Genomic DNA, 115343 nt, shown 5'->3' with positions numbered 1-115343 from the left:
GCGTGCCATTGCACCTACCGCTGGAGCTACTGTATACAGTAAAGCAATAAATACTAAAGCGTAACCCGCTGATGAACGAGCCGCTTGCACAGTAGGTACCGTGAAGAAGCGCATGATTACGTGAGGTAAGCCAGCCGTACCAATCATCAACGACATGGTGTAGGCAAACATGTTCAAGGAGCCACCTAAGTTATCGGTGGTGTATTCCTTAAAGCCTAAATCCGTCACCACCATATCAAGCTTATCTAGCAGATAAACGCCACTGCCGTCAGCTAAAGTACTTCCTAAGCCAATTTGTGGGATAGGATTACCAGTAAGTTGTAGTGAGATGAACACAGCTGGAATAGTGTAAGCAAAAATCAGTACACAATATTGCGCAATTTGGGTGTAAGTAATACCCTTCATTCCACCCAATACCGCATAGACCCAAACTACACCCATACCGATATATAAACCGTTGTCATAATCCACTTCTAAGAAGCGAGAAAACGCAACACCTACACCTTTCATTTGGCCAATAATGTAGGTCAAAGAAGCAATAATTAAACAAACTACAGCAACGATACGCGCGGTTTTTGAGTAATACCGATCAGAAATAAATTCTGGTACGGTAAACTTGCCATGTTTACGCATATAGGGCGCGAGTAACATAGCGAGTAATACATAACCGCCAGTCCACCCCATCAAGAACACAGAGCCACCATAACCAAGGAAGGCAATCAAACCTGCCATAGAAATGAACGAAGCCGCACTCATCCAGTCAGCACCAATCGCCATACCATTTTGAATCGGTGTAACGCCACCACCAGCGACATAGAAGTCACTGGTTGATGAGGCTCTAGCCCACCACGCAATGGCGAAGTAGAGACCGAATGACCCAAATACGGCGATATAAGTATAGAGTTTTAACTCATCCATTTAAGACTCCTCAACATGGTATTTTTTATCAAGCTTATTCATTTTGGCGGTATACCAAAAAATTAAAGCTACAAAGGTGTAAATTGAGCCTTGCTGGGCGAACCAAAAGCCTAATTTGTAACCACCTAAACGGATTTCATTCAATGGCTCTACCAATAACAGGCCAAAACCAAATGAAACCACGAACCATATGACGAGACAGGTAAATATTAGACGCAAGTTTTCTTGCCAATATGTAGTCTGTTCTTCCATGATATTTCTCCGAGCAAGCCAGTGAGTGACCTTGCTGATTGTATGGTGTTTGAATAAATGTTGCATAATTGTTAATTGACTAACATAGCATTAGCTTTTTACCTGCTTCTGTACAAAGAGATACAGGTATAAATCTAATTCAAGCTTATCGAATTAAAACTTAACAAACGATTAACAGAACAGGTATTAATCTTTAGTCTAAGCCCAAGTTATATGGCCAAAAATTGGGATCTAGGCAGTAAAAAAAGGATAATTTACCAAGGAAATGTGCTTGGATTAATATTGTGCATTGAAAATGCGCTTCAATGAGGGGGGCTAATTTACAAGCCTGAGTGTTCAGGCTTGTAATGGGTATGCATCATAGCCTACATACTGACTGATTCTGGCTAGTGTGCGCGGCGTTTTGTAAGCCTAAAGCAACTAAAAAAGCATTTAGCTCGCAGCAGGCTAAATGCAAGACGCTAACCCTGTGGTATCAATGGTGTTTTCTTCAGTGGATATTTCGGCGTAACTATCATCGGCAAATGACAGCTCTTCGCCGCTATTTAACACAATGAAATATGAGAGGTTTACCGGATCAATTCTTAATTCACCCTGTAAGAAACATCCACTGTTAAATAGCACCGTTGTATCAGGCTGGGAAAAAAATATAGCATTTAACCTAGGGCCAAAATTAACTAAGGCTATAACCACTAAAAAGGATGCTGTAAGCCACTTCATTGTTATCTCATTTTCAACAAAAAGTGGATTGTAACAGGTTTGCTAGTGAAGAGCGCAACAAGGAATAGTGCAGCGCTAGCTCTGAACAGAACTAGCGCCCAATCAACGTATTTAAAAGAAGTATCGTGCTTGCAAGGACATTTCGTCTTGCTTGCTATCAACACCTAAAGCATCTTTTTTCTCTAAACCAAATTTATACTCTAAAGCAATCAGTACCTGACCAGGCTTCCAACCTACACCGGCCAAAGCGTAACTTAACTCTCCTTGGCTATTGTCGGTTTTGTCTTCTAGACCATTGTAGCCACCGTAAACATGGTATAGGCCACCGTCGATCTTATAGACACCAATCAATTCAAGCCCATTAGCCTTATCAGCCAAGGTGCTAAACATTTTACTCAGGTTCTCATATTCACCGTAAGTACCTGCTAGGTAGAACATATCAGATTCATAAACCACACCCGCTAGCCACGAAGTGGCCTTATCTTGATCAGCGGCACCAACATAACCGGTCTTAGCACTGTCGTAACCATTTGCCGCGTAAGCCGCTCCCAATGACAGACCGAAGTCGAAGTCATAGGTACCGCTAATTTGATAGCCATAATCTCGCGCTGTAGATTTATTTTCCAGTTGGTATTGGGCAGCGAGGTTAAAACCGCCAAAGGAATTACGGTAGGTCACCGCATCGTCAGCCCGGCCCATGCCTGATTCGTCCCCACCGTTCCTGCCATCATAAGTTCCGGATGCGTCACCACCGAACTTCCAAAATTGGTCGGTCCATACGGCAATATCATAATATGCAGACCATTGCTTACCGACTCGAATGGAGCCAAAGCGGTCATTACTAAAGTAGATGTTACCGAGACGATTAGTAAATAATGGGTCTGCTTTTTCTACGGGGTTAAACCCCCACTCTAACTGGGCGCCTGCAATCCAGTCTTGGAGCATTTCATGCTCAAAAGCAAACCTGATCCTAGATGCTCTATCTTGCATCTCAAAAGACCCGTCTTTATTTTCACCCTCTCCGTAGCCGCTTTGATAAAAGCCTTCTACGCCTATATATCCGCCAATGCTTACATTAGTTTTACCATTTTCATAAATGGTTACCGCTGACACACTGCCAGCTAATGCACTCAGTACGACCCCTGCAATTACCTTATTCATGCTTACTCCTTGGTTTGAGTTTTGTGTTATCAACTCTTCATAAATAGGATGGAAAATAGTGCTAACAGTTGATCCAGCCCAAGTTCAGCGTAGTAACAAACTAATAAATGAACAAATTGGTCACCAACAGAACAAAATCTCAGTTTTCGGCTTTTCTCGGGCGCTTTGGTCAAGACTGTCATAAAAAACACATATAACAGGATTTGCTAGGGCACATTCTCGGCATTACTTTATTTAGCGCTAAATTTGCTGGCATAATTTCTTGCCAATAGGTGTAAATTAACTACTATGCATGACTTTAATGAGGGGGTTACATTGAAGCTAGGTCGACGTTTAACCACTATTGATAGGCTTATTTCTGATGCCTATGCTGATATCTGGGACTGTTGTTGTGACCATGGCTTATTGGGCGCTCAGCTCGTTCAACGCCGCGCAGCAGACACTGTACATTTTGTTGATTGCGTCCCTAACATTACTCAAGATTTAGAGAAAAAACTTAAGCGATACCTGCCGTTTCAACACAATCCTGATATCAGCCAATGGCAAGTACATTGCGCAGACACGGCAGAGCTCATTCTCGGTAACAAGGGGAAACAACTGGTTATTATTGCGGGTGTGGGCGGAGAGCTATGTATTCAACTGCTAGCCTCCTTATTAAGTCAAAACCAACAACATTTTGAGTTAATCCTTTGCCCTGTCCATCATCAATTTGAACTGAGGCAGTTTCTGATAAAACACAATATCAATCTCATTAGCGAACAGCTGATTTGCGAAAACCGCCGCTACTATGAAGTGCTGCATCTCACAACAGGCCAAGCTAAGCCTATCAGTTTAGTAGGCCAAGAAATGTGGCAATTAGACGAGCTTGACCATCAAGACTATTTAGCGAAAACAATACAACACTACCAAAAACTTAAGCTGAACCAGGCTCACCCAGCCTTGGCTGCATACCAAGCACTACTCACTAGATAACGTTTTTTACCCTTGATTGTGAAGCTATTTATCCAACGCAACACCACTGCGGATAAACGCTGAAATTAAACAAGGCGATTGCGCCTAAAAGGAAAGCGCGAGCAACAAACGCTAAGCTCAACGAGCAATTCATAGGTATTTAGTGGAAAGTTGGAGGTTAAATCTATTGCGGAAACAATAAGCAACATTTTGCGTTGGCTATGGTAGAATCGCCGCCTTTGCGCAGTGAGGCAACTACACTGCTAAATAAGTCTTAATATAACAAGCGACCTTTGTATGAAATTTCCTGGCCAACGTAAGTCAAAACACTATTTCCCGGTTGAATCTCGCGATCCACTCACCAACGAATTAAATCCGATTTTGCGACCTAAGCTTACTCACATAACTGGGATTGACCAAACGTTAGTGGATATAGAAGCGCATGTTGATGAAGCATTTATTCAACGCCACAGCTTGGTAAAAGGAAATTCTCTACTGATTGATGATGCCGCTGCTCAGTGCCTTTATCAAGAACTACACGATAACCAACTTATTAGTGCCGAGTTTGCCGGCGGTACTATTGGTAATACTTTGCATAACTACTCTACCCTCGCTGATGGACGCTCAGTGATGTTTGGCGTAATGAGTCAAAACATCACCGTAGGAGATTATGCTTATCGTTATCTCTGTAATACCTCATCACGCGTTGATTTAAACCACCTTCAGTCGGTAGATGGACCGATTGGGCGTTGCTTTACCTTAATCACCGAGTGTGGCGAACGGACCTTTGCCATATCCAAAGGTCATATGGATAAACTTTCGTCAGATTATATCGATGAAACGCTGATCAAAAGTGGCGCCGCTTTGGCACTCACCGCTTATTTAATGCGAGCAGGAAACGATCCTATTACAGAAGCTGCAATGCGGGCTATCGACTATGCTCATCAGGCTAATGTGCCGGTTGTTTTGACCTTAGGAACTCGTTTCTTAATTGAAGACGACCCTAAATGGTGGCAACAGTTTGTCGCCGAGCACGTAACGGTATTGGCGATGAATGAAGAAGAAGCCGAAGCACTAACCGGCCACAGTGACGTATTATTAGCTTGTGAGACAGCCTTAGAGTGGTGTGATTTGGTACTATGTACCGCCGGTTCTAGAGGCTTATTTACTGCTGGTTATACTGAAGACGAATTCAAACGAAGCACTAGTCACACCCTGTTACCAGGCGCTATTCCTGAATTCAACCAATACGAATTCTCTCGCCCCATGCTGAAAAAAAGTTGCCAACAAGCCATTAAGGTTTACTCTCATATAGCACCGTTTATGGGGGGACCAGAAAAAATCACCAATACCAATGGTGCGGGTGATGGTGCACTTTCAGCATTACTGCATGATATGGCAGCTAATGTCTTTCATCGCTGTAATGTAGAACAATCTAGTAAGCACCAATTTGAAGCCTTAAGCTATTCCTCTTTTGCGCAAATATGTAAATATGCAAACCGCGTAAGCTATGAAGTTCTGGCTCAGCACAGCCCACGTTTATCTCGCGGCCTGCCTGAGCGGGAAGAGAGTTTAGAAGAGGCATACTGGGAGAGATAGTCAGCCCCCAAGTGCCGTTTATGATAAAGTTTGGCCCCGCAATGACCTTGTGAGGGCTACCAGCAGTGCCGCTGCGGTTTCGCCAATAACCTAGTGTAACGGCATTTGTTGATCCATATGAGTCAAAATACCACGACACAATCCTCACACTCTTTATAAACTACACTATCATTAACAGTGAAGGGCAATTTACTTGGCATAGCGCCGTTAGCAAATGCTTCTATCTCTCCAGCACTGACTGGCTTCAATAGCTAAACTAGCGTAAATGCCCGAACCAAATAAACGCATTCGATACCAATGTTGTAATTGGAGGAGAGTTAGCATGCAGCTAGGTAAAATAGTGTTAGTGGTGTTAGTTGCACTAGGGCTTACTATTTCCGCCTCAATATTTACATTTTCGATAATAAAAACCAGTCTTACCAACGATATTGCACAATCGCTACAAGTGGTTAGGGACACAGCCTATCACGGTCTAATCACGTGGGGCCGTGAAACGGTACACCACGCGAATGCAATAGTTACAGATCCAAAAGTTATCGCCTATACCGAAGCCATTTTGGCTGAACCACGCAATCGTCAAGCCTTGTTAGCCTCAGCTGTTCAGCAACAGCTTCGCAACTATTTAACCCCGCTACTCCATGCCCATCGACTACGTGGATTTTACATTATCGCGCCAAGCAATATTAGCGTCGCCTCAAGCCGTGATAGTAACGTTGGCACCACTAACCTACTCACACACCAACCGGAGATACTAAACAAAGCTTGGCGTGGGCAAATTCAATTAACCCCGCCCCAGCCCTCTGATGTTGCACTGGTCGACAACAACGGCGTATTAGTTGAAAACTATCCCACTATGTTTTCTACAGCACTAATTCGAAATCAGCAGCATCAAGTCATCGCCCTTCTTGCGATTAGCTTAGACCCTAAAGCAGACGTTCAGAATATACTCTCCCGTGGCCAAATGGGTGAAAGTGGAGAAACCTACTTAATCAACAAACACGGTTACTTACTGACCGAAAGCCGTTTCAACTCTCAATTGAGTGAGCTGCAACAGCTCAAAGAAAATAGCCCTAGTGCTTTTAACATTAGAGCGATGGTTCCCGCTGTATCAAATGGTGAATTACCTAGCTATACCGTCATGGCGACCAGTGCCCTAAGCGGAGAAACGACTTATAATGTCGACGGCTACCTAGATTATCGCGGTATTAAAGTTGTTGGCGCGTGGCTATGGGACCCAGACTTGCAATTTGGTTTAGCGACTGAAATGGATTATGCAGAAGCCTTTGCCGCCTATGAGCAAACAAAACAAAGTTTCATTCTATTTACCAGCGCTACCTGTCTATTTTACATTGGGGTAGCTATCGGCGTTTACTATCTAATGGCGCGTTTGCAACGCCAGCAAGTAAAATTCAAAAGTATTTACGATAATGCAGGCGACCCTTTACTGATCACCGATCTCGACACTGGCACATATATTTCGGTTAATAATTTGGCTAGTGAATTTCTAGGGTATTCAAAAACTGAGTTAATGGGTATGCATGTCTCAATGATCCGCAGCCATTCCAGTTTAGATCAAGTCAATCAAGATATAGAAAACGTGTTGAATATCGGTAGTCTAAAGTTTGAAACGAGCATTCGAACAAAATTAGGTGAAGTCATCCCGGTAGAAACCAGCGCTAAATTAGTCCCATATGGGGATAAGCTTGCCATCCTTTCGATTCTTCGAGACATATCCGCTAGAAAAGAAGCTGAGAATACCTTAACAGAATTACTTATCACTGACTCTTTAACCGGTTTAGCTAACAAGAATCACTTTCAAAACATCATGGGAGAAAAACTATTTGAAGCAAATGCAGCGAGTGAAAAGCTAGCCATCTTGTTTTTAAATATTGACGCTTTTAGGGTTGTGAACGACAACCTTGGCCATGCTATTGGTGACCAAACCTTGATAAAAGTTTCTCAGTTGCTGATAAACACCATTCCTGAGAACGCCCTAGCCTTTAGATTTGGTGGCGATGAATTCACCATCATAGCCCCCATCAAAGACCAGCAGTGCGCGATACAAATAGCCTGCCAGCTCCAGCAAGCCATGTCTAAGCCTCTATCTATTGCAGATAATATTTTCCATTTAAGTGCTAGCATCGGCATTGCACTGTCTCCCCTTGACGGCAACGATGGCGCTCAGCTATTACAATCAGCAGACACCGCTCTAAATTACGCTAAACATCTTGGCCACGGTCGCTATGCCTGTTTTTCTGAAGATATGCGTATCACCGATGCGCTACATTTAGCCATCTCCACTGCCTTGGCTCATGCCATCGACAACAAGGAGTTTTCGTTACAGTTTCAGCCTGTTGTAATAACAGATACCGGAGAGTTAAGCGGTGCAGAAGCGCTTATTAGGTGGGATAGCCATTTGCTTGGAGAGATTTCACCGGCGGTATTTATCCCGATTGCAGAGCAAACCGGTAAAATTAATGAGATTGGTAATTGGGTGCTCAATGAAGCCTTACGCATCAGGGCTGAATGGCAAAATTTAGGCTTAACAAGCTTAACAATGTCTATCAACCTTTCGCCGGCGCAAATTATTTCATCGGATATTTTTAATATCGTTGCTAACGCTCTGGAGCGTCACCACCTGCCGGGGAATAGCATCGCCTTAGAAATCACCGAAGGTGTATTTTTAGATAATCGAAAAGAGTTACTCAATCTAATGAATGGGCTGAAACAGCTGGGCGTTAGCTTTTATCTCGATGATTTTGGTACTGGTTATTCATCTCTCAGCTACGTGAGTAGCTACCCTTTCGATATCATCAAGATAGATAAAAGCTTTGTTGAGGATATGGAGCATAGCGCTCGGTCTCGAACCTTGGCAAAAACCGTGATATCTATGGCCAGTAGCCTCGACTTACAAGTTATCGCTGAAGGGGTTGAAACGCCTTGGCAAAGCCAATTTTTAAAGGATAACAACTGCCACAAAATCCAAGGTTATTTATATGGCCAACCACTTGATAGCAAGGAATTTTTACAACGTTGGCAAGTCACTGCAAACATTAATGAGGATGTAAGTAGCGTTGATAGAACAGCTGCTTTGGAATAGGCTTAGAAAACAAATAGCCTTGCACATAATCACAAGCTACACCAAAAACACGCTGGTATTGCTGCTCTGTCTCTACCCCTTCTGCGACCACTTTGATATTGAGATGGTGGGCAATGGTTACAATCGCCTTAACTAAGGCGGCACTATCTTCATCAGTCGTTAAATGTTCTATAAACGAGCGGTCAATTTTAAGTAAGTCGATATCCAACTGCTGTAAATACGCAAGTGATGAGTAACCCACACCAAAATCGTCAATTGCAACATCAATTCCATGTTGATGTAATCGGCTTAGCTGATGTTTAATTGACTCCTCAGTAACCATCAATACGTTTTCAGTAATCTCGATCATAATGCTATGTGCCGGTATTTGTTGGCGAATAATGGTATGCAACCAATCATCAATCCAAGCAGCCCCATCATTAAACTGAGAGGGAGACGTATTCACGCTGACTTGTATGGCTTGGCCATTTTGCTGATACCAGCCGGCGACCATCTCAACCACTTGATCCATCACCCAATCACTAATTTCCCTAATGAGCCCCGCTTCTTCAGCGACTTGGATAAATTCACCAGGGGCAATCAGCCCTTTCTCTGGATGGTTCCAGCGCAGTAAAGCCTCCGCCTTATTCACTTTGCTATCTTTTAAAACTGCCACAGTTTCTACAATAGGTTGGTAGAACATTTCAAACTGCTGCTCTTTTAAGGCGATTCTAAGCTCTTCTAACAATTTACGTTTTTCTTGGGCTTCTACCTGCATCGCCGAAGAGAAAAATTGATAACAGTTACGACCACGCCCTTTAGACACATACATCGCTTGATCAGCATGTTTCACCAGTGACTCAACCGTTTCACCATCACCAGGGTATAAAGTAATGCCGATACTACCGGTCACATAGGCGGCTTCTTGTTTTATGGTAAAACGTTTAGCTAAAGCTGCTAACACTGTCTCGGCAATACTGGCAACGTGTTGCTGCTCACTCACACCTTCAATCACAATGGTAAATTCATCCCCACCTAGCCGAGCAACGGTATCCCGCCCTCTTACACTGCGAAGGATCCGCTGACCAGCTTGGTTGAGCAAAATATCTCCATAGTCATGACCCAGCGTATCGTTAATTTCCTTGAAGCCATCTAAATCAATGAATATCAGTGCAAACTTACTGTCTTCGACAATCAGCTTATGGAGTTTTTCATAAAAATAATGACGATTGGGTAAGCCTGTTAATCCATCTTTATAGGCATATTGCAATAACTGATGGTTAGCATTTTCTAGTTCCTGAGTGCGCACTTTTACTTGGGTCTCTAACATTCGATCGCGCAGTTCAATGTTTTCGAGCATATCATTGAAGCATTTAGTTAAGTTGGCTACTTCATCAGCACTCGACTGCTGAGCTCTTAAGCTATAATCACTGCTTGAACTCACTTGCTCGGCGACATCAGCCAAGTGCAATAATGGCCTTAAAAAACCACGCTTTAGAAACAAAGACAAAAATAAACTGAGACCAAAAGTGAACACCAGCAACACGGCTAAAAACTGGCTGTAAAATCGAACTCTGGTATCTATATAGCTATCGTTAGCCCAGATCAGTAACTCACCGTAAATTTGTCCATCTAAAACCAAAAGATGAGACACCTTAATCAAATTATTTTCGATTTCGCTTAGCCCTGTGGGCTGATCTAAGCGGCTTTCACTTACCAGTAGATTTTTCTGAATATCAACCACATCAGCTTTAATCACGTCCTCTCGCAACAATAGCGAACGAAGCTGCTCTCTCATCGCATCTAGATCATCAAATAATAAAGCCGCAGTGATGTTGGGTGATAACATTTTGGCGTTGCTTTGCAAACTAGTGGTTTGGTCTGCTTTAGCACTGACAACTTCGTAGGCACTGAACACGCCAGCCACCATCACTGTAGAAAAGAACGACATGCTCATTAGGATCAACAATAGTTTCTTGCTCATCGTGTTAAAGGAGAAAAACCGACTCATCACGACGCTCCCTTAACAATACGACTTAACCTAAGCACCTTTGAACTCATTACAATTCCTGATTGTTTAAGTTTCTCAGGGTCAACTTCAAAACGAATTTTACCTGCCAACAAAAAAAAGCGAATATGGCCGCCATTTTTCATAAAGTTGGCGGCTTCACCAACTAACATGGTATTGGGTAATAGCCGCTTATCGACCTGCTGCCATTGTTGCTGATAGGCAGCGCTAATAAACAGTAGGTTACATTGGGTGATATCCGATGAATCTAAGCTCATGTAGCTAATTAAAATAGGCAAATCATGTATGGTTTGTTCGGCCAACACCTCACTAGCTGAATCAACAAAGCTAATATCTGGACTGCATAATCTAAAATATCCGACTAAAGGTGCCTGATCCTGCCACTCACTATAACGGGCAAAGTTAAAAACAAAGCCCGCTTTTAACGACAGTTCTTTATCATTAGCAGCAAGGCAATCAGGACTAAACAGCAAGTAGCTTATTAAAGATATAACTAGCATTGGCCGTTTAAAAAATGCCATCATCAAAATTCAGCCGACACTCTGAATAACACACTGGGTTCTATGTGATTAGGCAACGTAAATGTCTCTGAAGTGTTGTAATACTCTAGGTGTGAACCTGCCAAAAGATTTTTGGCACTTAAGGACACAACGGTACTTGGTATAAGCTGCCAATTCCAGGTTAAATCTAAAGCGTCATAATTGCTCGTGTTATACGCATTACTGTGTATTGAGCGGTATAAGCCAAACAAAGAATGCTGTTCAAATACCTGCCAGCCAAGCTTAGCGAAAAACTGTTGATTATCAGAGTCAGTTCCAATGGCCGGTAAGCTGTTATCTTCGAGTCGATATCGGTAAGACATTTGGCTATAACCAAGCTCACTGACAAACCGCATATTAGGGCGCCAAGTGACTAAGGCCTCGCCGCCTTTCGTATTAAGTTGAGCATTAGACACTACATCATACTCTACAACCGAGCTAATCAAGGCTTGTTGTGCTTGTTCGATTTGCCCTGAACCTAACAGAGCCAAAATATCGTTGATAGGCACACTGTTCACGTTAGGCGACACAGCAATCACGTTGTCTGCTTGGGTATGGAACAACGCCAAGTCTAAAGACCAATGCGCCTGACTGAAGCGATAACCCAGCTCATATGATGTTGACCGTTCCGGCTCAACATTTTGATTACCATTTAACACCGTACGAATAGCGTAGTTATCAATCGCGTCAAAGCCCGTCACCAATACATCCCTGACAACGGTGCCATTAAGGGCAGAATCAAAATCAAATTCAGTGAGCGAAGGTATCCTAGCGCCATGCGAGATAGCGCCCCACAATACTTGCTTAGGCGTAGGTTGCCACAATAATCGAGCAACGGGTTGGTGCTCCCAACCGGTAAAACTATTGTGTTCTGATTTATTACCTAATATTAAACTGACACTATTCGGCACCAAACTAAACTGTGCTTGGATAAACGCGCCATATTGCTGTAAACGATGAATATCAGCATCACTACTAATCAAGAAGCTATCTTCGTAGGGCAAATAATTATTACGGTAATTTAAGCCCCAATCAAATTGGGTATTGCCCAATAATGTGTTCATCTGGTAGTCAATATCTATCGACTGAAAACGCTCATTAAGATACAACTGCTCTCCATCGAGCACGGCCCATGACGCTTGTAACATTTGGTTCGAAGAATGGGATAAGCGATGCTCAAGCCTCGCCATAAATCGTACATCATCCCGTTTAAAATTGTCGTGATACAGGGTATTTTGATTGGTTTCAAGCGATAAGGCTTTTAGATTTTGTCCCATATCAGTATGGGTGTAATTTAATTGACCAAGAATAGATAAGTCATCACTGGGAGCCAAATCTAAACGAAAACCTACACTGGCTTGTTTAGCATCGTCATTGGTAGCGATCTCTCTACTGGCCTTTTTGGCGGCATCAGAATCTCGAACACTACCAAAAACTCGGTAACTACCTTTACTGCCTAGCTCTGATCCAAAGCGCAAACCAACATCATAGTTTATTTGGTCACCGCTACTCACTTGCAACAGTGTGTCGCGGGTATCAATGCTGTTTTTTGTTATGATGTTAATCACACCATTGGTCGCATTACTTCCCCACAGTAAACCACCTTGACCTCGAATCACTTCGATACGTTCTATATCGTATAATGGGACATCTAGGGTCTCCCAGTAAACGCCGGCAAAAGCTGGGTTGTAAACAGTTTGTCCATCAACCATGACCAAAAGCTTGCTGGTATATCTACCAGCTACACTCCGAGCACTGATGGCCCACTGGTTATTATCTATTTGCCTTACTTCAAGACCAGGAACCAACTTTAAAGTTTCCGCAACCGTTACTGCGCCAGATGCCCGAATATCTTCTTTACTTAATACATATAATGAAGCCGCAGTGGTAAATGACGATTGTGCCCGCTTCATGGCCGATGTTGCTTGTACATCGGTATCCATTAACGATTCTAGCTCTAAACTAGACAAAGAACTGCCACTTGCAAAGCTAACTGCAGAGGCAAAACCGAGAGACAAACAAAAACAACGAGCAATACAAGATGACTTCAACAAGACAACTCCATAGTCTTTCAAACCGTCCATAGCTGCCAAAGATAGGTGTTAAATCAAGATTTTCAGCAGTAAACAAAATAAAAATCTAAACACATTTTCAGCAAAATGTGATGATATTTATCTGCTGTGCAATTAGCAAGCAATTAGCTCAACTTATTGTGCTTGCCATGATCTCTAATCATTCACTTACTCAGTTAATTCACTTTAACTGAATATGGATAACTTTCAATGAAATCCTTTCACAAGGCCTTACCACACCTTAAGTACTTGACCCCGCCTACTCCCATCGCCATACTTCAATGCTTATCTGTTTAGCTAACATGGCACTATGAGCAATACTCAAGATCCCGAACAAGAAGTTGAGGTGGAAGCCCTCGAAGTACTCGTCAATGAACAACCTATAGAACTGTACAAGGTGCTTAAAATAGGCGAGCTGGTCAACGGTGGCGGCGAAGCAAAAATGGCCATTGCAGAAGGATATGTTGGGGTCAATGGTGAAGTAGAACAGCGCAAGCGTAAAAAAGTATACGCTGGTGATATTATTGAATTTAACGGCCAATATTTGTATGTCGTGTGTGATCAGCCTGTCACCGACACTAGCAATAAAGCGGTTAAACCTAAAACCGCGAAACCAAAGGCTAAGCAGAAAACGCAAAAAGAGTCTAAGCCAAAGCCACACTCAGCTCTCACTAAACCTGCCATGAGTGAAGAGCCGAAGAGAAACGTAATAACCGGTCGCCAATCTATTAAGTTCTAGTGAGTTCCCCCCTCCGCTATTTTAAAAGCAGCCAATGGCTGCTTTTTTGATGGTGTTAAATGCTGGGCATAAAAAAAGCCGCTCTAGGAGCGGCTTGATACTAAAAAGTAAGCTTACTTCTTAGCTTGTCTCTCTTTTTCTGCAGCAATGACTGATTCAGCCACGTTTTGTGGAGTAGCAGCGTAGTGCGAGAATTCCATAGAGAACTGACCACGACCAGAGGTCATAGTACGTAGTGAACCAATGTAACCAAACATTTCTGCTAGTGGTACATCTGCTTTAATACGTACGCCGGTTACACCAGCTTCTTGGTCTTTGATCATGCCGCGACGACGGTTCAAGTCACCAATAACATCACCTACGTGATCTTCTGGAGAGAATACGTCAACTTTCATGATTGGCTCAAGAAGTTGTGGACCCGCTTTTGGTACAGATTGACGGTAAGCGCCTTTAGCTGCAATTTCAAAAGCAATCGCAGATGAATCCACAGCGTGGAAAGCACCATCAAATAGCTCTACTTCCATATCTAGAAGAGGGAAGCCAGCTAATGGACCCGTTTCCATCATTACTTGGAAACCTTTCTGAACTGCAGGCCAGAATTCTTTAGGCACGTTACCACCAACTACTTTTGATGTGAACGTGTAACCAGAACCTACTTCACCAGGCTTGATGCGGTAATCAATCTTACCGAATTGACCAGAACCACCAGACTGTTTCTTGTGCGTGTAGCTATCTTCAATTTCTTGAGTAATAGTTTCACGGTAAGCAACTTGAGGTTGACCAACCACTAGGTCTACACCGTAAGTACGCTTCAAGATATCAACTTTAATGTCTAAGTGAAGTTCACCCATACCTTTAAGAATGGTTTCACCTGAATCTTCATCAGTTTCAACTTGGAAAGATGGATCTTCAGCAACCATTTTACCGATAGCAATACCCATTTTCTCAGTTGAACCTTTATCTTTAGGCGCAACAGCAATCGAGATTACTGGAACTGGGAATACCATAGGCTCTAGCGTACAAGGGTCTTTAGGATCACAAAGCGTGTGACCCGTTTGAACATTCTTCATACCTACGATAGCGATAATGTCGCCAGCTTGAGCAGAAGTGAGTTCGTTACGGTCATCAGCTTGCATCTCAACCATACGGCCAACACGCTCAGTTTTACCTGTAAATGCATTAAGGATGGTGTCACCCTTGTTCAGTTTACCAGAGTAAATACGTACGAATGTTAATGCACCAAAGCGGTCATCCATAATTTTGAATGCTAGTGCTTTGAATGTTTCGTCAGCAGAAACGATAGCGTGGCTACCAGTTTCTTCGCCTTCTTCGTCCATTAGAGGTTGAGGATCAACTTCAGTTGGGTTTGGCAAGTAATCAACAACAGCATCAAGGATTAATTGAATACCTTTGTTTTTGAACGCCGAACCACAGTAAGTTGGGAAGAAGTCCATTGTACGCGTACCTTTACGGATACACGCCTTTAGTTGCTCAATCGTTGGCTCTTCGCCTTCCATGTAAGCTTCCATTAGGTCGTCATCTTGCTCTACAGCAGATTCAACCAACATTTCACGGTACTCTTCTACTTTCTCAACCATGTCCGCAGGAACATCAGTGATTTCGTAGTTTTCTGGAAGACCCGTGTCATCCCAGATGTATGCTTTACGAGTAAGAAGGTCGACAACACCAACGAAGTCTTCTTCAATACCAATAGGCAAAACCATTACTAGTGGGTTAGCCGCTAGAACGTCTTGTGTCTGCTTAACTACACGGTAGAAGTCTGCACCCATACGATCTAACTTGTTAACGAAGATAATACGTGCAACTTCTGAGTCATTCGCATAACGCCAGTTAGTTTCAGACTGAGGCTCAACACCACCAGAACCACAGAATACGCCGATACCGCCATCAAGCACTTTAAGAGAACGGTATACTTCAACAGTGAAGTCAACGTGTCCAGGAGTGTCAATAACGTTGAAGCGGTGGTCATCCCAGAAACAGCTTACTGCTGCAGACTGAATAGTAATACCACGCTCAGCTTCCTGTTCCATGAAGTCAGTAGTAGACTCACCGTCATGTACTTCACCAGTTTTGTGGATCTGACCAGTAAGTTTTAGGATACGCTCAGTTGTGGTAGTTTTACCTGCATCAACGTGAGCAAAAATACCAATATTTCTATATTTTGATAAATCAGCCATTGTTCAACTCTAATCAATTGTTTCAAATTCGGCGGGGAGTATACCACTACTGTGGCACAAGGCGAGAGGGTGAACTGAATTTGAGCGATTAATTGCCAAATTTATTAAAAATAATCTAGCAAATAAACGATTAAAGCCGTTTAAAACCCGATAACGGCTGTTTTCACCACTCTATATTCGCAATGTTAAAACTTTTTTAGATGGTTAAGCTCTCCGCGGCCCATTTCTGAGCATAGTAGGACACAGTCGCAACGCAACTTTATATTCGGTTCAGCTGTCAAAGCCTGAATATCGGTGACAATCCGTTGATTACTCTCTACGCTAAACGCTTAACAAGCTCTGACATTTGCTTATTTTTTCTTGTTCATCATTGCTTTTAAATCTGCAAACGGATTGCTGGTCGCCACATCCTGCTTTAGATCGCTACCCGCTTCTACCGTTGAGCCATATTGCGCAGCCTCGGTATATTTAGCATGCTCATGGTCATGGCAATATAAACATAGCAACTCCCAATTAGAACCATCATTAGGATTATTAGTGTGGTCATGATCAATATGATGAACCGTAAGCTCACGCAGATTCGAATACGGAAATTCACGCGCGCATCGTCCACATACCCAAGGAAATAGCTTGAGGGCTTTCTCTCGGTAACCCTGTTCTAAACTTGCGTAGTTATTTGGAATCGTCGCCATTTTATTCTCCAAGAAATTTTTGCCAAATATTATACCACCCAAGCAGTTAAATTTTTCAGTCAAAAAAATAAAATGCTGAATGGCTCAAGATTAATAAATGACATATTCACAAAAGCATAAAGTTGCGCCAGAATTAGATTAATCAATTAAGGGAATAATGATGCCGCAGCCTTCGACCCTGATTCAATGTAACCGTTGTGATTGTAGTAGCGACCAACACCAAATCAATACTTGGCGAGTACATCTATACAATGGCCTAGAGATTCCGTTACGTAAGACGATAGGTTGGTGTAATGAATGTAATGCTTTAGTCAGCGCTGATGAGTTTAGGGATATTGACCTAATCATAAATGAAATGGCCGCTTTGGTTCGCCAAGTTGCCTCACTCGAAGAGAAGCTGAAAACAAACTATTGGCAAAGGCTGTTAAACAGAAAGTTACGCCGAGTAAGGCGTCGCAGTGTGGCAACCCTACTGACCCTTGGTGCAGAGTTAGACATTTCTAGACAACGGCATAACCACGCGGAATGCTTGAACTGTGGTTCACACAAGATATCGGTGATTGACCCGAAGCTCAACATCGTCGCGCACTATTGGCAGCGTGAATCGCAAGCCGCAATATCGACCGGCCTATTGCACCCTGTATGCGGCGGCGAGTTCATTGCTACCCCTATTGCCCCCCAACCTGCTCCTGCCATGAGTAAAACCTCAAATAAGCAGCCAAGCAAAACGATTGCTTAGCAGCTTACTTAGGCCCGAACCTTTATACTGCCAGCTAACAAGACAGCAATTGATTTACCTGTTGCGCCCTTTCATACCAACTTTCAGAACGCACGTGCAAACGTTGAAACGAGGTTCTTCTTTGCTGCAATGCAGAAGGCGTTTCTAGGCTGTCTTCTAGGGCCTGAACCATTTGATAGGCTTCTTCTACCTGGGTCACCATTCCCGCATAAGGTTGTAGTGCTGGAAACGGAGTGCTCACTATTGGCCTGCCTGCGGCCAAATACTCGCGTAACTTTAGCGGGTCACACGAGGTGATTTGTTTACAAGCCCTAAAGGGTAACCATGATACCTGCCAGTGCTGCACATAACTGGGTAGCTCGTCATGGCGAACCGCGGGATAAACTTCAATATTGCTAAAGCCTTTAAAAGCCGAAATATCGGTTTGCACATCACCGATAAATACAAAGCGCCAGTGTGGTAACGACTTGGCAACGTTTACAATCAAAGGAATATCTAACCAAACGGCAATGCTGCCATAAAAACCAGCTATCGGCTGCGCACTTTGCTGAATAGTCGGCGCAGGCTCTGACGGCCGAACAAATAAACTGTAGTCAACGCCATGAGGTAAAATACGTGTTTTAGCAGCGATATGCGCTTGGCGACTAAATTTTTGCAACAGCATGTCGCTAGCCACCAGCACATGATCGGCTTTTTTCACTAGCTCGGTTTCGCAACGAGTAACATGTTGATGGTCCACCCCTGCCAAGGCGCTAAAGTCATCGCCACAATAGTAGATAACTTGACGTTCATTTAAATGCCCCAGCATATCTACCGCTGTCGCCAGCGCTATCCATAGATCAGGATGAGTTATCCCCAATCGCTTAGCTTGCTTATTGACTTGAGCTTGCAATATGCATCGGTTCAACCAACGAAAAAATCGACTGCGCGGCGCAGGAAAAGCCACCGGTGACAGTACATGGATATTGCGAGGCCTAACGGGCGCCTTCTCTCGCTCGGTGTTTTGAGTTTTACTCGTTGGCTGGCTTGAACCCAACATCGATTTAAGCTTCTCAATCACCCGTTTAGCATCACGTAAACTTAAACGAGGGCGGCGTAAGCCAATGGAGTTAACCCAAAGAATCCTATGGTTCTTTGCCAATTCGGTAATAACATGCTGACTACTGCTAGGGTGACGCTGCCAATCTTCACCAAATACTATGAGATCGCGTTTCATATTAGTTCTCCTCAATAGCTTTTATTACTTTGGCAGGAACACCTGCAGCAAGCACCCCAGCGGGTAAGCTTTTTGTGACTACACTCCCCGCCGCCACTACCGTTCCTTTGCCAATGGTCACACCCGCCATAACCGATACCCCAGTGGCTAACCACACGTCGTCTTCAAGTATGACATCGCCAACTTGTTCCTCGGTGTCTGGTAAACCTGCTGCGCGCTGTTTTGCATCTAGGGGGTGGCCTGGGTAACCGGCGATGAAACAGCGCCCTGCAATACGCACGTTATTACCCAAACTGACCAAGCGCCCCACTGCAATGGTGGTTTGCCAGCCTATATCTACGTTGTTACCTACTATTAATTGTGCTGCTTGCTGACTAGACGCTCGGCCACTAAAGGTAGTGGCTCCTGAAATTCGACATTGGTTAGCCAATTGAATAACCAAGCCTTCACCCAGTAAGGGCATGCCGCCATATAGATAAAGATTTTTAGATGGGCCCTGAGTTTTACTTCTAAACAGGGGTGTCCACCAAAAAATTCTTAATACGCTGCCGAACAAGCCGCTTATTAACAGGTGTAAGCGGTATAGCGCACTAAACAAAGCGGGTATTTTAGGCAGCTGAAAAAGCCGTATACGCTTCAAAAATGAAAACACATTCTTCGCTAGCGGAGATTCGCTGTGTTTTAGCCATAACTTGGTTTGATGTAAAAACATGCTGCTCATTAGTTTCCCCTTATGACATGTTAAAATTGAAACTTATCCTTGTGATAGCAGCATCCATGCCATGAATTTTAGCTTTATAAAATCAATAACTTAAGATGGTGCAGGGACGCTATTCGCAAAATGAAAATTGACCAAGCCCAAAAAAGAGTGACTAAAAAGCGCTGCTTAATTGTCCCTGAGGCTTAACCACCCAAACAGAGCCAAGCATTAACCAGATAAGCCCGACCATAGGTAATAACTGCGCCCAAGCCACTTCCACTACTAAAGGCAGCAGCAGTAACAGCATTAACGGTGGGATAAAGGCTACAACTAATGGAAACACTCGGTACTGTAAAGGCTGCAAGATTAAACTGATGATGGTAAACATGACAAAGCGCAGGGCAAATACACTGTTAGTGGCAGCAATTAGGCCCCATACACCCCAAGCAGGGATCAGTAAGTAGTACAAGCTTATCGCTAACACTGCAGACGCGGCGTTAATCCTAGGTAACCAAACCGGGCTGTTTGGCAAATAGCAGCCTATATCAGTTACCGCGGTAGCTAATTTAAAACCGACCGCCAGAAGCATCAGAGGTAACCAGTCAATCCCTGCGAGATACTCAAGCGGTAATACAGCCTTAAGTAATAAAGGTGCAAAACAAGCGGCGGATAGCAGCAGCAACATTATGGCTAACAACAAACGCTGATGAATAACCGTCACCTCCATTTGGCCATTCGAGTGTTGTAATACTGCAAAGCGGCGCGGTAACCACCAACTTTCAATCACGCCAAATGCCATGGCAGTAGCTTCAACCACCTTAATCATAATGGCGTATTGAGCTAAGGTCTCAGCGCCTAACCATTCTGCTAACAATAAACGGTCGAGCCCATGCATCACAAACAAGGCGAGTGACGCACCAATTAAGCAGCTTTGATAGCTTAAGGTTAATTTAGCTAATGCAAAATCAAACCTTAGCTTGATCTGCTCACGACAAAACCATACGCCCAAGCTAAGCCCAACAACGTTGGCCGCCACACTTGCTGATATCACCGCATTAATTCCCCAACCATGCTGCAGACCCCATAAGGTCACCGCAACTTGAGTTAGCGACTGAAGCACCACCAAATAAAAATATCTATTTGCTCTGCGCTCAATACGTAGCCACATCATTAAAGGTTGTAAAGCAATAGATAGTGCGACGACAGCAGCGACTGCAGTCAACTGCCACACGGTTAAACTGGCGAATAATTCAAAGGGTAGGAAATGTAAACTAAGCCCCGCCAATACCGCGAGCAATAGGCCATAAGCTAAACTAAGAACAAAAGACGAAGAGATTAGATTCGCTTTGGCCGCGGCATTTTTACAGTCGGGGTAAAAACGCGGTAAGGCTCCAGCGCTAATCTCTAGTAAAGAACACAGCGAAAAAATCACCACTAAGCTTTCTAATAAGCCATAATCTTGCAAACTTAAGTAACGTGTAGTCACCGGCAACATCATTAGGCCGATACCTTTTTGCAAGATCATCAGCACCCCATAAACACCCATTTCTTTCAGGGATTGGCGCGCGGCTTTGATTTTATTCCACAGCATAATTGGCTCTCCCAGCACGAATGCGGATTAACCATAGAGCCCATTCACGGTGTTGCCATTTACGAAAACTACTCACGAAATAGTTATCTTTACTCTGCTGATAGCTTTCAGATAAATCATACTTCTCAATCAAATGCTGCGTGAAGCGCCAATAACACAGTAAATCAAACCAACTCACTTGAGTACGTAACTGTAAGTAAGCATGCCGACACAACATTTCTAAACATAAAGGAGCGGCTTTAGGTAACAAATCACAGTGTTCCATTCGTTGCATAAAATCACCGATGGAACACATCCGTGCATACAAACGAGTCTTATCGGCACCGGGTTTGCGGCAGATGCCGTCAAGGTTATGCCGATAGAAGTAAAACGGTTCATCAATATGTACAATTTTTTTCGCGAACAGTTCTGCCATATAAGAGAATATTTCATCTTCAAATAGCTCCCCTGCAGGAAATGCTATTTGGTGCTCATTAATAAACGAACGATTAAATAACTTATTACAGACCGAGGTATTTTCGCTGATATTGTTATGGGCGTAACACTCCAGCCCTTGATCTGAGAATTTACTAAAACCACAGCTTACCCAGTCGGCACAGTGTTGTTGCGCTTCATTTAATAGACGCAGATACATTTGGCTGTCTAGATAATCATCGCTATCTAAAAAACCTAGGTATTGACCGCGAGCGTGGCTCATACCAATATTTCTCGCTTGCGCCAAACCGACATTGGTGGTGAGTCTAACAATATTAATCGCTAAACTAGATTGCTGGGCAAACCGCTTAGCCAATAAGTAAGCATTATCTGGTGATGCATCAATAACAACAATCACTTCTATTGACCGCAAGCTCTGTTCTGCAAGGCTTTCAAGGCACTGCCACAAGGTTTGTTCGGTATTAAACACAGGCACTACAACAGAAACATCAGGCTGAGTATTTTCAATGATGCTCATGACTTAGCTCCCTGTGTACTTAAACCCATTGGCTGAATATAATCCAGCAACTGCTGCTGAGCTTGACGAGCCTTTACCCAATATGCCAACAAGATAATACGTGTCGCAGAGCCCCTGAATTTTAGGTAGCGGCTCACTTTATATTCTTCACCGGTATCAGTGCAGCGCGCTAATAGTCGGTACTTGCCCACTAGATGATCAATAAAACTAAAGAAGCCGACTAAATCAATCACAGAAATATGATAATAGAGCGCACTCAAAGCGTGGTTTGCTAAACACTGCAGTAATTCATCGGCATGTTTATCAATCGCCCCTCGGCGATCCATGTCAGCCAAAAACCTGGCCAGCATTAATTGTTTGTCGTAAAGATTAAAGCGTCCGTGGTTTTCACCGCGACATAATCCTTCAGGGCTCATCCGATAGTTGTAAAGCACTTGATTAACTTCAGCCAGATTCTCAGTCGAAAAACGCGCAGTGTAAGCAAACGGTTCATCTTCAAAAATGACGTTGCTATAAAAATTGATTTGTTTCGAAAGCAGATAAACACGGCGAAATAGCTTATTAGTAACAAAAGTGTCTTCGTAATACTCTTTAGTTGGAATGTTGTGATATTCAATGAGAGAGGCATGGGTCTCAAAAGAACGCATTTGACAACTGACGACATCAGCATTGGTATTGAGCGCTTCGCTGAACATCAGTTCAAACATGTTTGCTTCTACGTAATCATCACTATCAACAAACCCAATGTACTCACCTTGGGCCGATTGCATCGCGATATTTCTCGCCACCGAGACGCCGACGTTTTGTTCCAATACAATTTTTCGAAAACGCTCTGGGTATTGCAAACAATAGTTGCCTGCAATGACCGCACTGTTATCAGGAGAGCCATCAATAACCACGATAACTTCTACATGCTCAAGCGTTTGTTTAGCGAGTGAATCCAAACAATTGGCAAGATATTGCTCTGATTTATAAACTGGAACGATTATCGATACATTAAACATAGAGAAGTCCTCATTGCGGTTAACTGCCGTGAAGATGGACCAAGGTGGGCAGCGGTGATAGTTGCAATACAGCAAAAGCCAGACCACTAATTTTTAATCATGTATTTTCAATAAGATAAGCGCTAACACGGTAAGGTTTATAGCGTAGATAACTAGCGATTTGCATTCTGCAATGGTTGACGAAGTAATTGAGCGATAGCGACCACTAAGGCAGTGAATATATAGATTGGCCAAGTAAAACCTTGAGTTAAAAACGTACCAGAAACAAACGTGCCTAGTAGCCCTGCGAATACCCCTTCGGCACAAGCATATAAACCGGAGTGATGGGCAGACGCCTGCTTCATGAGAAATTGTAAATTACCGTGAGCTAAACTGCAGATTTTGAACGCTAAGGTACAGAAAACCATAAAACCCAAAAATCCGGTTTCTGCCAAAACGCCAAACCAAGTGCTGTGAACCGCATGGTTTTTACCGTCCCAATGCGACGAGAAGAAATAGTAGTTAGCGTAAAAGTTATCGATACCAACACCTGTTAGCGGATTGTACAAGGCCATCTTAAAGGCCGCTTGCCACGCATAAATACGCCCCATTGACGATTCATCGATTCCTGACTCAGCCGCCCCTCCCGAACTCCGTTCAGAGACCCCCGCTAATACAAATAATATCGGCATTGCCATTGCGGCCAAGCTGATGAGCAATACTTTGTTTTGTACCCGTCTCCAAGCAAACACCGCACTGATAGTAGCAATCCCTAACAAACCGCCACGGCTTTGGGTGGCTAAAATAGCCATAATAATTGCCACTGCACTCACTATGGCCAGCCAACGACTTATCCAACTACCAGGCTTTAAGCTAAATGCTACGGCGAAACCTAGCGGGAACAATAAGGTTAAGGCCAAATCGTTTGGGTCTCCCAACATAGATCCCATCGAACGACCAATCGTCACCCGCGTTCCTTCAACCATCTCAATACCCGCAGCGGCATTTTGCAAAGCAACCATCGCTATCATAAAACCGCAGACAAAAAAGGCTATTGCAGCCTTAACAAAATCTTCTGGCTTACGCATCAACCATGCTATCGCCACTGTCATAAGAGCAATTTTGCTAAACACCCCATTGAAATACGCCATAGCTACCGGGCGACTGCTAGAAAAAATAACGCCCACAGCACACAAACCAACAAATGCCATCAACCAACTAAGCTCCTTACTCCAGTAAATTTGCAATTTGCGAGAAATGAATAAATGCCAGCCTAAACAGGCCAACGAACCCAAGGCTAATAGTTGCGGAATGCGTAAAACGTACAGGCTAGGAAAAGCCTCATGCAGGCGAAAAAATGAGAAACAAACAAAACCAAGCACAATCCAAAAGGGTTGCTTGAACACCATAACCACGCAAAGAGGAATTAAGCCTAATACCAATGGAATCAGTAAATTAGGAAGCTTTAGCCAGGCTAAGCCAGCGATTGATATTGTCAGTAAAGCCCACAAGATAGGCCTTAGGTTTTGCGTTGTGTGAGTACCATGGTTGCGGCTTCTGTTCATCAATTTATCTCTCTGGCATAAGTCATGCTTATGTAGCTACATAAGCAACCTCAATGCCAAGGACACCAACATGTCGAATCCAGTAGCAACTACACCTGTTTGCAGCGTGGTCATTCCTAGCTATAACTGCCTAGCCTATTTAAAACAGGCCTTAATTAGCGTTGAACAACAGCAAGTTTCAAATATAGAAGTCATTGTTGTTGATGATAATTCCAGCGACGAAACTTGGCAGTGGTTACAACAACAACAGATCAGCAAACCGCAATTACGCAGTATAAAGCTGTCGGGAAATGGCCCCGCCTATGCTCGCAATATTGCGATACAACATGCGAAAGCGCCGTTAATCGCTTTCTTAGACGCCGACGACACCTGGTTACCCGGTAAACTACAAAGGCAAATTAATTTTCATCAGGCATTTCCCGAGCTTAGCTTTAGCTTTACCGACTACCGCCACTTGGGTCCGAATGGCGAAGACCGAGGAACCTGTTTTGAATTTTGGCCTAACTATCGTCATTTAGTCACTCAAGCTAAGCGCTATCAAATAAAACATGATGCGGCATCCAGCTTATTTGCTGAAAACGTAGTGGGCACATCGACTGTAATGGCTTCACGTTCGGCTTTACTCGACTGTTTTGCCTTTGATGAGCAGTTACCCTCGGCAGAAGATTGGGATCTGTGGTTGAAATTAGCGCTGTCTGGGCCGGTGGCCGTCGCTAACTTTTGTGACTGTCAGTACCTCATGCGCGATGGCTCTGAAAGCAGTAAAAGCCAACTTAGAATCAAAGCGATGCATACCATTTATCAACGTTATGCGCCCAAAGTAGCCAAGCAATCAAGCCAAGCTCTCACTCAAGCGAAAGCGAGAATCGCCACCGCTGAAGCAGAACTGTGTAATGAAGAGCACCAGCGGCTGTCAGCGATTATAGCTAGATTAAAGGCATTGTTTCTTTCACCGAGTCGTCGCCGGTTAATTGAAACCTTAGCAGACACCCGTAACCTGATGCTGTTGCGATAAGTGCCGTTAAACCATTTGATGACCGAGGCAGCGAATCGCTCATAAGCAAATTATCGGCATAAAAAAAGCAAAGCCTAAGCTTTGCTTTTTATCCAGTAACCAGCTTATGCTACAGCGGCTACTTGCTTGTGGTTGTCAGCAAAAGTGATAGCGTCTCGCCATAACACTTCTACTTGTGACTGCATTGTGTCATCCGTTTCACCATCAAAGTGCGCATCTAATAAGGCGATATGCATTTGTGATTTTAAGCAGTGTACCATTGGACGATGGCTCAACTCGGTTTGAGTTGCAGCAACACCTAAATGATCTTTTAAGTATTGAACCACGTTTTTTGGTGGAGCATTTAGATTAGTGTCGTGACTGTTCAGATAAGTCTGTAGCAGAGTGACATAATTTTTGAGCATCGGTAACCTCATTTTCAGGGTTCGATACTCGATACATAATATAATCTCGGTAACCAGTAATTACCTTGATGCTTCCGGATAAATATTTATCCAGTTCTGTATCGCCAGTATCAACTATCAACGGGCGTCCATGCAAAGATTTAAGTTTAGTTTTAGTGGCTACGACTACGATGTTATCACGACCTAGTTTACGTATTACCGCAGGACTAAGTTGCTGATTACCACGTCCAAATAAATGACCTTGGCCACCTATTGGTGTAATCAATAGCTTTGTTACGGGGCTTATTCTATTTACCAGCTGTTCTGCGGTCAAATCCTGTTGTGCAATTTGGTGATCTTCGACCAAATCTACTCCCAAAAGAGTATTGGGCAGTGATAACTCCTGCATAATTGCATCTACAGTAGAGCCTGAGCCGGCGATAAATGGCTGGTCTTGCAGCATTTCTATCACTTCGGCGGCGATATCTTGTAAAACCAAGTCTTCAGACTCCATCCCACCTTGCTTAACAGCTTGTACATAACGAAGCTCGTCGGGAACGGTCATCTCTCCAAAGCACTTAGCTCTCACTTTACCTTGGCGAAAAGCCTGCTCGTCAATGTCCATCACGTCTGCCAGCTTTAAACTAAGCATTTCGCCCTTGACTAATTTTTCAATCACTAAGCCACTGGCTTTAGGTGTCACGCCGTATACCCCAGAGTGAATTTTACACCCTGCAGGAATGCCTAGGCAGTGAAGCTGCTCCCCCACCACATTAAGTACATCACGCGCTGTTCCATCTCCCCCAGCAAAAACAAGTAAATCAACGCCTATATCAGCAATGGCTTGAGCAGCCAACTGAGTATCCTTAGCACCGCTTGGCTCATCAGCTTGGTAGACGACTTGGTGAGCTAAGCCAAGACTGACACATAATAGCTCCCCCATTTCACCAGAGGCAGTAAACAGTTCAACACTCCCCCTCAAATCAACCAAGCCCTGCAATGCTTGCTCTGCTCTAAGGTTGGCTTTTTTTACCGCACCTTTAGCTAAAGCCTGGTCAACTACCCCATCAGACCCCTTTAAGGCGACGCTGCCGCCAATACCTGCGATGGGATTGATTATCAAACCAAGTTTAATCATTGGGCGGCCTCATTAAGGGATGAATCAACCGTTTGTCTAAGGGCATCAATAAACAATTGCGCCCGCGGTGGAAAGCATGTTTGTAAATACGCCTGATATTGCTGTTCTACCGCCTTGCTAAAAGCATGGCGGTTGCTCTGAAAACCAGAAAGATTATCTACACTCACTTGAAACTCGCGACCAGCCGCTAAGGCAAAGGCATATTCAATGGCCTGAGGTTTCACTTCCACTTTTTCAAACTCGAGTTGTTGTTGTTGGTCACGACCATCGCCATTGTACCAATAACCATAATCTTCCAGTGTTCTTCGCTCGTCACCAGCAAGACACCAGTGAGCAATTTCATGTAGCGCACTGGCAAAAAATCCATGAGCAAAAATCACTTGGTTTTGTTCAGACATCGCTCCAGCAGGGAGGTATATTGGCTCATCGTCTCCAGCAACTAACACCGTGTTAAACTTAGCAAAAGTTCGGTTAAATAAATCAATCAATTGGCCAACATCGTCAAACATCTATTTACCCACAAGCACTCTGCGATTATCTGTCTAAAAAAAGCCCCTAAACGTCACTGTTAGGGGCTTGAAAAGGCGTAGTTACGCTTAACGTAAAATAGGTGTGTCAGTGCTCACTGCACCATTTTGTCCACGTTGACGTAAGCAATGGTCCATTAATACAATGGCAAGCATCGCTTCGGCAATCGGTACCGCACGAATGCCTACGCAAGGATCGTGACGCCCTTTGGTAACGACTTCAACGGGCTTGCCAAACTTGTCGATAGTTTGTCCCGGCACAGAAATGCTTGAAGTAGGTTTCAAGGCGATATGGGCAATAACATCTTGGCCAGAAGAGATCCCACCTAAAACGCCACCAGCATGATTTGAGCTAAAGCCTTCTGGCGTCATTTCGTCTCGGTGTTCACTGCCGCGTTGGTTAACAACCGCAAAACCATCGCCAATTTCAACCGCTTTAACCGCATTTATTCCCATTAGGGCATGCGCAATATCCGCATCTAAACGGTCAAACACCGGCTCGCCTAAGCCCACAGGTACCCGCTTAGCAACCACACTTAACCGTGCACCAATCGAGTCACCTTCTTTTTTTAAGCCTCGCATAAACTCATCTAAGTCTTCAAGTTTGCTGGCGTCGGGGAAGAAGAATGGGTTTTGCTCAATTTGGTCAAAATCGATGGTTTCAGCTTTAACTGGGCCTAATTCGCTCAAGTAGCCATGAATTTCAACACCATGTTGTTGTTTCAAGTATTCTTTAGCAATAACACCTGCAGCAACGCGCATCGCGGTTTCACGCGCTGATGAACGGCCACCACCGCGGTAATCACGAGTGCCATACTTTTGATGGTAGGTATAGTCAGCGTGCCCAGGGCGAAACATATCTTTGATGTTAGAATAGTCTTTTGAACGTTGGTCGGTATTCTCGATCATTAAACCAATTGAAGTACCGGTGGTTTTACCTTCAAAAACACCCGCCAAAATTTTAACTTGATCGGGTTCACGACGCTGAGTGGTGTAACGAGATGTACCAGGTCTGCGGCGATCCAAATCTTGTTGAATCATCTCTTCAGTGATGTCTAGACCCGGTGGGCACCCATCAATAATACATCCTAGTGCGACACCATGGCTTTCACCAAAGGTGGTCACTCGAAAAAGCTGGCCAATACTGTTTCCTGCCATCAACTCTATCCTTACTGTTTAAATAGCGAGCCACAAGCAAGCAATTGCTCACGACTAATAATGAATACCCCATGCCCACCATTGGTAAACTCTATCCAAGTAAATGGTACATCTGGGAACTGCTGCTGCATATGCACTTGGCTATTGCCAATTTCTACAATCAATAAACCTTGAGGGTTTAAGTGCTCGGCTGCATCAGCCAAAATTTTCTTAGTTAGCGCTAATCCATCAAAGCCCGACGCCAAACCTAGCTCTGGTTCGTGCATGAATTCATCAGGTAAGTTGCCCATATCTTCAGCATCAACATAAGGTGGGTTACTTACAATTAAATCATAAGTTTGGCCGTTTAGCGCCGTTAATCCGTCTGAAAGTATCGGGGTGACCTGCTGCTCTAAACCATGCCCTTGAATATTAATTTCTGCCACTGCTAACGCATCTTCAGAAATATCTACAGCGTCTACTTCTGCTTCAGGGAAAGCGTAAGCACAGCCAATGGCGATACAGCCACTGCCGGTACATAAATCCAAAATCCGCTTAGGTTCTTCAGTTAACCATGGCGAAAATTGGGTTTCTATTAATTCTGCGAACGGAGAACGCGGCACCAACACGCGCTCATCAACATAAAATTCTAAACCAGCAAACCAAGCTTTATTAGTAAGGTAAGCAACAGGTAAGCGTTCTTGAACCCGTTTCACCACCAACTCCACCAATAAACTGCGCTCTTGACGAGTTAAACGTGCATGCCGCACCGCTGGATCAACATCCAACGGTAAATGTAGGCTAGGTAAGATAAGCTGCACGGCTTCATCCCAAGCATTGTCTGTTCCATGACCATAGAAAACGCCTGAAGCATTAAATCGACTCACCGCCCAGCGGATCATATCTTGTATAGTATGTAACTCATCGATTGCTTCTTCGATAAATATCTTTTCCAATTTGGCCTCCAGATTAAGTACAATCACCCAATTAATGGCTTCAGGCACAACTGATAATAAAGATGAAAAAACCTACTGACGAAGATTTCGCTGCTTTCAAAGAAGCACTCAAAGGCGTTCGCCAGATAAAACAAGATAAAATAAGTCTTGAGCCTGCTCGAATCAAGCAAAAAAGCCAACAAAGAGAAAAACAGCAAAAAGCAGCGCTAAATAATAGCCAGTTTTTCTTTTCTGATGAATACCATCCATTGTTGCCCGATGAAGGCCCGATGCGCTGGCAAAGTGATGACTGTGATCCCTACGAATTAAAAAAGCTGAGAAGGGGTGATTACGAGCCAGAGATTTTGTTAGACCTACATGGCTTAACGCAACGGCAGGCAAAACAAGAAATAGCCGCGTTAATTATAGAATGTAAGCAACAACATTATCACGTTGCTTCTATCATGCACGGGCATGGACAACAGATCTTAAAAACCAAAGTTCCACAATGGTTAGCACAGCACCCGCAAGTATTAGCTTTTCACCAAGCCCCTAAAGGCCATGGAGGGTCAAGTGCCCTACTGGTTCTAATCCACTCGCCAAACTAAAAAACCACTGTTAAAAGTGGTTTTATCGTTCAAGTAACCAGCAAAACTAGGCAGCTTTGTTCCTAAATTGATCAATTTTCTGATTGACTTCAGCAACCGTTTGTCGATGTTTGTTGGTTTTGTGATTAGGTAGCGTTTCTAGCTTACCGTTTTTGAATTCGTAAGCCCCACGTCCTTGAATATACAAACGTCCCTTAAAAAACGCTTTGACATAACGGGCAATTTTGACAGGAGAATAGCGCGAAAATATTTTCATAAAGTATGTCCACTACTTGTTGCGACGCAGACATACTACTAGGAGATTTTCGCTAATTCTAAAGATATTGTGTCCAATTCAGCGTTCCGCGAAGGAGATCTCAAAAGCACAAAAAACTGGGAACCTTTTCAAGCTAGATTAAAAATCCAACTTTTCTGTAGAAGATGAAGTAAAAAACCAAGTATTTACAAGCTTACCGGATGTAGCAAAGAGATAAATCTGTTTTCAGGCGCCACCTCGACTTGCGCGACAGCTGCAGTACTGAATAATGGTGCACCAGCATCTGCCGCCAAACCTTCCACTAAATACCCCACCAAAGGTAAATGTGAAATCACCAGTAAATTCGCATTTGGCTGTTCTAGCGCAAGTTCACTAATTAAGCTCACCACAGCGGCTTCATCACCAGAAGGTGTGAGTTCAGTCATTTCAACGATGTTAGTTGCTTTAGGTAATACAGCGGCTAAACCTTGCCAAGTTTGCTGAGCACGTAAATAGGGGCTAACCAATACGTAATCAAGATGTTCAATTTTTCCGGCTAAATAAGTCGCCATTTTAGCCACCTCTGTTATGCCAGATTGATTTAAACTTCGGTCACTATCACTAGCGGCAAACATCTCGGCTTCGCCATGACGCATGATAAAAACTTGCATATTGTCACTCTTCTATTTTCGTTGATAGTAGAAAGCAGCTTATATTACGTTTTTCGCAGCTAATTTAATTGATATGCAACAAAACTTCCATCAGAGTTTGCAAGACCTGAATAAGCAGCTGATAATCATTATATCTCTTTGATAAAGGATACGACCTTGCGTACCAGCCCTAATGATCCGAAACACTATCACAACATAACATTAGACAATGGTCTTAAGGTGCTTTTGATTCAAGACCAAGACGCCCAAAAGTCGGCAGCCTCATTGGCGGTAAATATTGGTCACTTCCACGATCCAGAAGGAAGAGAGGGGCTCGCTCACTTTCTTGAACACATGCTGTTTTTAGGGACTGAATCCTATCCCGTCGCAGGGGAGTATCAATCCTTTATTAACCGTCACGGAGGCAGCAACAACGCGTGGACCGGTACAGAACATACTAATTTCTATTTCGATATTGAAAATGACTGGTTTGACGAAGCCTTAGATCGCTTTAGCCAATTTTTTATTTGCCCATGCTTCAATCCAGAGCTAGTCGACCGTGAACGCCAAGCCGTAGACTCCGAGTACAAGCTAAAACTAAAAGATGACGTACGTCGCCTCTATCAAGTCCACAAAGAAACGATGAATCCGGCCCACCCTTTTAGTCAGTTTTCTGTGGGCAATTTGGATACCTTGAGTGACACCCAAGACGCTACTATCAGAGATGACTTGATCGACTTTTACCAGCAGCATTATTCAGCCCATTTGATGACCTTGGTACTCATTAGCCCTCAAGCAATCGACAGCCTAGAGGAATACGTGGTTCAATTATTTAATGCTGTTCCGCGAGTAGCGGTAAAAACCTATGATTTTGCACCACTGTATTTAGCTGAGCATTTAGGCTTAGAGATTCACATTCAGCCGGTAAAAGAACTTAAGAAACTCACTTTATCATTTGGCTTTGGTAATATGGACCCCCTGTATAGGATCAAGCCGCTCACCTATATTGCTCATTTATTAGGGTACGAAGGCCCTGGTAGTTTAGTGGCCTTATTGCGCCATGCTGGGTTAATCAATTCAATGGCAGCTGGTGGGGGAATTAGTGGCAGTAATTTTAAAGACTTTTGCATTAGCTATAATCTAACCGAGGAAGGGCTAACTTGTATCGACTCTATTATTGATGCCAGTTTTTCCTACTTAAAGTTAATCCAAAACCAAGGCTTGCAAGCTTGGCGCTACAGCGAGAAGCAACAAGTGTTCGAGCGCGCTTTTCTCTATCAAGAAAAATCTCGCGCTATCGACCTCGTTTCACATCTGTCGGTCAACCTTCAGCATTATCCGGCTGAAGATGTGATTTATGGTGACTATGCGATGGAGCAATATGATCAAGCCTTAATCGAACAGTGTTTAAAACAGCTGTCGCCTGATAATTTAAGAATTACCATCGTTTCTGCGCAGCAGCCATGTAATAAAATAGCCAAGTGGTACCATACCCCCTACTCGGTCGAGCCGATAGCTAAACAGCGCTTAGATCGCTGGCGCCAACCGGCAAAGCTCGACAGCTTGCAATTACCCAGCAGCAACCCATTTCTGTCATTTAATACCACCCCTTTAGTCGAGGTGGACGACCAAGAAGCCCAACCAAGATTGTTGTACGACAAGCCTGGCTTCCGTTTATGGTTTAGTAATGAACCCGAATTTAAAGTACCTAAAGGCCATCTTTACGTTTCGGTAGACTCCGCCTACTCGGTTGCCTCGGTGAGAAACATCGTTTGCAGCCGATTAATGGTGGAGCTGATGTTGGACCACCTCAGTGAAATGACCTATCAGGCCGAGATTGCCGGTATGTCTTATCAGTTATATTCTCACCAAGGTGGCTACACGCTGCACTTGTCAGGCTTTAGTGATAAACAAATCTTGCTGCTTAAAATGATCATGAATAATCGTTTATTTGGCCATTTCGAGCGTAAGCGGTTTGGCATAATAAAACAGCAGTTGAGCAAGCACTGGCAAAACCAAATGCAGGTGAAGCCTATATCGCAATTATTTAGTGAATTGACCTCGCTATTGCAACCCAACAACCCGCCACCAGCGGAATTACTGAAAGCTTTAGAAGATATTCAGTTAGAAGACATGCCTGATTTCGTGGCAAAGCTTTATCAAAATATTCATATCGAAATGCTGGCGTATGGTAATTGGGCTGAATCAGAAATTCACCAACTGGGCGACTTTATTCAACAAGAAATTTCACCTGATTCAAGTCCATCCAAAGAGACACCGCGCAAACTTGTCAGCATCAAAGATCAGGCAACCCTCCTCTATGAAGTAGACTGTAAACAAAGTGATTCAGCCTTGATGGTTTACTTTCAAAGTCGTGATCTAAGCCCTGAAAGCATTGCACTATTTGCCTTAAGTAACCACATCATGACTTCAACGTTCTTTAATGAACTGCGCACGAAACAGCAGCTAGGCTACATCGTTGGTACCGGTAATTTACCGTTAAATCGACACCCCGGCATCATATTTTACGTTCAATCTCCGCATGGACAACCTCAAACATTACTCGATGCAATCAATGACTTTTTGGATGCTTTTCCAGTACTGATGTTTGAACTGAGCGATGCTCAGTGGCAGCAAAGCAAACAAGGTCTCATTGCCCAGATCCTTGAACGAGAAAGTAACATGCGTACTCGAGCACAACGATTTTGGGTGAGCATTGGCAATAAGGACCACAAATTCAATCAGCGACAACTTGCCGCTAAACGAATTGAACAATTAGAGCGCCGAGATTTGGTCAGATTCATGATGAGTTTAAAAAGTAAACAACGAGACAGGATAGTTGTATACAACTATGGCGGAACTGATTTACAACAAGGGCCGCTAAACACCCACCATTTAGAGACCGGGCATTACATCAGTGATCGCACAGACTTTCAACGCCAAGCAAAACTGTATAGCTACAATTAAAGTAGCAGCCTAGGCGCTGTCTTTACGCTTGCAAACAAGACTCATTAAATCCTTGGCTACGTTTTAAGTTAAGTTTCTGATGCGTCCACAACAGTGGTATACATATCGGTCCAAATAACAAGCCGGCAATGGCCCAACGCCAACCTGGCAATGAAAATTTGATGGCTTCAATATAGAAAAACAAGCCAAACAATAACGACACCAACAAAAGCCAAAACATACTACTAGCCCTACTACAAATTGGCCGAGAATAATAACAGAGATAGTGGCAATTCACTAAACCCAAAACAAACCATTTGCTTTGGGCTCACTGATTCACTTTCCAGCTATGTTAGGCGTAATAAACCTGCCCTTGTTCAGCCATACTCACCAAAGCCTCACAGGGTTTGAATCGTTCACCGTAGTTAGCTTCCATGGCGTGTAACTCGGTCACTAATTTATCAATGCCAATAGCGTCCATCGCGCGGAACGGTCCACCCAAGAATGGCGGGAAGCCAATACCAAAAATAGCACCTAAATCACCATCACGAGCACTGCGAATAACCCCTTCATCTAAGCAGCGAGCGGCTTCATTCAGCATCATATATACGCAGCGCTTAGCCAGTGTTTGAGCATCCATATCGCCCTTAGGTTTAACCCCTAACACTGCGTAGACTTTTTCATCCACTTGCTTGGCTTTGGATTTTTTACCTTTACCGTATAAGTAGAAGCCACGGCCGTTTTTCTTACCTAAACGCTGGTCATCAATTAGTTTGGCAAACGCATCTGGGGCTTTAAATCGCTCACCCAATTCTGCTTCCAAGATCGGGGCGATTTTAGACCCTACATCAATGCCCACCTCATCTAACAACGTCATAGGCCCAACCGGAAAGCCATAATCAAGCAAGGTGTTATCTAAATGCTCAATACTTTGACCTTCAAGTAGCAACAGTGCCGCCTCATTCATGTAAGGCGCCAAAATACGGTTTACATAAAAGCCGGCACCGTCTTTAACCACAATCGCCGTTTTCCCCTGCTTACGGGCAAATTCTAGGGTATCAGCAATAGTTTGCTCGCTAGTTCCGCTATGCGGGATAATCTCAGCCAGAGGCATTTTTTCAACTGGACTAAAATAATGTAAGCCAATAACCTGTTCTGGGCGCTTGGCGGTGGCGGCAATTTGAGTAATCGGTAATGAAGAGGTATTACTGGCAAAAATGGTATGTTGATTACAATTGGTTTCAATGTCTGCCACCATTTGTTGTTTAAGCGCTAAATCTTCAAATACCGCCTCTACCGCAATTTGAGTATTCTGCATCCCAACGAAGTTGGTACCACCAGTAATAGCATTCATTTGTTGTTGTAGCTGAGCGTGACTGATAAAACGGCGTTTTCGCTTTTTATCAAGTAGCTTATAAGCATAATTAAGCCCACCTAATACGCCCTGCTCACTAATATCTTTAATGCGAACTTGCGCCTTGGCTTTAGTGGCAGACACAAAAGCAATACCGGCGCCCATCAAACCGCCACCTAATACGGCAACTTGGTTTATTTTTTGCGGCTTAACCCCGTCAAACAGGCTTTCTTTTTTAAGCTCATTTGAGGCGAAAAATAAGCCACGTAAAGCCGCTGACTCAGAACTCTTCACTAAACCGGCAAAACGCTTAGCTTCATCTTGGTAAGCGGCATCAGTACTTTTATCGATTCCCGCTTTAACACAGGCAATAATTTCCATTGGCGCAGGGTAATTACCACGCGTTTTAGTTAAGGTTTGTTTGGTTACTTGTGAAAATAAAACGTTTCTACCCAGCGGGTTGCCTTCAAGCAACTGCGACACCATGCTTAGCTTAGCCTTTGGCCTGCGTTTGGCTTTGCCTGCATATTTTTTGGCTACCTCTAGCAATACGCTATTGGGGACCACTTCATCAACTAGACCACTTTTTAGGGCTTGTTTTGGGCGAAGCTGCTTACCCGTAAGCATCATTTCTAAGGATTTTTGAATACCCACTAGCTTAGGTAAGCGTTGGGTGCCACCGCCGCCCGGCAATAAACCCAATTGTACTTCTGGCAAGCCTAGACTGGTTTTATCATCTAGGCTACATACTCGATAATCACACGCTAACGCCACCTCTAAACCGCCACCTAAACAAGGTCCATGAATGGCGGCTATCACTGGCATCGGTAATTTAGCTAGACGAGCGAATACTTTGTGACCGTCTTGCGATAATTTTTGCGCGTCTTCGGCTGTGTCGCAGCTATCCAACATACCTATATCCGCACCCGCAATGAAAGAATCAGCTTTACCGCTATATACCACTAAACCACTAAGCTGCGATTGCGTCTCTAAGTCAGCCAAAATAGTATCTAACTGCGGGCCAAACTCTGCTTTTAAGGTGTTCATGGTTTCGCCATGTACATCAATTTTAAGTAGTGCGATATTGTCTTCAATGTTTAGTGTAAAAGTTTGCTGTTCCATTACTCAACCTCCAAAATCATAGCTGCACCCAAACCACCCGCGGCACAGGCAGTAGTCAAACCTAAGCCCCCACCCCGTCGACGCAGTTCGTTAAGCATTTGAGTAATCATTCTTGCTCCGGTGGCCGCAAAGGGGTGACCATAAGCAATAGAACTGCCCATTACATTGAATTTTTCCATATCAATCTCACCCAAGGCCTGATCGCGACCAATTGATTTAGCGAATTCATCGCTGGCGAACATTTTTACGTTAGCCAGCGTTTGCGCGGCAAAGGCTTCATGCATCTCGATAAGGTCTAAGTCTTGTAGGGTGATACCAGCGCGATCTAAGGCTATTGGCGTTGCATAAGACGGCCCCATCAACATATCTTCCCAAACATCAATGCCAGCAAAAGCATAGCTTCTAATGTAACCCAATATTGGTAAGCCTAGGGCTTTGGCTTTATCTTCTCGCATTAACAATACCGCGGCTGCGCCGTCGGTAAGCGGCGTGGCATTAGCGGCTGTCACAGAGCCGTGTTTACGGTCAAAAACGGGCTTTAATTTGGCTAATTTTTCTTCACTTGAGTCACCACGAACATTGTTGTCACGGCTAATTGCGGTTTTGTAAGGCTCTGGATAAGCGGTCATTACCTCATCATCAAGCTTGCCTTCTTCCCAGGCTTGATAGGCTAAATGATGCGACCGAGCAGCCAATTTATCTTGTTCTGCACGCGCTATACTGTGGGTTTTTGCCATTTGCTCAGCAGTTTGTCCCATTGAGATACCCGTTGAATATTCCGCCACTGCAGGTGGCACCGGCACCAAATCTTTAATACGCAGCTTTTTAATAATGTTCCAACGTTGTCCGGCTGTACGCGCCTTTGATAAACCCAGTAAACTGCGAGCCAGCTTTTTGCTAACACCAATAGGTAATACTGATGACGAATCAGCCCCACCCGCAATGCCGCAATCAATAGTGCCTGCCATAATCGACTCTGCTACGTTAACGGCAGCTTGAAAACTGGTAGCACAAGCGCGCGAGACACTGTAGGCGTCGGTAGAGACATCAAGCGGCGTGCCTAATACGATTTCTCGAGCGATATTCGGCGCGGCGGGCATCTGCACCACTTGGCCAAACACCAGTTGTTGAATTTCTTTAACATCGAGGTCTACGCGTTTAATTAATTCGTTAACCACCATTTTGCCAAGATCTACGGCGGGTACATCCTGATAAGCGGTAGACTGTCGGGCGAACGGCGTACGCAAACCGGCTACCACTGCGATTCGAGCCCCACTGGCGGTCTTTAAAGATTGTTGTTGGTGCATTCAATATATCCTTAACAAGTTAAGAGGTCCGACCTCATGGGTTTATATTAACTAATTATTCACATAATTCAAACAAGTGATTAAAACTTGTGTTAAGCCGTCAAATTTTAAGGAAAAATTTTGCGCCTAGCGCAGAGTGCTTTATCATCCGCAAGCGAGAGACAATTCAGAGGATAGAATGAGCAATAACAATTTATCGGCCATAAGAGATTATCTTAATCAAAGCATTGTTGGCCAATCAGAATTTATTGAACAATTACTTGTCGCCTTACTCTCCGATGGGCATATTTTAGTTGAAGGTCCGCCGGGGCTGGCAAAAACACGCGCAGTAAAAGCCTTATCAGAGTGTATTGAGGGTGACTTTCATCGAGTTCAGTTTACACCAGACTTATTGCCGGCTGATCTCACGGGTACCGATATTTTTCACCCCGAAACTGCCAGTTTTAGTTTCCAAAAAGGGCCCATTTTTCACAACCTGGTATTGGCCGACGAAATTAACCGCGCCCCCGCTAAAGTACAATCAGCCTTACTAGAAGCGATGGCGGAGCAACAAATTACCGTGGGTAGCACTAGCTACGCCTTACCAAAACTGTTTATGGTAATGGCAACTCAAAACCCAATTGAACAAGAAGGCACCTATCCGCTGCCTGAAGCCCAGCTAGATCGCTTCATGTTCAAATTGTGTTTAGACTACCCCGATGCAGAAAACGAACTAAAAATTCTGCAACTCACCGAGCGAGAAGCCAAGCAAGTTCACTTACGTAAACCAGAACCTCTCACTCAGCAGAAACTTTTTGCCTTGCGTCGTGCAATTTTAGAAGTACACATTGCCCCACAGCTTAACCAGTATATTGTTGACTTGGTTGTGGCTACTCGCCAACCCGAGCGTTATACCGATGAGTTTAGCCAATGGTTAGAGTTTGGTGCCAGCCCTAGAGCCAGTATTTCGTTGGCCAGAGCAGCTAGAGCCAAAGCATGGCTAGATGGGCGTGATTTTGTGAGCCCAGGCGATATCCAACAATTGGCCTATCCAGTATTACGTCATCGCTTGTTATTAAGTTACCAAGCCCAAGCGAAAGGGATACAAGCCGATGCTGTCATACAGCGTCTTATTGAATTGGTAGCCTTTGCCTAATGAACACCATCACCCGTCAATCTCCAGTTAGTCTCGACATCGAACAACTGATAGAAGCCAGAGCGATTCATCTCAATATGCCCCCTTGGCGTCAAGTATCGAGTAATCGAAGCGGTAATCGCTTGAGTAAAGTACGTGGTCGAGGCATGGAGTTTGATGAAGTGCGGCATTATCAGGCTGGTGATGACATACGTTGTATTGATTGGCGCGTGACCGCTCGCACCGGTAAAACGCATACCAAGCTATTTCGCGAAGATCGCGAACATCCCGTGTTCATTTTCTTGGATTTATCACACTCAATGTATTTTGGCAGTGGCGATAAACTCAAGTCGGTATTTGCTAGCGAGTTGGCCGCTTGCTTAGGTTGGAATGCCCAACAACTCGGTGAGCGAGTAGCGTTAATGCTGCACCTTGGCGAACACAGTCATAATGAAAAACCGGCCGCCAGTAAAACCCATTGGTTAGCCCAACTAAATAGCATTGCAGAGCAACATAATCGGCAGTTTGCGGCACTCAGTAGCCAGCGAATAGGCAATATGTCACCTAATCAAAACTTAGAAACGCTCTGCCAACTGGTTAAAACCGGTTATCAAGTGCATCTAATTAGTGATTTTTACCATTTTGACCAAGCTGCAGCATTGCACTTGCAACGTTTGTCTAATCACAACCAAGTATTTGCTTGGCAAATTAGCGATCCTTTAGAGCAACAGCTGCCAAAATCTTCAAGTAGCCAGCAATTACAGGTAAGTAATGGCCACTCTGAAGGCTATTTACAGCCAGATAATAAATCGTTTCGCCAACAGTTTAAACGTTTAGCGAACCAGCGCCAGCAAATCATTGATGGCATGCTGCAGCAAGCGCGAATTCCTCATCAGCATTTTTCAACAGCGTTAGAGTGGCAGGACTATGCCTGAGCAAAGTGACCTACTAGCAAATTTAGAAGATATTATTCTACCCACCCATTATGAAACGGCCCTCCCAGCGATGGGTTGGTGGCTATTAGCCATGGTGATTATTGCGGTATTGGTTGGCTTGTTGTTTTCCAGTTGGCGTTATTGGCAATTGTGTAAACCTCGCCGTGAAGCCTTACAGCTACTAAATCAAGCAGAACTGACCTTGAGTGAAACCAACCAATTAATGAAACGTTTGGCCTTAAGTTATTACCCAAGGCAACAAGTGGCGTCACTCAGTGGTGAGGCTTGGCTGAGCTTTCTCGATAGCACGCTTAAGGGCAATAGCAGCGCATTTATATCGATTAAGCAACAGTGGCAACAACAATTGTACGCGCCTTCGCCTAGTACACTAGATGCTGATACTGCAGCCCTATGTAAGCGTTGGGTAAGAAATCTACGCCCACCGGTTAATTTACGTTCTTTTTTATCCTTAGCTGCCGCCAGCAACCAACAATCGGGAATAACAAGGGGCCAAGATGTTTGAATTTGTATGGCCTTATGCTTTTTTTGCTATCCCTTTATTGTGGCTAGTGGAACGCTTTAGCCAATCTCAGCAAAGCCAACAAGCAGAACAATTGCTCAATACCAGCCTGCCTTACACACAGCAGCAAGCTGAATTAGATAAACCAAACAGCCCACTAAAACAAAGTTTGCGTTGGGCAATTTGGCTACTGTGTCTGACGGCTTTAGCTAGACCAGTGTGGTTAGACGATCAAGTTCAGGGGATTAATGAACAGGGCCGAGATTTACTGTTGTCGGTTGATATGTCGAGCAGCATGCAAATCAAAGATATGCAACTCGACGGCGAGGCGGTAGATAGGCTAACGGCCCTTAAATATTTATTGAAAGAATTTATTGAACAACGTCGAGGTGACCGCCTTGGTATGATTTTATTTGCCGACCACGCCTACTTATCTTCTCCCTTGAGTTTTGATGTCGATTCTTTGCTGGTTCAGGTGGATGAACTTGTTCATGGTTTAGTCGGTGATAGAACTGCCATCGGCGAAGGCATAGGGCTTGGCATTAAACAGCTAATGAACCACCCTGCCGAGCAACGGATACTTATTTTACTCACCGATGGGCAAAACACCTCCGGAGCAGTTGAGCCGATACAAGCCGCTGAGATGGCTGCCAAAAGCCAAGTAGTTATTTATACCATAGGGGTTGGCGCAGATGAGTTTTACCAACAAACACTATTTGGAACGCGCAAAGTTAACCCTTCTCAAGACTTAGATGAACAGCTATTGCAAGAAATTGCAGGCATGACCGGCGGGAAGTACTACCGTGCTCGAAGCACTGACGAGCTAGCACAAATATATCAAGAAATTGGCGCTTTAAACCCGATGTCTGAAGCCCAGCAATACTATCGCCCACAATACGAATTGTATTACTGGCCGCTTTCTTTGCTCACCCTGCTGCTGCTAGCTGCCTTAATTGGCCCTTTGCTTAGCCAGCGCTTTAGTAGAGAGGCCCAATAATGGTTACGACCAATTTAGTGCGCCCCCAAAGGCAGCGACTAGCAAGCTTAATCCGTCCTTTCTGCCCTTTGGTTGCTCAAAGCTTTATTAAGGAGGCACGGTAATGTTAGATATCAGTTTATTGCGCCCCGAATGGCTGTTATTAAGCCCCTTGTTATTACTACTATTGCTTAAAAAACAGCAACGAGAGCAATCTGCATGGAGCCAACTACTCAGCCCTGGCATTGCTAAATACCTCATCACCTCGCCCCAGCAAGCTAAACGCTCACAATGGTCACTAGCAGGCTTATTTAGTTTAATCATACTGGCACTCAGCGGCCCCAGCATCGTCAGCGATGATGTTCCACTCTACCGAGAAGGCAGTGCGCGGGTATTAATCATGGATATGTCCTACTCCATGCGCGCTCGTGACGTAAAACCCGACCGAGTTGAGCTGGCAAAATACAAAGCCTTAGATTTATTATACCAATGGCAAGACGGCGAAACGGCACTAATTGCATACGCCGGTGATGCTTTTGTATTAAGTCCCTTAAGCAGCGACACCAATACGCTGGCTAACTTGGTTCCCCACCTAAAACCAGAGTTAATGCCCAGTCATGGCTCAGCCCTTAATTTGGCGATTGAACAAGCCGCCGAGTTGATTAAACAAGCCGGCTATGCCACAGGCGATGTGGTATTAATTGGGGACGGTATTAGTGAGCAACAAATGACCAAGAGTTTAGCTAGCCTGCAACGGCACAACTTGCGTTTCTCTATGTTGGCACTAGGTACCGAAGAAGGCGCGCCAATTCCATTGGAAAATGGCAGCATGCTTAAAGATCAATATGGCAGCATTGTTATCCCTAAGTTACAAGCCGAGTATTTTTTGCCCTTGTGTCAACAAACCGCAGGGATTTGCCAACTGATAAGTGCCGATAACAGTGATATTGAAAAACTCGGCTCATTACGAAGCCGCAATAGCGAGCAAAACCAAGTTAGCGCGCAGCAAGGGCAAATAAGACAAGATGTGGGTTACTACCTACTACCGTTTATTCTATTGCTATTACTCAACAGCGTTCGCCGTGCCGAGCTATTAATGCTTAGTATAACGATAGGCGTGTTTACGCTACCTAAACCTGCTACAGCCGCTGATATCTGGCAGAATGACGCCCAACAAGCACACCAAGCCTTTGAGGCAGAGCAATATCAACAAGCCGCAGAACTGTTTAACGATTCTAGCTGGAAAGCCTCGGCGCTATATCGAGCCGGTGAATATCAGCAAGCTCAGCAACTGTTCTCTCAAGATGACAGCGCTGAAGGTTGGTTCAACCAAGGTAATTCCCTCACTCAGCTTGGTCACTACCCTGAAGCAATATCTGCCTATGAGCAGGCTTTGCAACGCCAGCCTGATTTAGAAGCCGCTAGCCATAACAAAGGGCTGGTTGAAAAACTGCTTGAACAACAGCAAAACCAGCAGCAACAATCAGAGCAATCGAAGGATGATTCAGAGCAATCTCAAGAAAACAATGAGCAACAGCAATCGGCCGATTCTCAATCGTCACAGCAAAACGACGACTCAGACACTGCGCAAGAACAACAAGCCGCAGAGGAAGACCCCGACCAACAGCAACCAAATGAACAACAGCAAGCCGAACAAGCCGAAGCGACTGAGCCAGCAGAAGACGATGAACAGCAAAGCGCGCAAGCGGGTTCACCAAGCGGTGAGCCATTGGATAAAGATCAGCTAGAACAATGGTTGGATGAACTGCCTAACGACCCTAGCTTATTGCTACGCAACAAAATGTACCTTGAATACCAAAAACGCCGTCGTCAACCCAGCAATCAGGAGAATTGGTAAGTGAAAGCGCTCAGCCTTTGTATTATTCTTTTACTTAGCTTAAACAGTTATGCCACTACTGAAGTAACCGCTACCGTCAGTCAAAATCCGGTCGCTGTTGGGCAAGCCTTCACCCTAGAAATCATCGCTGATGACACCCTGCCAGCCAGCGAATTTGATTCATCGGTATTGCTACGCCAAAACTTTGTGGTTGGCAGCACTTCTACGGGTAGGCAGCACACGAGTATCAATGGGGTGTCATCCACCCAAACCCGTTGGACAACCACCTTGTTAGTGCGAGAAGAAGGCAGCTACCTGATCCCCTCTTTCAGTATTGGCGGCCAGCAAACCATCCCTATTCAACTAAAAGCTAAAACCATTGCAGCCATAGAGCCAAGCAAAGACCAAGTGCGCATGGAAGTGAGCCTCGACAATGCGCAAGTATATATCGGCCAGCCGGTGCGTTTTACTGCAAAAATATGGGTGGCCAATAGTTTAGATCAAGCCAATATTATTGCCCCAAGTATGTTAGGCGCAAAAATTGAGAAGCTAGGTGATGACAAACAAGATTTAGAGATTGTAGACGGTAAGCGTTATCGCACACTATTACGCCACTGGCTGATCACCCCAGAAAAAGCCGGTCAATTTGAGGTAAAAGGTCCACGTTTAAGTGGGCTTGCCAATGATATTAACCGCCGAGCTCGCCCGGTAGATATCGCCGCTCAAACCTTATCTTTAGAAGTAAAAGCACCGCCTGCTGATTTCCCAGGCACCTGGCTCCCCTCTACCGACGTGCTGCTCTATGAAGAAATCCAACCTTTGCAAAGTGATTATCAACAAGGCCAAGCCTTTACTCGCATTATCAATTTAACCATTGCAGGTATTACTGAAGCGCAGTTACCCGAGATAAGCATCGACTACGGTGATAATTTTCGGGTTTACCCTGAAGACTATCAAGACCGAACCATCGTCAAAGACGGCATTGTATTCGCGCAGCGCAGCTTAAATGTTGCACTCATCCCGGTAAACACTGGCGAGCTGAGTCTGCCGGGCTGGTCGGTCCCTTGGTGGGATTTAGGCAGCGACCAATTGGCCACGGCAAAAATAGCCGAGCGAACAATGACTGTCGTAGCCGCACCAATTAATCAACAATTGGCAAACTTGCAGCCAAGCGCCACAGACACCCCACAAGCACCTAGCCAAGCGACCACTTCAATTTGGACATGGCTATTTGCGATAGCTTGGCTAGTGACTTTAGGACTATTAGTATGGAGTGTGAAACGTCGCCGCGGCGCCCCCCTTCAGCAGTCTGAACAACCACCAAGCCCTGAACAAGCTGATGGCTTAAACAATCAACCTTGGCAACGATTTGCTAATGCTTGCCAGCAGCAACAGAGCCAAGTAGCAGAACACGCCTTGCGTCAATGGCTAAACCAACAGCCAACGTCGCGTGAATTAGAGATGCAACTACAGCAACTATCTCGGGAAAACTGGGGGAATAATGCGCAAGCAGCGCTAGATTTGAAGCAGTTTTATCAGCAGTGCGCCAGTATTAAGAAAAAGTTAAAGGCTAAAAAAGAGCAAGGCCAGTCGGCACTGTCCTCGCTCAACCCTTAAGCGGTTAGCGGTTAAGGCTTAATTGAAAGATTAAGCTTTCTGCTTGGCAGGCAAAAGTGAAAGACGCGTTTAATTTAACCCCGCCTTCTACGGAGCTGATGTCGCTAGTGATCTCGCAAGGATCTGATTCGGCCTTGCGTGCTTTTTCAATTAAATTAGCTAATCTTGCTTCCGCTAGCGCTTGTTCTGCAAACCCTTCTTCAACAACAGCGGTAAGCTCTTCACCGTCGATTACCGCACCTACATCTACACAACAGCAAGTTTGTGATTCTTCTAATTTAGTTTTCATCAATTTTCCTTTATTTTTGCGACCGACCTTACTATTCACACAACTTAAACTAAGGCGCGATCAGGTGTACAATGTGTACCACATAGGCAGTTAACTCTCTTTGATACGTATCATAACAGATTAGTCTTAGGCGTTTTATCTAGGAATTTACATGGTTGTTGATTTTTTTCGAAAGAAAAAGCAAACCGACTCGGTCATGTCGGGTATGGAAGCAAAACAAAAACGTTATGAAGCCCTCGTGCAGGCTTATAATCGAGATATTTATCGTTACGCCTATTGGCTGGTACACGATAAACACATTGCCGAAGACATTGTTCAGGAAACTTTTCTGCGAGCATGGCGATCGCTCGATAGCCTAAAAGACGAAAAAGCGGCTAAGTCGTGGTTAATCACCATATTACGACGCGAGAATGCGCGACGGTTTGAGCGCAAACAGTTTAATTTGGTGGATATCGAAGACCACTCGGTGGCCGATGTTCATTCAACATCCACCGAACAGCAAATTGAAAATGTATGGCTAAGGCGGCAGATTGACAAGCTTGCTCCCGAATACAAAGAACCGCTGTTGCTGCAAGTGATTGGTGGTTTTAGTGGGGACGAAATTGCTGAGATGTTAGAACTGAACAAAAACACCGTGATGACACGTTTGTTTCGCGCCCGCAATCAACTAAAAGAAGCCTTAGAAGATGGCCAAAATCGAGGACACAGTAATGGATGAGCTAGAGTTTCGCCGCCAGTTGTATACCAATCCTCGTGAACGCAACGACGCGCTCATCGAGGAAGCGACCAGAACCAGCAAAAACAAGCAACTATTTGATGATATGCAACAGTTCGAAAGTAAATTAGAACAAGCACTAAATGTAGATGTGCCAGATGCATTGGCTGAACGTTTAATTTTGAGCCAAAGCTTTGATGACTCGCAGTTGCGTTACAAACGCAAAACCCGTTTTCACCTTGCGGTGGCTGCGTCTGTCGCCTTTGCGGTGGGTATCAGCATCAATTTTAACCCGTGGCAAACTAGCGAAAGTCACGACATGGGGCAAATAGCACTCCATCATGTTTACGATGAAATGCCCTACATTAGTGGTGTGGATGAACAACCTAACTTACAAACAATTAATGCTAAGCTGGTGCGTTATGGTGCTAGCTTTGACCAAATCCCTGGCGATGTCGTGTACGTAAACCATTGTGCTTATGCTGGTAGTCCCGCTTTTCACATGGTAATGAAAGGAAAAATGGGCTCTAACATCAATGTGTTTGTGGTGCCTAAATCAACCGAACTACAGGCGGTTGAAAGCTTTGCTGATAAGAAGATGCACGGTATGGTTACCGCCTTAAACAATGCCAGTTTAGTGGTCGTAGGCGAGCGAAATGAACCCATAGAAAAAACCGTGGAAGCCCTCACTCACGATCTAAATCAGTCAATATAATGTGCTTTACCCGCCAACATTAACGATTAACAGCGTTAATGTTGGCAAAGCCATATTAGCTTTTGTTATTCTCACACCAATATCTGCAAATCACCCATTCTGCTTTTATTTTCAAGCTAACTCACAAGTTAAACGCCTGTTTAACTTTTGTGCGGCAGCTCGAAGTTTTGACAAAAATAATTAACACTTGCTTAACATTTTATTAAATTACCCCTAATCTGGTCAGAGGTCAGTGGTCTGACTTGGTGTAATTATAATAACTTAACCCCGTTATAAAGAGGGAACGATGAAAATAAGGAAATTACCACTCGCACTTATTGCTGCGTCTGCAACACTTACTGCCACTGAGCTTAGCGCCGCTGGCTTTCAATTGGTTGAGCATTCGGCGACAGGCTTAGGCCGCTCTTTTGCCGGTGAAGCGGCGATTGCCGACAATGCAGCGGTTATGGCGCGTAACCCCGCTGCCATGGCGATGTTTGATAGCATCGCTGTCTCTGGTGCCTTAAGCTACATCGCTCCTGACGTTTACGTTAAAGGAAATACAGGCGTAGACAGTATCGATAATGCCTTAACTAATAATGATGTTGTTCCTGGTGCGGCGGTACCGGCTGGCTATTTCATCCAACCCTTGAACGACCAGTGGGCCTGGGGGGTAGGCATGTTCTCTAACTTTGGTTTGTCCACTGACTACCCTGCAGATTACGCTGCTGGTTCTCTAGCCGGTCAAACTGAGCTAATTACTTTGAACCTAAACCCAAATGTTTCTTACCGCATCAATCAACAATTTAGTATTGGTGCAGGGGTGAACGCAGTTTATGGCACCGCTAAGCTAGTGCGTAACTTTGGCACTGGTGGTCCCTTCCCTGCCGATGGTACAGCGGCTTCTTTAGAAGGTGACGGCTGGGGCTTTGGTTGGAATGTTGGCGCCTTATGGGAAGTTAATTCAAACCACCGTTTTGGTATTAGCTACCGCTCTAAGGTCGATTTAGGTTTTGAAGGTGATTTCCATTCAGATATTCCAGAAGGACTAAGTGATAATCCCTACGGAACGGGCGGTGAAACTATTCCCGGTGAGCTCACCCTTAACCTTCCCGATATTTTCGAGTTTTCAGGTTATAACCGTTTAAATGATGCCTTTGCGGTTCACTACAGCTATGTATGGACCGGCTGGAGTACTTTCCAAGAAATTAACGCCACCTCTGAGGGCATTGGCAGTGTGTTAAACAAACAAGAGAAGTTTAGCAACTCTTACCGCGTTGCCTTTGGCGGTACGTGGTACTTAAATCCTGCTTGGGAATTGCGCGCCGGTATGGCTTTTGACCAAAGCCCATCACGTACCCATAAAACCATTAGTATTCCGGATAACGACCGTTACAACTATGGCTTAGGTTTCACTTACCACCTCAGTGAAAAAGGCAGCTTAGATGCTGGCTTTACCTACATTCAAGGTAAAGAAGGTAGCTTTAATGAAGAAGGTGTAGAGTTTGTATCTAAGGGCGATGCCTATATTGCCGCCATTCAATACAACCATAGCTTCTAATTATTAAGCCGCCAGTGACTCGCTGGCGGCTGTTGTTCATTTGACCAATCACCGCTTAGCAACCACGCTTTAGTCACTTCCACTTTATTTTGAGGTAACAATGGCCACAACGCCAACGCCTTTTACGATTAGTGATTTAGCCAAAGAATTTGCCATTAGCACCCGCAGTATTCGTTTCTACGAAGACCAAGGACTATTGCAACCATTACGCGTAGCCAGTAAAAGACTCTACAGTAAACATGATAAGTTACGGCTTAAGCTAATTTTGCGGGGCAAACGTTTAGGCTTTTCCTTAAATGAAATTAAAGAACTATTTGACCTCTATGACGCCAAGTTAAACAGCAGTCATGAAGTCGTTAATCTACTGGATAATATTAAGCTTAGAAAAAGAAGTTTATTACAGCAGCTTGAAGACATTCAGGTTGTATTAATGGAGTTGAAATCAGCAGAGCGTCGCTGTAGCAACGCCCTCACTGATCTTAATCAATCTAATAAAGCTTAATGCTCGCCCGCGTTACCTTGAATAAAGTGCTTACGGCACAACGATACGTAACGTTCATTACCGCCAATTTCTATTTGTAAGCCCTCACTCACCACTTGACCATTTTGATCAATGCGCGCGTTAAAGTGCCCCTTATTGCCACACCAACAAATGGTTTTTAGTTCTTCCAGTTTGTCCGCCAAACATAGTAAATGATAAGCACCTTCAAACAACTCACCCATAAAGTCAGTTTTTAACCCGTATACCATAACCGGTATATTCAGCTCATCCACGACTTTGGCTAACTGGTAGACTTGGTCGCGGCTTAAAAACTGCCCTTCATCGACAATCACTACATCTTGTTTACTGGATTGATGTTTGTTAATTACCAAGTCAAACAAGTCTTGTTGTTTATTAAAGGTTTCAGCCTCAAGTGACAAACCGACTCTTGCTTTAATTACCCCGACACCATCGCGAGTATCCAACGCTGGAATTAAAGCCAACGGGCACAAACCTCGCTCTAGATAATTAAAGTGAGCTTGAATCAACTGCGTTGATTTGCCTGAATTCATTGCTGCATATTTAAAATGTAGTGAAGCCATTTACAACTCTGTTCCTAAATAATTTTACGCACACGCTTTCGCGGACGATTGCTGTAATTGATACAAACCCGCAGTGAGCAGACCAAATAACACCAAACCAACCGATAAGGCCGTCATAACACTGCCGCTGAAGCCCATCACTAAGTAGCTAACAATGCTAATAGCAGCGACCAATAGCGCATAAGGTAGCTGAGTGGCTACATGGTCTATATGGTGACAAGCTGCGCCCGTCGAAGACAAAATAGTGGTATCAGATATCGGTGAACAATGATCACCAAATACTGCACCCGCTAATACCGCTGACAGCATAGGCAGAATTAACGCCACATCACTGGCCACCGCCATGTCAGCCGCAATCGGTAACATGATGCCGAATGTTCCCCAGCTAGTGCCCGTTGAAAACGCCATAATACCAGCCAGAACAAAAATAAGAACCGGTAACATTGCCGGATTAATCGCGCCATGTAGTTTTGATGCTAGGTACTTACCGGTTTCCATATCACCAATAACGCCGCTGATTGACCAAGCAAATAACAAGATCAGGATAGCCGGGCTCATGGCTTTAAGCCCTAGCCATATGGCATTAACTAATTGAGAGGCGGTTAATGACTGTTTGACAGCAAAAGCGATACTCACCGCTAAGCCTACTAGGCCACCATACACTAGGGATAAGGTGACATCGGTATTTTCTAGAGCGGCCAATAAACTAAAGCTTTGCTCTTGGTCAAGAGCTTGCGCCCCTGTCACGACGAAGCTAATAAAAGTGACGGCGGTTAGTAATAAAATTGGTAACACCAAACCCAATGGTGACCCATTACTGGCCTCAAACTGATGATTAACACTACCGGCAGGCTCTCCTTTGCTGCTATCAAACAACTCGCCTTGCTGAGCGGCAGTTTCGTGCTTCTTCATTGGGCCAATATTGAGGTTGAAATAGGCGACAGTTAAAGCCATTAATAAGGCGAATATCGCATAAAAGTTCAGTGGGACCATCGTAGCAAACGCGGCCAGTGGAGTGATATCGGTAATACCATGGGTAACCAAAATACCACCCACTAAGGCGATAATGTATGCGCCCCAGCTAGATAATGGCATTAATACACACATCGGCGCAGCGGTTGAATCGAGTAGATATGCCAGCTTGGCGCGGGATACGCCGGCTTGATCGGTTAACGGACGAGCGACACTGCCAACCGCAAGGCTGTGAAAATAGTCATCAACAAACACGACAAAGCTTAATAGGGCGGTGGTTACCGTAGCATGGCGCTTAGTTTTGATTCGCGTTTTGGCCCATTCAGCAAAAGCATGGGTAGAGCCGGTGGCGGTCATTAAACTGGTCATGCCCCCTAACAGCAGCAGAAACACTATAATTTGCGAGTTCCACAAATTCATTGCGCCGTCTTCCCAAACTAAACCCACGGTTAGCTGCGCTAAGTATTCGCTGCTGCCAGTGAAAGAGTAACCACTCAGTAAAAAGGCGCCAGTAACAATGCCACAGCTTAAGGCGAGTATCACCCTACGAGTTGCAAGTGCAACCACAAGGGCAATAACAGGAGGTAAAATTGACAATAAGGAGTCGGTATATGGAATTGTTTGCATGAGTTCTCTATTTGTATTGTAGAGAGCAAACCGAGTTGGACTTCATCATTTGAAGGCAGGACTCTGTAGCTCTCCATAGTGTTAACTATGACAATGCTGTACTTATTAAATACAGCACCAGCAATATTCCCAGATAAGGTTTATTGCTTCGGCACCAGCCCCTTTCACGCAAAATCATTGGCATCACCCCATATTGCGCTACTTTTGACTGACGCTCCTCTACATATCAGTATTAGTGACTGAATTGTACCGTAAAAACCAGAATTAACAACCTAAAATTTGCGAAAAAGCCAAGCCAGTTAATAGTGACAAAATGGCTTATTTGTAAGTAGTTAATTGACAATGCAAGTTATCTAATTAATATTTGTTGTGAAGGTTAAATATATAAATATAAAAGTAGGGGTAACATGAGCGATTTCATTAAAGTGTTTTTAAACGCAAGAAGCTTAAAAGCAGCCACCAAAGAATTATCTATCGAACAAATTGAAGAAAGCTATAATAAATTAAAGTCAATTCTCGACGACCGTTATCAAGCGCAACAAGAAGAAGAAAAACAGTTACAAGAAAAACGTGAAAAGCTTGAAAAATATAAAGCGCTACTAGAGCAAGACGGTATTGATCCTAGCGAATTATTGTCAATGATCGAACAAGCGCCAGTAAAAGAACGTAAAAAACGTCAACCTTTACCTGCTAAATATAAATTTGTTGACGAAAATGGCGAAGAAAAAACGTGGACAGGTCAAGGCAGAACGCCATCACCAATTCAAAAAGCCATTAAAAATGAAGGTAAATCTAAAGACGATTTTCTTATCTAAATAGAGTGCTAACTAAAAGCGAGCGATAAGCTCGCTTTTTTTTTAACGGCTAAGATTACGAGCCGAAACCATTAGGATTACCTTGCTGCCAACGCCACGAGTCTTCTGCCATATCTGCCAAGCTTAATTCTGCTTGCCAATCTAACTCCTGCTTAGCCAAAGAAGGATCTGAATAACAGGCGGCTATATCGCCAGGTCGGCGCGGGGCGACTTTATAATTAATGGTTTTACCTGACACCGCCTCAAAAGACTTAATCATATCAAGTACACTATAACCCTGCCCTGTCCCCAAGTTATAGGTGACAAGGCCAGCATTGCCCGCCAATTTGTCTAACGCTTTTAAATGCCCTTTGGCTAAATCAACAACGTGAATATAGTCACGCACCCCAGTACCATCAGGCGTATTGTAGTCGTCGCCAAACACACTAAGCTGGGCTAAACGGCCCACCGCCACTTGAGTAATATAAGGCACAAGGTTATTGGGGATACCATTAGGGTCTTCTCCTATTAACCCAGATTTATGAGCCCCCACGGGGTTAAAGTAACGTAATAGCGCAATGTTCCAACTGCTGTCAGATTTATATAAATCACCCAGCATTTCTTCAACAATAAGTTTTGAGCGGCCATAAGGGTTAGTCGCCCCCGTTGGAAAGCTCTCTATAATTGGTACCGTTGCTGGGTCACCATAAACCGTTGCCGAGGAACTAAATACCAGGTTTTTTATATTAAACTGAGCCATTACCTCACATAATACCAACGTACCGGACACATTATTTTGATAATAATGAAGCGGCATTTGGGTAGATTCGCCCACCGCTTTTAGCCCGGCAAAATGTATTACTGCAGTGATGTTATTTTTAGAAAATATTTCAATTAACGCCTCTTTATCCAAAACATCAGCTTGATAAAAAGTCGCCCTTTTCCCACATATTTGCTCAACGCGATCAAGCGAGGTTTGATGAGAATTGCACAAGTTATCAACGACGATAACTTCCTCGCCTTGATTGAGTAATTCCACTACAGTGTGGCTGCCAATATACCCCGCACCACCGGTCACTAATATAGCCATAATAATCCTTAATTAAGAAAGCTTGGTAATTTTTTGAAATAGATTTAGTGTCATAGCAACTCAACCTATTCCAATGTATTTATGAGTTTGTAAAGACAAACACCGGTTATTTTTAATACATCTATCAATACACAATTTAGTCGTTCTTGCATGTTGGCTAATAGCTTGCAGACAAACCATTACGTCCTTATTACTTGAGCCGCACAATAATAATTGCTTTAAATTGTCGATGTCTTTCACCCTACTCTACTGGGTGTTTTATTTCGCATGACTGAGAAGTTTACCCAACGCGACATATCACCACTAACACCGATGAGGGTGACGAGTGCTTGTTCATCGGCTAGGTTTACCGGCCAAGTTTGCTTGAACCACACTAAACCCACCAGTTCACTACCTTGTAAGCGAACAAAAACCGCAGCGGCTCCGGCATGAAATTCATCGCTTAGAAAGGTTTCAAATATCGCATTAACCGGCAAATAGCCCGCTTACATTTGTATCCCAATTGATAATAAGCGAAAATCAATAGCAATATTAAACCACATTTTTAAGTGCAAACAATGAAAGAAAAGGCAGTCGTCATTTATTCTGGCGGAATGGATTCTTTTACGGTATTACATAAAACGCTTGAACAAGGTCTTCAGCCCTTCGCTCTCAGTTTTAACTATGGCCAGCGCCATATTAAAGAGTTGGATTATGCTAAAAAGGTCTGTAATGATCTGAGTCTGGAACACAAAATTGTTGATATTAGTAGCATCAATCAATTGTTAGCCGGTTCATCTCTGACTTCAGATCTCGACATTCCTGAAGGGGATTACCAAGAAGAATCGATGAAATCTACTGTAGTGCCCAATCGAAATATGATTTTGCTCTCTTTAGCCATTGCTTATGCAGTATCAATTGGCGCTAAAAAAGTATTCTATGGGGCACACTCTGGTGATCACGCCATTTATCCGGATTGTCGACCAGAATTCGTCAATAAAATGAATGATGTCAGCTTAGTGGCCAACTATGACCCAGTAGAAGTGATAAGCCCTTACTTGCTGCAATCAAAAATAGAAATACTACAAGATGGTTTACGCATGAACTTAGATTATGCGCAAACTTGGACCTGTTATAACGGCCGCGAACAAGCTTGTGGAAAATGCGGAGCCTGTCAGGAACGTCTGGAAGCATTTCAGTTAAACGGCCTTAACGACCCGCTAAGCTACGAGCATCAAGGATAAATGCTGTACCTTGGATCAACCGCCGACGCTGCTAACTATGTATAGTATTTTGCTGAAACGTTTTTGGTATTTATGGCTGATGATAGCATTATCTTGGTTATTATTACCCCATAGTGATTGGGCAAGTTGGCACTTGAAACAGATCCAAGCAGGCCAATACTGGCGCATATTAAGCGGTAACTTTTGTCACAATAATTTCATTCACTGGTTAATGAATGTCGCCGCCCTAACCCTCATTTATTTTATCTATGATGAACGTTTATCCAATCGCCATTTTTTGCTAATCAGTATCACTATAAGCAGTATTGGCGGTTATGCCTTACTTTACGCAAACTATGCAGAGTACGTTGGGCTGTCTGGTTTAATACATGGCTTGTTGGCCTACGCAGCAAGTGTAGATGTGATCAAAGGTAACGCTAAAATTGGCGGTTTAGTGTTAGCTGGCTTGTCTATAAAACTACTACTAGAACAACTGTACGGCGGTGACCCATGGGTCAAACAAATGATAGGCATTGATGTTGCTATCAACGCCCACCTGTATTTCGCAGTGGTGGGTGTTTTAATGGCGCTGGCTTATTTAGTTGTGAAGAAAGCCAGCACACCAGTTGCTCGCTAAGCTAACAATTGTTGGTTAATCGCGCTAAGCACTTCAGCAGGAGCTTCAGCTTTAGTGATAGGCCTTCCTATCACTAAATAGTCAGAACCCGCTCTAATCGCTTCTAGCGGTGTCATGATTCGACGTTGGTCGCCTTGATCACTGCCTGCTGGTCTAATACCCGGTGTAATTAACGAGAAGTCTACACCCAGTAGTTTTTTCAGTGATTGAGCTTCATGTGCTGAGCAGACAACACCGTCTAAACCACACTGCTTAGTTAAAGTGGCTAAGCGCTCTACCTGTTGCTGGGGGCTAATGGTAATGCCCAGTTCAGTTAAATCCGATTGATCCATGCTGGTTAAAACGGTAACGGCGATCAGCTTAGGGCGTTTATCGCCGTAAGGTTCTAAAGCGGCTTTAGCGGCTTCCATCATTCTTCTTCCGCCACTCGCGTGAACGTTCACCATCCATACGCCTAACTCAGCAGCGGCACTCACAGCCTTAGCAACGGTATTTGGAATATCATGAAACTTAAGATCTAAGAAAACCTCAAAACCACGTTGATGCAGTGTATTGACCAGCTCAGGTCCAAATAAAGTAAACATCTCTTTACCCACTTTTAGCCGACATGAACCAGGCTCAAGCTGAGCAACAAAGTTCAAACACTCTTTTAGATCCGCGTAATCTAAGGCGACTAATACTTTAGGGTCTTGCATTGGTTCTATTCTCCGTCGAGTCCCATTATCGGTTTTACTGTTCCCCAGCTTTTACAAGAAGGGCAATGCCAGTAAATTGAATGCGATGTAAAACCACATCGTCGACACTGATAATGGGGTTTAATTTTAAGTTGTTGTGTGACTAGACCACGTAATACTTGTAAGCTCTGCTTGGCTTGGCCTTCTTCAGCCGAGTTTAAGTGTAGTCCCATTAAGTGGTGAAACCCTTTCATGGTGGGGTTACGTTTAAGTTCATCGGCTAATAAATCTTGCGCTTGCTCTACGCCGTGCACTTCTTGATAAACTGCTGACAGCTCTACCACTACGCTAGCGCTGCTTTTTAGAGACAAGCAATATTCTAAAAATTGCTGATAGTATTCAGGCTTACCCATTTGTTCACTACAAGATTTATAGATAGCTAAGGCGTCAGAGGCGAAGTCTATATCCTGTTCAGGGATCTTATTTAGATATTTTAGTGCGCCCTTAAAATCACCTTGAGCACGCTGAATTTGGGCCAAATGCAAACTGGCTCTAACGCAGTTCTTGTCATTAGATAAGGCTTTTTTCAGTAAGGCTTGGCTTTTCGACTGTTTACCTGCGGTTTCTAATTCCTGCGCCTGTTCGCAATAAAAGTGGGCTATTTGTCGGTGAATATCATTGAGCTGCTTAGGGTCGACTTTTTTAGCGATTATAATCGCTTGCTGCCACTCGCGCGTTTGTTGGTAAATGCTGAGTAATTGCTTCAATGCTAGCTGCCGGTAATCGGGCTCTTCTTGTAGCTCAATTAATAAGGCTTCTGCTCTATCGAATAAGCCAGCAGCCAAGTAGTCTTTAGCCAATTGTTGTAAAGCCAAATTACGCTGGTCTATATCAATGCCTTCACGAGCAATCAGGTTTTGGTGAATCCGAATGGCGCGGTCTACTTCTCCGCGTTGACGAAAAAGATTACCAAGGGCGAGGTGGGTATCAATGGTATCAGAATCGACTTGGAGTAAGTCAATAAACAAATCTACAGCTTTATCAGATTGGTTGGAAAGAAGTAAGTTTAAGCCTTCAACATATTGTTTAGATACGTGATTTGCTTGTTGTTGCTGACTTTGCCTTACACTGCGCTGCCCCATATACCAACCATAGGCTGCAGCAACAGGTAATAACAAGAACAACAAGCCAAGCATTAATTATCCTTGACCATCTCGTTTTGCAGTTTATTCAGTTGTTTCTGTTGTTTTGCCAAACGCCGCTTTAAGCTTGCGCTTTCCATACGAATGCGTGTATAGAAGGCCAACAAAAACAGTAAACAGGTAATAAAACCGGTAATAAATAAGCCAGCCATTAACCATGAGAGTCGCATGTCAGATTCAGCGATAAGATAATTAACACTCACAATTTCGTCATTCTGAGCGCCAACAGCTAACGCTGTTACAAACAACACAACCAAAAGTAATGTAGAAAATATTGCTTTCACACAACCTCCTAAGCCAAATAAAAGCTAGGGAAATTATGCAGCAATCACGCTAATTTAACCAGCCAAGATCACCTAATTGTAAAAGAAACAAGACTATAGGTCGTTATTTACCCGTTCTCGCAATTCTTTACCAGGTTTAAAGTGAGGAACATGTTTACCAGAAAGCTCGACTTTCTCACCGGTCTTTGGATTTCTACCTACTCGAGGCGCTCTAAAATGCAGAGAAAAACTACCAAAACCACGGATTTCAATCCTATCGCCTTCCTGTAGTGAACAGGTCATTTGCTCTAAGATTTCTTTAATTGCCGACTCAATTTCTTTACTGGTAAATTGAATATGTTTACTCGCGAGTATTTCAATTAAATCAGATTTAGTCATGGATTCTCCAAGCCATTGATAAAGGGAACTAATACCAGTGTAGATAAAGAACTTGGGGGGGACAAGTCCCCCCCAATATTCAATCACATAAATCTAAAAAAAGATTTAAAGATTATTCGCCTTTAAGCGCTGATTTGAATGCGTCAGCCATTGCGTTACCAATCTGAGCATCTTCTTTCTTGTTCAGAGTAGCCATCGCTTCTTTCTCGTCCGCTTCGTCTTTAGCACGGATAGAAAGGCTGATTACGCGGTTCTTACGGTCAACACCAACAAACTTAGCTTCAAGCTTGTCGCCAACAGAAAGAACCAGTGAAGCATCTTCAACACGGTCACGGCTAACATCGCCAGCACGTAAGTAACCTTCAACGCCACTTGCTAGTTCGATAGTTGCGCCTTTAGCATCAACTTCAGAAACAGTACCGTTTACTAGGGCACCTTTCTTAAGGTCAGCTAAGTAGTTGTTGAATGGGTCTTCAGCAAGCTGTTTAACACCTAGGCTAATGCGCTCACGTTCTGCGTCAACTTGTAGTACAACAGCTTCGATTTCGTCGCCTTTCTTAAAGTCGCGAACCGCTTCTTCACCTTGAGCATCCCAAGAGATGTCAGATAGGTGAACAAGACCGTCAATACCGCCGTCAAGGCCGATGAAGATACCAAAGTCAGTGATAGACTTGATTTTACCTGAAACTTTGTCGTTCTTATCGTGAGTGCTAGCGAATAGCTCCCATGGATTAACTTTACACTGTTTCAAACCAAGCGAGATACGACGACGTTCTTCGTCAATATCCAATACCATAACTTCAACAAGGTCACCCACGTTAACCACTTTAGATGGGTGGATGTTTTTGTTAGTCCAATCCATTTCAGAAACGTGAACTAGACCTTCAACACCGTCTTCGATTTCAACGAAACAACCGTAGTCAGTAAGGTTAGTTACGCGACCTTCAAGACGAGCACCTTCTGGGTAACGGTTAGCAATTGCTACCCATGGATCTTCACCCAGCTGTTTAAGACCTAGAGATACACGAGTGCGCTCACGGTCAAACTTAAGTACTTTAACGTTGATTTCATCGCCAACATTAACAATTTCGCTTGGGTGCTTAACGCGTTTCCAAGCCATGTCAGTGATGTGTAGAAGACCGTCAACACCGCCAAGATCAACGAATGCACCGTAGTCAGTAAGGTTCTTAACGATACCTTTAACTTCTTGACCTTCTTGTAGGTTCTCAAGAAGTTGATCACGTTCAACACTGTTTTCAGTTTCGATAACAGCACGACGAGATACCACTACGTTGTTACGTTTCTGGTCAAGCTTGATAACTTTAAATTCAAGCTCTTTGCCTTCTAGGTGAGCGGTATCGCGAACTGGGCGAACGTCAACTAGTGAACCAGGCAAGAATGCACGGATGGTGTTAACTTCAACTGTAAAGCCACCTTTAACTTTACCATTGATGATACCAACAACCGTTGCTTGCTCTTCGTAAGCACTCTCAAGTTGGATCCAAGACTCGTGACGTTTAGCTTTTTCGCGAGAAAGAACAGTTTCACCGAAACCATCTTCAACAGCGTCAAGGGCTACGTCTACTTCAGCGCCTACTTCAACTTCCAATTCACCAGCAGCATTTTTAAACTGCTCGGCAGGAATGGCAGATTCTGACTTAAGGCCAGCGTCTACTAATACCATACCGTTTTCGATACCTACTACAGTACCTTTAACAATAGAACCAGAACGAAATTCCAAATTCTGTAGAGACTCTTCAAAGAGTTGAGCAAAAGATTCAGTCATTTTATAATTTACACATATAGAAACGGCCACTCAGCAATCCGGCTAAATGGGGTTAATAATAAACACCTATTTCATCCATGTTATAGGTGAGATAAATCCCAGAGATTACTGGGTTAATTTTTCGTCGATAAACGCTATCGACATTGAAACCACTTCATCAATAGAAAGTGCAGTAGAATCAATTACTAACGCATCTTGAGCAGGAACTAAAGGAGCAACCGAACGGTTTCTATCTCGTTGGTCTCGTTCTTCAATTTCGCTCAAAAGGTGGTCAAAACTAACATCAAAGCCTTTATCTTGCAACTGATTATAGCGCCGCTCGGCCCGTATCGCCGCGCTCGCATCTAAAAAAATCTTTGCTGGGGCGTCAACAAATACCACCGTCCCCATATCTCGACCATCGGCAATTAAGCCCGGTAAGCTTTTAAATCCGCGTTGCCTACGTAATAGGGCCTCGCGTACACGCGGAAAAGCAGCCACTTTAGAAGCGGCATTACCTGCCGTTTCTTTACGGATTTCAAGGGAAACATCTTCTCCCTCTAATATCACCATGGTTTGGCCATTGATCGCTTCAAACCGAACATCTAAATGGGCGGCCAATAAGCTCAATGCTTCTTCGTTATCTAATTGCACATCATGATGAATAGCTGCGAGTGCCAACACACGATAAATCGCGCCGCTATCTAATAATTGCCAATGATAGTGCTGGGCTAAACGTTGACATAACGTCCCTTTGCCTGACCCACTTGGGCCGTCTACTGTCACTACTGGAACGTGTTGCGTCATGAGTCCCCCATAAATGCCTAGACCAATAATGTGGCCCCACGGAAATTATCAGCAGGAACCAAAAATCGGCGGCATTATACGTGAAGTGACGGCATTTAGCCCATTAATTTATTAATAGGAAACACGGTAAGCCGAACGCTCATCGCATTTTTAATAAAAAAGCAGCATCTACTACTACGATGCTGCTCTAAAATATGGATGTATGCTGATTGTTCAGGATTTAAGCAGGAAGTTCAATTCCTGCACCTTTTATCCGAGCAAGTTTATAGCGTAAGGTTCTGGGACTAATACCCAATTTTTCCGCCACATCTTTGCGCTTACCGTTGCAGGCTTTTAAGGTTTCTAAAATTATTTGTTGCTCTTGTTGCTTAAGTTCTAAACCTAAAGGTTCGCCATTTGAACCATTTTCTTCCGCCGCTTCAGTGAATAGCATTGGCTCATACTGATTTTCAATAATCAAACAATCAGCATCTATAGTGGACTCATTGGCTAAAATTAGCGCGCGTTGCATAACATTATCTAGCTCACGGACATTGCCCGGCCAAATGTGATTCAACAACTTATGTTGAGCACTTAAACTTAACTCACAGGCCCTCTCACTATGTCTTCGCAACAAATGGTTAGCCAAGGGGATGATATCGCCTTTACGCTGATTTAGCGGCACCCAATTTAATGGGAACACGTTCAGGCGGTAATATAGGTCTTCTCGAAAATGTCCTAAACTGACAATTTCTCGCATATCACGGTTACTGGTGGCAATGACACGAACATCTAACTTAATCATTTTGCGACTGCCCAAACGCTCAACTTCTTTTTCCTGCAGTACCCGCAGCAGTTTAGCTTGCAGCCCTAAGTCCATTTCGCTGATTTCATCTAACAGTATGGTGCCGCCCTGAGCTTGTTCAAATTTGCCTGGGCAGGCTTTTATAGCGCCAGTGAAGGCCCCTTTTTCATAACCAAACAACGTGGCCTCAAGCATATTTTCAGGGATCGCAGCACAGTTAATCGCAACAAACGCTTGCTCGCTGCGTGGCGAACAATCATGGATATAACGAGACAACACCTCTTTACCTGCACCACTGGGCCCACTAATTAATACCGTCGCTTCAGAAGCGGCCACTTTTTGGCTGATATTTAGTAATGCTTCGGTGACTGGATCGCCATAAACAGGCTCTCTTTTTTCAACCTTTACAGCTGGAGCAAACCGCCCCACCTGATTGAGCAGCACCTCGGGCGAGAAAGGTTTAGATAGGTAATCAATGGCACCGTCTCGCATTGCTGAAACGGCATCATCAATTTTGGCGTAGGCCGTCATCAGTAACACGGGGATTAAAGGCCATTTTTGCTTAATGTTTTTTAATAAACTTAAGCCATCCATTCCGCCCATTTGCACGTCACTAACCACCAGATCAATAGATTGATTAGACAAAATAACTAATGCGGCCTCACCACTCTCTGCTTGTTCACAGTGATACCCCGCCAATCCAAGCGTATCAATGAGTGCTTCGCGTAGTCCGGCGTCATCTTCAACAATGAGTATTTTTGATTGACTCATGATTATTGTCCTCCCACTACTAGATGTTGCTCTTCTCTCTCAGGAACCGGCAAACTAACGATAAAACATGAGCCATGTGGGTTAGATTTGAGCATTACGCTTCCTTGGTGAGCTTTAACCACTGATTTAACTACCGCTAAACCTAGGCCTGTGCCATTTTGCTTAGTGGTATAAAAGGGTTCAAAGATCTTCTGCGAGTATTCGGGGGGGATTCCACCCGCTTGGTCTTCAATGTAAATATTAATGTTATCTTCAAGGTATTGCGCGGATATGGTTATAGACTGCCCTTCTGCACTATGTTGAGCAGCATTTTCAATGACGTTAGATAAGGCCGACACTAATGCACTTGCATTGACCAACAACTCAATATTCTCGCTACATGGCTTGATGTCTAGTTTTACCTTGTGCAGCCTTACAGATGCCTCGGTCGCGGCTTGTAGTTGTGAAAAAATCTGTTTTATCGGCGTTGAATTAACAATCATCTTTTCGCCACTTTTAGCAAATAGCAGCATGTCATTCACCTGCGTTTCTAAATCATTCAAGCGCGCCATCATTTTGCTTTGAAAGCTCTGTCGTGAATGTTCCGATAAGGTTTTATTGGCTAAGTTAGAGCCATATAACATTGCCGCTGATAATGGGGTTCGAATTTGATGAGCTAGCGAGGCAACCATGTTGCCTAAGGCCGACATGCGTTGTAGTTTGGCGACATTCTCCTGCAGCTTTCGTGTGTGGGTCATATCGGTTAAAACGATTAACTGACCTTGAGAATTGCGTAAAGGAGACAAGCTAAGCTGAACTTTTTTACCATTAACCAAAGAGAGTTCATGGCCATCGTCTGCTTTAGGTGAAAATAAACGCGGTACAGCCTCTAACCAACGCTGCTGTTCAATATCATTACCCAGTAGCTGCTTAGCCACCGGATTAGCGCGAGAAACAAAGCCTCTATTATCAAGTAAAATTAGCCCAGACGGCATAACATCAAAGATCTGAGCGAGGTCATTCTCTGATAATTGGGCTGATTGCTGTTGTTGTGTAAGCTCTGAAGGCATGACTATTGCTCCGCGTCATAAAACCGTTAACAGTGCTAAACAATCAATTATCATGCCAAAAAAAAGGCCATGATATTCATGGCCTTAGCTAAGCGATTTTGATTAATACCTAATTGTCTTTATTCAAACCGTACTTACGCATTTTTTCTACCAAGGTGGTTCTGCGCATTCCTAGTTGCTCAGCAGCGCGCGCGACTACCCCGTCTTGTTGTTCAATGGCTTGGCGAATAAGATCGACTTCTAGCTCAGCCAATAGCTCTTTAAGGTTAACCCCTTCATCGGGCAATTGCTGAACGGCTCCCCAGCCCTCATCATCCTCAGTTTGGTTATCATCACTCTCTTCAGGAAATAACAGGTCTGGGCTTGGGTCTGAAAATACCGAGGCATCTTCATCGTTGAATATCGCTAACAAAGCGTCTCTTTCTGCCAACTCAGGGCTGTAGTTTGGTTCAAATACTTCAGCATCAATGTGTCGATATTTAGGCGGTAAGTCATGCACATCAACAATTTGGTCAGGATGTAAAATAAGTAGCCGTTCAACTAAATTAGATAGCTCGCGTACATTGCCAGGCCATTGATGTTGCATTAAAGATTCTACCGCGCGTTGAGTAAAACGTACCACGGCCGAATGCTCTTCTTCATGCCGATGAACTAACTCTTGAAGCAATAAAGGCACATCATCTTGACGCTCACGCAGCGAAGGCATTTCGATAGGAAATACGTTGAGGCGATAATATAAGTCTTCTCGAAACTTTTCTTGCTCTATCATTCTTTCTAACTGGCGGTGAGTGGCGGCCACCACCCGAACATTAACATGAATCGCTTTACTACCGCCCACCCGCTCAAACTGACGCTCTTGTAATACACGTAATAACTTCACTTGCATTGGCATCGGCATGTCGCCAATTTCATCTAAGAACAGCGTGCCGCCTTCGGCTAATTCAAAACGACCTTTACGCATCGCAAAAGCACCGGTAAACGCCCCTTTTTCATGGCCAAATAATTCACTTTCTAATAAATCAGCGGGAATAGCCCCACAATTAATCGGCACAAAAGGGCCATCTCTTCGGTCAGAATGGTCGTGGATGGCCTTTGCGACCACTTCTTTACCGGTACCAGACTCGCCAAGAATCAACACATTGGCTTCTTTCTTAGCCACCTGCTCGATTAAATGACGCACCTCTTGAATGGCAATACCCTTGCCAATCAGATTCTGTCGAAGACGCTCACTTTTGGCTGGGGATATTTTCCCGGGTAAGTGGGTTAAATAGGCATCACAATGGTGGAGTAACTGAGTCAGTTGCTCATAACTAAAGGGCCGCTCAAGGTGCCCAATTAAATTCGATGAGTGGCTAATAGCATCTTGGGTGCCCACACTGATAAAAGGGCATTGAGGAAAACCCGCGACAATATCGTCGGCTTGCGATACGTCACTACTGATAAGCACCACCTGCCCTGAAGCAGTGACTTGCGATTCAAAATCAGCCTTACTACAAATGTTAAATTGTTGCCCAATAAAGCCTAACACGGTCTCTAACTCTTTAGCTCTAGACTGGTCGTTATCTAGCACCAAAACATTTTTGGATGCTTGCATCCTTATCCCCTGCATAAAAATTCGGCTACCTTGCGACAAACCTAACTAAAACCAACAATTACACTGAATTGTAAACACGCGTCAAAAATTCGCAAGCCATTCGCCATAAATGCGACAAAAATATGACGCCCGCTTGATTTTAGGAATAACAAAAGCTTAAGAACAGTTAACAAATCCGGTGATTTTGTGGATTACGTTGAAGAAATGAACAAACAGCAAGGCCACGACTATGTTTAACTACCTAAATTGGATAGGCTTCTAGGTATAAGCTTTGCATAGCTCATATCATTAGCAACTATGCTTCATCAAATCTGGAATTGGGAATAGTGGATGTTTAACGACAAACAGATATTAATAACAGGCGGTACTGGTTCGTTTGGTAAAAAGTTTGTTAAGTTACTATTGCAAGAGTATCGGCCTAAACGTGTCATTATTTATTCCCGCGATGAATTGAAACAATATGAAATGCAGCAGCAATTCAACCAATCTTGCATGCGTTATTTTATTGGTGATGTGCGAGATAGAGACCGCATAACCATGGCCATGCGTGGGGTTGATTATGTCATCCATGCGGCCGCGTTAAAACAAGTCCCCGCAGCTGAATACAATCCGATGGAATGTATAAAAACCAATATCAATGGCGCTGAAAATGTCATTAATGCCGCACTGCATAATAAAGTACGAAAAATCATCGCCTTATCAACCGACAAAGCGGCTAACCCGATCAACCTCTACGGCGCGACTAAACTGGCTTCAGACAAACTATTTGTCGCAGCCAATAATATAGCCGGTGACCAAGAAACCAGCTTTTCAGTGGTACGTTATGGCAACGTGGTGGGTTCTCGTGGCAGTGTGGTTCCATTTTTTCAGAAGTTGATTGATGAAGGCGCAGAATCACTACCGATCACTCATGAAGATATGACCCGCTTTTGGATTACTCTCGAGCAGGGGGTGCAGTTTGTGGTAGATAACTTTAAGCGTATGCACGGCGGCGAGATATTCGTGCCAAAAATTCCTTCCGTTAAAATAACCGACCTTGCCAAGGCGATGGCTCCCAACTTAACGACCAATATTATCGGCATTAGACCTGGCGAGAAATTGCATGAGGTAATGTGTCCTGCCGATGATTCTTATCATACTTTCGAGTTTGACGATCATTACGTGATTGCGCCCTCTATTTCTTTTAGCAGCCGTACGAATGATTTCCAGAAAAACGCTTTAGGTGAAGGGGGTAAAAAAGTCGAAGTGGGCATGGAGTATAACTCCCTATCTAACCCACATTACCTGACCATCGAACAGATCAAAGAGCTTCGATAAGCCATGAGCGATCCTATTCATTACGGTAAGCAACAAATCGACCAAGATGATGTGCAAGCCGTGGTCGATACCCTAAATTCGGCCTTTCTAACTCAAGGGCCTCAAGTGGCTCAGTTTGAACAGGCCTTAGCAAACTACGTAGGTAGCGCTCATGCTATTGCCTGTAGTAACGGAACCGCAGCGCTTCATCTTGCTTGCATGTCTTTAGGTGTCGTCACTGGGGACATCGTTTGGACCTCAGCCATTAGTTTCGTTGCTTCGGCCAATTGTGCACTGTATTGTGGCGCCTCTATTAGCTTTATCGACATTGATGCTGATACTGGAAATATTTCAGTCGCCGCATTAACCCAAAAATTACAACAAGCCAAACACACCAACTCACTTCCAAAAGTGATTGTGGTCGTGCATTTGGCGGGCAATAGCTGCGACATGCAAGCCATTAGTGAGTTATGTAAGCCTCTAGGCATAAAGCTAATCGAAGACGCTTGTCACGCGCTAGGCGCGAGCTATCAAGGCGACAAGGTGGGCAACGGAAAATATAGCGATTGCTGTGTATTTAGTTTTCACCCCGTTAAAAGCATCACCAGTGCCGAAGGTGGAATGATAACCACCAATGATTCGAACACCGCTAAACGACTAAAACAGCTAGCCTCTCACGGTATCACGAAACACCCCACAGAGCTCCAGTTGGCAGGGCAACCTAATTGGTATTACGAGCAACAGAGCTTAGGTTATAACTACCGATTGTCTGACTTACACGCAGCCTTAGGCTTAAGCCAACTGGCAAAACTCAATACTTTTATTGAACGCAGAAAGCAGATATTTCAACAATACCAAACTGCCCTTAGCGTTGGAAACTTGACACTGCTTGAGCAAAACCCTGAAGGCGAAAGTGCCCACCACTTGGTGGTTGTGCTTATTCCCAACAATAAAAGAGATGCGGTCTATCAACGGCTAGCCGATATGAAGATTCATTGTCAGTTGCATTATATGCCTATTTACCGCCAGCCTTATCATCGAATAAGCGATGCCGCCATCAAAACATTTTCGGGTGCTGAACAATACTTTGCCAATGCCTTATCACTGCCGGTCTACCCTGATTTAAGCCATCAACAGCAACAGCGAGTGATACAATCTTTGCTGGAGATAGTGAATGAATAAAAGCCTATGCGTTATTCCCGCGAGAGGCGGTAGCAAACGTATCCCCAAAAAAAACATTCGAGATTTTTGTGGCAAGCCAATGATTGCTTGGTCTATAGACGCTGCAATTAATAGCCAACTGTTTGATGATGTCATCGTGTCCAGTGATAGCGCCGAAATTATAGAAATTGCCAAGCAGTATGGCGCCAGCACCCCCTTTGTTCGCCCGGCTGAATTAGCCAATGATCATGCTGGCACAACCGCCGTAGTTAAACACGCGGTTAATGCTATTGACCCTGATAAATCGCGTTACTCTACTATTTGTTGCTTATATGCCACCGCGCCATTTGTCACAACAGACAAACTACTTGCCGCGGTGACCAACCTGGCAGACCCCCAATGCGAAACCAGTTTTTCAGCTTCCAGTTTCGCTTTCCCTATCCAGCGAGCCATAAAGTTGAACAATAAAGGGGTGGCTCCGTTTTACCCTGATCAAATAGGTAAACGCTCACAAGACTTAGAGCCCGGCTATCACGATGCCGGACAGTTTTATTTTTGGACTAGGGAAGCACTGGACGGCAACGCAGGCATGTTTTCTGAAACATCATTCCCGGTGATACTGCCAAGAATGCTGACTCAAGATATCGACGAACCTGAAGATTGGGAAATGGCACAGTTTTTGTTTAATTATTTGCATAAACAACATTCGCTGTGAGTATAGCCGTATCAGATATCTAAAGTTATCGCGGTTATCACCGATATATTAGTAACAACGACTTGAAGGGGTCTTTATAAATGACTTCCAAAATAAGAACAGAGCCTCTTTTAGTACAATGCCCTAGCCTACCTGATCGAGACATTCTCAATCAGTATATTGACCGAATTTACCAAGCAAAATGGATAACTAATAATGGTCAATTAGTTCAGGAGTTAGAGCGAGAATTAACTACCTATCTTGATGTTCCTTATCTTGTGTTAACCGCTAACGGCACCACTGCTCTGCAACTTGCTCTTAAACTATTTAATGTCGAGCAAGAGGTGATTACGACCCCTTTCACTTTTGCCGCTACTGGTCAAGCTATCAACTGGATTGGCGCGAAGCCAGTTTTTGCCGATATAGACTCAAAAAGCTTATGCCTTTCACCGCAGAGTGTGGCAGAGAAAATTACCGACAAAACCCAAGCCATACTGCCGGTAAACGTTTATGGGCGAACAGCCCACCATGAAGAATTCGAAGAGTTAGCCAAACAGCACAATCTAAAATTAATTTACGATGGCGCTCAGAGCTTTTCAACACCTAGCCTACATCAAAAACTAGCGCTCAATAGCGGTGATGCCACCATTCTCAGCTTCCATGCCACTAAAATATTTAACACCATTGAAGGTGGAGCTCTCATTCTAAACAATGAATCAGACTACCTTCAGGCGAAAGCGATGACCAACTTTGGTTTTTCCGATGGGTTCCCAGCTGAGGTGGGCACCAATGCAAAAATGAACGAGCTAGAAGCCGCATTTGGGCTAGCAAATCTGCATAAGGTTGATCTAGAAATAGCCAAACGAAAAGAGCTGACAACAGCCTATTTAGAGAAGCTGGGGGCAATGACAGAACTCAATCTAGTCTCTTCACCTAATTATTCGTATATGCCTGTAATTTTTGATAGTGAAATGACGCTGTTATCGGTAGCTGAATCATTAGCTGAATCTAACATCTTTGGCCGCCGCTACTTTCACCCTTTACAAATAGGTTCTGACCCCAAATTGTTACCCACTGCAAGTTCAATATCACAAAGAATTTATTGCTTGCCGCTTCATAACAATATGGATATTGATGATGTCACGACTATTTGTACGCTCATAGAGCAAGCGGTTATTCGCAATCAGCATACCGCTCTTAACCTCAAACGTAGTTAAGCAATACACGCCAATGAAACCACTAGAATGCGACAAACTTAAGCCTAACCTTGCTGACTTAACAACAGCCTTCAAACGCGCTCTACTTATTCGCCAGGCCGAGTATAGCCTGCTTGATTTGTATAAAGAGGGACTAATAAGTGGAACAATTCATACCTGTATTGGGCAAGAATTAATTGGTGCCATCATCGGGCAAACCTACCAAGAGGGAGATTACATTTTCTCCAACCATCGTGGTCACGGTCACTTCCTTGGCACATTCCCTGAGCAGCTATCTGCTTTTTTTGCCGAATTACTCGGCAAGGAAACGGGCTTATGTGGCGGCCATGGAGGCAGTCAACACTTGCACCATGATGGATTTACAAGCAATGGTATTCTCGGAGGAACAGCCCCGATTGCGCTAGGTACGGCCCTCGCTCAAAAACTCTCTAAGAAAGGAAAAACAATCGTATTCCTTGGTGATGGAGCCATGGGGGAAGGCGTAATATATGAAGCACTAAATATGGCCAGCCTGTATAAAGTGCCTTTATACATTGTTTGCGAAAAAAACCATATAGCTCAAACCACTGCCACTGATTTAACCACTGCAGGAAGCCTTCTCGACAGAGCTAAAGCATTTGGCATAAACACCTTCTCCAGCACAACCCTCAATCCTGAGGGGCTAGTTGAAAGTGTAAATCAAGCTATTGATACATTAAAACACGGCCCGGTATTTCACCTGATAGAAACCCAACGTTTGATGCCTCACTCAAAATCTGATGACACTCGATCACCGGATAGCATCAAACAAATGTGGCTTAATGATCCCTTAGATAAATGGCATTTTTCTTTTTCTGATAGTGAACAGCTAAAACAAAAAGAACAAGTTCAGTCTCTTATACAAGAAGCAATAAAGCAGGCTTCATCAGCGGATCACGCAACGCGTTTTCCTCCCGTGTATACACCTGCGAGCTCAATGCTAGAGCAAACGGCTGAATTATCAGAGCAACCCTTGGTAGAGCGGATCAATCAGGCGCTACACACTCAACTCAAAAACCCCTTATCAATGGTATTTGGTGAAGATGTTTTAGACCCATACGGCGGCGCATTTAAAGTATCGAGAAACCTCTCTGAAAAATACCCGTCACAGGTATTGAGTACTCCGATAAGCGAAGCTGCCATTGCCGGTATGGGAATAGGTCTCGCATTAGCAGGACGGCGGCCAATTGCTGAGATCATGTTCGGTGATTTCCTAGGTTTATGTTTTGACCAACTGTTTAATCATGCCAGTAAAATTCCAAGTATGTTTAATGGCAAGGTCAGCATTCCGCTGATTATACGCACCACCTCTGGTGGTGGCAGAGCTTATGGCGCAACACATAGCCAAGCTGTTGAAGGTTTACTACTAAACAAACCAAACATTCAGAGTATTTCCTGCCATCCCTATTTAAGTACAAAACAGCTTGAGGACAGTTTTGCTTCAGTTGAAAGCACCACTATCATTTACGAACCTAAATTGGCCTATCAATCTAAAGCCTCGAGTATTAAAGGGCACAAACTATTTACCGTTGGAGCACCATGGCCCGATTTATTCGTTCAGCCAATGATGCCCGCTTACCTCACACTGATTTGTTACGGCCCAACGCTTGACCTTAGCTTAAAAGCCGCTCAAGAGTTGCTTTTCAAATATGAGCTTCCCGTAGAAGTTATTTCATTATGCAGACTTGATACGCCGAACTGGGAGCTAATCGAGCGTTCAGTACAACATACAGAAAAGGTGTTAATCGTTGAAGAGTCTCACTCAGCTGATGGTTTAGGTTATTCGATCATTAACCACTTACATCAGCATAACCAAGAAATACAAGGGCGAACACTATGCGCCCACTTTTCACCTTTATCAGCAGCCCCTCAAATTGAGTCTCAACAGCTAGTGAGCTCATCAGATGTCATTAACTGTATTGTTAATTGGAGCCAATAGATGTCGATCACTTATATTCACGCCCCTCAAGAATCGGCCAATGATAGCGAAGTAAAGCTTGTAGAATGGCTAATTGAAGACAATTGCGAAATTGTTGAAGGCCAAATTTGTTTAAGCTTAGAGGGCAGTAAAAGTATTTTTGATGTTGAAGCTCCCACCACGGGAATATTGAAGCAACTGGAGTCTATCGGCAGTCAAGTGCAAGTGGGAGAGCCCATCGCGCTTATTTACCAACAAGGTGATGAACAACAGGTACAAACACTACTCGCATCGCTATCCACTAAAACAGAAACCGAGATACCGGAAAACTTCACTGAGCCTGCTTATGCTCTAGCCCAAAAACATGAATTGGTTGACTATTTTAGCCAACAAGAATTTGTTAACAGTAATATGGTTCAACACCATGTAGACCATAAGTTAATCAAGGCTCTAAGCGATAGAGAAAGTTCGCTAACGCCGGCGGTAAATGGAAGAACCCTCTTAATTGGCGCAGGAAAAGCTGCATACCAAGTCATGGCCGTGCTATCCAAAGACCCAAACACCGAAGTCATCGGTTTTATCGATGATACGCAAGAGAAGCAAGGGCTAACACATCTAGGCTTACCCATTTTAGGTACCATCAACGATTTAGAAGAAGTACTTACGAATCAATCGATTGACTCGATCCTTTGTAGTGCAGGTAACCAGCAGCTAAGAAGACGAAGTATAGAATTAGCCCTTAAATATAAGCTCACAATGGCGAACGCTATCCACCCTAGTGCCGTATTAGACCCTGGGGTATCTATCGCCGGGGGTAACTACATAGGGCCGCTTTGCTTCATTGGTGCTGATGCCAAAATTGGTGTGGGTAACTTCATTAGCTCTAACAACGTCATCGAACATCATTGCCAAGTTGGCTCATGCAATACAACAGGACCTAGCGTATCTCTGTCTGGTGCGGTAAAAATAGCTAACTTTAGTACTTTCGGCTCAGGAATAATTATACAGCCCTCAATAACACTGGGTAACCACGTTAATCTTGCTTCTGGCGCAATCATTACTAAAGATATCGCCGACTACCAGAGTGTTAAAATTCGTTCGAATTTAAATATTCGAGGCAGTCACTAATGAAGTTTATCATTCTAGGTACTGGTAGCTTTGCTCAAAAGCTCTACGCTACTTTTACTGATTACTCATTAAACGTAACTGCATTTATCGATGAATTTGCGGTTGGTGAGCTACAAGGGCTTCCAATTTATAAAGCGAGTGAGATACCACCAGCATTTCACCAACAAGAACACTTTTTCTTCATTGCTATTTCACACCCCGAATATGCAAAAGCAGCAAAACAACGGCTATTAAAACAGGGATTAACTGGTGAATGCATTTACCAGATAGATGACGACTCAAGTAATATTCTAATCTCTTCGCTATTGGAACAGTCAACGAACAAATTTTGCAGTAGCCTAAAGCAAGCAAAAGGCGACTTTGTCCAAGTTGAAAACATGTTCTCACAAAGCGCTATTCCAACTGATGAGATTAGCTTCCGCCTTTTTAATCGCGCTACGGGTTTTCTAAAGCATTTGGGTCATTTGCCGGCTAGCCTCGCACAAAAACATAACAGTCACCTGCTGTGTGATGAAAATATTGCTGGGTATGAGGTTCGGTTATGTAGCCAACAAAGAGCCATGCAAACACCGGCTAAATTAGTCGTTACTTCGCAACTGCTACCTTGCTCTCCGAAAGAAACCCCGAAGCTCACAATGGTGCATGCTATTTATGACTCGGCGATGTATAGAGACAGCTTGATTAGTAACCTCAAACAAGCTGAACAGCACTTCATTGCCGTCGCGTCTAAAGCCAGTATGAAACAATTTAAAAGTATTGTTGAAGAGCATCAGCTTAACAACGTTACCTTGCTCGCTGCTGGCTATCCCAAGTTAGACCTAGCCATTGATAACTACCAAGAAAAAAGTAACTCTGAGCGTATAACTTTACTTTATGCCCCGACACAAAGTTACACTCAATCTGAAGAATGCAAACATTTATATAGCATAAATTTCGCTCAACACATTATGAATGAGTTATTAGCCTTAGGTGAGCAATATCAAGTTGTTTTTCGCCCACATCCAGAAGATTTATCTTTAGCAAACGCCAATGCCCCAGGGCAAGCCTGTGAAATATTTCAATGGTTATTAGCACTGGAAAATTCAGAGCCCCGTTTTCAAATAGACAGAGGCAATCAAAATGAAAGTTTTGCAAACGCTAATATTATGTTGAGTGATAGTTCTTCTAGTGCTTACAGCTTTGCATTTACTAGCTTGAAGCCCGTACTCTTTTTATCTTTCAACGAGCATGAATTATCTAACAGTGCTTTAAAAAACGACTACTTTAACGATAGACAAAAAATAGGCTTTATTAACCAAAAAATTGAAAACTTGGCCCTCGACGTACACCGCTTGCTTGAACAAAAAGATGCCTTCAAATCGCGTATTCAACAACTACGACATAGTCAAATTTTTAACCTAGGACACTCCCAAGAATATTTGCGCTCACAAGTAACGAGCATACTAAACACAAAAACAATTCAAAAGGAAACTTTATGAAACATGGAGATTTCAGTCAACTAGCGGAAGCTTACGACCAATATAGACCAGATTATTCCCCTAACGTGCTAGAGGCAGTGTTGGGTTTGTTGGACAGGGACATTTCCGAATGCAACTTTGCAGACGTTGGCGCAGGGACCGGGATATGGACCAGAATGCTAGCTGCAATGAATCCCAAATTGGTGAATGCTATTGAGCCAAATGAAGAAATGCGAAGTCATGGAAGTGCGCATTCAGTTGCAAATATTGAGTGGAGAGATGGTAGTGGTGAACACACAAATTTAGCAGACCAAAGTGTTGATTTGGTATCAATGGCCTCTTCTTTCCATTGGGTCGATTTTGAAAAAGGAACCGAAGAGTTTCATCGCATCTTAAAACCAAACGGTCTTTTTGTCGCGCTGTGGAATCCTCGTTTTATCGATAACAATCCAATTCTAAAAGATATAGAAAACTATTTATATGTACTTGAACCTAATATGAAAAGGGTCTCCTCTGGTTCTTCAGGTATGACATCGACCATTTTCGATAAGTTAACAGAGAGTCCTCTGTTTGATAACGTACTCTACCTAGAAGGGCGACATAAGAAACATTTCACTACCGAGCAATACATCGGTGTATGGGAATCGGTAAATGACATTCAAGTTCAACTCGGCAAAGAGAAATTCGGCCTATTTTTAGATTTTATAAAGGAAAAAATAGGCAATAAAGGGATCATTGCAGAATACAAGACAAGAGCCTGGGTTTCTCGCAAAAAAAGCTAATTAATATTGGGATAGATATGGAAACAATACCTACATACATCGTTGGTGCTGGAAGCTTTGCAGCCAAACTAGCCAGCATTCTCCAACAGTATAAAATCGAATATATATTTGTAGATGAATATGCTAAATCACCGATAAACAGCAGGCCTGTTGTTAAAGCTGAGGCGCTAACATCAAGCAATGGATTATTCCTCGTCGCCATATCTATCCCTCAATATGCAAAAGCCGCTGAAGAACGGTTACTTGAGCAAGGAGTTGCACAAAAACAAATTTTACAATTGAACTACGATTCTGCAGTCGTGACTCTGGCATCGATGCTCACGATCAATAAAGACAAAGCATTAACGGAGCTTTATTCACCACATCTATCATTTGCTGATTTCGAACAGCGTTTTTTTGTGAAAAATCGGGTTAAATCAAGCAGTGATAGCAAGCAGTTCAGCATTGGATTTAATTTCTTAGGACGTGGTGGCGGCTTTAGAAAACATGCGGGACAACTAAGAGAAACCCTCGCAGTTAACCATAACATTGCGACTTTTAGCGATGAGATGTGTTTTTCAGGCGATCAGCCTGAAAGCTATAACATATACAGCCAAGAAAGAATGCTGAATTCAAATTGGGCCGATCTTACAGTAACAACGAATTTTTACCCCTGCTCACCTCCTTCAACCACCAAGCTCACCTTAATGCATATGATTTATGACTTTCTTCTATTTTCAGAGGAAACTTCTCAAGGTATGCGTCAAGCAGAAAATCACTATATTTACATGCCCTCTAAACCTTGTATGGAACTACACAAGAGAATTTGTTTTGAAAAAAAATTGAACAACAATATAGTGCTAATTCCTGGTGGCTATATTCGACAGGATGACAATCAACAGCGTTATAACGAAATCGCTTTAAAGCATCCAGAGCCAGAATGCATTGTATATGCTCCAACTTTATCTTCACTATTAACAGCACAGCAAACCAAATATAGTTATTCGATATTACATGCCGAGGAATTTTTACGAGACATTCTACGTACATTTCCTGACAGAAAAATTATTTTTAGACCTCATCCGGAAGATTTAGACTTAGTCGAGTCAGGCATTAAAACTCAACGAGCCAAAGCGTTCAGACGTATTCTTTCTTTTTGCAAAGAGCACCCTATGTGTTCAATTGATGATAAAAGAACTGACTATATAGAGACATTTGCGAAAAGCATCATGATGATTACAGATACATCTGCAATAGCCTATTCCTTCGCCTTAACTACAGGCCGTCCTGTAATTTTCTTTTCTCCAAACCAGACCAAATTGCAAGAAGCCCTACCAAATGTTTTGTATATAAGAGACAGAGAGCACTTTGGGGTCTGCGTTGAAACAACTCAACAATTGATTTCTGCGGTCAAAAAAATTCTTGATGGAAAAGTTAGCTGTAATACCGACTTTGTAAATCAAGTAGTATTTAATAGAGGCTGCGCCGAAAAGTACTTAGTAGATAATCTGGATTACATCCTTACAAACAAAAAACACCCCGACTGGTGGTACTTACAAGAGAACCTATAGTATGAAAGGACGTGTCATTTGGATCACTGGCTTACCTGGTGCCGGAAAAACAACACTAGCAAACCAACTAGTCAGTCTATTGCAACCTTATCATCCGGTATTGTTAGACGGAGATAGCTTGCGCGCAGCATTAAACGATCAAGATTATAGCGCACAGGGACGAAAGAAATTGTCTTTACAGTACGCAGGTTTAGCCAACATGCTGGCAGAACAGGGCCACCTAGTCGTTGTATCGGTTGTGGCAATGTATCACGAGGTTCACCTTTGGAATCGTGAAAATAATAAACTTTATACGGAAGTACTACTTAAGCCCTCACAGAGAACCTTGTCACATAGAAATAAAAAGGGCTTATATCAACCTGGCGGTGCATTTGAGTCATTAGATTCAGCAAAAAACGAGTTGGCGATTGAGTACCCGTTACACCCAGATTATATTTTTGACAGTGGCAATACACACCCTCAAGATTTGGCTAAAAAATTGCTTGATAGTATAACTTTAAAATCTCAAGGAAAAATTGGCCATGCTGGATAGCTCAAATCAATGTCAGTTTACCTTTTCAAATAAAGGTCAAACTCTGCTTTCTCTAAAAGAAGCTAAACTGAATGCTATAGTTTTGGATGGCGTGTTGATGAGTTATTCGCAAGTGTCACACGCTACCGAAGCTGACTTTAACCAAATTTTTGTCCAATTATCCAACAATAACTTAATTGTAAGAAGTAGTTGCTCACAAGAAGATTCTAACCAGCAATCTAATGCAGGAAAATTTGAGAGTATTAAGAACGTTACGAATGCTCAAGAACTCATCGAAGCTGTAACTAAAGTTTTCAACAGTTACCGCCCTCACTTAAGCAATGCTGAGCAAGTATTAATTCAGCCTCAATTACAATCTGTTATTAGTTGTGGGGTTGCATTTAGTTGTGTGCCTGCTACTGGAGCGCCATATGTTGTTATTAGTGAATCCGAGGATGGCCATACTGATACAGTGACTGCTGGCGAGAGTAATAACTTTAGTACTCATTACTTAGCTTCGCGCGATACAGCTTGCCTTCGGCACAAATTGATTTGGGATTTATTGGCCGATTTAAAACTTATCTACCCTCAGACAGAATTAGATATTGAATTTGCTTTTACTGAAGGCGAAGCAGCTCCTGTTTTATTACAAGTTAGGCCGCTTATTGTTGCCCAACAAGCAGACACTACCCAAGTAAAGCAAGCGCTGAGTGACATAGAAACCAAACTAAAAGGCCTGTTCAAACCTCACCCTTACCTTAGTGGTAAACAAACAGTGTTAGGGGTAATGCCAGACTGGAACCCAGCAGAAATAATAGGTTTAAGACCAAAGCCCTTAGCAATGAGCCTTTACAAAGACCTCGTCACCGACAGCACTTGGGCCTATCAACGAAACAATTACGGTTATAAAAACCTAAGAAGTTTTCCACTTATGATAGATTTACATGGCTTGCCTTACATTGATGTAAGAACAAGCTTTAACTCTTTCATACCCAACGACTTGCCTCCTGCCTTGGCGGACAAATTGGTAGACTATTACCTCGATAAGCTAGTCGCTAACCCCAGTTTTCATGACAAAGTTGAGTTCGATATTGTGTTGTCTTGTTACAGCCTTGATATTGAAACGCGCTTAAACAGCTTTCGTGAAGCCGGCTTCACTGAACTTGAATGCCACACGTTAACATCTAGTTTAAGAAATTTAACCAATCGTATTATCGATCCACGTTCTGGCTTATGGATCCAAGATCTACATCGAATAGAAAAGCTAAAGCAACGTCAAAAAATTGTTAGTCAGCAAATTGACGAACCAGAGCAACAAATATATTGGTTACTAGAAGACTGTAAGCGCTATGGCACACTCCCCTTTGCCGGTTTAGCAAGGGCGGGGTTTATTGCGGTGCAATTACTTCAGTCATTAATTAATGAAGGAATTATCAACGAAGAGCAATATCAACTTTACCTCGAGTCACTGCAAACTGTTAGTGGCCAACTAGCTAACGATTTCCACTCTTTAGACAAAAATATTTTCTTACAAAAATATGGTCACTTAAGACCCGGCACATATGATATTTGTTCGCCAAGGTATGATTCTGAGCCAGACCTATATTTTAGCTGGACACAACAACCTTCTGAACCTAAGGCTTCCCCTCGCTTTAGCCTAGACTTACAGCAATATAACAAACTAAACAAGCTACTTGAGCAGCACTGCTTGAATCACAGTGTTGATTCATTTCTACACTTTATAGGCTCCGCCATCGAAGGGCGTGAATTAGCCAAGTTTGTTTTTAGTAAATCTCTCAGTGATGCAATTGAGAAAATAGCTAAACTAGGTGAGGTTCATGGATTCAGCCGAGATGATATGGCATTTGCAGATATCAACGTAATTCGCAACTTTAGTGGCTGCGCTGATAACCCCAAGAAGGCGCTTCAGCAATCAATTGATAGTGGGAAACAAAAGCAAGCACTTGCTCAACAAATACACTTACCCGCATTAATTTGCCACTTAGATGATATCTATAATTTTAAGTTACTAGCTAGTGAGCCCAACTTTATTACCCAAGGAGTGGTAAGTGCGGAAGTCACCTCTACAAAGAACCAACAAGACTTAGAAGGAAAAATCGTGTGTATACCTAGTGCTGATCCAGGTTTTGACTGGTTATTTGCCAAAGGTATTGCAGGATTAATTACTGAGTTTGGTGGTTGTAACTCCCATATGGCAATTCGCGCGAATGAACTGGGATTACCCGCTATCATTGGTGCAGGCCAGCAGCTTTATCACAACTGGTCTAAAGCTAAACGCTTACATATAGACTGCAGCAATAAAAAAGTGACCCTACAAGCATGACGCCGGTACTTGTATCACTAGGGCGCCATACTATGCAATATCAAGAGGCCCACGATAGCCTTGATGAACGCTGGAATCTATTACTCATGCGTGCAGGGATTTTACCTATTCTGGTAGCAAATCATACTGAGACAGCCAGCGCATTATGGCAAACACTAAAGCCTGCGGGTGTGATATTAACCGGTGGAGGTGAGTTTAGTCTTCGCGACAATGATGTAAGAAGTCGCACCGAAGAACAATTAGTTGAACTAGCTAAACAACACAACAAACCATTGCTCGGTATATGTAGGGGCATGCAAGTCTTACAACAGTTAAATGGAGAGAAACTCATTAAACTAGAGGGACACGTTGACCCTAATCAGGAAGTTTTAGTAAATGGGTGCTCAATTCCCCTTAATAGCTACCACAATTACGGTGCTAAACAGGTTGAAATGCCCTTTAAAGCCTGGGCAATTAGTCATGATGGGGTTATTAAAGCAATTGAAAGTAGAGAGGCCAAGCAAATTGGAATTATGTGGCATCCGGAGCGAATAGAACCCTTCAGCTCGCGAAACATAGAATTTCTAAATCGACTATTTGTAAAACAGGAGTATCCATGCGCGCACTTATACTAGCTTCTGGGCGAGGCTCTCGTTTAGGTGAACTCACAGCTAAACAACCCAAGTGTTTTACCCCTGTGGCCCAAAAACGGCTTGTTGAATGGCAAAAGCTGGCATTAAGCGGTGCCGGAATCAACCAATTAGCCGTGACTACAGGCTATTTTTCAGACAGCTTTAAGCCGCTCTTCGAGAAGCGTTTCCACAACCCACTTTGGGCAAGTAGTAACATGGTCTACTCTATGCTGCAGGCCAAAAATTACATTGCGGAGGAAAGCTGTATTATCAGTTATTCTGATATAGTTTATTCAGCCGATGCGGTTAAACGCCTGCAAAGTTGTCATGATGACATTGCTATAGCCTATGATCCTAAATGGCTTAGTCAGTGGCAAGCCCGTTACGAAAATCCATTAGATGACGCAGAAAGCTTTTCAATGCAGCAGGGCTACCTAACTGACATTGGTCGCAAGGTTAATAATCTGGACGAAATCAACGGGCAATATATGGGGCTACTGAAGTTTACCGTTAATGGCTGGCAGCAGGTTCTCAATTATTTAAATCAACTAAGCCATGAACAACTGGCTAAACTTGATATGACCTCATTGCTTCAGGGATTAATAAAAGCGGGCCACTCTATCGCGGCTGTAGCCATCGCGGATGAATGGTTTGAGGTTGACACTCTAGAAGACCTGCTAGTTGCAGAGCAACAGGTAGCCAATTTTTCATGGAATCAATAATGAAGCCGTTAATTAGTGTTGCGGTTAGTTGCTACCAATTTGAAGACTATATTGAGCAATGCCTACGAAGTGTACTAGACCAAACATGCTCAGTACCCTTTGAAGTGATTGTTGTTGATGATTGCTCAAAAGATAACTCTCGCAACATTATAGAAAAATTGTGCAGTGAGTACCCTAACAAATTGACCGCCATTTTAAGTGATACTAACTACGGTTCTGATACCACTAAACAAATAGCTATCAGCAACTGCAGCGGTGACTTCATCGCGTTTCTAGATGGTGACGACTTTGCCTACCCAGAAAAATTAGAAACACAATACCAATATCTACAAGACAATACCGACTGCGTACTTTGTTACCATGATATGGCACTTGTTGATGCTAACAGCCAATCGCTGGGCAACAGTTTTGCTGAACAGTTTTATAATCAACACCTTGTTCCAAGCAAAGCGGCAATGCAACATCTAGTAGAGTTAGGTAGTTTTTTGGTGTCGAGTAGCCAAATGTTTGTTAACAGTAGAGTGCACCCTTGTGTACTACCGGCAGATGTTAAAATAATTCAAGACTTTTACTACCATATCCATAACTCACAGTATGGTTTTTTGGGTCGAATAGATAAGGTGCTGGGGGCCTATAGACAGCACAGTGCTAGCTATACAGGGCTAACTCACAATAACTCCGCCAGAAGGTGGCAAACGCTTGCTGATATATTGTACGCCTGTGACTATGCACAAAATCTTGGGCTTGACTCGCAAAGCGTAAGAAAAGGCAAGAGTCACTATTATTTCGCCGCATCGATATATTTTTTAAAAAGACGGGCTTACTCTGATTTCCAAAAAGCGCTAGAGATGAGCCAATCCTACTCATCTCCCTTTAATGAAAAACATAAACGTCTACTCGAGCTCATTGATCAGCCCCAAGCAGCTTATGCGTTCATTACTAGTGAGTCGTAACTTCAATCTTATATAGGCTGCTTTAGACAAGCTGCGGGGACATGTTCCGACCTAGGTGACAATACCAAGAGTCCAAACTATCTGGCTCAACCAGATAGCCCGGAAAATTGCGAAATGCTGCTGATATTTAGCAATAAAGCAGCCAAAACATCGACAAGATTACGCCGTGCTTCCGGCATCAACAGTAATGGTCGTGCCAGTAACAGCACTGGCTTCTAAACTGAGTAAATAACATACCGCTGAAGCGGCTTGCTGTGGGCTCGCGAGGCTTTTCAAGGGCGTTCGACGGCGTATTTTTTCTAACTTATCTCCTTCCAGCTTTTCTGTCATCTGGGTTTCTAAAAAGCCTGGAGCAACACAATTCACAGTGATGTTCGCTTTGCCCAACTCTCTGGCAAGCGATCCCGTAAATCCTTGTAACGCCGCTTTAGATGCAGCATAAACACTGAGCCCATTAAAGCCGGTAGTGGCTATAATTGACGAGATATTGACAACCCTACCCAACTGGTTAAGTAGCATCGGTCTAACCAAGTATTTAGTCATCATTATTGGCGATTGAATATTAAGTCGCATCACTTGTTCTATTTGACTATCGTGCATTGTCGCCAATACCCCATCATGGCCAATCGCGGCATTGTTAACGAGGGCATAAGGACGGCCAAATTGTTTTACGATATCTCGACACAATTGAGGGATCTTATCTAAATCAGCTAAGTCACACTGTAGCCAATCTAGCTGTTGAGGATAGTGATTAGCTAGCTCGATGAACCCATCACTATGTTGACGCGATAAGCCAAGCACCCGATAGCCATGCTTCAACAAAGACTCACTGATAGCTAAGCCAAGGCCTTGACTTGCTCCACTTACTACTACCAATTTAGTACTATTCATTTCTTTTTACTTTACCTGTCAATGCTACATCAATGCTATCTAGCCAGCGGAAAAACATCGGTATTTGATAGCGTTGTAAAATACGATTACAGTGTTCCAGTATTTGCTTCTGGGCTAGTTTAGGATCTTTCTCGGTGGACACAATATCAGCAGCAACCAGTTGTCCCATGATAGGATTTGACTTAGGGTAAACCCTTGCATGAAGTACTTGAGGGCATTGGTGTAGCACACTTTCAATATATTCAGGATACACTTTGTTGCCACCGACATTGATTAAGCCGCTACGGCGTCCTTGAAAGTAGACTCTACCTTCTTTAACCGTCACTTTATCACCGGTATTGATATAGTCTTTTTCAACAGTAACTTTTAATAACAAACAATCATCACTATCAATGCTTAACATTGGAAATCGTTTAGAATTATTAAGCCAACTTAGCGGAAACCCAGCTAATCCGTCGGACACAGCAAACCCAACACCAAGCTCAGATGCGGCAAAAATATGAGACACTTTGGCTTTAGGGAAAAGGCTATTTATTTGGTCTAACAAAGTTTGCTCGGCAATTTCACCGCCGATGCTAACAAACTGTGGCTGTAAACATTCAATGCCTTTAGCCATCATCAAGCGCCGATAAATTGATGGTGTTGCAGATAGAGCGTTAACCCCATTACTTAGCATAATATTTAAAGATGTTTGGGGGTTTACACTTACGGCGTCAACCAGTTTTGCTCCACTTAGCAGACTTTGCAAAATAACTTGTATGCCAGCAAATCGAGTCGCTTGATAAAGCAGACCCCAACATAAACAAGCTTGCAACTCTCCGGTCACCACTGCTCTGCATAACTGTTGCGATGTATGTGGGTTCCAGCTTGGTATACCGGTGGTGCCTGAACTGGCAAACCACCAGCTGGTTTTCTCCCAGTTATCACCTTTTATATCAGCATCAATTCGGCGTAAAACCTCATCGGTATCTACCCCATCAGGTAATAACACCAAATGTTCTACGTAACCATCGAAAGCCAGTAACTCGGTGACAAATTGGAGCATATTTGTAAAACGAACAACAGCATAATGACGCCCCGAGTTAGTTTTGCGCAATACACGTGCCGAGCTAATTAAACTGTCAAAGCTCACATCGTGCTCAACACTAAGCGCGACCTTATCAGTAAAACCGCTTATTGCCTGTTCAAGATTCGCCCACATTACTTATCAGCACTTCGCTGGTAGATAGAGAGGAACTCACCAAAAGTACGGGGATAAACAGCCATTTCCATTTCACTAAATGGGTCAAGGCCTAGCTCTTCTTCTAACTGAGCGACTAACAATGCAAAACCTAATGAGTCCAAACCGCTTTCCAATAACACAGTTTGATTCTCAATATTCTCGATTAACGTGCAGCCACAAAGTTGAGCCGCACTTTCGAAGCACTCGCGAATACGTTGTTCTAAATTCAAAATCATTCCTTATAAAATAAAGCGAATATTCTTTGCAGCTTCTGTAATCTGCTTTGGCAGTTTAGCCAGCACTCTTTCTCGCTGTTGCTGCCACCTTAAAACGGGATACCTATAATCGTGAAGCAAGGGCTTACTACCTGATTTTACGCCATCGATATTACTGCTAGCTTTAAGCTGATACTCAAATAAATCTCGAAGTTTTAACACCGAAGGATTGGTAGACAATACCTCTGCTTTCAATTGGTCTATAGAGTGTTTTATGTAATTGGCACTATAGTCCAACGCGGCTATCTCTAATAATAATCCAGAGCCTGGCCACACATCGGTCTCGCCGAGGTAACATCCCCACTCTAGTATCCCCGGCTCGACTATATCAAAATTAAGTACACCGATAGGCCTGCCGTCTTGATAGAAAATAAAATAATCGCAGTTTTCCTGCTCAGATAAGCCGGCAAACCAAGCTTGATGATTTTCAAATGAGATAAGCTCGCTATTTCTCATCATGTTACGCACACGATCTTGATTACGCCAACCAAGCACCAATTCTAATTGGCTAGACTCTAAAAGGCTAAACGTCGTTTGGGGGTAATGCTTACTCACAAATAAAATTCCGTGGTTATCTTAATTGATATCATACCTTTTTTTGCAGGCTATATAGAAACCGCCAGATAAAATATGAATCAGTTTTAGCCGCTAGACCTGCCTTATATCACCATTGCTTTGAGTGATGCTTTCCATTGCAGAAATAACCCGTTCTGCGCCATAAACATCAACCATTTTTAATGCAAGATCATGCCGTTGAGATAAGTCGCTGGCTAACAGATAGGTAAGCTGTTCAACGAGCTTTTGCTGTGCTGAACATCCTCTAGCATCGAAAGCACAACACCAGCCTGAAGCTTCTGCCTCGCGAGATGCCTTAACTTGGTTATCGGCAACAATGGCAAATACTGAAGGAACCCCTTGGCTAGCGAGTTCAAATATTGTTGACCCCGCAGCAGCTATTGCAAATTGGGCTTTGCCCATTAAACTCGCCATTTCCTTGGCGCCCAGATTTTGATGTAGCGTAACCTTGGCAAGCTTAGGGCTATTTAGATCGATAGTCATCGCATCGGTTACTACCAAGTGAATATCGCTTAGGCCTTGATTGCTCAGAGCTTCAACTGCATCCAAACTTAAATTCGCTACATCGGCACCACCAAAACTGACTAATACTATGTCTCGTTTTGGATAACTCAAAAAGCCTTGTTGAAACTCAGAGCGCAGCAAAACATAGCGCACACCTAAGAGTAATGTGGCGCGGGGGAAGGTGTTGCTATAAAAATCCTTGAAGTCTTTTCCGCTAGGGCTAACCACAAGATGGCTATCTAAAGGATAAGCTTGTTGTAAATCGTCTATGTGTGCCAACCGGTTTGCAATGCGGTTAAATATTCCACATTGCTGCTGGGAAAAATGATAACCGTCTACAAACAACCAGTCCGGTTTATTGATTAGTGATTGATTTAGCAGTTGCTTATCACCATCGATATAAGTGAGCTCAATACCTGGCGGTAAGTTCACCGCTAAACGGCTAGTGGTGAACAGCTTAACCTTCCACTCTCTTGCAACAGCCGCTTTGGCTAAGGCAGACATTCTCACCAAATGACCAAAACCGATGTTTGAGCTAGCATCAAGCCTAATCCATAGTTCCATCTAGGAAAACAGCTCCCAACTTAGCGGGGTACCTTTATCTAAATCTCTACTCGCCTTGCGACCCAGTACCGTCTCCCAGTATTTAGGCGGCATGCCTAGGCCTGGCCTAACAATTTTCAAATTGTTAGGTGTAAATAATTCACCGGCTTTGATGTTACAGCTGACATAGATAGAACGGCGGTACATCTTCGATTTTTCTTCAGCCTCGGTACCTCCATAACGCACCTCTCCCAATGCTAACTTGGCATTGTTGCATTCAATGACCAAGCTAGTGAGCTCAGCAGGCTCAAGTGAAAAAGCAGCATCTACTCCGCCGGCGTTACGATCTAGTACGAAGTGTTTTTCAATGACACTCGCGCCCATGACCATACTGGCAACACTCACGCCTATGCCCAAGGTATGATCAGACAGGCCCACTAAACAATCGAAGCTTTGCTGCATGTGCGCAATGGTGGCTAAGTTGGTATTTTGGGCCGAAGCGGGATAAGTACTGGTGCACTTAAGCAAAATAATTTGCTGATTACCTTGCGCGCGAATAGTGCGTACCGCTTCATCTATCTCGGCTAAACTGGCCATTCCAGTTGACAAAATAATTGGCTTACCTGTTTTTGCGATATATTCAATTAAAGGTAAATCGTTGTTTTCAAAGGATGCAACCTTGTAGCAAGGTACATTAAGACCTTCTAGCATATCCACCGCTTCTTTATCGAAAGGGGAACTAAAAGCAATCAACCCTAAAGACTTTGCGTAACTAAATAAGGCTTCGTGCCATTCATAGGGAGTGGCGGCTTCGGCATATAATGAGTGTAAATTTTTCCCCTGCCACAAATTGCTACTATCGCGAATAACAAAACCTTCTTTATCTGTATCCAAGGTCATACTATCAGCGGTATAACTTTGCAATTTAATCGCATCTACCCCAGCTTCGGCTGCTTGTTTTATCATTTCTTTGGCGATTGAAAAATCTCGCTGATGATTACCCGATAGTTCAGCAATAATAAAAGGCTTATCGTTACTGGATATCGTTTTCCCAGCAATAGTAATTACTTGCATTGTTAAAATCTTGCGAAGGTTGCTTTGCTAAGACACTAGCAAGAACTACACCTAAAAAACATCGTTTTTTTGACGAAACTCGAGAGTGGCGTTAATCTTGCTTTTTAATTGGCTAAGCTTCGGTTAAGGTTAAATTAAATTTCTATAGAGGGCCTATAAAATGGATACAAAAGAGTTCACCGAATTAATGAAAAACTCTGCTCAAGATGCAGTGTTATTTTCTCAAGAAGCCTTTCAAGTTGAATTAGATTTTAGTATCAGTAGTGTCAATAGTATTGACCAAATGATTCAGCAATTAAGCTTACAAGCTCTCGATAACAAAGCGCTATTTACTTATTCTTATATGTTAGGTGGATATTTAGGAGAGGTTTACATTAAAACTTATTCTGGACATTGGCTTTATGAGGAAGAAACTGAAGATGAGCCACCACAAACCTTCGTGGTAAATGGTGAAAACACCTTCGCTTTTCCCAGCAAAGTTTACCATGCATTAATTGGGACTGAAGATGTTAGTTTTACCGAGTACTTTAAAAAAATAAGTGAAAGTACCCTAGAGCAATAAAATCAGGGTTGTTGTCTTAAATCACCAACAACAACCCATTTTTTTAGCTGGTTTTCGCTTGTCGATCCCAAGACGCTTTTTGGCTTGTTACATCCCATTCATCTGCGCGATTAAGTGTGTACTCTTTAGCTTCTTCAACATATTCACGCCAGATCTGCTTCCCTTGCTCAAACCTTTCAATACAGATATCTTCATCTTCTGACGAAAATGCCAATCGAGTTAAATAGGTTAAACTAAAAGAAGCACTGCCACGTAACAGGGCAAAAAATAGCGAGTGTTTATTGGCCGAGCTTCTTTGAACAAACAATAGCTGGTTATTTAGTAACGCTAACACCTCTTGCCAATTGTGTTGTTTTTCGTCTAATTGTTTTAGCAATGCTTGGCAATCATCAGCAAACGCTTGCGGCTGATACTGCTGTTTGAAAGCAGAGTAGAGCTTCGACGTATCAATGGTATACGCGTCACTCTTAAGCTTGGTTTTTAACTCACTTTTATCGACCACTTTATTAGCGATCACATCATCGCCATTTAATGGCTGGGTTCCACCAATATAAGCCCCATCACTGCAATTGAAGACATCAGCATCAGGATACTCTGCAATGGTTTCTTCCATCACTTCACGGGCAAATCTAAATTCAAACTTAGTGTTCACCCACTCTTGAAAGTTGCCTTGTACTCTTAGGCCAGTACCATGTTTGGCGTAATTATAAAGCTCTTTACCGGTTTTCTCATGAAAATACGCCGAATGTTTACTGTGGTGTTGAGTCGGGTCTTTAAATCCTAAGTCAATGCCAAACAGGTAGATCTGCTTAAATCCAAGCTTTAAGGCATAAGCTAAAGCACTGTTAGACACTGTCGGGTAAGAATACAAAATATCTTCAAACAGATTAGTCTCGGGTACAGAGTCTTGATACATCAACGTGGCGGCTTCGCCACGTTTGAAACAAATTAATGCATCATTAAATAGTGCCGTAACATCAGGGTGAACACCGTTCACACTCATTAAATCGATACTTTTGACCCATTCAGGATCATTAACTTGCTCAATCCACTCTACCGTGGCACGTGTTTGTTCCACTTCGGCGTGAAAATCTGGCTTAATACCAAGCTTATGTAGTGTTTTTAGACAAGTGCCACAAGAAATAATAATTGCATGACCTTGGTGTCGTCTAATATGCTCAATGCTAGCGTCAAGTGAAGGTCCGTTGCCCACAATAAACAGTGGTGTGTCGGCCAGTAGCTTAGTGATCTCTGGCGTTTTACGCTTTAATAAATGGTGATGACCTCGGCGAAACGCTTCATTAGTGTGGGATATATTAAACATTGCATGATCGAAGTATTCACCTATGTTCATCAATACGCGAAACTGCTCTCGAGTACTACGGATAGCGGTATCCATTACCTTATGAAAGTAACTCACATAGAAGAAGGTATAAGATAAAATATTAATACCTTGCTGTTGCAACTTAGTATGTAAGTCACTAAACATGTTACTGCCATCATCACCGATATTAAGGTAAATATGCTGCTCGTTTTCTTCAACGCGATGTAATACAGCCTGCCAATCTATCAGGTACATAGACGCCATAAAATAGTCGATATTAGGCTCGTACAAAATAAAATAGTCGATGTCATGAGATAACAACAAGTGCTCTATTTGATAGCCTGCACCACAACCATACATGATAAATGAGGGTAAGCGCTGCGGAAGCTTGGTTCTTGACTCTGTGGGCAAACTACTGACCAGCTCCTTTAATTCGTCAGAGCGCTTATAGTGAATATAGGGGCTAGGCTTTCTCAGCCCTTTACGCGCATCAAGCGCTTCCAACTTTGGATTAGATGAATAATGTTCGAAATAGTTTTGGCTTTCCTGTTTAGGGCTTTTACTAAATAAACACACACCATAGTCACTATCAAACAAATTCACTTCACCATTAGGCATTAGCAGCAACTGCCAGCGCTGTTGTTGGTAAGATAAACTTTGGGCGTAAATGTCCGGCATATGTTCAGCAAAGGCCAGCAAGTTATTTTGTTGGCGTTGCAGCAAAGTATCGTGAATAGCAGCCAATTGTTGCGAACTAAAAGACGAGCCCATAAAGTGATTCATCGAATAACAACATTCATAATCTCGATCTTCATCTTCACTACGCCATTGAATTTTATCAATATTTTCAAAGCTCAGGCTACGCGTAGCAAAGCCCCACTCTAGCGCATTAAAGGGAATATAGTTGTAATGTTTAAATAGAAAGAAATGACTCTCAGCGGTTTGTTGTTGCCACTCTTTAACCGAATGCAGCATCTGCTGGCCAGTTTCGCCGATAATAAAGGTTAATTTACAATCTTGATTCTGCAGATAATTGACAATGTTAAGCCATTGAGCACTATACAAAGAGACGGCTAACAAGTCCCATTCAGGCTCAATTAACAAAACATGTTTCCAGACTTTCATCTGTAGCAACTGCTCAATATGCAGCCCTAAGCCGCAGCCTAAAATCATTAAACTGTCTGACTCTGAACTAATACCTGTATATTGTTCTTCTAGGCCAGGGTAGCGCTGCTCAATGGTCATTAAGCTATGTTCATTAGGCTCAATGCAACTGTTCATGGTTTCACTATTCACTAATAAACCGCGTTGCTGGAAATCACTCAACTGCTGGTTAACTTGTACGTTGGGTACGACATCGTAAAGCGCACGACCTTTATGAACATTCACAATGTTTAGGTGCTTTTTACGGGTAATAAACGGCGAATAATGTGCAGGCGGATGGCGGTGAAGTTTTTCGGCCAGCTCTTGTGAATAAACCGAGATAGCGTTCAAATTGATTTGAAATTTACGCTTAATGATGGGAGTAACAGTGGCTTCAATGGTTTGTTGCTCATTAGTATCAGAGCTAATTTGAAAATCGATATTTCTCAGCATAGTATTCCCAGAAATTGTCTGGCTAATTAATAGCCGTAGGCTTTTTTAACTTTTTCACTCCGGCGTATCGCGCCTAACTTACCAGACACTTCACTACGTCCCTGAATACAAAATTGCTGAATTTTTTGCATTCTTTCTACATGCAATTTAATGATTGCCTGCTGACTAGGATTTAATGTATTCACAGTGGAGAATAAAAGTTCGAATAGTTGTTGGTGTTGCTTCAGCAGTGAGTCTAAAGACTCACTGGAAGGCTGGTCTACTGCAAGCTCTTGTTCAACGCTAGCCAAACAGTGTTGAGCTTGTTCAACCACAGAATCAAAAGTTTCTGCTGGCTGCATTTACTCGCCACGCATTTGATAGGCTTTCTGCTTATCAGCTTCTGGTATTTGATCCCAGGCAGACTTAATCGGTAACATTAGATCGATAACTTCGCCGACAATCACAGCATCATTAGCGATAGACGCTTCAGATAAACGTTCCAACATAAATGAATACAGATCAGCCAGATTAACCGCAATATCTCCACCGCGGTCGAAGTCCAATGTGTTTTTCAAAGAAGTGATAATAGACGTGGCTTTAGCTAAGGGTTTTCCCTTATTTTGAAAATCAGAACGCTCAATACACCCTTTGGCTACCGCTAAATTTTCTAGAGCGGTTTGCATTAAAATTTGCGTAATTCGGTGAGGATCAGCGGTTGCAACCTGATCTTTAACACCCACTTGACGATACTGATTAATACCTTTCTGATACATGCTCTATTCCACTAACCCAATTGCCCCATAATATAGGACATTTGGCTATTTAAACTACCCATGGTGACATCAAATGCGGTGTATTTAGATCTTAAAGTCGATTCATAAGAGGTCATACGCTCCTCAAAATCTAGCATTTGATGTTCCAGATCCCTTTTTTGACTCTTAACTGAGTCTTCACGTGTGGCTAATACCCCACCCGTTTGTTCGTAACTTTTTACGGTAGCTAAAAAGCTCTCAGCTACACCACCTTCCATTGCAAAAAGCTCGCCAACGCCGTCTAAGTTGTTATTAATGGCTTCTTTAAATTCTGATTCGTTCAATGTTAATAAGCCATCAGCGTCCATTTCAATGCCTATACCATATAAGGTACGCATACCGGGCGCTGCATCATCATAACCATTGGTCGACAAGCCGCCTAAACTATAGCGTAAGGTTCTAAACATGGGGTCGCCACTTAACTCTTTGCGGCCACTGTTATCATCCCCCTCTTGTACCGAGGTTGCTTTGGTATGTTTATCGATCTCTTGAATCACATTATTATAAGCGTCAATAAATGCCTTAATATTTTCAACCGACTTCTCTTCACTCGGTTGTATATCTACAGTAACTGCACTGGTCGTCAATTTATTGACATCAATAGATACCCCAGAAATTACATTATTAAAGTTATTGGTTGAACTAGTCGCTTCTATATTATCGATAGTAATCTTGGCTGAAGATGCATCGGTCACATCCATTTTCCCGCCAACATTGGTAAAGTTATCTAGCTCAGCATTAGCGCCAGTGTTGGTCACTTGTAAGGTATTTCCGTCCCCGGTTTCGTTTGAGGTCATTGATAGGCGAATTTCTGAACCGGTATCTATCAAGTTGACCGACACACCGAAGTTGTCGTCTTGGCTGTTAATTTGCTCACGTAATTCTTTTAGCGTGGTGCCCGCAGTGACATCAACAACCATTGATTCTCCACTAGACGTACTAAAGGTTAATTGGCCGTCAGTTGTCGCGATAACATCATCTTCTGAACTATAAAGTGGTGTTCCGCCATTACTAGCAGCGTCAATAGAGGTCAATGCGGAGCCTTGCGCTAAGGCTTGTACTTCAATAGCGTAGTTACCATTAGTCGCATTATCAGCGAGATCAACAGAAAACGATTCGCTACCTGCGGCTTCATTAGTGGTGGCTGTTCGAGGGAAAAAGGTATCTTGGCTTTGTGCTTTTTCAAGTATGCTACGAAATGCACTAAGTTTAGATTTGATGCTGCCGACAGCGGAAAGGGTCACCTCGAGGGTGGTTTTGGTTTCTTCAAAGCGTGCGTCTTTACCTGCTCGCTCTGCACTCAGAGTCACTTCGATTAGGGCTTCTAGATCTAAGCCACTACCAATACCTGCCGCTGTAATTCCTGTCATAACATCTTACCCACATATATTTTATACCAATTGATCAACAAACAAGCCGGTTGTTTCGCCAATGGCGTCTTGAAATTTTTGCAGCCGCTCTTCCAACTGACGATACTCTTCTGTAGGGATCTCGCGAATCAGCTCATCAGTACTTCGATTCAGTACCGAAGTAAAGAACTGCCCATCTCGCTCGTCAACTACAAATTTCACGTCTCTATCTTGGACCTCGAGTAACTGATTGATTGAAGCAACCACATCTTCTACTTGTTCACGGTCATCCGACTGACGTTTTTCCTGGTCGGCCTGTTGTTGAGCCTTAGCTTGCTGTTGTTCTTTTTGAAGCGATATCTGTGCCACTTCCATTTTATCGGCAGCACTAACCTCTGGCTCTCGACTTTGCGTTAAGCCCACGGTTGCCGCCGACGTGGATACTAAACCAACATTACTATCCATATTACAGACTCCTTAAATAAAGCAAGCCACACCTAGAGTATAAGTGTGGCTGCGTCTTTCTTCACTAATTTTACTATTAAACTAAAGCTAACGCAGCCTGTGGGCGTTGATTAGCTTGAGCCAAAATAGAAGTACTAGTTTGCTGTAAGATTTGAGCTTTAGTTAAATCAGCCGTTTCTTTAGCGAAATCAGTATCTTTGATTCGAGAACGCGCACCAGAAATATTTTCTGAGATGTTAGACAAGTTTCGAATTGTAGATTGGAAACGGTTTTGAACCGCACCAAGCTCAGCTCGCTCAGAATCAACCAGTTTAATTGCTGAATCCAGTAAAGCCATTGCAGCACTTGCACCAGCAACACTAGAAACAGACAGACTTGCTAAACCTAAGCCTGACGCTCCCCAACCACCTGAACGAGAGATGTTTACACTGATATTTTGTCCAGCGTTCGCTCCCACTAGGAATGCAGCAGAGTAACCGCCATCAAGTAGATTAACACCACCAAATTGGGTAGTTGTCGCTACTCGGCTCATTTCAAGTTTAAGTTGAGAAACCTCAGCTTGAAGTGCAGTTCGGTCGCTTGAATTATTGATACCATCTTGAGATTGAACCGCTAACACGCGCATACGTTGCATCATGTTAGTTAACTCGTCCATTGCACCTTCAGCAGTTTGCGCTACTGAGATACCATCTTGAGCGTTCATCACCGCGCGGTCAAGACCTTGGATTTGCGATGTCATACGGTTAGAGATTTGTAGACCAGCAGCATCGTCTTTCGCACTGTTAATACGGAAACCAGAACTTAAACGTTGGTATGCGGTGTCTAGTGTATTGCCAGAGCTTGCTAGCTGGCGTTGTGCGTTCAATGACGACACATTGGTGTTGACAACTAATGCCATATTTTGAGCCTCCTAAGAAATTGTTCATCCTGATTGAACTTGAGTCAGGACGACCAAAACCATTTTTAGTTGTTGAACCCCTGATTTATGAACCGTAAACCAAGACAACGTTTAAATGGACCAAAGTTTTATTAACTTCATATCTGTTAGCGGCAAGGGAAGAAGAAGCTTTAGGAAAAAAATGGAAAAAAGCGGAAAAAATTTGCCGCCTATACGGCAACACCTTATATCACGGGCTTTCACGGCAAAAAATATATCGTAAAAGGCACAATTGAAGTTGATAATAAGGCCAAAAAGGAAAATTTATATTTATTTACGCCAAGTTCTTGTCAGTAAAACTTGGCATAAGCTTTGCTTTATTATTGTGGCAGTCTGAACCACTGCGAAAAAAAGGCCAAGTGAGTATGCATCACTTGACCGTATCGCTCGAAACGATAGGAGATTGAGAGCGAAACTAAAGCGCAACTTATTATTGGTATGGAAATGAGCCTCCTAAGAGTACTAATTGCGCTACTGCAGCCTGAGGACGGTGGATTGAACCCCCACCGTCCTTTCTTTTTACCTGGATTAACCGAGTAATGATAATGCAGCCTGAGGACGTTGGTTTGCTTGAGCCAAAATAGTGGTTGAGGTCTGCTGAATAATCTGGTTACGCGTTAATTCAGCGGTCTCTTTAGCGAAGTCTGTATCTCTAATACGTGAGCGCGCCGCAGTAACATTTTCTGAGATATTCGATAAGTTACGAATAGTCGATTGGAAACGGTTTTGCACCGCACCGAGTTCTGCACGCTTACCATCGATAATCTTCATCGCTGAATCAATGGCTGTCATTGCCGCACTTGCGCCAGCAACACTAGAAACAGACAGAGCGCCCAAACCTAAGCCAGAAGTACCCCAGCCTCCACTGCGAGAGATATTAACACTGATATTTTGACCAGCATTAGCACCCACCAAGAAGCTAGACGAGAAAGTACCATCGAGTACGTTAACGCCACCAAATTGAGTTGTGGTGCCGATACGGCTCATTTCAGCTTTAAGTTGAGACACTTCTTGTTGAAGCGCGATACGGTCATCTGAGTTATTGATACCATCTTGTGATTGGATAGCCAATACTCGAATTCGCTGTAAAGAGTTGGTAATTTCGTCCATCGCGCCTTCAGCCGTTTGCGCTAGAGAAATACCATCTTGGGCATTCATTACAGCACGGTCTAAACCTTGAATTTGCGAAGTCATACGGTTTGAAATTTGTAAGCCAGCCGCATCATCTTTTGCACTATTAATACGCAAACCCGATGATAAACGTTGGAATGAGGTATCTAATGACCAGCCAGATTGCGTTAATTGGCGCTGAGCATTAATAGATGACACATTTGTATTTACGTATAAAGCCATGATATTTCTCCTATCTATATTTAACCATTTACAGGTTTTATAATTTGTCAGTTATTTTGTTTTTCTGACTTACCTATATAACGGCAACGCTTCAATATTCTTTAGCAATTTATTTTATTTTTTTGTTTTATATATAAGCTGTAAAACAAAAAAGGTTGCTTCAATATTGAAGCAACCTTTATAACGGCAGACTAAGAATATACTTTAGGGTTTATAGGTAATTAAATAGCGAAAGTTGGCTAATGCGGCTGTATGAAGAGTAAGATGTATTAAGCGCTAGTTCGGCTTTCTGAAGGTTGCTCACCGCCTCAGCAAAATCCACCTCACTGACAGAAGCCCTTGATTTTTGGTTGATTATATCCATAGCTGACGCTGAATTTCGTACCGACTCTAGGGAGTTTCCTCGGGCACCTAGCGAGCCCAAGGTTAAATTCACCCTTTCCATCGCATTATCAACGCCTATTAAAAAATCATTCTGGGCAGCAACAAATTCGCCTTCAGGAATAGTATTATCCTCAAGCGCGGTAATAAAATCACCTAACATATTTAAAATATTGTCTTTCACTGGAGGGGCTAACTCAAATTCTTCAGGTGGACCACCGGCAGCGCCGGTAACCACCACATCGATACCATTAAAGTTAATGAGTTCTCCTGAAGTATAATCGCCCACCACAGGGGGTACTAATGACGCTCCACCATTATCTAAAATTTCATAAGTATCTGGAGCACCAGCATTGGTTTGAACTAAAAATTGATTATTAGCCGGATTAATAGGATCGTAATTTAACTTATGAAATGAATCATAGGCTTTTTGATCAGATATCGTAGTGGTAATATTAGCGGTTAAATCGTTTGTAACAAAACGTTTAAATACATTATCAAATATTTCTTGGCCGGTATCATTACTTTGAATATAAACCGATGATGAAACTTTTAATTCATTAACACCTACATCACCCTGGTAGTTGTAGTTTTGCCCGTCATATACATAGGGCTTCTTTTGGGTTTGAAAACCCGAAAAAATGTAACTGCCATCGGCATTTTGACTATTCATAAAGTCAAACATTTGATCTTGAATTTGGCGTAATTCTTGAGCGAGCGAGGCGCGCTCTGTTTCGCCGTTAATACCGTCACCTGATTGCACACCTAATACACGCGCTCTTTGTATGGCTGTCATCATGCCATCGAGAGTCGTTTCTTCAAAGTTCAGTGCATTTTCTAACAAGGTACCATTTTTTAGGTGTTGCTCTGTTAAGGTGATTTCGGTACTTAAAAACATGGTTTTACTCATGTCAGAAGGACCATCGGCCGCGGTAAGTAATTTTTTATTGGTAATTAAATGCTGGTTCATTTTCTCAACTTGTTGCTGAGAATTAAGCACCCCATTCAATGAGCTTTGATACAAATTAATACTCGATACACGCATAATTAGCCTACCTCACCGACGCTAATAAGGTTTGAAAGGTCTCTTGAGCCGCACTTATCACTTGAGCGGAAGCCGCATAAGCCTGCTGAAAGCGAATTAAATTGGATGCTTCTTCATCAAGGTTAACCCCTGATATAGAATTATGCCGCTGAGTACTTTGCTCTAAAAGTGAAGATGCCGCAGATGCAGACACCCTAGCTTCGCTGGTTTTACCACCCACAAAACTCACTAAACTGGCGTAAGCATCGTTCATGGTCATTTTATTATCACCCGTGGCAGCTAAGCTTTTACGTACTAAATCTTTTTGTTGTAAATCAACCATTCGCAGCGCGTTATAGTTGTCATTAAAACCATCGGTATTGTACCCCATGGTAAATACGTCACCTTCCTGCACATCCCCGTCGATATTGATCTCATAACCCGGAGATAAAGCCGGTGTAGCATTAGCAAATATCTGCTGGCCCGCAGTCGACGCAGGCGCGGTGGCCAACAGGCCACCAGAACCATCGTAAATATCATAGTCGCCAGCTGCGTTTATACGCACCTCATGCGGGCCATTTACATCATAACCACCAGGCAGGGTAAAATCTGAGGTAGCAGGGTCGGTATCGTAGATAGAATCAATCGAAACCGTGGCATTTCCACGGTTATTCAGTTCACGCTCTACGCGTATAGGCGCCGCCAAGGCCAACTTTTCTGGCTGGCTCATACTCACTACCATTTGTGCAGCAGCATCACGCGTAGGCTGTATTAAATGCTTATCACCCGCAGCAAATGGCCCTGATGAGAAATCCCAATCCATGCCATCTAACTGAAAATTTGTCGGCGGAATAGACCCCGATACCACCGAGTCAATGGCACTATCCCCATCATAACGTTGTACTTCAAAGGTCGTAGGCGAGATAAACGATACCCGGTAGTCGTAAGGGCTCACTTCACTGCCACTGCCCGCGACAAAAGTTCCGCTGATGGTGCCAGCCGTGGTATTGCTGGAAAACTCTTTACTATTAAAAGTTGGCAAAGTGAAAATATCGGTGCCGATATCCCCATTTAAGTCCATGCCTAATGAGTTTTGTTGGTTAAATGCATCTGCCATCGCAATGGATAGCTGGCCTAATTGGTTACGACTAACATCCAGGGTGGTTTTACGGTATTCCATTAAACCACCAATGGTACCGCCTATTTCCTCACGACCAATAATTCGGCTAGAGCCAGCCAGTGTCAGAGTCATTTCTTTTTGCGTTTTATCGGGATCACCATCAACCATATTCAGTTGGGTGTAATCATCTTCCAATACTAGGGCTTGGCCTGAGCGCATAAACACCAAGGTAGAGCCGCTATCTTGAACAATGGTATTAATGTCGATAAGTTCTGCTAGTTCTTTGATTGCTTGGTCACGTTTATCAGACAAAATAGCAGTATTGCCATCTAAGGGACTGCCCCCTGCGGCTACAATTTCTTTGTTTATTTCAGCAATATTAGTAATTAAAGCGTTAGCTTCATTAGACTTTTCAACCAAGTCTTGGCTGATATTTTTTTCTTGAATTTGGTACTGTTCGTTAAGCGTGCGGTAACGGTCAGTTAATGCATTGAATTGAGATAAGGCCAACTCTCGAGTAGACAGGGCCGTAGGATTATCTGTTGTAGCGTGTAACTGGGTAAACATGTCGTCGAATTTAGAACTTAACGACAAAGCATCATCACTAAGAATCGCATCGATAGTACTTACCGATTCCAAGTAAGCGTTACGGCTGGCAAAGGTAGAAGTATCGCGAAACATTTGCGCTTGAGCAAAACCATTCAATACACGTTCGGTATACCCTTCCCTCACCCCACCTAAAGTATCGGCAGTATAAAATGTTCGCTGAAGGCTATAACCAGGAGTATTAACATTGGCAATGTTGTTACCCGTGGTCATCAATAGGCGCTGTTGAGCAGCCACCCCTGATGAACCAATCGTTAACAGGTCATTCATAGCCATAATCTAATTACTCCCCTTCAACATCAGAACGACGAAAGTCGGAAAAATGACGACTATCGAGTATTTGGCCAATCTTATTGGCGTACTGAGGGTCGGTCGCATAGCCCGCATTTTGTAATTCTGCAGCATAGCGTTTGGCATCCATCCCATTGGCGACAGCCTGTTGATAACGAGGCCCTTCAACAAACGACAAGTAGTCTTTAACACTCTCTTCGAAAGAGTCGTAAGAGCGAAACGCAGCGCGTTCTTGCTTAGCTTGCCCATCTCTATACTCTAAAGTGTTCACGACTGCTTTATCTCCTTGCCAGCGTTTGTCGGCTTTAATACCAAACAAATTATGGCTGCTTGTTCCGTCATTATTGGCTATCACTTTTTTACCCCACCCCGATTCCAGTGCTGCTTGGGCTACAATGGCCATAGGCTCAATGCCTTTATCTACCGCCCACTTTTTGGCTATCGGCAACAATGTTTCAATAAATTCGCTGGGGGTGGCAAAACTTTGCCCTTTTGCCGCATCTACTTGTTGCGGTTTTTCAAGTGAATCGCGATTAATACTCACTTTATCTAAAGTTTCCTTAACCGCGGCCGTTACACTAGTCGATACAGCAATTTCCTTGCCAACTGATGACTTAGCATCTAAAGCGCGTTGTTCAAGGTCGATATTCTGGCCACCGCGTAATACTGACGCTGGCGTCATGTTGGCAGCAGCGGGGTTCAGTTGCGCCACAATTAAGTCGGCTAAACCTAGCGCCCCCGAAGAAGATAACTCTAGTGCCATTTGATTATCATGCATGTCACGATAAGTTTGAGTATGTCGGTTATTTAATGGCGAGTCGTTTTCAAACAATGCGTTACTTTTACGCATTTGTTTTAGCAACATTTGCATAAACATAGCTTCAAATTGACTAGCGACCTGATTTAGTGCCTTGTTAGGGTCTTTTTGAGCCGAACTTCTAAGCTCATCTAAACTGGCTAAATCATGGTAATTTGCGCTTTGTTTGACCGCATCCATCGTCATCGTTAAATCACCATTAACTCGCCTTGAATTGCACCCGCTTGTTTTAGGGCTTCAAGGATTGATACCAAATCACCAGGTGCAACGCCTACGCGGTTAACCGCTCTAACCAAATCATCTAATGACGCACCAGGGTCAAAATTGAACATTCTTGAATCTTCTTGAGTGGCTTCAATGGTACTAACCGTAGTTTCTACCGTTTCGCCATCAGAAAATGCATTAGGCTGAGAAATAACCGGTGTTTCAGATATTTTCACCGTTAAGCCGCCGTGGGTAATCGCCGCAGGCAATAGCTTGACATCTTTACCAATAACAATGGTACCGGTACGAGAGTTAATAATGATTTTGGCCGACTCAGACGCTGGTTCAAAACTTAAATTCTCTAAAGTAGAAAGATAGGCAACACGTTGACCGGGGTCTCTTGGGGCAAACACTTGTACCGACGTGGCATCCATGGGTGTTGCCGTGTTTGGCCCCACTAAGCCATTAATGGTATCGGCTAAACGTTTGGCTGTTGTAAAGTCTGAACGCTTTAAATTAAAGGTTATGGTATCGCCACTCATAAAAGGTGAAGGCACCGAACGCTCTACAATCGCACCATTAGGAATACGCCCTACCGTAGGGGTATTGGATATAACCTTTGAGCCATCAGCGCCCTCTGCACCAAAACCGCCTACAATTAGGCTACCTTGAGCCAGCGCATAAACTTGGCCATCAGCCCCTTTTAAGAAGGTTTGAACTAGACTACCGCCGCGTAAACTTTTCGCTTCACCAATCGCAGAGATAGTGATATCAATTGTTTGACCGGGTTTAATAAATGCGGGGAGTTCTGCATGTACCGCCACAGGCGCTACATTTTTAATTTTTAAGTTAGTACCAGGTGGCACGGTAATACCAAAATTTCGAAGCATGGTGGCAAAAGACTGCTTCGCAAAATCACTGTTCTTCTCCCCTGTTCCCGGCAAACCCACCACTAAGCCATAACCTGTTAATTGGTTAGCACGTACGCCGGCTACATTAGCCACGTCTTTGATCCGCGCAGCACTAACAGTATTAACCACTAAACACAAACTGATACTGAACAACAAAATGCCACGTTTAAACATGAGAACTACTCCTAAAAATAAGGGCTTAGAATGGCCAAACTTGGCTATTAAAGAACTGAGATAACCAGCCCTGTTCGGTGGTATTAGCAAAATCACCAGTACCGCCATATTGAATTCGAGCGTTAGCAATACGAAGCGACATAATTGAATTATCAGGCGCTACATCTTCTGGACGAATAATCCCCGTTAGGCGAATATACTCATTGCCGTTATTAAGCATTAACCATTTTTCGCCACTAATAATTAAGTTGCCGTTAGCCAACACCTGCACCACGTTGACTGAAATATTGCCGGCTAAACTGTTACTTTGAGCGGCATCGGCTTCACCACTAAAGTCACTATCTTGACTAAGACCTAGTTCTATTGGGTTTCCACCTATGGTTGCTACACCACCGGGTACGGTAATCTGGTTAAGATTTAAGGTTTTGTCTTTAGCTAACTCGTTGCTGGCTGACTTACTGGCCTGGGTGCTTTCAGCTAGGGTGACCACGATAATGTCACCAACCCGATGTGCCTTTTTGTCCGAATATAAATTATTAGCTCTGTCTTCGGTAAATAACGACCCTGTAATCCGCGATTCAACGGCAACATCTTCAGGGTAAACAGGCGCGTAGGCAGGATCATCTGGCACCACGGTATTATTTACGCTAGCACAGCCTGCCATTGCAACACAGCCTGCCAAAACGATGAGTTTATACATGAGCAATCCCTCTCTCTAAACTTCGATTACAACTGTTGAGTTGCGAAGGTCAACATTTGGTCTACGGTAGAAATTACTTTTGAATTCATTTCGTAAACACGCTGAGCTTCAATTAAGTTAACCAGCTCTTCAGTCACATTCACGTTAGACGTTTCTAAAGAACCTTGGCGAATAGCACCTAAACCATTCTCTGAGGCGATTCCATTTTGTGGTGCTCCACTGGCACCGGTTTCGAGGTACAAGTTTTGTCCTCTAGGCTCTAAGCCCGACGGATTAACAAAATCAGTAATGGTAATTTGACCAATCACTTGGCTGTCTGTTTGCCCTGGTAAGCGAACACTCACCTCGCCGTCTTCGCCTACGGTAAAGCTCTGAGCATCTTCAGGTACCTGAATCTCTGGCTGCAAAGGGTAACCTGCGCCCGGCGTGACAATGGTGCCTTCGTCATTGAGACCAAATTGACCATTACGCGTATAGGCTGTTGTTCCATCAGGCATGAGCACTTCAAAAAAGCCCCGCCCATCAACCATTAAGTCGAACGCATTGTCAGTAGTTTGCACATTACCTTGATCATGATTTTTTTGAGTAGCCACCACTTTGGCACCCGCTCCAATCATCAGTCCCGAAGGCATCTTAGTATTTTGCGAAGAACGTCCGCCTGGCTGATTAATGGTTTGGTATAACAAGTCTTCAAATACAGCTCGACTTTTTTTGTAACCAATAGTGCTAGCGTTTGCTAGGTTATTAGAGATTACAGATACATTGGTTTGTTGGGCATCTAAGCCGGTTTTACTTATCCATAATGCGGGATGCATAATTCGCTCCTTATTCCTAACTTAATCGCAACAAGCTACTAGTGGCTTTTTCATTTTCTTCAGCGGCTTTCATCATTTTAATTTGCATCTCAAATTGACGTTGCATGCTGATCATATGGGTCATTTCTTGAATAGGGTTCACATTGCTACCTTCAACCGCACCTTTTACTAACTCCACCGTAGCGTCAGGTTGGTAAGGTTGACCATTGGTGGCTCTAAATAAACCATCTTGGCCTTTGGTTAAGTCCGCAGCGAATGGCTTGCTAAGTTTGATGCGATTAATTTCTTCTAAAGCATCAGCAGGAGCACCTTCAGGGCGGATTTCAATGGTTCCATCTTCATTAATTTCTAACTTTTCAACGGGTAAGGGAATAATGATAGGCGCATCTTGGTTACCTAAAACCGCTTGACCTTGCATGGTTTGCAACACACCGGCAGCAGAAATAGTAAAGTTACCATTGCGTGACAACGCTTCGTTTCCATCTTTGTCTTGAACCGATATCCAACCTTCACCTTTTACTGCCACGTCTAAATCTCGCCCGGTCGTTTTAAGTAAACCACCAGCAAAATTTTGACTAGGCTGCTCGGTCATCGCAAATACCCGCGATGGCATACCAGGGCCAAATGCTTGCATAGCGCGCGCATTTTCAATGTCGGCCTTAAACCCCGTGGTATTAGCATTGGCTAGGTTGTTTCCGCGTACCGCGAGCGAATGCATGTTTTGCTTTGCACCGGTCATCGATATGTAGAGTAGTTGGTCCATTATTTATTCCCTTCGTCAATTAGCTGACTCTAGGTAAATAACAGCAAGTATGATGCCAAACAAAATAAGGTGATAAAGAAGAAAGGAAATATCTATATAAATCAGACAAATAAAAAGGCAGCGAATGCTGCCTTTTTGTTAGAAAAGCATAAGCACGATTAGCGGATTTGGATAATCGTTTGCTGTAATGTCGAGTTAACTTCAAGTGCTCGAGAGTTAGCTTGGAAGTTACGCTGAGCGCTAATCAAGTTTACTAATTGCTCGGTCAAATTAACGTTGGCCTGCTCTAACGAAGCTGAATTAATTTTACCAAAGGTACCGGTGTTCGCTTCACCAGCGATGGCTTCACCACTAAGCTGAGTTTGCTGCCATGCGGTATCGCCAATTTGTGATAAACCTTGATTATTATTGAACTTGGCAATAGACACTTTAGCAATGTTTGATGTTTGACCATTGCTGTAAGAAGCCACCACTAAGCCATCAGGGCCAATATCGATCCCTGTTAATTTACCTACGGTCGAGCCATCTTGTGACAAGTTCGATACTTCAAACGCCGAATTATATTGGGTAGGAGAATTAAGGTTAAAGGTAATAGTTTGCGTAGGATCTACCGACCCTGTGACAGGATCCCATACTCCACCAGGGCCTGACGGCGGCGCCGTGCCCAAAGCAACCGTTTCAATGATTAACGGAGCAGAGGTGGCTAACGCACCGGTATTATCAAAGGTTAAGGTTGCCGAAGCTGGAATAGTAGGGTTTGAGTTACCAGCATTAGGTGTATTGGCCGTACCACCATTAACATCGACCGGTTCGCCGTCAATGTAAATCAGTTTGTGCCAAGTATTCGCGGTCGTATCGTCTTTTATAAAAAAGGTTTCCGCGACATGTGAGCCACCTTGCGAATCATAAACGGTTACCGAAGTCGCCGAGGTATAGGTATTGCTATCCGTTGGGTCAAAGTCGCCAAGGTCATGACTGGTGCCACTAGATGGTAAGTTGAAGGTCATATCAACTTGGCCAGTCATGGTCGGAGTTCCCACCTCGGTGCCAATTTTAATGGCATTGGTAGCAGCCATACTTACTGCCGATGGCGTACCGTTATTGTTTACGGTATAGCCTTGTAGGTACTGGCCTTGCGAATTAACAATAAAGTTGTCTGCATTTAACTTAAATGCCCCTGCCCGCGTAAATTCACGAGTTTGGGTGGTAAGATCTGAAGCAGTAACAAAGAAGCCTTCTCCGCTGACAGCCAAATCCAACGCATTTTGAGTAAAATTCAAACTACCTTGATGAAACTGTTGGGCAACATCAGCTGTTTTAACGCCATTACCCACAGCAGTACGAGCATTAGAGAAAATCGATGTTGCATACACATCGGCAAACTCAGCTCGCGACTCTTTAAAACCAATGGTGTTGACGTTAGCAATGTTATTCGCCGTTACGTCAAGATCCTTTTGCGAGGCATTGATGCCGCTTAGCGCGATATTAAATGACATCTCTCAATCTCCTATCGTTTAGTATTCTTTGTTAGGCTTTAGCTACTTCCAGCACATCGCTCATGGCGATACCACCTAATCCTTCTAAATTGACGACTACGCCAGATGTACCACCCGCCAAACTTACGCTACTTACGTTCGCAAAAGTTGCAGTGGGTAAACTGATCTCTTTACCGCCCTGAACGCCATTTACTTTGACGTTGTATTTTCCTTCTGGCATCGGATTCCCGTTAGAATCAGTGCCATCCCAAGAGAACGGAATGTTACCGCTGCCCTCTCCTAAATCGATAACCTTAACCACTTCGCCGGCTTGGTTTTCGACAGTAACTTTTACATTGGTAGTCGCTGCGCCTGTCACCGCAACGCCATCAAATCCAGAACCACTGTTATGACCGTAATCTAAAGGGACGAGTACTTTCTGGCCAACTAAGGTTGAGGCCTGCAGCGCCGCAGATGAATTCATAATAGAGTTCATCGTGTCAAACTTAGTGCCTAGCTCTGCAATACCTTCAGAGGTTTGAAAAGACGCCATTTGCGCAATCATTTCAGCATTGTCGACCGGTTTACTCGGGTCTTGATATTGCAATTGAGTCGTTAACAAGGCGAAAAAGTCTTCTTGGCCAAGTGACTGATTATTATTACTTTCAGGAACCACCGACTCGGGTTCCCAATAGCTGCCTTGTAGTGGATTAATAGTAGACACGGGCTACTCCTTAACTTTTACCCAAATTGAGAGTGCTATTTAGCATTTGTTTCGCAGCTTCTGCGACTTGCACATTAGCTTGATAGGAACGCGAAGCACTCATCATATCGGCCATCTCTTCGATCACATTAACGTTTGGCTTGAAAATGTAACCTTCTTCATTAGCCATCGGGTGTTCTGGGTAATACTCTTTACGTAATGGCGCATCAGACTCTACGATGCCGGCCACTGTGACTTTGGCTGATTCATTCATCGCACCACTGGCTCTATCTAATTCTGCCGCAAAAACCGGTTTTCTAGCGCGATAGGTTTGGTCAATACTCGAACTGATACTATCGGCATTGGCTAAGTTGCTGGCGGTGGTGTTTAAGCGCACCGATTGCGCCTTCATTGCCGAAGCCGAAATGTCAAACACATTAAAAAAACTCATTATTGACCTCCTTTAATCGCGTTCTTTAACCCACTAAACTTACTGGTCAAAAAACTGATCCCGGCTTGGTATTCCAAACCGTTTTGCATAAAGTCTGCTTTCTCTTGTTGCACGTCTACAGTGTTTCCATCACCGGTATCGGGTTGGTCGGGCACTCTGAAACCTAATTCTGAGAACTGGCTTCTTCCCCCTGTCATGTGACGCTCGTTAGTCACATGCATGCCGCCGTTTTGATTAGCCTTGGCAGCTGCAAACGCTTTATTAAAATTGATATCTTGTGCTTTATAGTTAGGCGTATCAGCATTGGCGATATTACTAGCGATAACTTCAGAACGTCGGGCTCTTACCCCTACGGTATGCTGATGAACCCCTAATGCTTTATCAAATGTTATCGCCATAAAAACCTCTCTACACAATTACAAATTCAAATTTGCAAAAGCTGTGCCATAGTTTTTTTGACGCTTTTTACTGAAGGAATATAAGGAGTTAGAGCAAGTGGCCAAGTACAGCGCAGCGCCACTCTAGAGGAAGCGGCAAAAAAGCGGCAAATGTTGCCCTACTCTGCCGCTTTGATTTTGCGTGACTTATTTTAGTTGGTAAACAATGCCAGGGTGGCAGCGTAACATATTAAATCGGTCGGTTAAGCCCGTGATAGATTCAGATGCCCCCAACATTAAATAACCATTAGGGTTCAGCGCTTGAGCAAACTGATTAAGAATTTTCGACTTCACATCAGCATTAAAGTAAATCAATACGTTACGACAAAAAATAATGTCGAACTTGCCCATTAATGCATAACTGTCGAGCAAGTTTAGCGGGCGAAAGTTTACATTTTTTCTCACTTTGTCATTAACTTTAAAGCGCCCATCACTGGTGGCTTCAAAAAACTGACGCTTACGCTCTGGCGATAAACCTCGGGCTAAAGCTAGTGGGTCATACTCACCTTTTTTGCAGTGTTCCAACATAGAAGGCGAAATATCGGTCCCCACAACTTGAACCCCCAATGGTAGGGCTCCTGGCTTTCTAGCTTGATACTCGAGAGACGTCATCATTATCGAGTAAGGTTCTTGACCTGATGAACTGGCAGCTGACCAGATTTTCACCGGCCGTGACATTTTTTGGTAATCAGGCAACAATTTGTCAGCCAGAAGCTGAAAGGGATAGGTATCACGAAACCATAGCGTTTCATTGGTGGTCATAGCATCAACCACCGCAGCTCTCAGCTCTCTTTCGCGCAAACTCATCGACTTCTGCACCAGCTCAGTCAAACTAGATAAGGAATATTGCGCGATCAATGGAGACAAACGGCTTTTGACCAAGTATTGCTTGTTATCGCCTAATACAATTCCACACTGCTTTTCTAAAAAGCCACAGAACTGCTTATATACATCATCAGTTATGGTTCTCAATGCATCCACTCTTTATAAAGATTGACGAACAGCTGCAGCTAACTCGTCTGGATTAAACTTAGCAATAAAGGCGTTGGCACCAACTTTATTCACCATTGCTTGGTTAAACACTCCACTTAGTGAAGTATGAAGAATTATATGTAAATCTTTTAAATCTGGATGAGATCGAACCTCAGCAGTCAGGGTATAACCATCCATTTCTGGCATTTCAATATCAGAAATCACCAACGCAATTTGATCGGTTATCGGTCCGTCTTTTGCCATGGCTGACAATAACTCTAAAGCTTCTCGGCCATCTTGACACAATAAGGCTTCAACCCCCAAAGAAGTCACCGCTCGCTTAACTTGATTCCTTGCTACTGATGAGTCATCTACCACCAATACTTTTTTATCAATTTTCACGTTCGCTACAGCTTCATCGACAATATCTTGGCTTACAGTGGTATCGACTGGGGAAATCTCATCTAAAATTTTCTCTACATCTAATATAGAAACCAATTCTTTTTCAACTTCAGTGACCGCTGTTAAGTAGTTAAATTTACCCGCCCCCTTTGGTGGTGGCAAAATATCTTCCCAGTTCATATTTACGATGCGCTCAACCGACCCCACTAAAAAGCCCTGTACCGAGCGATTGTACTCAGAAATGATGATAAAACACTTACTGAGATCTTCGATGGGTCTGCCGCCCGTTGCAGAACTAAGATCAATAACTGAAATGGTTTTACCGCGGATATGCGCCACACCGCGAATAACAGGGTTAAGTTTTGGCAAAGCAGTTAATGGTGGACATTGCAGCACTTCTTTTACTTTAAAAACATTAATGCCATAACGCTGAGTTCCATTTAATCGAAACAATAATAATTCGAGGCGATTTTGCCCTACCAACTGTGTTCGTTGATTTACCGAATCTAAAATACCCGCCATATATTCTTCACTCCTTGGAAAGGGGCACTATCTTTGCTTACCCCTGTATACTATCTTTCAATTTAGCTTAAAAGTCGTTTTTTTGACACAAGCTAACAAGGCATCACTTTGTTAAGCATAGACAAAAAAGCCAATTGTTACTTTGCTTTATCGGTATCATATAGGAAATGTTGATAAAAACTGTTACTTCACTGCTATTATTTTGTTTTAGCCTGACAGCTCACACCAGTGAGTTGCACCGACAGCTGGAAAAAGAAGCTGTTGATTTCGTTTATTCGCAAATGGCCCATAATGATTCACAGAAAATAGAACTAACCGCCAACCAGCTTGACGAACGCGTCACCCTAGCCAAATGCCCGAGTGGCTATAGCTATAGCTTAGCCAATGGAGAAGTGAGGCGTAATACCAGTGTATTGGTAAGCTGCAGCGATCAAAGTAATTGGCGATTATACATTCCTGTCCGTATGCAAGTATTACTGGCAGCGGTGGTAGCCAGCGGGCCAATTCAAGAAGGTGCCGCATTGAGTGCTTCGCAAGTATATTTAAAATTTTTGCCCGAGAATCGCCTGCGCGGCAGCTACTTTACTCAAGCAGAACCTTTGATTGGGGCAAAACTAAGGCGCTCAATAAGAAAAGACCAAATCATAACTGGGCGCGATATTTGCATAGTCTGTAAAGGTGACGCGGTGACAATTTCAGCCAACATGGGTGGATTAGTGGTGACCACGCAGGGAACGGCTTTGTCTAACGGGAGTATCGGTGATACCATCAAGGTTAGAAATAATCAGTCTCAGCGTCTTGTCACAGGGCGAGTAAAAGCATTAGGGCTGGTAGACGTAAAACTTTAATTTTTTTCTAAAGTTTTAATTTGTTAAGCCGATAGCATTATTGAATACGAAAATTGATTAACTGTGGGGCGCCATTATGGCTTTAAACATCAACAACTTAGGTGGGAACCGTCCAAGTCAACTTGATACTAATCGAGTAAACGACAAGACGACTAAAGAAAGCACTGAACAACGTTCAACTGCTGGTTCTACTGCAGCCCAGGATTCAGTGATGCTTACCAATGAAGCACAACAACTCAATCGTATTCAGCAGAATTTGCTTAATGAGTCTGATAGCAGAAACTCAAAGTTAGAATCCATTAAACAAGCTGTGGCCGATGGCAGCTACCAAGTTGACGCTAACCGAGTAGCCCAAAAAATGGGTGACTTTGAAAGTGAGTTTAACAAAGCCCTTGGATAGTTAACCAATGATCGCAGACCTACTGAATACTCAAGAGCAGCAACTTAGATTGCTGCTTTCTCTTTTGCAAAAAGAAACTAAAGCCCTAGAGAGTGATGATGCTATTTCGCTATACGCCATTGCTTCAGAGAAAGAACAAACACTAGAAACTATCGCAAAACTAGACCAAGAGTTAGAAACATCAGCAGACAAACAACAGCTAGGCTCTGCACCGCTCAAGCAACAGGTTGATGCAATTAAGCAGTTACTAGAGCAATGCCAACAATTAAACGCGCTAAATGGCGAAATCATTCAAGCAAGCAATGAAAAAATCCGCCAATTAAGTCAAGTTATTGAACAGCTAAAAAACCAAAATTCAGCAACCTATGACAAGCTAGGTAAAAAGCATGGCGCTCATAGAGTAGGTAAAGGATTTAAAGCCTAGCTGGCAAACATGGTTAACGCGAAGCCCCTCGTTAAGTCACCCTCTATTCTCTCCCAAAAAAACGGCCTTGCTAGCGTCTTTAGCAGCACCACTGATGACTTAAAGCAGGTGCTAATCCCCTTAATGCTCAGCATAGCGGCCAACACACTAATGGCTTTTGTCATTGGCATCACCGATTACTGCAATTGATGCTTAGTTGCCAGCGGTTTTCTATGTACCATAAAAGAGAATATTTCCGGTAAAAAGAGCTGGCATTTACACCCCCTTTTTACCAAAATGCAGATACAACAAAGCCGCGCAGTTGGCGGCTTTGTTGTGTAATAGAGCTAAAGCGCTTTAGCCTTTTTCACCCATCGACATTGAGCGTGAAGTTTTAGCCTGATTACGAGCTTCAATAATCATGACGCCATCACGCTTGGTGGGTGGTGGTACTTTGTCTAGGTAGACTTCATTGGGGATTAATTCTTGGGCAGAGGCCACCACCACTTTTGATTGGGCCCCAACGATTCGAGCGTTCACCAATATACCTTCATTAGATTTACTAAATGTGCCCACGAGTAAATATTCTATCGGCAAACGTTTTGATAATTCTTTTACATTACGGCTATAAACGAAATCACCACCTTCAGTGATACGAATAAAACCGGTGGCTTTATAATCGATGATAGAGAAACCATTTTGTTGCATTTCATAAACAAAACTTTCGGCAATTTGCATCCCAAATAAGTCAGTTGTTTTTAGATTATCCAGCGGCACAAAAGACGCTACGCCAATCGGCGTATCGGCATTAACAAAATGCGAGCTTGACACCAAACGCTGCGACATAAGATTGACATATTCTGTTAGCGTTCTTTTACCATCGGCATTGGCAGGCGAAGCACTACTTACCGGAGCAGAGCGGGTCACCGCATCACTTAAGTAGAGGTGACCATTCTCATCCACAACACCAGAAACATAATGGGCTTCGTGCGAATGAGCAGGGCGATGGCTTGATGAATCATACACCAGCACTTTTTGCATCGTAGGAGAGCTACTGCAGCCAGCTAGCATCGAGGTGGCTATGGCTAATACACAAATACCTTTCATGTTACGTCCTTAATCGTCTATTACCTTTAAGGTATCGGCATGAAAGGTTAAAGCTTTATTAAAACTGTACGGTTTTTTGACTATCTAAATGGCGAGTGGGCGCCATAGACATCGTCACTCTATACACTTCTCTAAAATCCAACTGCAACTCAGTGACATACACATCGTCAACTGCATAAGCATTAACCACTTTAGCCCCACGAATAACCCCGGCTACAGAAGCCGCTAAACGCTCGTTACCCAATACCATGTCACTAATGGTGGCGGTGCTGTCGATATGTTGGCCATACACTTGTTCTGATAGCTCACGGTAAGCATCAAGCTTTGACGCTTTCATGGCGCGAAGTTGCTTGGCTGAATTATCAGCACCGCGCTGCTGGCTAATTGGAGCGTAACCAACCGCATTCACCACCGTAAAATCACCCGGTGGTTGGTAAGTCCACTCAACTTGTTTTACTTGAGTGGTCGGCGTACATGCCAACAGCAGCAATACTGAAAGGCTTAAAAACCAAGTTCTAAAGTACAGTTTGTTCATGACGCTGCAAGCTCCCATTAACACTAGTGACTCGAGGAGAGGTGGCTCCTGCACTATTTGGAAAAAACTGATAGGCCGCAGATACCACCGCTTGATTAGCCAGCTCAACTAAACGTAAATTGACATGTCTGCCTGAACCGGTTCGCTGAAAACTCCCCACGACCACATAAGTTATCTGCATTTGTTCGCGCAATAACTCTGCATCTCGAGATAAAGAAAATTCGCCAAATCCAGGGTCCATCTGAAAACGGCCAGTTAAGCGAGGTTCAATCGTATTTATGCCTTCATTGGATAAAGCGGCAAACATTGCCTCTGCCACTTGCCGCCCAAAACTATCGCTGGATTGTAAGTTATCTAAATCCACCACTGTACTTATGGCCACAGAATCAGAGGCACTCAGCTCAATATCATCCGTCAGTTGTTTAGACAGATTATCAACGTATGCGTACAGAGCTTGATCTTGCTGCTCTCTAGGCTCAACATATGGATAATTTGAAACGTGATGTAAACTGGTATTACATCCTTGTAGTATCATTAGCACTACAAGCCATATCGAATAACGCATATAACTCCCCTTCCTACTCGTTCACTATGGCTATTTCACAGTAATAGCCAAGCAATATGTGTTCCATGAAGCAAAAAGCATTCCAGTCAAAAAAATAACACCTAGACTTGGGTACAGTTATTGCTTAGTTAGGACTAGGAGGGACTTATGAAACAACTTATTTTACTCATTGGTTTGTTGCTCAGCGTGTCAGCCCAAGCAGTCTGGTATGAAGCGAAAGGTCAAGCGACCATCGTTAACCAGGATCTTGACCAAGCCCGCAGCACCGCAACCCAAGAAGCCGTTAAGCAGCTATTACTTTATGCTGGCGCATCGGTGACTAGTATTAGCCAAGTATCTGGCGGTCAACTCACCCTAGATCAGATAGAGGTGGTATCTAAAGGCTCCTTACACAACATCAAAGTGCTAGATGAAGGAAACCTTGGGCAGCAATACTATGTGGTTTTACAGGCAGATGTCTTTCCCGCGGCTACCCAATGTAAAGCCAGTGGCTACAGTAAAAACATGTTGCTATTGCCGCCATTTCTAAAGCAGCAACACCAAGTAAGAGTGGGCCAATTACATGAAATTTCGCCGGCTGTAGAGCAACGTGCTTACGATATTGCCAGAGAAGTCGGTCGCCAATTCAATGTGAAGCACCCGCCTAAATTACCACTTAATTACTACAAACCCGGCGAGCATAACTTTAAAGGCATTAAAGATGTTGCCGACCGCTACGGGGCGCAATATTTACTGGGTTTAGAACTTGAAAACATTTCGCTAGACCAAGAGCACAAACCCAAGCTATTTAATTTCAGCTATCCCAACCGCTATTTTGTCGTCAATGCACGTGTATATAATGCGATTGATTTGGAAGAGATTTATAACAAGCGATTCTCAGTTCATGCCCCTTGGGAGTTCGATGCACGAACCATCATTTCACCGCACTCTGCCGAGTTTTGGTTATCGTCTTATGGGCAAACGGTTAGTAGCACTTTGCAACAGGTGATTTCTGAAGTAGATGCATTGCTAGCATGCCAACCTTTACAAGGCAGCGTGGTGAAAGTACTCGGGCCCGATCGCTGGCAAATTAACTTGGGCCAAGCCAACCAATTAAATACTGGTATGCTGCTAGAGTTAATCCATCAAAACTATCACTGGGGGAGTTGGGATGTACCTCGACAAGAGCAGCAACTCGCTGGCAGCATGGTAAGAATCGAACAGGTTTATCAGGAAAGTGCCATCGTAGTAGCGGTCGACCCAACCATGACAGCAAACATTCAACTAGGAGATCTAGTCAGTAAACGATAGCCCTACACATTTTATGCGGTGATAACTAGTTAGTAGCAAGCTTAAACAAACTAGTGATTACCGCCCTTCCCTTTAATGGCTTGCTTGTAACTATTTCCTTCAATCTTTCCCAAGGTAAGGTATTAATACCTTATAAATCATGAGCCCGTTATTTTTAATTATCGCTGCAACCATCTTCAACTAATAAACTATTAATTCGACCACTGTCTCATTTAAATATTTCAAACCGACATTCCAAGGGCATTTCTTTATAAAGTAGACCAGCGCTCAATCGTTAAATACATGTTAAATATGTGAGCTTTATCATAGATAGCAGAAGTTACTAAATACCTAACCTAGTTTGAAAAATTACGCAGTTTTATTGATTAGTTAGCTTCCATACAATCGATATCGCTCAATAAGCAATAAACTAAAATGTAAAGGGAATAACATGAAACTTAGTAAACTTCTTACCTCTGTAGCCATGGCCGCTAGCCTTCTTTCTAGCCCAGCATTTGCGCAACTAACGATTGGCTTTTCGCAAATTGGTGCTGAAAGTGCGTGGCGCAGCGCCGAAACTGAGTCAGTCAAAGCAGAAGCTGCCGAACGTGGTTACACCTTGAAATTTTCAGATGCACAACAAAAACAAGAGAATCAAATTAAAGCCATTCGCTCATTCATCGCACAGGGCGTTGACGGTATTGTGTTGGCTCCTGTAGTAGAAACCGGTTGGGAACGAGTGCTAAAAGAAGCCAAAGCAGCGGATATTCCAGTTGTATTGGTTGACCGAGGTATCAAAGTAAAAGACAACGATCTCTATCTCACCAAAGTAGCGTCTGATTTTATTTTTGAAGGGAAATTAGCAGGTTCTTGGTTAGCGCAAGAAACACATGGCTACGCCAATATCGTAGAGCTTCAAGGTGGCCCTGGCGCGGCTCCAGCTATTGACCGCAAAGCGGGTTTTAGCGCAATAGTAGACCAGTTCCCTGGTATGACGATTACCGCCTCTCAAACCGGCGAATGGACTCGTACTAAAGGCAAGGAAGTTATGGAAGCCTTTTTAAAAGCCCAAGGTGACCAAATAGATGCCGTTTATGCTCACAATGACGATATGGCTCTAGGCGCAATACAGGCAATTAAAGAATACGGTTTAACACCAGGTAAAGACATTCTTGTTGTATCCATTGATGGCGTTAAGGCAGCGTTTCAAGCAATGGTAGATGGAGACCTAAATGCCACGGTTGATTGTAACCCTCTACTTGGCCCCCTTGCTTTTGATGCACTTGAAAGCGCGCTAAAAGGTGAAACAGTAGACAAGTGGATTGTTCAAAAAGACAAAATCAACCTCCAAAAAGATGCCGCAGCTATGATCGACAGCCGCAAATTCTAATTGGCCACCCGTTTCCCCTCAAGGATAGTAGTCCTTGGCGGGAAACCTTAAGACTTTTGAAGTTATCCATTTAAAATAGATAAAGGTCATTGAGATGAAGCCTAAACCTATACTTACAGTGAACCAATTAAACAAAACTTTTCCAGGAGTCAAAGCTCTTAGTCAAGTTCAGTTTGAACTTCAAGAAGGTGAAATCATGGCCCTTCTTGGTGGAAACGGCGCTGGTAAGTCCACATTAATAAAATGCATTACTGGAGTGTATTCTATTGATTCCGGTTCGATTAACTTAGCAGGAGAAAGCATTAGCCAGTTGTCTGCTGAAGATATTCAAAAAAAGGGAATTAGTACCGTACACCAAGAAGTAAACCTTATTCCAACCCTTACCGTGGCTGAAAATATTTACCTTGGTCGACAGCCCTATAAACATGGCCGCATTGATTGGTCGGCGATGAATAAAAATGCAAAAAAATTACTGTCGAGTATGGATGTAAAAATAGATGTCACAGGCACTCTTAGTGAATACTCTATTGCCATTCAACAAATGATAGCGATTGCTAGGGGCGTTGATATGTCAGCCAAAATACTCATTTTGGATGAGCCGACGGCGAGCCTAGATAATAAAGAAGTAGACCAACTTTTTAACCTGATGCGTAAGCTAAAAAATCAAGGAATTGGCATTATTTTTGTCACCCATTTTCTGGATCAGGTATACGATATTTGTGACAAAATAACTGTTTTAAGAAATGGGCAATATGTCGCTAGACATGATGTTAGCGAGCTACCACAACTTGAACTCATTAATTTAATGCTCGGTAAACATCTGCAAAACAAAGACGCCAACAAAAAAGTTCAACACCAACTTAAAGCAGGTGCTAAACCCTTTTTATCTGCCACCAATATTGGTCGAAAAGGCATGATTAATCCATGTGATGTGAATATTTTCCAGGGGCAGACACTTGGGCTAGGAGGCCTATTAGGTGCAGGTCGCACTGAATTAGCAAAACTATTATTTGGCATTGAAAAGCCCGAGCAAGGCTCAATTGAAATCAATGGGAACCGTCAAACATTTAATAGTCCACATGATGCTATTCAAGAAGGATTAGCATTTTGCCCAGAAGATAGAAAGATTGAAGGAATTATTGGCGAGCTATCGGTCATTGAAAATATGGTTCTGGCGTTACAAGCCAAGCAAGGCTGGTTCAACATGATCGGAACGAAAGAGCAAAACGAAATAGCCAAACGGTTTATCCGATCGCTAAACATCGTGACATCAGACATCAATAAACCCGTCAAAGAATTAAGTGGCGGTAACCAACAAAAAGTTATTCTTGCGCGATGGCTGGCATCTGGACCATCGTTACTAATTTTAGATGAACCAACGCGCGGTATTGATGTTGGAGCCAAGGCTGAAATCTTACAAATTATCGATGGGCTTTGTCAGCAAGGTATGGCCTTGATGGTCATTTCATCAGAACTAGATGAGATAGTTGAATTTAGTGACCGTATTGCCGTATTAAAAGACCACAATATGATTGGCGAGCTGATTGGTGATGAAATTTCTACGCAGAATTTGATGGCGAAAATAGCTCAGGAGGCATCATGAAAGAGTTAACCATAAACCATAGTGAAGTGGTGAAGATAAAATTAACCAGCATGATGAATAATAAGTTATTTTGGCCGCTGTTTGCGCTAGCACTTTTATTACTGTTCAATTTAGTTAATGACCCTTCATTTTTTCATATTGAAATCAAAAACGGCCGTCTATTTGGCAGTATTATTGACATACTGAACCGAGCGGCCCCCATTGCGTTGTTAGCCTTAGGCATGACCCTAGTGATAGCAACCGGAGGGATTGATTTATCGGTCGGCGCAGTGGTCGCAATCTCAGGAGCTGTTTGTGCCTATTTGATACAAAACGACATAATTACATCGACGCCTATCATTATCATAGCGGGTATCTCAGTCGCCCTAATAGCAGGCCTATGGAATGGCGTGTTGGTAAGCCTCTTGGGTATTCAACCGATCATTGCAACGTTAATACTAATGGTAGCAGGACGAGGAATAGCCCAGCTAATTACCGGTGGTCAAATCCTTACCTTTAATCATGAGGGTTTCGAATTCATTGGCGGGGGCAATTTATTCGGTTTACCATTTTCGATCATATTGGTGATTATCACTTACTCACTGACCTTTCTCGTATTGAAAAAA

General features: G+C 43.3%; 111 protein-coding genes and 1 riboswitch (2 of these 112 cut by a window edge). Of the genes, 43 read left to right on the top strand and 68 right to left on the bottom strand.

What is annotated here, in order from left to right; genetic code table 11:
* The 4 genes from M0C34_RS08240 to M0C34_RS08225 form a co-directional block, all read right to left on the bottom strand.
* Positions 1–918, bottom strand: the 5' portion of a protein-coding gene (locus M0C34_RS08240; RefSeq protein ID WP_248715155.1) for a sodium:solute symporter family protein. The gene continues 819 nt to the left of window position 1, outside the view; the window shows 918 of its 1737 coding nt (coding positions 1–918); its start codon is at positions 916–918; its stop codon lies off the left edge, out of view.
* Positions 919–1170: a DUF4212 domain-containing protein gene (locus M0C34_RS08235; RefSeq protein ID WP_040306877.1), complete on the bottom strand. Its 252-nt coding sequence runs from the start codon at positions 1168–1170 to the stop codon at positions 919–921.
* 447 nt (positions 1171–1617) lie between these two features.
* Positions 1618–1890, bottom strand: coding sequence for a hypothetical protein (locus tag M0C34_RS08230; RefSeq protein ID WP_248715154.1), 273 nt, complete (start codon positions 1888–1890; stop codon positions 1618–1620).
* Positions 1891–2001: 111 nt separating this feature from the next.
* Positions 2002–3051, bottom strand: coding sequence for a porin (locus tag M0C34_RS08225; RefSeq protein ID WP_248715153.1), 1050 nt, complete (start codon positions 3049–3051; stop codon positions 2002–2004).
* A 288-nt stretch (positions 3052–3339) separates the two neighbouring features.
* Between M0C34_RS08225 and M0C34_RS08220 the strand changes: the two genes are divergently transcribed.
* The 3 genes from M0C34_RS08220 (at position 3340) to M0C34_RS08210 (ending at position 8701) form a co-directional block, all read left to right on the top strand.
* Positions 3340–4023 (top strand): tRNA (adenine(22)-N(1))-methyltransferase, encoded by a 684-nt coding sequence (locus M0C34_RS08220; RefSeq protein WP_248715152.1) that lies wholly within the window; start codon positions 3340–3342, stop codon positions 4021–4023.
* A 276-nt stretch (positions 4024–4299) separates the two neighbouring features.
* Complete coding sequence (locus tag M0C34_RS08215; protein ID WP_248715151.1) at positions 4300–5601, top strand: inosine/guanosine kinase; 1302 nt, start codon at positions 4300–4302, stop codon at positions 5599–5601.
* Positions 5602–5923: 322 nt separating this feature from the next.
* Positions 5924–8701 carry a bifunctional diguanylate cyclase/phosphodiesterase gene (locus tag M0C34_RS08210; protein ID WP_248715150.1) on the top strand — a complete coding sequence of 926 codons (2778 nt, stop codon included), beginning with the start codon at positions 5924–5926 and terminating at the stop codon, positions 8699–8701.
* Here M0C34_RS08210 and M0C34_RS08205 read toward each other — a convergent pair.
* The 3 genes from M0C34_RS08205 to M0C34_RS08195 are packed head-to-tail and all read right to left on the bottom strand — an operon-like array spanning position 8655 to position 13302.
* Complete coding sequence (locus M0C34_RS08205; protein WP_248715149.1) at positions 8655–10691, bottom strand: putative bifunctional diguanylate cyclase/phosphodiesterase; 2037 nt, start codon at positions 10689–10691, stop codon at positions 8655–8657. The genes M0C34_RS08210 and M0C34_RS08205 overlap by 47 nt on opposite strands.
* Positions 10691–11233 (bottom strand): YfiR family protein, encoded by a 543-nt coding sequence (locus M0C34_RS08200; protein WP_248715148.1) that lies wholly within the window; start codon positions 11231–11233, stop codon positions 10691–10693. The genes M0C34_RS08205 and M0C34_RS08200 overlap by 1 nt, the downstream gene beginning before the upstream one ends.
* Positions 11233–13302: a TonB-dependent receptor plug domain-containing protein gene (locus tag M0C34_RS08195; RefSeq protein WP_248715147.1), complete on the bottom strand. Its 2070-nt coding sequence runs from the start codon at positions 13300–13302 to the stop codon at positions 11233–11235. Before M0C34_RS08195 ends, M0C34_RS08200 begins: the two co-directional genes overlap by 1 nt.
* 328 nt (positions 13303–13630) lie before the next feature.
* Between M0C34_RS08195 and M0C34_RS08190 the strand changes: the two genes are divergently transcribed.
* A complete protein-coding gene (locus M0C34_RS08190; RefSeq protein ID WP_248715146.1) occupies positions 13631–14059 on the top strand; it encodes an RNA-binding S4 domain-containing protein in 429 nt (142 codons plus the stop codon).
* A gap of 113 nt (positions 14060–14172) precedes the next feature.
* On the opposite strand, the gene fusA is transcribed toward M0C34_RS08190, so the two are convergent.
* Both fusA and yajD read right to left on the bottom strand, forming a co-directional pair.
* On the bottom strand, positions 14173–16257 hold the full coding sequence (gene fusA, locus M0C34_RS08185) for an elongation factor G (RefSeq protein ID WP_248715145.1): 2085 nt from the start codon (positions 16255–16257) through the stop codon (positions 14173–14175).
* A 350-nt stretch (positions 16258–16607) separates the two neighbouring features.
* Complete coding sequence (gene yajD, locus M0C34_RS08180) at positions 16608–16949, bottom strand: HNH nuclease YajD (protein ID WP_248715144.1); 342 nt, start codon at positions 16947–16949, stop codon at positions 16608–16610.
* Positions 16950–17106: 157 nt separating this feature from the next.
* Here yajD and M0C34_RS08175 point away from each other — a divergent pair, with 157 nt between their 5' ends.
* On the top strand, positions 17107–17688 hold the full coding sequence (locus M0C34_RS08175; RefSeq protein ID WP_248715143.1) for a hypothetical protein: 582 nt from the start codon (positions 17107–17109) through the stop codon (positions 17686–17688).
* A 34-nt stretch (positions 17689–17722) separates the two neighbouring features.
* On the opposite strand, the gene M0C34_RS08170 is transcribed toward M0C34_RS08175, so the two are convergent.
* From M0C34_RS08170 to M0C34_RS08145, 6 genes are all read right to left on the bottom strand, one after another.
* Positions 17723–18904, bottom strand: coding sequence for a glycosyltransferase (locus tag M0C34_RS08170; protein ID WP_248715142.1), 1182 nt, complete (start codon positions 18902–18904; stop codon positions 17723–17725).
* Position 18905: 1 nt separating this feature from the next.
* The gene (locus tag M0C34_RS08165) at positions 18906–19625 is read right to left on the bottom strand and encodes an acyltransferase (RefSeq protein ID WP_248715141.1); all 720 of its coding nucleotides are present in this window, start codon (positions 19623–19625) and stop codon (positions 18906–18908) included.
* Between the two features lie 151 nt (positions 19626–19776).
* Positions 19777–21195 (bottom strand): lipopolysaccharide biosynthesis protein, encoded by a 1419-nt coding sequence (locus tag M0C34_RS08160; RefSeq protein ID WP_248715140.1) that lies wholly within the window; start codon positions 21193–21195, stop codon positions 19777–19779.
* Positions 21182–22147, bottom strand: coding sequence for a glycosyltransferase family 2 protein (locus tag M0C34_RS08155; protein ID WP_248715139.1), 966 nt, complete (start codon positions 22145–22147; stop codon positions 21182–21184). The genes M0C34_RS08160 and M0C34_RS08155 overlap by 14 nt, the downstream gene beginning before the upstream one ends.
* A complete protein-coding gene (locus tag M0C34_RS08150) occupies positions 22144–23151 on the bottom strand; it encodes a glycosyltransferase family 2 protein (protein ID WP_248715138.1) in 1008 nt (335 codons plus the stop codon). The genes M0C34_RS08155 and M0C34_RS08150 overlap by 4 nt, the downstream gene beginning before the upstream one ends.
* A gap of 152 nt (positions 23152–23303) precedes the next feature.
* Positions 23304–24695: an O-antigen ligase family protein gene (locus M0C34_RS08145; protein WP_248715137.1), complete on the bottom strand. Its 1392-nt coding sequence runs from the start codon at positions 24693–24695 to the stop codon at positions 23304–23306.
* Positions 24696–24765: 70 nt separating this feature from the next.
* Here M0C34_RS08145 and M0C34_RS08140 point away from each other — a divergent pair, with 70 nt between their 5' ends.
* Positions 24766–25710: a glycosyltransferase family 2 protein gene (locus M0C34_RS08140; RefSeq protein WP_248715136.1), complete on the top strand. Its 945-nt coding sequence runs from the start codon at positions 24766–24768 to the stop codon at positions 25708–25710.
* Positions 25711–25814: 104 nt separating this feature from the next.
* On the opposite strand, the gene M0C34_RS08135 is transcribed toward M0C34_RS08140, so the two are convergent.
* From M0C34_RS08135 to prmB, 5 genes are all read right to left on the bottom strand, one after another.
* Positions 25815–26036, bottom strand: a complete 222-nt coding sequence (locus M0C34_RS08135) for a hypothetical protein (protein ID WP_248715135.1) — start codon at positions 26034–26036, stop codon at positions 25815–25817.
* A 22-nt stretch (positions 26037–26058) separates the two neighbouring features.
* Positions 26059–27231, bottom strand: a complete 1173-nt coding sequence (locus M0C34_RS08130) for an ATP-NAD kinase family protein (RefSeq protein WP_248715134.1) — start codon at positions 27229–27231, stop codon at positions 26059–26061.
* Positions 27228–27740, bottom strand: a complete 513-nt coding sequence (locus M0C34_RS08125) for an elongation factor P hydroxylase (RefSeq protein WP_248715133.1) — start codon at positions 27738–27740, stop codon at positions 27228–27230. The genes M0C34_RS08130 and M0C34_RS08125 overlap by 4 nt, the downstream gene beginning before the upstream one ends.
* 87 nt (positions 27741–27827) lie before the next feature.
* On the bottom strand, positions 27828–28916 hold the full coding sequence (aroC, locus tag M0C34_RS08120; protein ID WP_248715132.1) for a chorismate synthase: 1089 nt from the start codon (positions 28914–28916) through the stop codon (positions 27828–27830).
* An 11-nt stretch (positions 28917–28927) separates the two neighbouring features.
* Positions 28928–29851 (bottom strand): 50S ribosomal protein L3 N(5)-glutamine methyltransferase, encoded by a 924-nt coding sequence (gene prmB / locus M0C34_RS08115; RefSeq protein ID WP_248715131.1) that lies wholly within the window; start codon positions 29849–29851, stop codon positions 28928–28930.
* Between the two features lie 62 nt (positions 29852–29913).
* Here prmB and smrB point away from each other — a divergent pair, with 62 nt between their 5' ends.
* Positions 29914–30438 carry an endonuclease SmrB gene (gene smrB, locus M0C34_RS08110; RefSeq protein WP_248715130.1) on the top strand — a complete coding sequence of 175 codons (525 nt, stop codon included), beginning with the start codon at positions 29914–29916 and terminating at the stop codon, positions 30436–30438.
* A 46-nt stretch (positions 30439–30484) separates the two neighbouring features.
* On the opposite strand, the gene M0C34_RS08105 is transcribed toward smrB, so the two are convergent.
* Both M0C34_RS08105 and sixA read right to left on the bottom strand, forming a co-directional pair.
* Complete coding sequence (locus M0C34_RS08105; RefSeq protein WP_248715129.1) at positions 30485–30694, bottom strand: DUF1107 family protein; 210 nt, start codon at positions 30692–30694, stop codon at positions 30485–30487.
* Between the two features lie 185 nt (positions 30695–30879).
* A complete protein-coding gene (gene sixA / locus M0C34_RS08100) occupies positions 30880–31344 on the bottom strand; it encodes a phosphohistidine phosphatase SixA (RefSeq protein WP_248715128.1) in 465 nt (154 codons plus the stop codon).
* A 156-nt stretch (positions 31345–31500) separates the two neighbouring features.
* Between sixA and M0C34_RS08095 the strand changes: the two genes are divergently transcribed.
* Positions 31501–34290, top strand: a complete 2790-nt coding sequence (locus tag M0C34_RS08095; RefSeq protein ID WP_248715127.1) for an insulinase family protein — start codon at positions 31501–31503, stop codon at positions 34288–34290.
* A 22-nt stretch (positions 34291–34312) separates the two neighbouring features.
* Here the strand turns inward: M0C34_RS08095 and M0C34_RS08090 are convergent, their stop codons facing one another.
* From M0C34_RS08090 to fadI, 3 genes are all read right to left on the bottom strand, one after another.
* Positions 34313–34510, bottom strand: a complete 198-nt coding sequence (locus M0C34_RS08090) for a hypothetical protein (RefSeq protein WP_248715126.1) — start codon at positions 34508–34510, stop codon at positions 34313–34315.
* Positions 34511–34621: 111 nt separating this feature from the next.
* Positions 34622–36745 carry a fatty acid oxidation complex subunit alpha FadJ gene (gene fadJ / locus M0C34_RS08085; protein WP_248715125.1) on the bottom strand — a complete coding sequence of 708 codons (2124 nt, stop codon included), beginning with the start codon at positions 36743–36745 and terminating at the stop codon, positions 34622–34624.
* Entirely contained in the window at positions 36745–38052 is a 1308-nt protein-coding gene (fadI, locus tag M0C34_RS08080; protein WP_248715124.1) for an acetyl-CoA C-acyltransferase FadI, read from the bottom strand. Before fadI ends, fadJ begins: the two co-directional genes overlap by 1 nt.
* 178 nt (positions 38053–38230) lie before the next feature.
* Here fadI and M0C34_RS08075 point away from each other — a divergent pair, with 178 nt between their 5' ends.
* From M0C34_RS08075 to M0C34_RS08050, 6 genes are all read left to right on the top strand, one after another.
* Positions 38231–39187, top strand: coding sequence for an AAA family ATPase (locus M0C34_RS08075; protein WP_248715123.1), 957 nt, complete (start codon positions 38231–38233; stop codon positions 39185–39187).
* A complete protein-coding gene (locus M0C34_RS08070) occupies positions 39187–40101 on the top strand; it encodes a DUF58 domain-containing protein (RefSeq protein WP_248715122.1) in 915 nt (304 codons plus the stop codon). Before M0C34_RS08075 ends, M0C34_RS08070 begins: the two co-directional genes overlap by 1 nt.
* Entirely contained in the window at positions 40094–40624 is a 531-nt protein-coding gene (locus M0C34_RS08065; RefSeq protein ID WP_248715121.1) for a DUF4381 domain-containing protein, read from the top strand. The genes M0C34_RS08070 and M0C34_RS08065 overlap by 8 nt, the downstream gene beginning before the upstream one ends.
* The gene (locus M0C34_RS08060) at positions 40617–41618 is read left to right on the top strand and encodes a VWA domain-containing protein (protein WP_248715120.1); all 1002 of its coding nucleotides are present in this window, start codon (positions 40617–40619) and stop codon (positions 41616–41618) included. Before M0C34_RS08065 ends, M0C34_RS08060 begins: the two co-directional genes overlap by 8 nt.
* 103 nt (positions 41619–41721) lie before the next feature.
* Positions 41722–43455: a vWA domain-containing protein gene (locus M0C34_RS08055; protein ID WP_248715119.1), complete on the top strand. Its 1734-nt coding sequence runs from the start codon at positions 41722–41724 to the stop codon at positions 43453–43455.
* Positions 43456–45051, top strand: a complete 1596-nt coding sequence (locus tag M0C34_RS08050) for a BatD family protein (RefSeq protein ID WP_248715118.1) — start codon at positions 43456–43458, stop codon at positions 45049–45051. It begins immediately after the preceding gene.
* Between the two features lie 4 nt (positions 45052–45055).
* Here M0C34_RS08050 and M0C34_RS08045 read toward each other — a convergent pair whose 3' ends face one another.
* Positions 45056–45340, bottom strand: a complete 285-nt coding sequence (locus M0C34_RS08045) for a YfcZ/YiiS family protein (RefSeq protein WP_248715117.1) — start codon at positions 45338–45340, stop codon at positions 45056–45058.
* 151 nt (positions 45341–45491) lie between these two features.
* On the opposite strand from M0C34_RS08045, the gene M0C34_RS08040 reads away from it, so the two are divergent.
* The 4 genes from M0C34_RS08040 to M0C34_RS08025 all read left to right on the top strand — a co-directional run bounded on the left by M0C34_RS08040 (position 45492) and on the right by M0C34_RS08025 (position 48812).
* Positions 45492–46058 carry a sigma-70 family RNA polymerase sigma factor gene (locus tag M0C34_RS08040; protein WP_248715116.1) on the top strand — a complete coding sequence of 189 codons (567 nt, stop codon included), beginning with the start codon at positions 45492–45494 and terminating at the stop codon, positions 46056–46058.
* Positions 46027–46770: a DUF3379 family protein gene (locus M0C34_RS08035; protein ID WP_248715115.1), complete on the top strand. Its 744-nt coding sequence runs from the start codon at positions 46027–46029 to the stop codon at positions 46768–46770. The genes M0C34_RS08040 and M0C34_RS08035 overlap by 32 nt, the downstream gene beginning before the upstream one ends.
* Before the next feature lie 286 nt (positions 46771–47056).
* Complete coding sequence (locus M0C34_RS08030) at positions 47057–48310, top strand: outer membrane protein transport protein (RefSeq protein WP_248715114.1); 1254 nt, start codon at positions 47057–47059, stop codon at positions 48308–48310.
* 100 nt (positions 48311–48410) lie between these two features.
* Positions 48411–48812, top strand: coding sequence for a MerR family transcriptional regulator (locus M0C34_RS08025; protein WP_248715113.1), 402 nt, complete (start codon positions 48411–48413; stop codon positions 48810–48812).
* On the opposite strand, the gene M0C34_RS08020 is transcribed toward M0C34_RS08025, so the two are convergent.
* Complete coding sequence (locus tag M0C34_RS08020; protein WP_248715112.1) at positions 48809–49393, bottom strand: thymidine kinase; 585 nt, start codon at positions 49391–49393, stop codon at positions 48809–48811. The genes M0C34_RS08025 and M0C34_RS08020 overlap by 4 nt on opposite strands.
* A 24-nt stretch (positions 49394–49417) precedes the next feature.
* Positions 49418–50992: a Na+/H+ antiporter NhaC family protein gene (locus M0C34_RS08015; RefSeq protein WP_248715111.1), complete on the bottom strand. Its 1575-nt coding sequence runs from the start codon at positions 50990–50992 to the stop codon at positions 49418–49420.
* Positions 50993–51050: 58 nt separating this feature from the next.
* Positions 51051–51222: riboswitch (Lysine riboswitch) on the bottom strand.
* 177 nt (positions 51223–51399) lie between these two features.
* Here M0C34_RS08015 and M0C34_RS08010 point away from each other — a divergent pair.
* A complete protein-coding gene (locus tag M0C34_RS08010) occupies positions 51400–51807 on the top strand; it encodes an H-NS family histone-like protein (protein WP_248715110.1) in 408 nt (135 codons plus the stop codon).
* A 55-nt stretch (positions 51808–51862) separates the two neighbouring features.
* Here M0C34_RS08010 and galE read toward each other — a convergent pair whose 3' ends face one another.
* Entirely contained in the window at positions 51863–52876 is a 1014-nt protein-coding gene (galE, locus tag M0C34_RS08005) for a UDP-glucose 4-epimerase GalE (protein ID WP_248715109.1), read from the bottom strand.
* A 236-nt stretch (positions 52877–53112) separates the two neighbouring features.
* Positions 53113–53352: a hypothetical protein gene (locus M0C34_RS08000; RefSeq protein WP_248715108.1), complete on the bottom strand. Its 240-nt coding sequence runs from the start codon at positions 53350–53352 to the stop codon at positions 53113–53115.
* Positions 53353–53433: 81 nt separating this feature from the next.
* Here M0C34_RS08000 and queC point away from each other — a divergent pair, with 81 nt between their 5' ends.
* Both queC and rrtA read left to right on the top strand, forming a co-directional pair.
* The gene (queC, locus tag M0C34_RS07995; protein WP_248715107.1) at positions 53434–54099 is read left to right on the top strand and encodes a 7-cyano-7-deazaguanine synthase QueC; all 666 of its coding nucleotides are present in this window, start codon (positions 53434–53436) and stop codon (positions 54097–54099) included.
* Positions 54100–54136: 37 nt separating this feature from the next.
* Positions 54137–54715: a rhombosortase gene (gene rrtA, locus M0C34_RS07990; protein WP_248715106.1), complete on the top strand. Its 579-nt coding sequence runs from the start codon at positions 54137–54139 to the stop codon at positions 54713–54715.
* On the opposite strand, the gene pyrF is transcribed toward rrtA, so the two are convergent.
* The 9 genes from pyrF to M0C34_RS07945 form a co-directional block, all read right to left on the bottom strand.
* Entirely contained in the window at positions 54712–55410 is a 699-nt protein-coding gene (pyrF, locus tag M0C34_RS07985; protein WP_248715105.1) for an orotidine-5'-phosphate decarboxylase, read from the bottom strand. The two genes, rrtA and pyrF, sit on opposite strands and share 4 nt — an antisense overlap.
* A 5-nt stretch (positions 55411–55415) precedes the next feature.
* Positions 55416–56585: a lipopolysaccharide assembly protein LapB gene (lapB, locus tag M0C34_RS07980; RefSeq protein ID WP_248715104.1), complete on the bottom strand. Its 1170-nt coding sequence runs from the start codon at positions 56583–56585 to the stop codon at positions 55416–55418.
* Positions 56585–56875, bottom strand: a complete 291-nt coding sequence (locus M0C34_RS07975; protein ID WP_248715103.1) for a LapA family protein — start codon at positions 56873–56875, stop codon at positions 56585–56587. The genes lapB and M0C34_RS07975 overlap by 1 nt, the downstream gene beginning before the upstream one ends.
* Positions 56876–56968: 93 nt before the next feature.
* Positions 56969–57253: an integration host factor subunit beta gene (locus tag M0C34_RS07970; protein ID WP_248715102.1), complete on the bottom strand. Its 285-nt coding sequence runs from the start codon at positions 57251–57253 to the stop codon at positions 56969–56971.
* Between the two features lie 112 nt (positions 57254–57365).
* Positions 57366–59039 carry a 30S ribosomal protein S1 gene (gene rpsA / locus M0C34_RS07965; protein WP_248715101.1) on the bottom strand — a complete coding sequence of 558 codons (1674 nt, stop codon included), beginning with the start codon at positions 59037–59039 and terminating at the stop codon, positions 57366–57368.
* A gap of 105 nt (positions 59040–59144) precedes the next feature.
* Positions 59145–59825: a (d)CMP kinase gene (cmk, locus tag M0C34_RS07960; protein ID WP_248715100.1), complete on the bottom strand. Its 681-nt coding sequence runs from the start codon at positions 59823–59825 to the stop codon at positions 59145–59147.
* 220 nt (positions 59826–60045) lie between these two features.
* Entirely contained in the window at positions 60046–61380 is a 1335-nt protein-coding gene (locus tag M0C34_RS07955) for a sigma-54-dependent transcriptional regulator (RefSeq protein WP_248715099.1), read from the bottom strand.
* Between the two features lie 2 nt (positions 61381–61382).
* The gene (locus M0C34_RS07950) at positions 61383–62429 is read right to left on the bottom strand and encodes a sensor histidine kinase (RefSeq protein WP_248715098.1); all 1047 of its coding nucleotides are present in this window, start codon (positions 62427–62429) and stop codon (positions 61383–61385) included.
* A 109-nt stretch (positions 62430–62538) separates the two neighbouring features.
* Complete coding sequence (locus M0C34_RS07945) at positions 62539–64023, bottom strand: sigma-54 dependent transcriptional regulator (protein ID WP_248715097.1); 1485 nt, start codon at positions 64021–64023, stop codon at positions 62539–62541.
* Between the two features lie 330 nt (positions 64024–64353).
* Here M0C34_RS07945 and pseB point away from each other — a divergent pair, with 330 nt between their 5' ends.
* The 14 genes from pseB (at position 64354) to M0C34_RS07875 (ending at position 80385) form a co-directional block, all read left to right on the top strand.
* Positions 64354–65340: a UDP-N-acetylglucosamine 4,6-dehydratase (inverting) gene (gene pseB, locus M0C34_RS07940; RefSeq protein WP_248715096.1), complete on the top strand. Its 987-nt coding sequence runs from the start codon at positions 64354–64356 to the stop codon at positions 65338–65340.
* Between the two features lie 3 nt (positions 65341–65343).
* Entirely contained in the window at positions 65344–66501 is a 1158-nt protein-coding gene (gene pseC, locus M0C34_RS07935) for a UDP-4-amino-4,6-dideoxy-N-acetyl-beta-L-altrosamine transaminase (protein ID WP_248715095.1), read from the top strand.
* Positions 66494–67195, top strand: coding sequence for a pseudaminic acid cytidylyltransferase (pseF, locus tag M0C34_RS07930; RefSeq protein WP_248715094.1), 702 nt, complete (start codon positions 66494–66496; stop codon positions 67193–67195). Before pseC ends, pseF begins: the two co-directional genes overlap by 8 nt.
* A gap of 80 nt (positions 67196–67275) precedes the next feature.
* A complete protein-coding gene (locus tag M0C34_RS07925; protein WP_248715093.1) occupies positions 67276–68391 on the top strand; it encodes a DegT/DnrJ/EryC1/StrS family aminotransferase in 1116 nt (371 codons plus the stop codon).
* Between the two features lie 13 nt (positions 68392–68404).
* Positions 68405–70348 (top strand): alpha-ketoacid dehydrogenase subunit alpha/beta, encoded by a 1944-nt coding sequence (locus M0C34_RS07920; RefSeq protein ID WP_248715092.1) that lies wholly within the window; start codon positions 68405–68407, stop codon positions 70346–70348.
* Positions 70349–71455, top strand: coding sequence for a biotin/lipoyl-containing protein (locus M0C34_RS07915; RefSeq protein ID WP_248715091.1), 1107 nt, complete (start codon positions 70349–70351; stop codon positions 71453–71455).
* A complete protein-coding gene (locus M0C34_RS07910; protein ID WP_248715090.1) occupies positions 71455–72933 on the top strand; it encodes a hypothetical protein in 1479 nt (492 codons plus the stop codon). Before M0C34_RS07915 ends, M0C34_RS07910 begins: the two co-directional genes overlap by 1 nt.
* Positions 72930–73694 (top strand): class I SAM-dependent methyltransferase, encoded by a 765-nt coding sequence (locus tag M0C34_RS07905; RefSeq protein ID WP_248715089.1) that lies wholly within the window; start codon positions 72930–72932, stop codon positions 73692–73694. The genes M0C34_RS07910 and M0C34_RS07905 overlap by 4 nt, the downstream gene beginning before the upstream one ends.
* Before the next feature lie 17 nt (positions 73695–73711).
* Complete coding sequence (locus tag M0C34_RS07900; RefSeq protein WP_248715088.1) at positions 73712–75244, top strand: CDP-glycerol glycerophosphotransferase family protein; 1533 nt, start codon at positions 73712–73714, stop codon at positions 75242–75244.
* Between the two features lies 1 nt (position 75245).
* Positions 75246–75776: an adenylyl-sulfate kinase gene (locus tag M0C34_RS07895; protein WP_248715087.1), complete on the top strand. Its 531-nt coding sequence runs from the start codon at positions 75246–75248 to the stop codon at positions 75774–75776.
* On the top strand, positions 75766–78099 hold the full coding sequence (locus tag M0C34_RS07890; RefSeq protein ID WP_248715086.1) for a PEP/pyruvate-binding domain-containing protein: 2334 nt from the start codon (positions 75766–75768) through the stop codon (positions 78097–78099). Before M0C34_RS07895 ends, M0C34_RS07890 begins: the two co-directional genes overlap by 11 nt.
* A gap of 32 nt (positions 78100–78131) precedes the next feature.
* The gene (locus M0C34_RS07885) at positions 78132–78713 is read left to right on the top strand and encodes a gamma-glutamyl-gamma-aminobutyrate hydrolase family protein (protein WP_248715085.1); all 582 of its coding nucleotides are present in this window, start codon (positions 78132–78134) and stop codon (positions 78711–78713) included.
* Complete coding sequence (locus tag M0C34_RS07880; RefSeq protein WP_248715084.1) at positions 78695–79432, top strand: phosphocholine cytidylyltransferase family protein; 738 nt, start codon at positions 78695–78697, stop codon at positions 79430–79432. Before M0C34_RS07885 ends, M0C34_RS07880 begins: the two co-directional genes overlap by 19 nt.
* On the top strand, positions 79432–80385 hold the full coding sequence (locus M0C34_RS07875; protein WP_248715083.1) for a glycosyltransferase: 954 nt from the start codon (positions 79432–79434) through the stop codon (positions 80383–80385). The genes M0C34_RS07880 and M0C34_RS07875 overlap by 1 nt, the downstream gene beginning before the upstream one ends.
* A gap of 159 nt (positions 80386–80544) precedes the next feature.
* On the opposite strand, the gene M0C34_RS07870 is transcribed toward M0C34_RS07875, so the two are convergent.
* The 6 genes from M0C34_RS07870 to pseI form a co-directional block, all read right to left on the bottom strand.
* Positions 80545–81276, bottom strand: coding sequence for an SDR family NAD(P)-dependent oxidoreductase (locus tag M0C34_RS07870; RefSeq protein WP_248715082.1), 732 nt, complete (start codon positions 81274–81276; stop codon positions 80545–80547).
* Entirely contained in the window at positions 81269–82477 is a 1209-nt protein-coding gene (locus M0C34_RS07865) for an AMP-binding protein (protein WP_248715081.1), read from the bottom strand. The genes M0C34_RS07870 and M0C34_RS07865 overlap by 8 nt, the downstream gene beginning before the upstream one ends.
* On the bottom strand, positions 82477–82728 hold the full coding sequence (locus tag M0C34_RS07860) for an acyl carrier protein (protein WP_248715080.1): 252 nt from the start codon (positions 82726–82728) through the stop codon (positions 82477–82479). The genes M0C34_RS07865 and M0C34_RS07860 overlap by 1 nt, the downstream gene beginning before the upstream one ends.
* A 9-nt stretch (positions 82729–82737) precedes the next feature.
* Complete coding sequence (gene pseH / locus M0C34_RS07855) at positions 82738–83328, bottom strand: UDP-4-amino-4,6-dideoxy-N-acetyl-beta-L-altrosamine N-acetyltransferase (protein WP_248715079.1); 591 nt, start codon at positions 83326–83328, stop codon at positions 82738–82740.
* 93 nt (positions 83329–83421) lie between these two features.
* Positions 83422–84417 carry a PseG/SpsG family protein gene (locus tag M0C34_RS07850; protein WP_248715078.1) on the bottom strand — a complete coding sequence of 332 codons (996 nt, stop codon included), beginning with the start codon at positions 84415–84417 and terminating at the stop codon, positions 83422–83424.
* Entirely contained in the window at positions 84418–85470 is a 1053-nt protein-coding gene (pseI, locus tag M0C34_RS07845) for a pseudaminic acid synthase (protein ID WP_248715077.1), read from the bottom strand.
* 160 nt (positions 85471–85630) lie between these two features.
* On the opposite strand from pseI, the gene M0C34_RS07840 reads away from it, so the two are divergent.
* Positions 85631–86032, top strand: a complete 402-nt coding sequence (locus tag M0C34_RS07840; protein WP_248715076.1) for a hypothetical protein — start codon at positions 85631–85633, stop codon at positions 86030–86032.
* Between the two features lie 43 nt (positions 86033–86075).
* Here M0C34_RS07840 and M0C34_RS07835 read toward each other — a convergent pair whose 3' ends face one another.
* The 20 genes from M0C34_RS07835 to M0C34_RS07740 all read right to left on the bottom strand — a co-directional run bounded on the left by M0C34_RS07835 (position 86076) and on the right by M0C34_RS07740 (position 106618).
* Complete coding sequence (locus tag M0C34_RS07835; RefSeq protein ID WP_248715075.1) at positions 86076–88952, bottom strand: motility associated factor glycosyltransferase family protein; 2877 nt, start codon at positions 88950–88952, stop codon at positions 86076–86078.
* 26 nt (positions 88953–88978) lie between these two features.
* Positions 88979–89293, bottom strand: coding sequence for a hypothetical protein (locus M0C34_RS07830; RefSeq protein WP_248715074.1), 315 nt, complete (start codon positions 89291–89293; stop codon positions 88979–88981).
* Entirely contained in the window at positions 89294–89707 is a 414-nt protein-coding gene (gene fliS / locus M0C34_RS07825) for a flagellar export chaperone FliS (RefSeq protein WP_248715073.1), read from the bottom strand. It lies immediately after the preceding gene.
* An 11-nt stretch (positions 89708–89718) separates the two neighbouring features.
* Complete coding sequence (gene fliD / locus M0C34_RS07820; protein ID WP_248715072.1) at positions 89719–91116, bottom strand: flagellar filament capping protein FliD; 1398 nt, start codon at positions 91114–91116, stop codon at positions 89719–89721.
* A gap of 21 nt (positions 91117–91137) precedes the next feature.
* On the bottom strand, positions 91138–91560 hold the full coding sequence (locus tag M0C34_RS07815; protein WP_248715071.1) for a flagellar protein FlaG: 423 nt from the start codon (positions 91558–91560) through the stop codon (positions 91138–91140).
* A 76-nt stretch (positions 91561–91636) separates the two neighbouring features.
* The gene (locus tag M0C34_RS07810) at positions 91637–92458 is read right to left on the bottom strand and encodes a flagellin N-terminal helical domain-containing protein (RefSeq protein ID WP_248715070.1); all 822 of its coding nucleotides are present in this window, start codon (positions 92456–92458) and stop codon (positions 91637–91639) included.
* Between the two features lie 567 nt (positions 92459–93025).
* The gene (locus M0C34_RS07805) at positions 93026–93850 is read right to left on the bottom strand and encodes a flagellin N-terminal helical domain-containing protein (RefSeq protein ID WP_248715069.1); all 825 of its coding nucleotides are present in this window, start codon (positions 93848–93850) and stop codon (positions 93026–93028) included.
* Between the two features lie 211 nt (positions 93851–94061).
* Positions 94062–95276 (bottom strand): flagellar hook-associated protein FlgL, encoded by a 1215-nt coding sequence (gene flgL / locus M0C34_RS07800; protein WP_248715068.1) that lies wholly within the window; start codon positions 95274–95276, stop codon positions 94062–94064.
* Between the two features lie 7 nt (positions 95277–95283).
* Positions 95284–97257 (bottom strand): flagellar hook-associated protein FlgK, encoded by a 1974-nt coding sequence (gene flgK / locus M0C34_RS07795; RefSeq protein WP_248715067.1) that lies wholly within the window; start codon positions 97255–97257, stop codon positions 95284–95286.
* A 7-nt stretch (positions 97258–97264) separates the two neighbouring features.
* Positions 97265–98275 (bottom strand): flagellar assembly peptidoglycan hydrolase FlgJ, encoded by a 1011-nt coding sequence (gene flgJ / locus M0C34_RS07790; RefSeq protein ID WP_248715066.1) that lies wholly within the window; start codon positions 98273–98275, stop codon positions 97265–97267.
* A gap of 2 nt (positions 98276–98277) precedes the next feature.
* Positions 98278–99378 carry a flagellar basal body P-ring protein FlgI gene (locus M0C34_RS07785; RefSeq protein WP_248715065.1) on the bottom strand — a complete coding sequence of 367 codons (1101 nt, stop codon included), beginning with the start codon at positions 99376–99378 and terminating at the stop codon, positions 98278–98280.
* Positions 99379–99403: 25 nt separating this feature from the next.
* Complete coding sequence (gene flgH, locus M0C34_RS07780; protein ID WP_248715064.1) at positions 99404–100078, bottom strand: flagellar basal body L-ring protein FlgH; 675 nt, start codon at positions 100076–100078, stop codon at positions 99404–99406.
* 26 nt (positions 100079–100104) lie between these two features.
* The gene (gene flgG, locus M0C34_RS07775) at positions 100105–100893 is read right to left on the bottom strand and encodes a flagellar basal-body rod protein FlgG (protein ID WP_248715063.1); all 789 of its coding nucleotides are present in this window, start codon (positions 100891–100893) and stop codon (positions 100105–100107) included.
* 16 nt (positions 100894–100909) lie between these two features.
* Positions 100910–101656: a flagellar basal-body rod protein FlgF gene (flgF, locus tag M0C34_RS07770; RefSeq protein ID WP_248715062.1), complete on the bottom strand. Its 747-nt coding sequence runs from the start codon at positions 101654–101656 to the stop codon at positions 100910–100912.
* Positions 101657–101814: 158 nt separating this feature from the next.
* A complete protein-coding gene (gene flgE / locus M0C34_RS07765) occupies positions 101815–103152 on the bottom strand; it encodes a flagellar hook protein FlgE (RefSeq protein WP_248715061.1) in 1338 nt (445 codons plus the stop codon).
* A gap of 31 nt (positions 103153–103183) precedes the next feature.
* Entirely contained in the window at positions 103184–103855 is a 672-nt protein-coding gene (locus M0C34_RS07760) for a flagellar hook assembly protein FlgD (protein ID WP_248715060.1), read from the bottom strand.
* Between the two features lie 10 nt (positions 103856–103865).
* Positions 103866–104285, bottom strand: a complete 420-nt coding sequence (flgC, locus tag M0C34_RS07755) for a flagellar basal body rod protein FlgC (RefSeq protein ID WP_248715059.1) — start codon at positions 104283–104285, stop codon at positions 103866–103868.
* Positions 104285–104683 carry a flagellar basal body rod protein FlgB gene (gene flgB, locus M0C34_RS07750; RefSeq protein WP_248715058.1) on the bottom strand — a complete coding sequence of 133 codons (399 nt, stop codon included), beginning with the start codon at positions 104681–104683 and terminating at the stop codon, positions 104285–104287. The genes flgC and flgB overlap by 1 nt, the downstream gene beginning before the upstream one ends.
* Positions 104684–104869: 186 nt before the next feature.
* Positions 104870–105694, bottom strand: a complete 825-nt coding sequence (locus M0C34_RS07745; protein ID WP_248715057.1) for a CheR family methyltransferase — start codon at positions 105692–105694, stop codon at positions 104870–104872.
* 12 nt (positions 105695–105706) lie between these two features.
* A complete protein-coding gene (locus tag M0C34_RS07740) occupies positions 105707–106618 on the bottom strand; it encodes a chemotaxis protein CheV (RefSeq protein WP_248715056.1) in 912 nt (303 codons plus the stop codon).
* Positions 106619–106785: 167 nt separating this feature from the next.
* Here M0C34_RS07740 and flgA point away from each other — a divergent pair, with 167 nt between their 5' ends.
* The 3 genes from flgA to flgN all read left to right on the top strand — a co-directional run bounded on the left by flgA (position 106786) and on the right by flgN (position 108290).
* Complete coding sequence (gene flgA, locus M0C34_RS07735; protein WP_248715055.1) at positions 106786–107466, top strand: flagellar basal body P-ring formation chaperone FlgA; 681 nt, start codon at positions 106786–106788, stop codon at positions 107464–107466.
* 76 nt (positions 107467–107542) lie between these two features.
* Positions 107543–107866: a flagellar biosynthesis anti-sigma factor FlgM gene (gene flgM / locus M0C34_RS07730; protein ID WP_248715054.1), complete on the top strand. Its 324-nt coding sequence runs from the start codon at positions 107543–107545 to the stop codon at positions 107864–107866.
* A 7-nt stretch (positions 107867–107873) separates the two neighbouring features.
* A complete protein-coding gene (flgN, locus tag M0C34_RS07725) occupies positions 107874–108290 on the top strand; it encodes a flagellar export chaperone FlgN (protein ID WP_248715053.1) in 417 nt (138 codons plus the stop codon).
* A 336-nt stretch (positions 108291–108626) separates the two neighbouring features.
* Here the strand turns inward: flgN and M0C34_RS07720 are convergent, their stop codons facing one another.
* From M0C34_RS07720 to M0C34_RS07710, 3 genes are read right to left on the bottom strand one after another with little or no spacing between them, the layout of a single operon-like run.
* Positions 108627–109376 (bottom strand): FlgO family outer membrane protein, encoded by a 750-nt coding sequence (locus M0C34_RS07720; RefSeq protein ID WP_248715052.1) that lies wholly within the window; start codon positions 109374–109376, stop codon positions 108627–108629.
* A 58-nt stretch (positions 109377–109434) separates the two neighbouring features.
* Positions 109435–109911, bottom strand: a complete 477-nt coding sequence (locus M0C34_RS07715) for an LPP20 family lipoprotein (protein WP_248715051.1) — start codon at positions 109909–109911, stop codon at positions 109435–109437.
* Positions 109892–110476: a FlgO family outer membrane protein gene (locus M0C34_RS07710; RefSeq protein ID WP_248715050.1), complete on the bottom strand. Its 585-nt coding sequence runs from the start codon at positions 110474–110476 to the stop codon at positions 109892–109894. Before M0C34_RS07710 ends, M0C34_RS07715 begins: the two co-directional genes overlap by 20 nt.
* Before the next feature lie 147 nt (positions 110477–110623).
* Between M0C34_RS07710 and M0C34_RS07705 the strand changes: the two genes are divergently transcribed.
* The 4 genes from M0C34_RS07705 to M0C34_RS07690 all read left to right on the top strand — a co-directional run.
* On the top strand, positions 110624–111766 hold the full coding sequence (locus M0C34_RS07705; RefSeq protein WP_248715049.1) for a flagellar assembly protein T N-terminal domain-containing protein: 1143 nt from the start codon (positions 110624–110626) through the stop codon (positions 111764–111766).
* Between the two features lie 430 nt (positions 111767–112196).
* Complete coding sequence (locus M0C34_RS07700) at positions 112197–113135, top strand: ABC transporter substrate-binding protein (RefSeq protein ID WP_248715048.1); 939 nt, start codon at positions 112197–112199, stop codon at positions 113133–113135.
* A gap of 94 nt (positions 113136–113229) precedes the next feature.
* Positions 113230–114738 (top strand): sugar ABC transporter ATP-binding protein, encoded by a 1509-nt coding sequence (locus tag M0C34_RS07695; RefSeq protein WP_248715047.1) that lies wholly within the window; start codon positions 113230–113232, stop codon positions 114736–114738.
* Positions 114735–115343: the 5' portion of an ABC transporter permease gene (locus M0C34_RS07690; RefSeq protein WP_248715046.1), read on the top strand. Its footprint extends 444 nt past the window's final position; only the first 609 of its 1053 coding nucleotides appear in the window; the start codon lies at positions 114735–114737; its stop codon lies off the right edge, out of view. Before M0C34_RS07695 ends, M0C34_RS07690 begins: the two co-directional genes overlap by 4 nt.

This window comes from Agarivorans sp. TSD2052 (assembly GCF_023238625.1).
Classification (GTDB): domain Bacteria; phylum Pseudomonadota; class Gammaproteobacteria; order Enterobacterales; family Celerinatantimonadaceae; genus Agarivorans.
This window is presented reverse-complemented; position numbering and strand designations above follow the sequence as displayed.

What these genes read in the sequence shown, in the direction of transcription:
- M0C34_RS08235 (WP_040306877.1), bottom strand. Translation starts at nt 1,170, where the DNA reads ATGGAAGAACAGACTACATATTGGCAAGAAAACTTGCGTCTAATATTT.
- M0C34_RS08230 (WP_248715154.1), bottom strand. Translation starts at nt 1,890, where the DNA reads ATGAAGTGGCTTACAGCATCCTTTTTAGTGGTTATAGCCTTAGTTAAT.
- M0C34_RS08225 (WP_248715153.1), bottom strand. Translation starts at nt 3,051, where the DNA reads ATGAATAAGGTAATTGCAGGGGTCGTACTGAGTGCATTAGCTGGCAGT.
- M0C34_RS08220 (WP_248715152.1), top strand. Translation starts at nt 3,340, where the DNA reads ATGCATGACTTTAATGAGGGGGTTACATTGAAGCTAGGTCGACGTTTA.
- M0C34_RS08215 (WP_248715151.1), top strand. Translation starts at nt 4,300, where the DNA reads ATGAAATTTCCTGGCCAACGTAAGTCAAAACACTATTTCCCGGTTGAA.
- M0C34_RS08210 (WP_248715150.1), top strand. Translation starts at nt 5,924, where the DNA reads ATGCAGCTAGGTAAAATAGTGTTAGTGGTGTTAGTTGCACTAGGGCTT.
- M0C34_RS08205 (WP_248715149.1), bottom strand. Translation starts at nt 10,691, where the DNA reads ATGAGTCGGTTTTTCTCCTTTAACACGATGAGCAAGAAACTATTGTTG.
- M0C34_RS08200 (WP_248715148.1), bottom strand. Translation starts at nt 11,233, where the DNA reads ATGATGGCATTTTTTAAACGGCCAATGCTAGTTATATCTTTAATAAGC.
- M0C34_RS08190 (WP_248715146.1), top strand. Translation starts at nt 13,631, where the DNA reads ATGAGCAATACTCAAGATCCCGAACAAGAAGTTGAGGTGGAAGCCCTC.
- fusA (WP_248715145.1), bottom strand. Translation starts at nt 16,257, where the DNA reads ATGGCTGATTTATCAAAATATAGAAATATTGGTATTTTTGCTCACGTT.
- yajD (WP_248715144.1), bottom strand. Translation starts at nt 16,949, where the DNA reads ATGGCGACGATTCCAAATAACTACGCAAGTTTAGAACAGGGTTACCGA.
- M0C34_RS08175 (WP_248715143.1), top strand. Translation starts at nt 17,107, where the DNA reads ATGATGCCGCAGCCTTCGACCCTGATTCAATGTAACCGTTGTGATTGT.
- M0C34_RS08170 (WP_248715142.1), bottom strand. Translation starts at nt 18,904, where the DNA reads ATGAAACGCGATCTCATAGTATTTGGTGAAGATTGGCAGCGTCACCCT.
- M0C34_RS08165 (WP_248715141.1), bottom strand. Translation starts at nt 19,625, where the DNA reads ATGAGCAGCATGTTTTTACATCAAACCAAGTTATGGCTAAAACACAGC.
- M0C34_RS08160 (WP_248715140.1), bottom strand. Translation starts at nt 21,195, where the DNA reads ATGCTGTGGAATAAAATCAAAGCCGCGCGCCAATCCCTGAAAGAAATG.
- M0C34_RS08155 (WP_248715139.1), bottom strand. Translation starts at nt 22,147, where the DNA reads ATGAGCATCATTGAAAATACTCAGCCTGATGTTTCTGTTGTAGTGCCT.
- M0C34_RS08150 (WP_248715138.1), bottom strand. Translation starts at nt 23,151, where the DNA reads ATGTTTAATGTATCGATAATCGTTCCAGTTTATAAATCAGAGCAATAT.
- M0C34_RS08145 (WP_248715137.1), bottom strand. Translation starts at nt 24,695, where the DNA reads ATGAACAGAAGCCGCAACCATGGTACTCACACAACGCAAAACCTAAGG.
- M0C34_RS08140 (WP_248715136.1), top strand. Translation starts at nt 24,766, where the DNA reads ATGTCGAATCCAGTAGCAACTACACCTGTTTGCAGCGTGGTCATTCCT.
- M0C34_RS08130 (WP_248715134.1), bottom strand. Translation starts at nt 27,231, where the DNA reads ATGATTAAACTTGGTTTGATAATCAATCCCATCGCAGGTATTGGCGGC.
- M0C34_RS08125 (WP_248715133.1), bottom strand. Translation starts at nt 27,740, where the DNA reads ATGTTTGACGATGTTGGCCAATTGATTGATTTATTTAACCGAACTTTT.
- aroC (WP_248715132.1), bottom strand. Translation starts at nt 28,916, where the DNA reads ATGGCAGGAAACAGTATTGGCCAGCTTTTTCGAGTGACCACCTTTGGT.
- smrB (WP_248715130.1), top strand. Translation starts at nt 29,914, where the DNA reads ATGAAAAAACCTACTGACGAAGATTTCGCTGCTTTCAAAGAAGCACTC.
- M0C34_RS08105 (WP_248715129.1), bottom strand. Translation starts at nt 30,694, where the DNA reads ATGAAAATATTTTCGCGCTATTCTCCTGTCAAAATTGCCCGTTATGTC.
- sixA (WP_248715128.1), bottom strand. Translation starts at nt 31,344, where the DNA reads ATGCAAGTTTTTATCATGCGTCATGGCGAAGCCGAGATGTTTGCCGCT.
- M0C34_RS08090 (WP_248715126.1), bottom strand. Translation starts at nt 34,510, where the DNA reads ATGTTTTGGCTTTTGTTGGTGTCGTTATTGTTTGGCTTGTTTTTCTAT.
- fadJ (WP_248715125.1), bottom strand. Translation starts at nt 36,745, where the DNA reads ATGGAACAGCAAACTTTTACACTAAACATTGAAGACAATATCGCACTA.
- fadI (WP_248715124.1), bottom strand. Translation starts at nt 38,052, where the DNA reads ATGCACCAACAACAATCTTTAAAGACCGCCAGTGGGGCTCGAATCGCA.
- M0C34_RS08075 (WP_248715123.1), top strand. Translation starts at nt 38,231, where the DNA reads ATGAGCAATAACAATTTATCGGCCATAAGAGATTATCTTAATCAAAGC.
- M0C34_RS08070 (WP_248715122.1), top strand. Translation starts at nt 39,187, where the DNA reads ATGAACACCATCACCCGTCAATCTCCAGTTAGTCTCGACATCGAACAA.
- M0C34_RS08065 (WP_248715121.1), top strand. Translation starts at nt 40,094, where the DNA reads ATGCCTGAGCAAAGTGACCTACTAGCAAATTTAGAAGATATTATTCTA.
- M0C34_RS08060 (WP_248715120.1), top strand. Translation starts at nt 40,617, where the DNA reads ATGTTTGAATTTGTATGGCCTTATGCTTTTTTTGCTATCCCTTTATTG.
- M0C34_RS08055 (WP_248715119.1), top strand. Translation starts at nt 41,722, where the DNA reads ATGTTAGATATCAGTTTATTGCGCCCCGAATGGCTGTTATTAAGCCCC.
- M0C34_RS08045 (WP_248715117.1), bottom strand. Translation starts at nt 45,340, where the DNA reads ATGAAAACTAAATTAGAAGAATCACAAACTTGCTGTTGTGTAGATGTA.
- M0C34_RS08040 (WP_248715116.1), top strand. Translation starts at nt 45,492, where the DNA reads ATGGTTGTTGATTTTTTTCGAAAGAAAAAGCAAACCGACTCGGTCATG.
- M0C34_RS08035 (WP_248715115.1), top strand. Translation starts at nt 46,027, where the DNA reads ATGGCCAAAATCGAGGACACAGTAATGGATGAGCTAGAGTTTCGCCGC.
- M0C34_RS08030 (WP_248715114.1), top strand. Translation starts at nt 47,057, where the DNA reads ATGAAAATAAGGAAATTACCACTCGCACTTATTGCTGCGTCTGCAACA.
- M0C34_RS08025 (WP_248715113.1), top strand. Translation starts at nt 48,411, where the DNA reads ATGGCCACAACGCCAACGCCTTTTACGATTAGTGATTTAGCCAAAGAA.
- M0C34_RS08020 (WP_248715112.1), bottom strand. Translation starts at nt 49,393, where the DNA reads ATGGCTTCACTACATTTTAAATATGCAGCAATGAATTCAGGCAAATCA.
- M0C34_RS08015 (WP_248715111.1), bottom strand. Translation starts at nt 50,992, where the DNA reads ATGCAAACAATTCCATATACCGACTCCTTATTGTCAATTTTACCTCCT.
- M0C34_RS08010 (WP_248715110.1), top strand. Translation starts at nt 51,400, where the DNA reads ATGAGCGATTTCATTAAAGTGTTTTTAAACGCAAGAAGCTTAAAAGCA.
- galE (WP_248715109.1), bottom strand. Translation starts at nt 52,876, where the DNA reads ATGGCTATATTAGTGACCGGTGGTGCGGGGTATATTGGCAGCCACACT.
- queC (WP_248715107.1), top strand. Translation starts at nt 53,434, where the DNA reads ATGAAAGAAAAGGCAGTCGTCATTTATTCTGGCGGAATGGATTCTTTT.
- rrtA (WP_248715106.1), top strand. Translation starts at nt 54,137, where the DNA reads ATGTATAGTATTTTGCTGAAACGTTTTTGGTATTTATGGCTGATGATA.
- pyrF (WP_248715105.1), bottom strand. Translation starts at nt 55,410, where the DNA reads ATGCAAGACCCTAAAGTATTAGTCGCCTTAGATTACGCGGATCTAAAA.
- lapB (WP_248715104.1), bottom strand. Translation starts at nt 56,585, where the DNA reads ATGCTTGGCTTGTTGTTCTTGTTATTACCTGTTGCTGCAGCCTATGGT.
- M0C34_RS07970 (WP_248715102.1), bottom strand. Translation starts at nt 57,253, where the DNA reads ATGACTAAATCTGATTTAATTGAAATACTCGCGAGTAAACATATTCAA.
- rpsA (WP_248715101.1), bottom strand. Translation starts at nt 59,039, where the DNA reads ATGACTGAATCTTTTGCTCAACTCTTTGAAGAGTCTCTACAGAATTTG.
- cmk (WP_248715100.1), bottom strand. Translation starts at nt 59,825, where the DNA reads ATGACGCAACACGTTCCAGTAGTGACAGTAGACGGCCCAAGTGGGTCA.
- M0C34_RS07955 (WP_248715099.1), bottom strand. Translation starts at nt 61,380, where the DNA reads ATGAGTCAATCAAAAATACTCATTGTTGAAGATGACGCCGGACTACGC.
- M0C34_RS07950 (WP_248715098.1), bottom strand. Translation starts at nt 62,429, where the DNA reads ATGCCTTCAGAGCTTACACAACAACAGCAATCAGCCCAATTATCAGAG.
- M0C34_RS07945 (WP_248715097.1), bottom strand. Translation starts at nt 64,023, where the DNA reads ATGCAAGCATCCAAAAATGTTTTGGTGCTAGATAACGACCAGTCTAGA.
- pseB (WP_248715096.1), top strand. Translation starts at nt 64,354, where the DNA reads ATGTTTAACGACAAACAGATATTAATAACAGGCGGTACTGGTTCGTTT.
- pseC (WP_248715095.1), top strand. Translation starts at nt 65,344, where the DNA reads ATGAGCGATCCTATTCATTACGGTAAGCAACAAATCGACCAAGATGAT.
- pseF (WP_248715094.1), top strand. Translation starts at nt 66,494, where the DNA reads ATGAATAAAAGCCTATGCGTTATTCCCGCGAGAGGCGGTAGCAAACGT.
- M0C34_RS07925 (WP_248715093.1), top strand. Translation starts at nt 67,276, where the DNA reads ATGACTTCCAAAATAAGAACAGAGCCTCTTTTAGTACAATGCCCTAGC.
- M0C34_RS07920 (WP_248715092.1), top strand. Translation starts at nt 68,405, where the DNA reads ATGAAACCACTAGAATGCGACAAACTTAAGCCTAACCTTGCTGACTTA.
- M0C34_RS07915 (WP_248715091.1), top strand. Translation starts at nt 70,349, where the DNA reads ATGTCGATCACTTATATTCACGCCCCTCAAGAATCGGCCAATGATAGC.
- M0C34_RS07910 (WP_248715090.1), top strand. Translation starts at nt 71,455, where the DNA reads ATGAAGTTTATCATTCTAGGTACTGGTAGCTTTGCTCAAAAGCTCTAC.
- M0C34_RS07905 (WP_248715089.1), top strand. Translation starts at nt 72,930, where the DNA reads ATGAAACATGGAGATTTCAGTCAACTAGCGGAAGCTTACGACCAATAT.
- M0C34_RS07900 (WP_248715088.1), top strand. Translation starts at nt 73,712, where the DNA reads ATGGAAACAATACCTACATACATCGTTGGTGCTGGAAGCTTTGCAGCC.
- M0C34_RS07895 (WP_248715087.1), top strand. Translation starts at nt 75,246, where the DNA reads ATGAAAGGACGTGTCATTTGGATCACTGGCTTACCTGGTGCCGGAAAA.
- M0C34_RS07890 (WP_248715086.1), top strand. Translation starts at nt 75,766, where the DNA reads ATGCTGGATAGCTCAAATCAATGTCAGTTTACCTTTTCAAATAAAGGT.
- M0C34_RS07885 (WP_248715085.1), top strand. Translation starts at nt 78,132, where the DNA reads ATGCAATATCAAGAGGCCCACGATAGCCTTGATGAACGCTGGAATCTA.
- M0C34_RS07880 (WP_248715084.1), top strand. Translation starts at nt 78,695, where the DNA reads ATGCGCGCACTTATACTAGCTTCTGGGCGAGGCTCTCGTTTAGGTGAA.
- M0C34_RS07875 (WP_248715083.1), top strand. Translation starts at nt 79,432, where the DNA reads ATGAAGCCGTTAATTAGTGTTGCGGTTAGTTGCTACCAATTTGAAGAC.
- M0C34_RS07870 (WP_248715082.1), bottom strand. Translation starts at nt 81,276, where the DNA reads ATGAATAGTACTAAATTGGTAGTAGTAAGTGGAGCAAGTCAAGGCCTT.
- M0C34_RS07865 (WP_248715081.1), bottom strand. Translation starts at nt 82,477, where the DNA reads ATGTGGGCGAATCTTGAACAGGCAATAAGCGGTTTTACTGATAAGGTC.
- M0C34_RS07850 (WP_248715078.1), bottom strand. Translation starts at nt 84,417, where the DNA reads ATGGAACTATGGATTAGGCTTGATGCTAGCTCAAACATCGGTTTTGGT.
- pseI (WP_248715077.1), bottom strand. Translation starts at nt 85,470, where the DNA reads ATGCAAGTAATTACTATTGCTGGGAAAACGATATCCAGTAACGATAAG.
- M0C34_RS07840 (WP_248715076.1), top strand. Translation starts at nt 85,631, where the DNA reads ATGGATACAAAAGAGTTCACCGAATTAATGAAAAACTCTGCTCAAGAT.
- M0C34_RS07835 (WP_248715075.1), bottom strand. Translation starts at nt 88,952, where the DNA reads ATGCTGAGAAATATCGATTTTCAAATTAGCTCTGATACTAATGAGCAA.
- M0C34_RS07830 (WP_248715074.1), bottom strand. Translation starts at nt 89,293, where the DNA reads ATGCAGCCAGCAGAAACTTTTGATTCTGTGGTTGAACAAGCTCAACAC.
- fliS (WP_248715073.1), bottom strand. Translation starts at nt 89,707, where the DNA reads ATGTATCAGAAAGGTATTAATCAGTATCGTCAAGTGGGTGTTAAAGAT.
- fliD (WP_248715072.1), bottom strand. Translation starts at nt 91,116, where the DNA reads ATGACAGGAATTACAGCGGCAGGTATTGGTAGTGGCTTAGATCTAGAA.
- M0C34_RS07815 (WP_248715071.1), bottom strand. Translation starts at nt 91,560, where the DNA reads ATGGATAGTAATGTTGGTTTAGTATCCACGTCGGCGGCAACCGTGGGC.
- M0C34_RS07810 (WP_248715070.1), bottom strand. Translation starts at nt 92,458, where the DNA reads ATGGCATTAGTTGTCAACACCAATGTGTCGTCATTGAACGCACAACGC.
- M0C34_RS07805 (WP_248715069.1), bottom strand. Translation starts at nt 93,850, where the DNA reads ATGGCTTTATACGTAAATACAAATGTGTCATCTATTAATGCTCAGCGC.
- flgL (WP_248715068.1), bottom strand. Translation starts at nt 95,276, where the DNA reads ATGCGTGTATCGAGTATTAATTTGTATCAAAGCTCATTGAATGGGGTG.
- flgK (WP_248715067.1), bottom strand. Translation starts at nt 97,257, where the DNA reads ATGGCTATGAATGACCTGTTAACGATTGGTTCATCAGGGGTGGCTGCT.
- flgJ (WP_248715066.1), bottom strand. Translation starts at nt 98,275, where the DNA reads ATGACGATGGATGCGGTCAAACAAAGCGCAAATTACCATGATTTAGCC.
- M0C34_RS07785 (WP_248715065.1), bottom strand. Translation starts at nt 99,378, where the DNA reads ATGTTTAAACGTGGCATTTTGTTGTTCAGTATCAGTTTGTGTTTAGTG.
- flgH (WP_248715064.1), bottom strand. Translation starts at nt 100,078, where the DNA reads ATGTATAAACTCATCGTTTTGGCAGGCTGTGTTGCAATGGCAGGCTGT.
- flgG (WP_248715063.1), bottom strand. Translation starts at nt 100,893, where the DNA reads ATGCATCCCGCATTATGGATAAGTAAAACCGGCTTAGATGCCCAACAA.
- flgF (WP_248715062.1), bottom strand. Translation starts at nt 101,656, where the DNA reads ATGGACCAACTACTCTACATATCGATGACCGGTGCAAAGCAAAACATG.
- flgE (WP_248715061.1), bottom strand. Translation starts at nt 103,152, where the DNA reads ATGTCATTTAATATCGCGCTAAGCGGCATCAATGCCTCGCAAAAGGAT.
- flgC (WP_248715059.1), bottom strand. Translation starts at nt 104,285, where the DNA reads ATGAGTTTTTTTAATGTGTTTGACATTTCGGCTTCGGCAATGAAGGCG.
- flgB (WP_248715058.1), bottom strand. Translation starts at nt 104,683, where the DNA reads ATGGCGATAACATTTGATAAAGCATTAGGGGTTCATCAGCATACCGTA.
- M0C34_RS07740 (WP_248715056.1), bottom strand. Translation starts at nt 106,618, where the DNA reads ATGGCGGGTATTTTAGATTCGGTAAATCAACGAACACAGTTGGTAGGG.
- flgA (WP_248715055.1), top strand. Translation starts at nt 106,786, where the DNA reads ATGTTGATAAAAACTGTTACTTCACTGCTATTATTTTGTTTTAGCCTG.
- flgM (WP_248715054.1), top strand. Translation starts at nt 107,543, where the DNA reads ATGGCTTTAAACATCAACAACTTAGGTGGGAACCGTCCAAGTCAACTT.
- flgN (WP_248715053.1), top strand. Translation starts at nt 107,874, where the DNA reads ATGATCGCAGACCTACTGAATACTCAAGAGCAGCAACTTAGATTGCTG.
- M0C34_RS07720 (WP_248715052.1), bottom strand. Translation starts at nt 109,376, where the DNA reads ATGAAAGGTATTTGTGTATTAGCCATAGCCACCTCGATGCTAGCTGGC.
- M0C34_RS07715 (WP_248715051.1), bottom strand. Translation starts at nt 109,911, where the DNA reads ATGAACAAACTGTACTTTAGAACTTGGTTTTTAAGCCTTTCAGTATTG.
- M0C34_RS07710 (WP_248715050.1), bottom strand. Translation starts at nt 110,476, where the DNA reads ATGCGTTATTCGATATGGCTTGTAGTGCTAATGATACTACAAGGATGT.
- M0C34_RS07705 (WP_248715049.1), top strand. Translation starts at nt 110,624, where the DNA reads ATGAAACAACTTATTTTACTCATTGGTTTGTTGCTCAGCGTGTCAGCC.
- M0C34_RS07700 (WP_248715048.1), top strand. Translation starts at nt 112,197, where the DNA reads ATGAAACTTAGTAAACTTCTTACCTCTGTAGCCATGGCCGCTAGCCTT.
- M0C34_RS07695 (WP_248715047.1), top strand. Translation starts at nt 113,230, where the DNA reads ATGAAGCCTAAACCTATACTTACAGTGAACCAATTAAACAAAACTTTT.